This window comes from Polaromonas eurypsychrophila (assembly GCF_014641715.1).
GTDB classification, from domain to species: domain Bacteria; phylum Pseudomonadota; class Gammaproteobacteria; order Burkholderiales; family Burkholderiaceae_C; genus Polaromonas; species Polaromonas eurypsychrophila.
On the sequence record NZ_BMIG01000012.1, the window covers coordinates 1 to 112,225 of the forward strand.

108 protein-coding genes, 1 other RNA gene and 3 pseudogenes are annotated in these 112,225 nt (G+C 60.1%); 61 read left to right on the forward strand and 51 right to left on the reverse strand.

Annotation, left to right across the window (positions count from 1 at the left end; translation table 11 throughout):
* Window positions 1-193 (forward strand): hypothetical protein (locus tag IEX16_RS20065; RefSeq protein WP_229676370.1); only part of this gene is annotated, 193 nt, incomplete at its 5' end.
* Between the two features lie 682 nt (window positions 194-875).
* Complete coding sequence (locus tag IEX16_RS14900) at window positions 876-1,274, forward strand: hypothetical protein (RefSeq protein ID WP_188709276.1); 399 nt, start codon at window positions 876-878, stop codon at window positions 1,272-1,274.
* 152 nt (window positions 1,275-1,426) lie between these two features.
* On the opposite strand, the gene crcB is transcribed toward IEX16_RS14900, so the two are convergent.
* The 10 genes from crcB to IEX16_RS14950 form a co-directional block, all read right to left on the reverse strand.
* Window positions 1,427-1,813 carry a fluoride efflux transporter CrcB gene (gene crcB / locus IEX16_RS14905; protein WP_188709277.1) on the reverse strand — a complete coding sequence of 129 codons (387 nt, stop codon included), beginning with the start codon at window positions 1,811-1,813 and terminating at the stop codon, window positions 1,427-1,429.
* Window positions 1,814-1,829: 16 nt separating this feature from the next.
* Window positions 1,830-2,222 (reverse strand): monovalent cation/H(+) antiporter subunit G, encoded by a 393-nt coding sequence (gene mnhG / locus IEX16_RS14910; RefSeq protein WP_188709278.1) that lies wholly within the window; start codon window positions 2,220-2,222, stop codon window positions 1,830-1,832.
* On the reverse strand, window positions 2,219-2,497 hold the full coding sequence (locus IEX16_RS14915) for a K+/H+ antiporter subunit F (protein ID WP_188709279.1): 279 nt from the start codon (window positions 2,495-2,497) through the stop codon (window positions 2,219-2,221). The genes mnhG and IEX16_RS14915 overlap by 4 nt, the downstream gene beginning before the upstream one ends.
* A complete protein-coding gene (locus tag IEX16_RS14920) occupies window positions 2,494-2,985 on the reverse strand; it encodes a Na+/H+ antiporter subunit E (RefSeq protein WP_188709385.1) in 492 nt (163 codons plus the stop codon). The genes IEX16_RS14915 and IEX16_RS14920 overlap by 4 nt, the downstream gene beginning before the upstream one ends.
* Window positions 2,985-4,682 (reverse strand): monovalent cation/H+ antiporter subunit D, encoded by a 1,698-nt coding sequence (locus IEX16_RS14925; protein ID WP_188709280.1) that lies wholly within the window; start codon window positions 4,680-4,682, stop codon window positions 2,985-2,987. The genes IEX16_RS14920 and IEX16_RS14925 overlap by 1 nt, the downstream gene beginning before the upstream one ends.
* Window positions 4,679-5,059 carry a Na+/H+ antiporter subunit C gene (locus IEX16_RS14930; RefSeq protein WP_188709281.1) on the reverse strand — a complete coding sequence of 127 codons (381 nt, stop codon included), beginning with the start codon at window positions 5,057-5,059 and terminating at the stop codon, window positions 4,679-4,681. Before IEX16_RS14930 ends, IEX16_RS14925 begins: the two co-directional genes overlap by 4 nt.
* Window positions 5,059-8,088, reverse strand: a complete 3,030-nt coding sequence (locus tag IEX16_RS14935) for a monovalent cation/H+ antiporter subunit A (RefSeq protein ID WP_188709282.1) — start codon at window positions 8,086-8,088, stop codon at window positions 5,059-5,061. Before IEX16_RS14935 ends, IEX16_RS14930 begins: the two co-directional genes overlap by 1 nt.
* A gap of 94 nt (window positions 8,089-8,182) precedes the next feature.
* Window positions 8,183-9,493, reverse strand: coding sequence for a TRAP transporter large permease (locus IEX16_RS14940; RefSeq protein ID WP_188709283.1), 1,311 nt, complete (start codon window positions 9,491-9,493; stop codon window positions 8,183-8,185).
* A 147-nt stretch (window positions 9,494-9,640) separates the two neighbouring features.
* A complete protein-coding gene (locus IEX16_RS14945) occupies window positions 9,641-10,174 on the reverse strand; it encodes a TRAP transporter small permease (protein WP_188709284.1) in 534 nt (177 codons plus the stop codon).
* Between the two features lie 3 nt (window positions 10,175-10,177).
* Entirely contained in the window at window positions 10,178-11,161 is a 984-nt protein-coding gene (locus IEX16_RS14950) for a TRAP transporter substrate-binding protein (protein WP_188709285.1), read from the reverse strand.
* Window positions 11,162-11,368: 207 nt separating this feature from the next.
* Between IEX16_RS14950 and IEX16_RS14955 the strand changes: the two genes are divergently transcribed.
* The 3 genes from IEX16_RS14955 (at window position 11,369) to IEX16_RS14965 (ending at window position 16,190) form a co-directional block, all read left to right on the forward strand.
* A complete protein-coding gene (locus tag IEX16_RS14955) occupies window positions 11,369-11,926 on the forward strand; it encodes a winged helix DNA-binding protein (RefSeq protein WP_188709286.1) in 558 nt (185 codons plus the stop codon).
* A gap of 24 nt (window positions 11,927-11,950) precedes the next feature.
* Complete coding sequence (locus IEX16_RS14960) at window positions 11,951-15,541, forward strand: hydantoinase B/oxoprolinase family protein (protein ID WP_188709287.1); 3,591 nt, start codon at window positions 11,951-11,953, stop codon at window positions 15,539-15,541.
* A 112-nt stretch (window positions 15,542-15,653) separates the two neighbouring features.
* Entirely contained in the window at window positions 15,654-16,190 is a 537-nt protein-coding gene (locus IEX16_RS14965) for a DinB family protein (RefSeq protein WP_188709288.1), read from the forward strand.
* A 121-nt stretch (window positions 16,191-16,311) separates the two neighbouring features.
* Here the strand turns inward: IEX16_RS14965 and IEX16_RS14970 are convergent, their stop codons facing one another.
* From IEX16_RS14970 to gyrA, 12 genes are all read right to left on the reverse strand, one after another.
* The gene (locus tag IEX16_RS14970) at window positions 16,312-16,815 is read right to left on the reverse strand and encodes a ComEA family DNA-binding protein (RefSeq protein ID WP_188709289.1); all 504 of its coding nucleotides are present in this window, start codon (window positions 16,813-16,815) and stop codon (window positions 16,312-16,314) included.
* 121 nt (window positions 16,816-16,936) lie between these two features.
* The gene (gene rfaD / locus IEX16_RS14975; protein WP_188709290.1) at window positions 16,937-17,944 is read right to left on the reverse strand and encodes an ADP-glyceromanno-heptose 6-epimerase; all 1,008 of its coding nucleotides are present in this window, start codon (window positions 17,942-17,944) and stop codon (window positions 16,937-16,939) included.
* Between the two features lie 76 nt (window positions 17,945-18,020).
* Window positions 18,021-18,959 (reverse strand): D-glycero-beta-D-manno-heptose-7-phosphate kinase, encoded by a 939-nt coding sequence (rfaE1, locus tag IEX16_RS14980; RefSeq protein WP_188709291.1) that lies wholly within the window; start codon window positions 18,957-18,959, stop codon window positions 18,021-18,023.
* Window positions 18,960-19,069: 110 nt separating this feature from the next.
* The gene (lapB, locus tag IEX16_RS14985) at window positions 19,070-20,215 is read right to left on the reverse strand and encodes a lipopolysaccharide assembly protein LapB (protein ID WP_188709292.1); all 1,146 of its coding nucleotides are present in this window, start codon (window positions 20,213-20,215) and stop codon (window positions 19,070-19,072) included.
* Window positions 20,205-20,477, reverse strand: coding sequence for a LapA family protein (locus tag IEX16_RS14990; RefSeq protein ID WP_188709293.1), 273 nt, complete (start codon window positions 20,475-20,477; stop codon window positions 20,205-20,207). The genes lapB and IEX16_RS14990 overlap by 11 nt, the downstream gene beginning before the upstream one ends.
* Before the next feature lie 52 nt (window positions 20,478-20,529).
* Window positions 20,530-20,841 (reverse strand): integration host factor subunit beta, encoded by a 312-nt coding sequence (locus IEX16_RS14995; RefSeq protein ID WP_188709294.1) that lies wholly within the window; start codon window positions 20,839-20,841, stop codon window positions 20,530-20,532.
* A gap of 67 nt (window positions 20,842-20,908) precedes the next feature.
* The gene (gene rpsA / locus IEX16_RS15000) at window positions 20,909-22,594 is read right to left on the reverse strand and encodes a 30S ribosomal protein S1 (protein ID WP_188709295.1); all 1,686 of its coding nucleotides are present in this window, start codon (window positions 22,592-22,594) and stop codon (window positions 20,909-20,911) included.
* A gap of 148 nt (window positions 22,595-22,742) precedes the next feature.
* On the reverse strand, window positions 22,743-24,731 hold the full coding sequence (locus IEX16_RS15005; RefSeq protein WP_188709296.1) for a bifunctional 3-phosphoshikimate 1-carboxyvinyltransferase/cytidylate kinase: 1,989 nt from the start codon (window positions 24,729-24,731) through the stop codon (window positions 22,743-22,745).
* Between the two features lie 9 nt (window positions 24,732-24,740).
* On the reverse strand, window positions 24,741-25,619 hold the full coding sequence (locus IEX16_RS15010) for a prephenate dehydrogenase (RefSeq protein WP_188709297.1): 879 nt from the start codon (window positions 25,617-25,619) through the stop codon (window positions 24,741-24,743).
* Window positions 25,620-25,658: 39 nt separating this feature from the next.
* On the reverse strand, window positions 25,659-26,741 hold the full coding sequence (gene pheA / locus IEX16_RS15015; protein ID WP_188709298.1) for a prephenate dehydratase: 1,083 nt from the start codon (window positions 26,739-26,741) through the stop codon (window positions 25,659-25,661).
* A 78-nt stretch (window positions 26,742-26,819) separates the two neighbouring features.
* Window positions 26,820-27,392, reverse strand: coding sequence for a DUF2059 domain-containing protein (locus IEX16_RS15020; RefSeq protein ID WP_188709299.1), 573 nt, complete (start codon window positions 27,390-27,392; stop codon window positions 26,820-26,822).
* On the reverse strand, window positions 27,389-30,037 hold the full coding sequence (gene gyrA / locus IEX16_RS15025; RefSeq protein ID WP_188709300.1) for a DNA gyrase subunit A: 2,649 nt from the start codon (window positions 30,035-30,037) through the stop codon (window positions 27,389-27,391). The genes IEX16_RS15020 and gyrA overlap by 4 nt, the downstream gene beginning before the upstream one ends.
* Window positions 30,038-30,293: 256 nt before the next feature.
* Between gyrA and ompA the strand changes: the two genes are divergently transcribed.
* From ompA to IEX16_RS15120, 20 genes are all read left to right on the forward strand, one after another.
* On the forward strand, window positions 30,294-30,944 hold the full coding sequence (gene ompA / locus IEX16_RS15030; RefSeq protein ID WP_188709301.1) for an outer membrane protein OmpA: 651 nt from the start codon (window positions 30,294-30,296) through the stop codon (window positions 30,942-30,944).
* Window positions 30,945-31,011: 67 nt separating this feature from the next.
* Entirely contained in the window at window positions 31,012-31,719 is a 708-nt protein-coding gene (gene ubiG / locus IEX16_RS15035) for a bifunctional 2-polyprenyl-6-hydroxyphenol methylase/3-demethylubiquinol 3-O-methyltransferase UbiG (RefSeq protein ID WP_188709302.1), read from the forward strand.
* Window position 31,720: 1 nt separating this feature from the next.
* Window positions 31,721-32,386, forward strand: coding sequence for an HAD-IA family hydrolase (locus IEX16_RS15040; RefSeq protein WP_188709303.1), 666 nt, complete (start codon window positions 31,721-31,723; stop codon window positions 32,384-32,386).
* 12 nt (window positions 32,387-32,398) lie between these two features.
* Window positions 32,399-32,785, forward strand: a transfer-messenger RNA (tmRNA) gene (gene ssrA / locus IEX16_RS15045).
* A 212-nt stretch (window positions 32,786-32,997) separates the two neighbouring features.
* Window positions 32,998-34,236 (forward strand): tyrosine-type recombinase/integrase, encoded by a 1,239-nt coding sequence (locus tag IEX16_RS15050; RefSeq protein WP_188709304.1) that lies wholly within the window; start codon window positions 32,998-33,000, stop codon window positions 34,234-34,236.
* A gap of 107 nt (window positions 34,237-34,343) precedes the next feature.
* Window positions 34,344-35,018: a hypothetical protein gene (locus IEX16_RS15055; protein WP_188709305.1), complete on the forward strand. Its 675-nt coding sequence runs from the start codon at window positions 34,344-34,346 to the stop codon at window positions 35,016-35,018.
* Window positions 35,019-35,208: 190 nt separating this feature from the next.
* Window positions 35,209-35,931, forward strand: coding sequence for a hypothetical protein (locus tag IEX16_RS15060; RefSeq protein WP_188709306.1), 723 nt, complete (start codon window positions 35,209-35,211; stop codon window positions 35,929-35,931).
* A 173-nt stretch (window positions 35,932-36,104) separates the two neighbouring features.
* On the forward strand, window positions 36,105-36,350 hold the full coding sequence (locus IEX16_RS15065; RefSeq protein WP_188709307.1) for a helix-turn-helix transcriptional regulator: 246 nt from the start codon (window positions 36,105-36,107) through the stop codon (window positions 36,348-36,350).
* Between the two features lie 10 nt (window positions 36,351-36,360).
* The gene (locus IEX16_RS15070) at window positions 36,361-36,636 is read left to right on the forward strand and encodes a hypothetical protein (protein ID WP_188709308.1); all 276 of its coding nucleotides are present in this window, start codon (window positions 36,361-36,363) and stop codon (window positions 36,634-36,636) included.
* Entirely contained in the window at window positions 36,633-39,053 is a 2,421-nt protein-coding gene (locus IEX16_RS15075) for a DUF3987 domain-containing protein (protein ID WP_188709309.1), read from the forward strand. The genes IEX16_RS15070 and IEX16_RS15075 overlap by 4 nt, the downstream gene beginning before the upstream one ends.
* Window positions 39,050-39,544, forward strand: a complete 495-nt coding sequence (locus IEX16_RS15080; RefSeq protein WP_188709310.1) for a hypothetical protein — start codon at window positions 39,050-39,052, stop codon at window positions 39,542-39,544. The genes IEX16_RS15075 and IEX16_RS15080 overlap by 4 nt, the downstream gene beginning before the upstream one ends.
* 1 nt (window position 39,545) lies before the next feature.
* Window positions 39,546-40,223: a hypothetical protein gene (locus IEX16_RS15085; RefSeq protein ID WP_188709311.1), complete on the forward strand. Its 678-nt coding sequence runs from the start codon at window positions 39,546-39,548 to the stop codon at window positions 40,221-40,223.
* Window positions 40,224-40,901: 678 nt separating this feature from the next.
* Window positions 40,902-41,540 (forward strand): hypothetical protein, encoded by a 639-nt coding sequence (locus IEX16_RS15090; RefSeq protein WP_188709312.1) that lies wholly within the window; start codon window positions 40,902-40,904, stop codon window positions 41,538-41,540.
* Window positions 41,541-41,568: 28 nt separating this feature from the next.
* Complete coding sequence (locus IEX16_RS15095; RefSeq protein ID WP_188709313.1) at window positions 41,569-42,060, forward strand: thermonuclease family protein; 492 nt, start codon at window positions 41,569-41,571, stop codon at window positions 42,058-42,060.
* A gap of 275 nt (window positions 42,061-42,335) precedes the next feature.
* Window positions 42,336-42,461: a hypothetical protein gene (locus IEX16_RS20255; protein ID WP_268236616.1), complete on the forward strand. Its 126-nt coding sequence runs from the start codon at window positions 42,336-42,338 to the stop codon at window positions 42,459-42,461.
* Window positions 42,462-43,124: 663 nt separating this feature from the next.
* Window positions 43,125-43,769, forward strand: coding sequence for a hypothetical protein (locus IEX16_RS15100; protein WP_188709314.1), 645 nt, complete (start codon window positions 43,125-43,127; stop codon window positions 43,767-43,769).
* A 356-nt stretch (window positions 43,770-44,125) separates the two neighbouring features.
* Complete coding sequence (locus IEX16_RS15105) at window positions 44,126-45,913, forward strand: site-specific integrase (protein ID WP_188709315.1); 1,788 nt, start codon at window positions 44,126-44,128, stop codon at window positions 45,911-45,913.
* Window positions 45,914-46,262: 349 nt separating this feature from the next.
* Window positions 46,263-46,826 (forward strand): hypothetical protein, encoded by a 564-nt coding sequence (locus IEX16_RS15110; RefSeq protein ID WP_188709316.1) that lies wholly within the window; start codon window positions 46,263-46,265, stop codon window positions 46,824-46,826.
* A 195-nt stretch (window positions 46,827-47,021) separates the two neighbouring features.
* Window positions 47,022-47,660: a Cap15 family cyclic dinucleotide receptor domain-containing protein gene (locus tag IEX16_RS15115; RefSeq protein WP_188709317.1), complete on the forward strand. Its 639-nt coding sequence runs from the start codon at window positions 47,022-47,024 to the stop codon at window positions 47,658-47,660.
* Entirely contained in the window at window positions 47,650-48,756 is a 1,107-nt protein-coding gene (locus IEX16_RS15120) for a nucleotidyltransferase-like protein (RefSeq protein WP_188709318.1), read from the forward strand. Before IEX16_RS15115 ends, IEX16_RS15120 begins: the two co-directional genes overlap by 11 nt.
* Window positions 48,757-49,080: 324 nt before the next feature.
* On the opposite strand, the gene IEX16_RS15125 is transcribed toward IEX16_RS15120, so the two are convergent.
* On the reverse strand, window positions 49,081-50,118 hold the full coding sequence (locus tag IEX16_RS15125) for a PIN domain-containing protein (RefSeq protein WP_188709319.1): 1,038 nt from the start codon (window positions 50,116-50,118) through the stop codon (window positions 49,081-49,083).
* 415 nt (window positions 50,119-50,533) lie between these two features.
* On the opposite strand from IEX16_RS15125, the gene repC reads away from it, so the two are divergent.
* The 3 genes from repC (at window position 50,534) to IEX16_RS15140 (ending at window position 54,174) form a co-directional block, all read left to right on the forward strand.
* Window positions 50,534-51,568 (forward strand): replication protein C, IncQ-type, encoded by a 1,035-nt coding sequence (repC, locus tag IEX16_RS15130; RefSeq protein ID WP_188709320.1) that lies wholly within the window; start codon window positions 50,534-50,536, stop codon window positions 51,566-51,568.
* A 530-nt stretch (window positions 51,569-52,098) separates the two neighbouring features.
* Entirely contained in the window at window positions 52,099-53,409 is a 1,311-nt protein-coding gene (locus tag IEX16_RS15135) for a Spo0J and IME4 domain-containing protein (RefSeq protein ID WP_188709321.1), read from the forward strand.
* Window positions 53,410-53,565: 156 nt separating this feature from the next.
* Window positions 53,566-54,174, forward strand: coding sequence for a hypothetical protein (locus tag IEX16_RS15140; protein ID WP_188709322.1), 609 nt, complete (start codon window positions 53,566-53,568; stop codon window positions 54,172-54,174).
* Here IEX16_RS15140 and IEX16_RS15145 read toward each other — a convergent pair.
* The gene (locus tag IEX16_RS15145; RefSeq protein WP_188709323.1) at window positions 54,164-54,652 is read right to left on the reverse strand and encodes a conjugal transfer protein TraD; all 489 of its coding nucleotides are present in this window, start codon (window positions 54,650-54,652) and stop codon (window positions 54,164-54,166) included. The two genes, IEX16_RS15140 and IEX16_RS15145, sit on opposite strands and share 11 nt — an antisense overlap.
* Before the next feature lie 239 nt (window positions 54,653-54,891).
* Here IEX16_RS15145 and mobQ point away from each other — a divergent pair, with 239 nt between their 5' ends.
* The 10 genes and pseudogenes from mobQ to IEX16_RS15195 all read left to right on the forward strand — a co-directional run bounded on the left by mobQ (window position 54,892) and on the right by IEX16_RS15195 (window position 67,080).
* On the forward strand, window positions 54,892-55,926 hold the full coding sequence (mobQ, locus tag IEX16_RS15150) for a MobQ family relaxase (RefSeq protein ID WP_188709324.1): 1,035 nt from the start codon (window positions 54,892-54,894) through the stop codon (window positions 55,924-55,926).
* A gap of 232 nt (window positions 55,927-56,158) precedes the next feature.
* Entirely contained in the window at window positions 56,159-56,917 is a 759-nt protein-coding gene (locus IEX16_RS15155) for a hypothetical protein (RefSeq protein ID WP_188709325.1), read from the forward strand.
* Window positions 56,914-57,111: a hypothetical protein gene (locus tag IEX16_RS15160; RefSeq protein ID WP_188709326.1), complete on the forward strand. Its 198-nt coding sequence runs from the start codon at window positions 56,914-56,916 to the stop codon at window positions 57,109-57,111. The genes IEX16_RS15155 and IEX16_RS15160 overlap by 4 nt, the downstream gene beginning before the upstream one ends.
* Window positions 57,104-58,246 carry an ArdC family protein gene (locus tag IEX16_RS15165; protein WP_188709327.1) on the forward strand — a complete coding sequence of 381 codons (1,143 nt, stop codon included), beginning with the start codon at window positions 57,104-57,106 and terminating at the stop codon, window positions 58,244-58,246. The genes IEX16_RS15160 and IEX16_RS15165 overlap by 8 nt, the downstream gene beginning before the upstream one ends.
* 167 nt (window positions 58,247-58,413) lie before the next feature.
* Window positions 58,414-58,632, forward strand: coding sequence for a hypothetical protein (locus tag IEX16_RS15170; protein ID WP_188709328.1), 219 nt, complete (start codon window positions 58,414-58,416; stop codon window positions 58,630-58,632).
* Window positions 58,633-60,678 (forward strand): type I restriction-modification system subunit M, encoded by a 2,046-nt coding sequence (locus IEX16_RS15175; RefSeq protein ID WP_188709329.1) that lies wholly within the window; start codon window positions 58,633-58,635, stop codon window positions 60,676-60,678.
* Complete coding sequence (locus IEX16_RS15180) at window positions 60,675-61,886, forward strand: restriction endonuclease subunit S (protein WP_188709330.1); 1,212 nt, start codon at window positions 60,675-60,677, stop codon at window positions 61,884-61,886. The genes IEX16_RS15175 and IEX16_RS15180 overlap by 4 nt, the downstream gene beginning before the upstream one ends.
* A gap of 23 nt (window positions 61,887-61,909) precedes the next feature.
* Window positions 61,910-64,999, forward strand: coding sequence for a type I restriction endonuclease subunit R (locus IEX16_RS15185; protein WP_188709331.1), 3,090 nt, complete (start codon window positions 61,910-61,912; stop codon window positions 64,997-64,999).
* A gap of 299 nt (window positions 65,000-65,298) precedes the next feature.
* Window positions 65,299-65,484: a hypothetical protein gene (locus tag IEX16_RS15190; RefSeq protein ID WP_188709332.1), complete on the forward strand. Its 186-nt coding sequence runs from the start codon at window positions 65,299-65,301 to the stop codon at window positions 65,482-65,484.
* A 540-nt stretch (window positions 65,485-66,024) separates the two neighbouring features.
* Window positions 66,025-67,080: pseudogene (locus IEX16_RS15195) on the forward strand (IS3 family transposase).
* 51 nt (window positions 67,081-67,131) lie between these two features.
* Here IEX16_RS15195 and istA read toward each other — a convergent pair.
* Window positions 67,132-67,804 (reverse strand): annotated as a pseudogene (gene istA / locus IEX16_RS20070) (IS21 family transposase); the annotation flags it as partial.
* A 353-nt stretch (window positions 67,805-68,157) separates the two neighbouring features.
* Between istA and IEX16_RS20380 the strand changes: the two are divergent.
* Both IEX16_RS20380 and IEX16_RS15210 read left to right on the forward strand, forming a co-directional pair.
* Window positions 68,158-68,280 (forward strand): HNH endonuclease, encoded by a 123-nt coding sequence (locus IEX16_RS20380; protein WP_373288363.1) that lies wholly within the window; start codon window positions 68,158-68,160, stop codon window positions 68,278-68,280.
* Window positions 68,281-68,421: 141 nt separating this feature from the next.
* Complete coding sequence (locus IEX16_RS15210) at window positions 68,422-68,583, forward strand: hypothetical protein (RefSeq protein WP_188709335.1); 162 nt, start codon at window positions 68,422-68,424, stop codon at window positions 68,581-68,583.
* 19 nt (window positions 68,584-68,602) lie between these two features.
* Here the strand turns inward: IEX16_RS15210 and IEX16_RS15215 are convergent, their stop codons facing one another.
* The 7 genes from IEX16_RS15215 to IEX16_RS15245 are packed head-to-tail and all read right to left on the reverse strand — an operon-like array spanning window position 68,603 to window position 75,250.
* Window positions 68,603-69,628, reverse strand: coding sequence for a cyclase family protein (locus IEX16_RS15215; RefSeq protein WP_188709336.1), 1,026 nt, complete (start codon window positions 69,626-69,628; stop codon window positions 68,603-68,605).
* A gap of 34 nt (window positions 69,629-69,662) precedes the next feature.
* Window positions 69,663-70,646, reverse strand: coding sequence for a Bug family tripartite tricarboxylate transporter substrate binding protein (locus tag IEX16_RS15220; protein ID WP_188709337.1), 984 nt, complete (start codon window positions 70,644-70,646; stop codon window positions 69,663-69,665).
* Between the two features lie 31 nt (window positions 70,647-70,677).
* Window positions 70,678-72,078, reverse strand: a complete 1,401-nt coding sequence (locus tag IEX16_RS15225) for an acyclic terpene utilization AtuA family protein (protein WP_188709338.1) — start codon at window positions 72,076-72,078, stop codon at window positions 70,678-70,680.
* The gene (locus tag IEX16_RS15230; RefSeq protein ID WP_188709339.1) at window positions 72,075-72,377 is read right to left on the reverse strand and encodes a DUF4387 domain-containing protein; all 303 of its coding nucleotides are present in this window, start codon (window positions 72,375-72,377) and stop codon (window positions 72,075-72,077) included. The genes IEX16_RS15225 and IEX16_RS15230 overlap by 4 nt, the downstream gene beginning before the upstream one ends.
* Before the next feature lie 52 nt (window positions 72,378-72,429).
* The gene (locus tag IEX16_RS15235; protein ID WP_188709340.1) at window positions 72,430-73,413 is read right to left on the reverse strand and encodes a Bug family tripartite tricarboxylate transporter substrate binding protein; all 984 of its coding nucleotides are present in this window, start codon (window positions 73,411-73,413) and stop codon (window positions 72,430-72,432) included.
* Window positions 73,414-73,463: 50 nt separating this feature from the next.
* Window positions 73,464-74,348 carry an amidohydrolase family protein gene (locus IEX16_RS15240; protein ID WP_188709341.1) on the reverse strand — a complete coding sequence of 295 codons (885 nt, stop codon included), beginning with the start codon at window positions 74,346-74,348 and terminating at the stop codon, window positions 73,464-73,466.
* A 2-nt stretch (window positions 74,349-74,350) separates the two neighbouring features.
* Window positions 74,351-75,250 carry an isocitrate lyase/PEP mutase family protein gene (locus IEX16_RS15245; protein WP_188709342.1) on the reverse strand — a complete coding sequence of 300 codons (900 nt, stop codon included), beginning with the start codon at window positions 75,248-75,250 and terminating at the stop codon, window positions 74,351-74,353.
* Between the two features lie 105 nt (window positions 75,251-75,355).
* On the opposite strand from IEX16_RS15245, the gene IEX16_RS15250 reads away from it, so the two are divergent.
* Together IEX16_RS15250 and IEX16_RS20080 are read left to right on the forward strand one after the other, a co-directional pair.
* A complete protein-coding gene (locus IEX16_RS15250) occupies window positions 75,356-76,333 on the forward strand; it encodes a LysR family transcriptional regulator (protein ID WP_188709343.1) in 978 nt (325 codons plus the stop codon).
* A gap of 371 nt (window positions 76,334-76,704) precedes the next feature.
* A pseudogene (locus tag IEX16_RS20080) lies at window positions 76,705-76,991 on the forward strand (Fis family transcriptional regulator).
* Window positions 76,992-77,099: 108 nt separating this feature from the next.
* On the opposite strand, the gene IEX16_RS15255 reads toward IEX16_RS20080, so the two are convergent.
* Window positions 77,100-78,359, reverse strand: coding sequence for a phospholipase D-like domain-containing protein (locus IEX16_RS15255; RefSeq protein ID WP_229676372.1), 1,260 nt, complete (start codon window positions 78,357-78,359; stop codon window positions 77,100-77,102).
* 189 nt (window positions 78,360-78,548) lie between these two features.
* Here IEX16_RS15255 and IEX16_RS15260 point away from each other — a divergent pair, with 189 nt between their 5' ends.
* Window positions 78,549-79,277, forward strand: a complete 729-nt coding sequence (locus IEX16_RS15260; RefSeq protein ID WP_188709386.1) for a 16S rRNA pseudouridine(516) synthase — start codon at window positions 78,549-78,551, stop codon at window positions 79,275-79,277.
* A gap of 83 nt (window positions 79,278-79,360) precedes the next feature.
* On the opposite strand, the gene IEX16_RS15265 is transcribed toward IEX16_RS15260, so the two are convergent.
* The gene (locus IEX16_RS15265; RefSeq protein WP_188709345.1) at window positions 79,361-80,140 is read right to left on the reverse strand and encodes an alpha/beta fold hydrolase; all 780 of its coding nucleotides are present in this window, start codon (window positions 80,138-80,140) and stop codon (window positions 79,361-79,363) included.
* Window positions 80,141-80,234: 94 nt separating this feature from the next.
* Between IEX16_RS15265 and IEX16_RS15270 the strand changes: the two genes are divergently transcribed.
* The 11 genes from IEX16_RS15270 to IEX16_RS15325 all read left to right on the forward strand — a co-directional run bounded on the left by IEX16_RS15270 (window position 80,235) and on the right by IEX16_RS15325 (window position 90,841).
* Complete coding sequence (locus tag IEX16_RS15270; protein WP_373288361.1) at window positions 80,235-81,221, forward strand: YVTN family beta-propeller repeat protein; 987 nt, start codon at window positions 80,235-80,237, stop codon at window positions 81,219-81,221.
* A 121-nt stretch (window positions 81,222-81,342) separates the two neighbouring features.
* Entirely contained in the window at window positions 81,343-82,146 is an 804-nt protein-coding gene (locus IEX16_RS15275; RefSeq protein ID WP_188709346.1) for a polysaccharide deacetylase family protein, read from the forward strand.
* Between the two features lie 4 nt (window positions 82,147-82,150).
* Entirely contained in the window at window positions 82,151-83,347 is a 1,197-nt protein-coding gene (locus IEX16_RS20085) for a sterol desaturase family protein (RefSeq protein ID WP_229676373.1), read from the forward strand.
* A 26-nt stretch (window positions 83,348-83,373) separates the two neighbouring features.
* Window positions 83,374-84,291, forward strand: coding sequence for an EI24 domain-containing protein (locus IEX16_RS15290; RefSeq protein ID WP_188709347.1), 918 nt, complete (start codon window positions 83,374-83,376; stop codon window positions 84,289-84,291).
* Window positions 84,292-84,318: 27 nt separating this feature from the next.
* Window positions 84,319-85,143: a competence/damage-inducible protein A gene (locus tag IEX16_RS15295; protein WP_188709348.1), complete on the forward strand. Its 825-nt coding sequence runs from the start codon at window positions 84,319-84,321 to the stop codon at window positions 85,141-85,143.
* Window positions 85,144-85,155: 12 nt separating this feature from the next.
* A complete protein-coding gene (locus IEX16_RS15300; RefSeq protein ID WP_188709349.1) occupies window positions 85,156-85,425 on the forward strand; it encodes a hypothetical protein in 270 nt (89 codons plus the stop codon).
* Window positions 85,364-86,779 (forward strand): type I glutamate--ammonia ligase, encoded by a 1,416-nt coding sequence (gene glnA, locus IEX16_RS15305; protein ID WP_188709350.1) that lies wholly within the window; start codon window positions 85,364-85,366, stop codon window positions 86,777-86,779. The genes IEX16_RS15300 and glnA overlap by 62 nt, the downstream gene beginning before the upstream one ends.
* A gap of 196 nt (window positions 86,780-86,975) precedes the next feature.
* Complete coding sequence (locus IEX16_RS15310) at window positions 86,976-87,446, forward strand: hypothetical protein (RefSeq protein ID WP_373288362.1); 471 nt, start codon at window positions 86,976-86,978, stop codon at window positions 87,444-87,446.
* 282 nt (window positions 87,447-87,728) lie between these two features.
* On the forward strand, window positions 87,729-88,829 hold the full coding sequence (gene glnL / locus IEX16_RS15315) for a nitrogen regulation protein NR(II) (protein ID WP_373288364.1): 1,101 nt from the start codon (window positions 87,729-87,731) through the stop codon (window positions 88,827-88,829).
* Between the two features lie 54 nt (window positions 88,830-88,883).
* A complete protein-coding gene (ntrC, locus tag IEX16_RS15320; protein WP_188709353.1) occupies window positions 88,884-90,428 on the forward strand; it encodes a nitrogen regulation protein NR(I) in 1,545 nt (514 codons plus the stop codon).
* A gap of 149 nt (window positions 90,429-90,577) precedes the next feature.
* Window positions 90,578-90,841, forward strand: a complete 264-nt coding sequence (locus tag IEX16_RS15325) for an HNH endonuclease (RefSeq protein WP_188709354.1) — start codon at window positions 90,578-90,580, stop codon at window positions 90,839-90,841.
* Between the two features lie 50 nt (window positions 90,842-90,891).
* Here the strand turns inward: IEX16_RS15325 and xth are convergent, their stop codons facing one another.
* The 6 genes from xth to IEX16_RS15355 form a co-directional block, all read right to left on the reverse strand.
* Window positions 90,892-91,674 carry an exodeoxyribonuclease III gene (gene xth, locus IEX16_RS15330; protein WP_188709355.1) on the reverse strand — a complete coding sequence of 261 codons (783 nt, stop codon included), beginning with the start codon at window positions 91,672-91,674 and terminating at the stop codon, window positions 90,892-90,894.
* Window positions 91,671-92,177, reverse strand: coding sequence for a dihydrofolate reductase (locus IEX16_RS15335; RefSeq protein WP_188709356.1), 507 nt, complete (start codon window positions 92,175-92,177; stop codon window positions 91,671-91,673). Before IEX16_RS15335 ends, xth begins: the two co-directional genes overlap by 4 nt.
* Window positions 92,178-92,283: 106 nt before the next feature.
* Window positions 92,284-93,114 carry a thymidylate synthase gene (locus tag IEX16_RS15340; RefSeq protein WP_188709357.1) on the reverse strand — a complete coding sequence of 277 codons (831 nt, stop codon included), beginning with the start codon at window positions 93,112-93,114 and terminating at the stop codon, window positions 92,284-92,286.
* Complete coding sequence (locus tag IEX16_RS15345; RefSeq protein WP_188709358.1) at window positions 93,111-93,287, reverse strand: type II toxin-antitoxin system CcdA family antitoxin; 177 nt, start codon at window positions 93,285-93,287, stop codon at window positions 93,111-93,113. Before IEX16_RS15345 ends, IEX16_RS15340 begins: the two co-directional genes overlap by 4 nt.
* A 486-nt stretch (window positions 93,288-93,773) precedes the next feature.
* Window positions 93,774-95,195 carry an FAD-binding oxidoreductase gene (locus tag IEX16_RS15350; RefSeq protein ID WP_188709359.1) on the reverse strand — a complete coding sequence of 474 codons (1,422 nt, stop codon included), beginning with the start codon at window positions 95,193-95,195 and terminating at the stop codon, window positions 93,774-93,776.
* Complete coding sequence (locus IEX16_RS15355; RefSeq protein ID WP_229676374.1) at window positions 95,192-95,602, reverse strand: DUF2069 domain-containing protein; 411 nt, start codon at window positions 95,600-95,602, stop codon at window positions 95,192-95,194. The genes IEX16_RS15350 and IEX16_RS15355 overlap by 4 nt, the downstream gene beginning before the upstream one ends.
* Window positions 95,603-95,634: 32 nt before the next feature.
* On the opposite strand from IEX16_RS15355, the gene IEX16_RS15360 reads away from it, so the two are divergent.
* On the forward strand, window positions 95,635-96,849 hold the full coding sequence (locus IEX16_RS15360; RefSeq protein WP_229676375.1) for a YihY family inner membrane protein: 1,215 nt from the start codon (window positions 95,635-95,637) through the stop codon (window positions 96,847-96,849).
* A gap of 121 nt (window positions 96,850-96,970) precedes the next feature.
* Here IEX16_RS15360 and IEX16_RS15365 read toward each other — a convergent pair whose 3' ends face one another.
* From IEX16_RS15365 to IEX16_RS15385, 5 genes are all read right to left on the reverse strand, one after another.
* On the reverse strand, window positions 96,971-97,696 hold the full coding sequence (locus IEX16_RS15365; RefSeq protein WP_229676376.1) for a ribonuclease activity regulator RraA: 726 nt from the start codon (window positions 97,694-97,696) through the stop codon (window positions 96,971-96,973).
* 33 nt (window positions 97,697-97,729) lie between these two features.
* On the reverse strand, window positions 97,730-98,686 hold the full coding sequence (locus tag IEX16_RS15370; RefSeq protein WP_188709361.1) for a dihydrodipicolinate synthase family protein: 957 nt from the start codon (window positions 98,684-98,686) through the stop codon (window positions 97,730-97,732).
* Between the two features lie 43 nt (window positions 98,687-98,729).
* A complete protein-coding gene (locus IEX16_RS15375; RefSeq protein ID WP_188709362.1) occupies window positions 98,730-100,778 on the reverse strand; it encodes a TRAP transporter permease in 2,049 nt (682 codons plus the stop codon).
* A gap of 2 nt (window positions 100,779-100,780) precedes the next feature.
* Window positions 100,781-101,740 carry a TAXI family TRAP transporter solute-binding subunit gene (locus tag IEX16_RS15380; protein WP_188709363.1) on the reverse strand — a complete coding sequence of 320 codons (960 nt, stop codon included), beginning with the start codon at window positions 101,738-101,740 and terminating at the stop codon, window positions 100,781-100,783.
* A 145-nt stretch (window positions 101,741-101,885) separates the two neighbouring features.
* Window positions 101,886-102,233, reverse strand: a complete 348-nt coding sequence (locus IEX16_RS15385) for an Mpo1-like protein (protein WP_188709364.1) — start codon at window positions 102,231-102,233, stop codon at window positions 101,886-101,888.
* A gap of 65 nt (window positions 102,234-102,298) precedes the next feature.
* Here IEX16_RS15385 and IEX16_RS15390 point away from each other — a divergent pair, with 65 nt between their 5' ends.
* Window positions 102,299-102,451 carry a hypothetical protein gene (locus tag IEX16_RS15390; protein ID WP_188709365.1) on the forward strand — a complete coding sequence of 51 codons (153 nt, stop codon included), beginning with the start codon at window positions 102,299-102,301 and terminating at the stop codon, window positions 102,449-102,451.
* 16 nt (window positions 102,452-102,467) lie between these two features.
* Here the strand turns inward: IEX16_RS15390 and IEX16_RS15395 are convergent, their stop codons facing one another.
* Window positions 102,468-103,370: a LysR family transcriptional regulator gene (locus tag IEX16_RS15395; protein WP_188709366.1), complete on the reverse strand. Its 903-nt coding sequence runs from the start codon at window positions 103,368-103,370 to the stop codon at window positions 102,468-102,470.
* Between the two features lie 87 nt (window positions 103,371-103,457).
* Here IEX16_RS15395 and IEX16_RS15400 point away from each other — a divergent pair, with 87 nt between their 5' ends.
* From IEX16_RS15400 to IEX16_RS15415, 4 genes are read left to right on the forward strand one after another with little or no spacing between them, the layout of a single operon-like run.
* Window positions 103,458-104,417, forward strand: coding sequence for a Bug family tripartite tricarboxylate transporter substrate binding protein (locus IEX16_RS15400; RefSeq protein ID WP_188709367.1), 960 nt, complete (start codon window positions 103,458-103,460; stop codon window positions 104,415-104,417).
* Window positions 104,414-105,316: an NAD(P)-dependent oxidoreductase gene (locus IEX16_RS15405; RefSeq protein WP_188709368.1), complete on the forward strand. Its 903-nt coding sequence runs from the start codon at window positions 104,414-104,416 to the stop codon at window positions 105,314-105,316. The genes IEX16_RS15400 and IEX16_RS15405 overlap by 4 nt, the downstream gene beginning before the upstream one ends.
* Window positions 105,317-105,322: 6 nt before the next feature.
* Window positions 105,323-106,480 (forward strand): alpha-hydroxy acid oxidase, encoded by a 1,158-nt coding sequence (locus IEX16_RS15410; RefSeq protein WP_188709369.1) that lies wholly within the window; start codon window positions 105,323-105,325, stop codon window positions 106,478-106,480.
* Window positions 106,477-107,154 (forward strand): RraA family protein, encoded by a 678-nt coding sequence (locus IEX16_RS15415; protein WP_188709370.1) that lies wholly within the window; start codon window positions 106,477-106,479, stop codon window positions 107,152-107,154. Before IEX16_RS15410 ends, IEX16_RS15415 begins: the two co-directional genes overlap by 4 nt.
* A 14-nt stretch (window positions 107,155-107,168) precedes the next feature.
* Here IEX16_RS15415 and IEX16_RS15420 read toward each other — a convergent pair whose 3' ends face one another.
* The 5 genes from IEX16_RS15420 to IEX16_RS15440 form a co-directional block, all read right to left on the reverse strand.
* The gene (locus IEX16_RS15420; RefSeq protein WP_188709371.1) at window positions 107,169-108,491 is read right to left on the reverse strand and encodes a cytochrome P450; all 1,323 of its coding nucleotides are present in this window, start codon (window positions 108,489-108,491) and stop codon (window positions 107,169-107,171) included.
* A gap of 42 nt (window positions 108,492-108,533) precedes the next feature.
* A complete protein-coding gene (locus IEX16_RS20090) occupies window positions 108,534-108,806 on the reverse strand; it encodes a TIGR03643 family protein (protein ID WP_268236617.1) in 273 nt (90 codons plus the stop codon).
* Window positions 108,803-109,126 (reverse strand): high-potential iron-sulfur protein, encoded by a 324-nt coding sequence (locus IEX16_RS15430; RefSeq protein ID WP_188709372.1) that lies wholly within the window; start codon window positions 109,124-109,126, stop codon window positions 108,803-108,805. The genes IEX16_RS20090 and IEX16_RS15430 overlap by 4 nt, the downstream gene beginning before the upstream one ends.
* A 141-nt stretch (window positions 109,127-109,267) precedes the next feature.
* Window positions 109,268-110,089 carry an alpha/beta fold hydrolase gene (locus IEX16_RS15435; RefSeq protein WP_188709373.1) on the reverse strand — a complete coding sequence of 274 codons (822 nt, stop codon included), beginning with the start codon at window positions 110,087-110,089 and terminating at the stop codon, window positions 109,268-109,270.
* A gap of 113 nt (window positions 110,090-110,202) precedes the next feature.
* Window positions 110,203-111,498 carry an O-acetylhomoserine aminocarboxypropyltransferase gene (locus IEX16_RS15440; RefSeq protein ID WP_188709374.1) on the reverse strand — a complete coding sequence of 432 codons (1,296 nt, stop codon included), beginning with the start codon at window positions 111,496-111,498 and terminating at the stop codon, window positions 110,203-110,205.
* Between the two features lie 171 nt (window positions 111,499-111,669).
* On the opposite strand from IEX16_RS15440, the gene IEX16_RS15445 reads away from it, so the two are divergent.
* A complete protein-coding gene (locus tag IEX16_RS15445) occupies window positions 111,670-112,134 on the forward strand; it encodes a CBS domain-containing protein (protein ID WP_188709375.1) in 465 nt (154 codons plus the stop codon).
* Window positions 112,135-112,225 lie beyond the last annotated feature (91 nt).

Sequence of the window (112,225 nt, forward strand, 5' to 3'; positions counted from 1 at the left end):
CCGATCCGCGAACCGTGCACAGCCGAAATGGCGGGGGTGGAAATTGGGTTTTTTTACAGCCTCGTTAGATCGCATGAAAGTCACGTTCACGCTCGTTTTGACCGCTACGGCCCTTTGGTCACTGATTTTGGCGATGGGGTTTGCAGGTATCGACGGAGTTCGCTCGCAGAACGTACCCGGGGTACCCATCTGATGACCAGCTCCGCTACTACATCTACATCCCGGCAGGTGTCCTCGCTCTGGTGGGAATCACGTGGGCGCTTTCTGTCCGCTTCCGTCTCGTGAAAGCGTTGCTGGCCTTGGTAGCGGTTGCGGCCCTACTGTCTCTACCGTCCTACCTGTACTACTACACGGGCGGCGTGTGATGCAATCTAACTGGTCGGCCCACACGGACACACAGCAGCAGGTTGCCGCTGCGCGGCAGTTGCTGCGTTCCGGTGGCCTTCAACGTTAAGTGGCACCTATGACCGCGCGCGAAACGTCAGGATTCGCACTGCTCGGTGCAGCAGCTGTTGCTGCGCCAATGGCTTACTTCCTGGGTCAGCCCTGGGGCTGGCTTGCCTTGTGCCTCGTTATCCTGGGACTGCCTCTTTACCTCACGGCACGTCTTTCAAGAAAGTGGGGGAAAGATACGAACCCAAAGCCAGACGTGGGTGGTGAACTGATGGGTTTCCCTGGGCACCGAGTGTTTCGGAACAGCGGTCGGTCCGGAGGCGATGCAGACGATGAATGACAAGAAGCAGGTGACGGCGCCACTTAGCAGTTGTTCCACACGGGCGCACAAGTGATTCCATGCACGTTGCGAACTCCCCTTATGTGCGTCGGTCGACGCCGACGTTGATGCATAAAAAATTCTCCCAATGCCTCATCCACCCTTGTCGAAACACATTCAGCTTCTTGTCCTGGTTTTCTTTGTAGCCAACCTCACGCACTTTGTGCATAACGCCGAGTACATCGCCTACTACCCGGGCCTGCCGCACTGGCTCACCCGGGAGCAGATTTACCTGGCCTGGGTCGCCGGCGCCAGTGTTGGGCTTTCAGGCTTGCTTGTGTACCGAACGAAGTTGAGAGTCCTGGGCTTGACGCTGGTTACGGCCTATGGCGCACTTGGCATCGACGGATTGGCTCACTACACCTTGGCCCTGTGCTCAGATCACACCCTGGCAACCAATTTGACCATCTGGTTTGAAGTCCTGGCCGGCTTGTCTCTGTTGCTTGCGTCAGCAGCCTTGATTGGCCGACATATCTCAATGCGGGTCACAGCGAAAAGCTGACCCGCAATCCATCCATCGAGAGGGGCATCCAGAGGCCGTCGCCCTTGAACGCTGTGATGTCAAACATCAGGCCTCACGAGAATGACTGCTTGTCGATAAGGTGGAATTCGATTGAGAGCCATTCTTAAGAAAAATCGGCCTCCGGCCCATATCTAATGTGCGCGAGCAGCTATCAAAAACAGAGCGCTCTTGATGCCGGCCACAGTCAGCAGCAGCGAGCCGAGCAGGTGCAGCGCGGCGGTGCCGAAGGCAGCGGCGTAGCGCTCATGCTGCAGCATGGCGACAACCTCGGCTGAAAAGGTCGAGAAGGTTGTTAGCGCGCCCAGAAAGCCGGTGACCAGCAGCAAACGCCAGACCGGGTCCAGCTGCGGCAGGTGCTGAAAGGTGGCCACACACATGCCAACGAGGTAGCCGCCCAGCAGGTTGGCGGCGACGGTTCCCCAGGGAATCAGCCCGCCGGGATTGAGCCACAGACCCAACCCCCAACGCGCGAGGGCGCCCACGCAGGCTCCGACGCAGATGGCAAGAACAGCAAGCATGTTGCGGGCCTTTCGGTTAGCGGTCGCGTGGCCCGGTCGGCTGGCCGACAGCAAGCGGTTGGGATTCGGCCGAAGGCGCGGCCGGCGGTACATCGCCGCCTTTTTGTCGCTCGCGAAACAGCGCTGCACGCATCAGAAAAATCGTCGTGATGGGCGCGGTCAGGGCGACAAACAGCGTGATCAGCGCGGCGTGCAGGAACAGCTTGTGGCCTTGTACCGAAAAATAGATGATGGTGGCGATGGTGATACACCACACGCCGGCCGTCGCGCCCAGGGTAGGCGCATGGATGCGGTGGAAAAAGGTTGGAAGGCGCACCAGCCCGAACGAGCCGATGGCCGCAAAGGCTGCGCCCAGCACCGCAAATACCGCGGTGACGATCTCGGCCCAGAGCGGCAGCGTGGTACTCATTCGATCACCTCGCCGCGCAGCAGAAACTTGGCCATCACGGTAGAGCCGATAAAACCGAACAGTGCGATCAGCATGGCCGCTTCAAAGTACACATTGCCGGCGTAAACAATGCCCAGCACCAGCATCATCAGCATGCCGTTGATGTAAAGGCAGTCGAGCGCAGTCACGCGATCCTGCGCGGTCGGGCCGATCAGCAGCCTGGCCACGGCGCAAAGCATGGCCACGGCCAGCAGGAACAAGGCCAGCTTGAGACCCCAGAAAAGAAAGTCGCTCATGATTCGAAAATCTCCATCAATGGGGCTTCGTAACGCATCTGGATCATGGTGATGAAAGCCGCCTCGTCTTGCATGTCGAACACGTGCAGCAGCAGCCGCGACCGGTCGAACGACAACTCACCCCAGGCGGTGCCGGGCGTCAGGCAGCAGATCATGGCCAGCATCGCAAGAGCATTCGGATCGCGCACCTTCAGGGGAATTTCAACAAAACTGCTCTTGATATGTGCGGTGCGCCGGCTCAGCAGCAATTTTGCGACGGTCAGGGCCGAGCGCAGCATATCGGCCAGTGCTTGCGCGGCAAGGCGCAGCGCGATGCCGGGCTTGCGCATGCGCACGGTGGCGGGCCGCAGGCTTCGGGTCAACAGCGGGACCACCACCGCAAGAATGGCCGCCATCAGCAAAGTGGCGGCATCCAGCGTCTGGTTCAGCAGCAGCCAGACGACGAAAAGCGCCAGCGACAGCGTCGGCGACGGCAACCAGCGCCGCATCATGGCGACACCTTGCGCACGGGCGGGTTGGGCACCTGTTGCGCACCCATCACCGCATTGCGGTAGGCATGAGGCTGGTACAGACCCCGTGCGGTGTCGCTGGCGTGGTGCATGACCGGGCCAGCTTCAATGCTCAGGGCAACACTGGCCGCCAGCAGTGCCGCGACCGGCAACACCTCCATTGCGCGCAAGGCCGGCATGCTGCTCATGGGCTGCGTCCAGAAGTAACGAATACCGGCCCGGCTCAGCGCCACCAGGGTCAAAAAGCCGGACAGCAGCAGCAGTGCCAGAAAGCTCCAGTTCGCCGGCGAAATCACGGGCGCGTCCAGCAGCGCCGACAGCATCGCGAACTTGCCAATAAAGCCCGGCAGCGGTGGCAAGCCGGCCAGCAGCAGGGTGCAGGCCACAAAGCCCAGTCCGAGGAAGGCAATGCCCGCCGGGATCGCGCGGCCGTACAAGGCCTGTTGCTCGTCGTCCAGGTTCACGTTGTCCATGGCGGTCAGGTCCTCCGACAGGAAGGGAGCGTTGCCCGCGTTCTCGTGTGGGGCGATGCTGGCACCCGCATTGCGCCAGCGCTCGATCATGTCGATCAGGAGGAAGAAGGCGCTCGCCGCCAGCGTCGAGCTGAGCAGGTAATACAGTGCGCCGGCCCAGACCGCCGGCTGGCCCAGACCGATGGCGGTGAGCAGCGTCCCGGCCGAGATCAGCACGGCATACCCGGCCAGGTGGGACATTCGTTGCGTGCCGGTGATGCCCAGCGCGCTGACAAACAACGTGGACAGGCCGATGGCCAGCAGAACCTCCTGGCCAAACTGCGCCGACTCGCCGGTGTCTGGCGCGAACAGCACCGTCCACAAGCGCAGCAAGGTGTAGATACCCAGCTTGGTCAGCAGCGCAAACACCGCGCTGACGGGCGCGACCGCCGCGCTGTACGCGGGCACCAGCCAGAAGTTGAGTGGCCAGGCGCCAGCTTTGGCAAAAAATGCGGTCGCAAGAATCGCTGCGGCCGCATGCACCAGGCCGCGGTCGGCTGGTTCGAGACGGGAAATGCGCAAACCCAGGTCGGCCATGTTGAGTGTGCCGGTCACGCCGTAAAGCAGCGCCGCACCGACCAGGAACAGCGAGGAGGCAGCGAGGTTGATGGCGATGTAGTGCAGGCCGGCGCTGACTCGCAGGCGTCCCGAGCCATGCAGCAGCAAGCCATAGGAGGCGGCCAGCATCACCTCGAAAAAGACAAACAGGTTGAACAGATCGCCGGTCAGGAAGGCGCCGTTGAGACCCATGAGCTGCAACTGGAGCAGCGGGTGGAAATGCACACCCGCGCGGTCCCAGCGCGAGGTCGAATAAATCGAGACGGCGAAGGCGATGACGCCGGTCAAGGCCACCATCATCGTGGACAGCCGGTCGGCCACCAGCACAATGCCGAAGGGCGCACGCCAGTTGCCAGGCAGGTAAACCCCGATGGAGCCGGGACCGGTGCCTGTATCCACCGCATTGACCCAGTGCAGCAGTGCCAGCGCAGCCAGCAGGCCGATCAGGCCGGACACCACGGTCAGTGCTGCCTTGGTGCGGCGCCGGTGCTCGCCCAGCATGAGCATCAGTGCGGCGGTCAACATGGGGACAAGAATGGGCACCGCCACCAGGTGCGGCATGGTGGCTTCAAGCAAGGTGTCCAGCCAGCGCAGGAGTTCGTTCATTCCGGCACTCCCTTCACATGCACGCTGGTGTCATCTACCGCGTCGTCTGTGCCGTCCACATGGTCGGTGCCGGCCAGGCCGCGCGAGGCCAGCATCACCACCAGGAACAGGGCCGTCATCGCAAAACCGATGACGATGGCTGTCAGTGCCAGCGCCTGCGGCATGGGATCGGCTGTATTGGCCAGCGTGGCCGTGATGCCGGTCACCAGCACCGGCTCGCTGTCCACCTTGAGGCGGCCCATGCTGAAAATAAAGAGATTGACCGCATAGGAGAGCAGCGTCAGACCCATGATGACCTGGAAGGTGCGCGGGCGCAGCAGCAGGTACACCCCGGAACTGGTGAGTACGCCGATGCCGAGGGCGAGGACAATTTCCATCAGGTCTTCTCCGCCGGATCGGCATTGTCTTCTCCGGTGACAGCGCGGATCCGGCTTTGCCGGTCCGCAGGTGTCGCCCCCTGCAGGGGGGAGGCGGCTACACGCAGTGAGTCCGCAAAGGGGGGGAGCCTTTTTTCTTCTTGTTCTTCGGCCCAGCGATGGCTGCGCACCGACTGGTGTGACAGTGCCGTCAGGATCAGCATGGTGGCGCCCAGCACGATGGAAAACACGCCCATGTCGAAAAACAGCGCGCTGGGAATATGGATGCTGCCGAGCAGAGGCAGATACAGGTGGGCCGTGTGGGTGGTCATGAAGGGATAACCCAGCAGCACCGCGCCACCGCCGGTGGCCAGAGCCAGCAGCAGGCCAATGGCGATCCATCGGCGCGGGTAGATGCGCAGGTGCTCTTCCACCCACTCGGTGCCCGAGACAATGAATTGCAGCAGCAGCGCCACCGACATCACCAGGCCGGCGACAAAGCCGCCGCCCGGCGCATTGTGGCCGCGCAGAAAGAAGTAGACCGACACCAGCACAGCAACCGGAAGCAGCAGGCGCACCAGCACGGCCGGCACCATCAGGTAGCCAACTGCGGTGTCTACTGCGCGACGCGGGTTGAGCAGGTCGCTGCTGCCGTCGTCGGCCTGCGCACGTTGCTGCGCCGGCAGGGCCATGGACTCCAGCGCAGGCCGGAAGCGGCGCAGCAGCGCATACACCGTGAGCGCGACCACGCCGAGCACGGTGATTTCGCCGAAGGTGTCAAAACCGCGGAAGTCCACCAGCATCACGTTGACCACATTGGTACCACCGCCTTCGGTGAGCGCGCGATCAAGAAAGAACGGGGAAATGCTTTCCGGAAAACGCCGCGTCATCACTGTCCAGGACAGAGCTGCCATGCCGACGCCAGCGAAAACGGCGACGGCCAGGTCGCGCCCGCGCCGGCCCCACAAATTCAGGCGTGCCTGCATGGGCTGGATGGTGACCTTGCGCATCGGCAGCCAGCGCAGGCCCAGCAGCAGCAGCACGGTGGTGACGGCTTCGACCACCAACTGGGTCAGTGCCAGGTCGGGTGCGGAAAACCAGATGTAGGTGATGCAGCACACCAGGCCGGCGCCCGATGCCAGCATCAGGGAGGCGAGGCGGTGAAACTTGGCCTGCCATGCCGCAGCGACGGCGCAGACCGCCCCAATGATCCAGGTCATGGCAAACATCGGGGAAAAGGCCAACAACTCGCGCTGGCCGCGTTCCGCAGGCGTGAGCCACAGCGACGCGGCGGCGCCGGCCAGGGCGATCGCCAGCAATAGCAGCAATTGGGTTTGCAGGCGTCGGGTGCCCAGCAGGTAGCGGCTGCGCCGGCCGATTTCGCTCAGCCGCGCCAGCAGGTTTTCGAAAATGCGCTGGCCGTCAAATCGGTGCAGCAGCGGCGTGTGCGCCAGGTGGCCGTGCGCGCGGCCGCGGCGCTGCAGCAGATACAGCACGGCACCACCGGCCATCGCGACAAAACTCATGACCAGCGGCAGGTTGAAGCCATGCCAGACGGCCAGGCTGTAAACCGGGAGCGTGCCGCCCACCACTGGCCGGGCTGCCTCGGCCAGCAGCGGGCCCACCGACCAGTGCGGTGCAACACCGACCACCAGGCAGACCAGCACCAGCAACTCGACCGGCACGCGCATCCAGTGCGGTGGTTCGTGCGGTGTGCGCGGCACCTGGCCGCCGCAGGGGGGACCGAAAAAAACATCAAACACAAAACGCGCCGAATAGGCCACGCTGAACATTCCGGCCAGCGTGGCGATGACGGGCAGCCCCCAGTTGATCCACAGGGTGGACTGGATGTAGACGGTTTCCGCAAAAAACATTTCCTTGGACAAAAAGCCATTGAGCAGCGGCACGCCCGCCATCGAGGCGCTGGCGATGATGGCCAGCGTGCCGGTGATGGGCATGAGGCGCATCAAGCCGCTGAGCTTGCGGATGTCGCGCGTGCCGGTTTCATGGTCGATGATGCCAGCCGCCATGAACAGCGAGGCCTTGAAGGTCGCGTGGTTCATGATGTGGAAGACGGCGGCCACGGCGGCCAGCGGGCTGTTCAGCCCGAGCAGCAAGGTGATGAGCCCGAGGTGTGAAATCGTCGAATACGCCAGCAGCGCCTTCAGGTCGCGTTGGAACATGGCGATGAAGCCACCCAGCAGCATGGTGATGGCGCCGGCGCCGCCAACCAGCCAGAACCATTGCTCGGTGCCCGAGAGCACTGGCCACAGACGTGCCATCAAAAACACACCGAGCTTGACCATGGTGGCCGAATGCAGGTAGGCCGACACCGGTGTTGGCGCGGCCATCGCGCGCGGCAGCCAGAAATGGAAAGGAAACTGCGCGCTTTTGGTGAAGGCACCGAGCAGCACCAGCACCAGCACTGTCAGGTACAGCGGATGCGCGCGAATGGCGTCCCCCGAGGCCAGCACCAGGTCGAGGTCATAGGTGCCGGTGATGCGCCCCAGCACCAGCACGCCCGCCAGCAGGCACAGGCCACCGGCGCCTGTGACCGTCAGCGCCATGCGGGCGCCGCGCCGCGCGTCGCGCCGGTGGTGCCAATAGCCGATCAACAGGAAGGAAAACAGGCTGGTCAGCTCCCAGAACATGACCAACTGCACCAGGTTGCCCGACAACACGACGCCTATCATGGCGCCCATGAAGGCCAGGAAGAAGGCGAAGAAGCGCGGCACCGGGTCCGACGCAGACATGTAGTAGCGCGCGTACAGCACCACCAGAGCGCCTATGCCCAGCACCAGCATGCAGAACAGCCAAGCAAAACCGTCCATGCGCAGTACGAGGTTCAGGCCCAGCTCCGGCACCCATTCGATCTCTTCCCGTATCACATTGCCGCCAGCCAGTTGCGGGAACAGCCAGGCGGTCTGCAAGGCGCATCCGAGTGCGACCAGTCCCGCGAGTGTCGATTCCCGGTTGCGCGCATTGGCGGGCAGCAGCGCTGCCAGCACGCTGGCTGCAAAGGGAAGGGCAAGAAGGAGAAAAAGGGACATCGCCTCTGATTCTATAGAGCGCTCCCCGATGTCAGGCGTCCTGAGCCGCAGCGCACCCCAAAGGACTTGCCGCTGCGGCCGGTCCGTTCCGAGCCTACTTTTCCCGGCCCATGACCAGGTCGGGCAGCGCGGTGACGATCTGCGGGAACAGGGTGATCAGTGCAATGCAGATCACCATGCAGATGAAAAACGGAATGGCCGCGCGTGCGATCACATTGCTGTCCTTGCCGGTCATGTTTTGCAGCACGAAGAGGTTGAAACCGACCGGCGGCGTGACCTCGGCAATCTCGACCAGCAGCACAATGAAAATGCCGAACCAGATCAGGTCGAACCCGGCCTTCTGGATCATGGGCAGCACCACAGCGCTGGTCAGCACGATCATGCTGATGCCGTCGAGGGCCGTCCCCAGCACCAGGTAGATCAGCACCAGCGAACCGATTAACGCATAAGGCGAGAGGTTCATGGCATCGACCCATTCGGCGAGTTCGCGCGGAATGCCTGTGAACGCCATGGTCTTGGTCAGGAAAGCAGCACCGGCCAGGATGAACATGATCATGCAACTGGTGCGCGTCGCGCCCATCAGGCCTTCCGTGAAGTTGGTCCAGGTCAGGCAACGCCCCCAGGCGGCGATGGCCAGCGATCCCAGCACACCGAAAGCAGCGCATTCGGTGGCCGTCGCCCAGCCGGCCACCAGCACCCAGATGATGAAGATGATCAGCAGTCCGCAGGGGATCAGGTTGCCTGACAGGCGGATTTTCTCACGGAATGTCGTGGGTGGGTCGGCCGGCGGGACCTGGTCCGGGTGCCGCAGGCTCCACCATCCGATATAGCCGGAAAACAGCAGCATCAGCAGAAAACCAGGCAGGAAACCGGCCAGGAAGATGCGGATGATGGATGCGTCGGCCGCCACCGCGTAGACCACCATCGTGATCGACGGTGGAATCAGGATGCCCAGCGTGCCGGCCGACGCGAGCGAGCCGATTGCCAGGTTTTCGTTGTAGCCGCGGCGCTTGAGTTCGGGCAGGGCCACCTTGGCAATCGTGGCGCAGGTCGCAGCCGACGATCCCGACACCGAGCCGAAGACGCCGCAGCCGATGATGGTGGTGTGCATCAGCCGGCCGGGAATGCGGTTCAGCCAGGGCCGCAGGCCTTCGAACATTTCCTCGCTGAGTTTGGTGCGAAAAAGAATCTCGCCCATCCAGATGAAAAGTGGCAAGGCGGCGAGCTCCCAGGAAGCATTTGATTCCCAGAAAGCCGAGAACAGGTTTTTGCCGGGCAGGGTGTTGGTGAAAAAAGCCTGGCCAACCCAGCCGACGATGGCCAGTGTCATCGCGATCCAGACGCCGCCGGCCAGCAGCACCAGCATGATGATGAGCAGCATGCCGCCCATTAGAAGGATATCCATAAATCTTCTGTCTTTCCTGAGTCGACGGGGCTCGTTGCCAAAGTCTTCACAAGTAACGGCGCGGAACCGGCTCCGTCGTTCCGCAGCGGTTGCCCCCGGAGTGGGGGGGGGAGGAGGCTACACGCTGTGAGCCTCAACGGGGGAGAGCTAGATATCTGAAGAGAAGTCGCCTTTGGCGTGACGTTCTTCGATGGCACGCTGGTAGCTCGGCTTGCCGCCCTGTACCACGGTCACCAGTTCATCGATCATCGCGGCCAGCAGCAGCCAGCAGCCGATGACAAAGGTGGACTGAGGAATCCAGATCGGAATCACGACGAGGCCGGTGGCCATTTCCTTGAACTCCCAGCTTTCGTAGGTAAAGGCTGTAGCGGAATATGTGAGGTAGCCCACCGACACCGCGGCGATCAGCAGGCACACGACGTCGAGCACGCGGCGAACGCGCGGCGAGACCGAATCGAGCAGCAGCGTGACGCGCACGAAATCGCCATGGCGAAAGGCATGCGCCATGGCGAAGAAGGCCGCCGCGGCGCACAGCCAGGAGACGACGTCGTTGACGCCGCTCACGGACAGGTTCAGCTGCCGGCCGACGCCGGCAATGATCATCAACACGAAGATCAGGAAAACGCAAAAGGCACCCAGGGCACCGGCCGCGTCAAGAACACGTTCCAGAACGCGGCGCATCGCTTATTTCTTGGCCGTGTAGGCGTTCATGATTGCCGAGCCTTCGGTGCCGGCAGCCTTGAGCCAGTCAGCCTGCATGATGGCGCCGACCTGGCGCATGTCGGTGTTGAGCTTGGCCGAAGGCGCATGAATTTTCATGCCGCGCTCGGTGAGCAGGCGCTTGTACTCGACGTTCTTTTCTGCAGCCACTTTCCAGCCGCGGGTTTCGGCATCGGCCGAGACCTTCAAAACGGCCGCCTGGGTCGCTGCATCGAGTGCGGTAAAGCTCTTCAGGTTGACCAGCACGGCATTTTTGGGAATCCAGGCCTGGGTGTCGTAGAAGTTCTTGATGTGTTCGTAGGTCTTGGTGTCGTAGCCGGTCGAGCCCGAGCTCATGTAGCTTTCAATCACGCCGGTCGCCATGGCGGCGCTGAGTTCCGCCTGCTGGATTTGCACAGGCTGCGCGCCGATCAACTCTGCAATCTTGGCGGTGGCGGGGCTGTAGGCGCGCCACTTGATGCCGCGAAGGTCGCCGACGGAATTGATTTCGCGCTTGCTGTAAATGCCCTGGGGCGCCCACGGCACCGAGAACAGCAGCTTGATGCCTTGCGCGGCCAGCAGTTTCTCGATGGCCGGTTTGGACACGGCGTACAGACGCTCTGCATCGGCATAACTGGTGGCCAGGAAGGGCACGCCGTCGAGGGCGTAGAGAGGGTTTTCGTTGGCGAAGTTGGCCAGCAGGATTTCGCCGGCCTGGGCCTGGCCGCTTTGCACTGCGCGCTTGATCTCGGGCGCCTTGAACAGCGAGGCATTGGCGTGCACGGTGATCTTGAGCTTGCCGCTGGTAGCCGCGTCCACGTCTTTCGCGAACTGCGTGATGTTTTCGGTGTGGAAGTTGGTGGCCGGGTAAGCCGTGGGCAGGTCCCACTTGGTCTGGGCCAGCGAGACGCCGGCGGCCAGCAGGGACGATGCGGCCAGTGCGCCGAGAGCGAGAAAACGAGGCTTCATGGGGACTCCGGGTTGGTGATGGGGCTTGAAACGTGCTTGACTGTAAGCTTTCAAACGGGCAATGATGATGAGTGTTTTCCCTAAATGTCAACGAATTGTTGATAAATTGTTATTCATCTGCCTACAATCTGATGCATGCAACAACAGTGCCAACGGAGTCGATAGCCGTGGCATCCACCGTATCAAGCTTATTGACGGGAGCCCACCATGTCCAGAAAAACGCCTGAACGAGCAGGGTCCGCCCCGCGCCAGCCCGCAGCGGAACGCGCTCCCATCGTGTCTTCCGCGCACCTGGTGTCGCCGCGCAGCTCCGAGATGAGCGAGTTCGAGTTCGGCCTGATCGTGGCCGGCAACGCCTTCAATCGGTGGATCGCGCACTGCATGAGTGCGGCCGGCCTGAAAGACCTGACGCCGCTGGACGTGCTGGTGCTGCACCATGTGACGCACCGCGCCCGTGACAAACGCCTGGCCGACATCTGTTTCATCATGAACGTGGAAGACACCCACCTGATCAACTATTCGCTGAAAAAGCTGCAGAACCTCGGTGTTGTTGGCTCCAGCAAAAACGGCAAGGAGGTGACCTATGCATCCACCGAATCGGGTCGCTCTTACGTGCAGCGTTACCGGGAGATCCGCGAGTCCTGCCTGATTGACGCGATGAACGCGGACGACGGGCTAAACCGCGACATTGGCGAGCTGGCGCGGCTGCTGCGCGTGCTTTCCGGCATGTACGACCAGGCCGCGCGCGCTGCGGCTTCGCTTTAAACCGTTTCAAGAAATGGCAACGCAATGACAAAAAAACTCTGGCAATTCTGGATAGACCGTGGCGGCACATTCACCGACGTGGTGGGCAAGAGGCCTGATGGCTCGCTGGTGACGCACAAGCTGTTGTCCGAAAACCCCGAGCAATACCGCGATGCGGCAGTCGCCGGAATACGGCATCTGCTGGGCCTGAAGGACGGCGAGCCGGTCCGTGCCGACCTGGTGGACTGCGTGAAGATGGGCACCACGGTCGCCACCAACGCGTTGCTGGAACGCAAGGGCGAGCCGACGCTGCTGGTGACGACGCGCGGCTTTCGCGACGCGCTGCGCATCGCCTACCAGAACCGGCCACGCCTGTTCGACCGCCACATCGTGCTGCCCGAGCTGCTTTACAGCGCTGTGGTGGAAGCCCAGGAGCGTATTGGCGCGCAAGGCGACGTGCTCAAGGCCCTGGATGAGGCGCTATTAAAACAGGAGCTGCTTGCGCAATACCAGAAAGGGCTGCGCAGTGTTTCCATTGTGTTTATGCACGCTTACCGTTACACCGCGCATGAGAAAGCAGCCAAGCGGATTGCGCAGGAGGCTGGTTTCACGCAAATCAGCACCTCGCACGAAACCAGTCCGATGATGAAGTTCGTCAGCCGCGGCGATACCACGGTGGTTGATGCCTATTTGTCGCCCATCCTGCGGCGTTATGTCGAGCAGGTGGCCAGCGAGATGCCGGGCGTCAAGCTGTTTTTCATGCAGTCTTCCGGCGGTCTGACCGATGCCCATGTGTTTCAGGGCAAGGATGCGATTTTGAGTGGCCCGGCCGGCGGCATTGTCGGCATGGCGCGCACGGCCGCGATCGCCGGCATTGAAAAGGTGATTGGTTTCGACATGGGCGGCACGTCTACCGATGTGTCGCACTACGCCGGCGAGTTCGAGCGGGAGTTTGAAACCCAGGTGGCGGGCGTGCGCATGCGCGCGCCCATGATGAGCATCCACACGGTGGCCGCTGGTGGCGGCTCCATCCTGAAATTCGACGGGGAGCGTTTTCGCGTCGGGCCGCAGAGCGCGGGCGCCAACCCCGGCCCGGCCAGTTACCGCCGCGGCGGGCCGCTGGCGGTGACCGATGCCAACCTGATGGTCGGCAAGGTGCAGCCGCGCTACTTCCCCAAGGTGTTCGGCCCCAACGCCGACGAGGCCTTGAGCCACGAGGTGGTGTTGCAGAAATTCAGCGAACTCGCCGGCCGGACCGGGCGCAGCGCTGAGGTGGTGGCCGAAGGTTTCATCAACATCGCGGTGCAGCAGATGGCCAACGCCATCAAGAAAATATCGGTGGCCCGCGGTTACGACGTGACGCGTTACACCCTGCAGTGTTTCGGCGGCGCCGGCGGCCAGCATGCCTGCCTGGTGGCCGATGCGCTGGGCATGACAAAAGTGTTTGTGCATCCGTTGGCGGGGGTGTTGTCGGCCTACGGCATGGGCCTGGCTGACCAAAACGTGATCCGCGAGCAGGCGGTGGAGCTCAAGCTGTCGGAAACGGCCCTGCCGCAGATCGCCGCCAGGCTCGATGGCCTGGCGGCCGGAGCTGAGGCTGAACTGCACCGCCAGGAGGTCAATACCGGCGCGATCACCACACACCGCCGCGTGCATGTGCGATACGAGGGCAGCGACGCCGCGCTGATTGTTCCTTTCGGGAGCCTCGAAAAGATCGAGGCGGGTTTCGAGGCGGCTTACCGCCAGCGTTTTTCCTTCCTGATGCAGGGCAAGGGCCTGGTTGTCGAAGCCGTGTCGGTTGAGGCCGTGGTGGCGGGCGACGCACCGGCCGAGCCGCGTCACGCGACGCACGAGCTGCGCGAAGTGCCGCGCCGCGAAACCGTCCGCATGTATTCGGGCGGGAAGTGGCACGACGCGGCCTTGCTGGTGCGTGAAGACCTGCGGCCCGGCGACATCATCCCCGGCCCGGCCATCATTGCCGAGAAAAACGCCACCACGGTGGTCGAGCCCGGTTGGGAGGCCGCGCTGACCGCGCTGGACCACCTGGTGCTGGACCGTCGCGCCGCACGCGCCGCGACGTTTGCGGCCGGCACCACGGTGGACCCGGTGCTGCTGGAAGTCTTCAACAACCTGTTCATGAACATCGCCGAGCAGATGGGCCTGCAACTGCAGAACACCGCCTACTCGGTCAACATCAAGGAGCGGCTGGATTTCAGCTGCGCGCTGTTCGACACTGCCGGCAACCTGATTGCGAATGCGCCGCACATGCCGGTGCACCTGGGCTCCATGGGTGAAAGCATCAAGACGGTGATACGCGAAAACGCCGGCAAGATTCAGCCGGGCGATGTGTTCGCGCTGAACGATCCCTACCACGGCGGTACCCACCTGCCCGACATCACCGTCATCACGCCGGTCTACCTCGACCCGGCGCAGACCGGTGGTGAGCCGACTTTCTTTGTCGGCTCGCGCGGACATCACGCCGACGTTGGCGGCATCACACCCGGCTCGATGCCGCCGTTTTCAACACGCATTGAGGAAGAGGGCGTGCAGATTGACAACTTCCTGCTGGTCGCGCGCGGCACCTTGCGTGAAAGCGAGATGGTGGCGCTGCTGCAAAGCGGGCAATACCCGAGCCGCAACCCCGCGCAGAACATGGCCGACCTGAAGGCCCAGATCGCCGCCAATGAAAAAGGTGTGCAGGAACTGCGCAAGATGGTCGGGCAGTTCGGCCTTGAGGTGGTGCTGGCCTACATGGGCCATGTGCAGGACAACGCCGAGGAATCGGTGCGCCGCGTGATCACGCGCCTGAAAAACGGGCAGTTCACGCTGCCGCTGGACAACGGCGCGCAGATCAGCGTGGCCATCCGTGTCGACGTGGAAAACCGCAGTGCGGAAATTGATTTCACCGGCACCTCGCCGCAGCAGCTCAACAACTTCAACGCGCCGACGGCTGTCTGCATGGCGGCGGTGCTGTATGTCTTCCGCACGCTGGTGGACGACGACATCCCGCTGAACGCGGGCTGCCTCAAGCCGATCAAGGTCATCATTCCGGATGGCTCCATGCTGAACCCGCTCCCACCGGCGTCGGTGGTGGCTGGCAACGTCGAGACCTCGACCTGCCTGACCAACTGCCTGTACGGCGCGCTGAGCCTCATGGCCAGCAGCCAGCCTACGGTGAACAACTTCACCTTCGGTAACGAGAGTCACCAGTACTACGAAACGATCTCGGGCGGTAGCGGTGCAGGCGAAGGTTTCGACGGAACCAGCGTTGTCCAGACTCACATGACCAACTCGCGCCTGACCGACCCCGAGGTGCTGGAGTTCCGCTTCCCGGTGCGGCTGGAGAGTTACGAGATTCGACAGGGTTCGGGCGGCGCCGGGCGCTGGCAGGGCGGCAATGGCGGTGTGCGCCGGGTGAAATTCCTGGAGCCGATGACGGCCAGTATTTTGTCCAACGGCCGTAAATACGGTGCTTTCGGCATGGCCGGTGGCGAGCCGGGGCAGGTGGGACGCAATGTGGTGGTGCGCGCCGATGGCCGGATTGAAAATCTGGACCATATCGGCCAGGCTGAAATGCAGGCCGGCGACGTGTTCGAGATTCACACGCCGGGCGGCGGGGGCTTCGGCAAGTTGTGAGGCCTGTGCGTGCGGTACGCCGCTTTTGCTGTATTCTTTGAATGAAATCGGCCTCTAGCCCATGTCGGACATGGGCTGGCAGCTATCAATTCGGGAGTAAAGGAGTCAAAAAATGGACACCGCGTTTCTCGACAACTACCGCTGGCTCGCCCGTTACAACCGCTGGATGAACCAGCGCTTGTACGCGGCCTGCGGGCCGCTGGGCGATGAAGAGCGCAAGCGCGAGCGCGGCGCGTTTTTCGGCTCCATTCACCACACCCTGGCCCACCTGTTGCTCGCCGACCGCTTATGGCTGTACCGTTTTGCCTCGCAGCAGGACCGGTTTGCCGCACTGGATGCCGCTGCGCTGGCCTTTCCACCCGGCGTGGATTACGTCAGCGTCGGTGCCTATCCGGACTGGGCCGAACTGCGGCAAACGCGCGATTCACTCGACGAGCGCATTGAGCAGTGGGTCGGCGAAATGACACCGGACTTCCTGATCAGCACCATGTCTTATGCCAACACCAAAGGTGTGCAGCGCGCCCATCCGGCCTGGCAGGCCATGACGCACTTCTTCAACCACCAGACGCATCACCGCGGGCAGGCCACGACCTTGCTGATGCAGGCCGGTGTGGACGTCGGCGTGACCGACCTGGTGGCGTTGTTGTGATGTGGTCGTGTTTTGGGTGCTACTAATTTGATAGCTACTGACGCATGTCCGCTATGGGCTGAAGGCCGAAAAAGCATGAAAAAACCCGCACAAGGCGGGTTTTGGTGCAAGCGGCTGGCGCTTACTTCTTGGCGGGTTCGGTCTTTGCGCCGGCTTTTACATCGGCCTTGACTTCAGCCTTGGTGTCGGGCTTGGGTGTCACGGCGGCCTTGACGTCCTTGGCGGTTTCCTTGACCGCGTCCTTGGTCGCGACGGCGGCGCCCTTGACGGCATCCTTGGTGGCCACGGCCGCATCTTTGGCTTTCTCAGTCACCGGTTTGGCGGCTTTGCTGTCGGCCTTCACATCGGCTTTGCCGCCAGCCTTGTAGCTGGCGCCGTTGACCGTCATACCTTCGGCAGAGAACTTGGCCGCGCTGTCGGTGCCAACGCCTTTGACGCGGGTCACAAAATCATTCCAGTCCTTGAAGGGCGCCTTCTTGCGCTCGGACATGATCAGTGCGGATTTGACCGGGCCAATGCCCTTGATGCCGTCGAGTTCGGCCGAGGTGGCGGTGTTGACATCGACCGCGGCAAAGGCCATGGCGACATACATGGTGGCGACGAAGGCCAGCAGTTTCTTGAACATCGGGAAGCTCCTCATGGTTGTTGAAAGCGGATGATCCTTCCTGCGAATCAGGAGTCCTGCTTTTAACGGCTACGCAGCCTCAAGCGTTGACCGGACGAAGCGGGAACCGTGAGCATACGTCCTAGGCGAGCTGGGCCAGCTTGTTCATGTAAGCAGATACACCTGTATGCACATCTGCAAACGAATGCTTACAGCCTACTGCCCGCAGGGCCGTCAAATCGGCCTGGGTATAACTCTGGTATTTGCCCACGAGTGCCGAGGGGAAGTCGATGTAATCGATCAAGCCGCCATGCGCGGCTTCTTCCAGGCTCAGGGGCTTTTCGCCTTGCTGGTGGCGCAGCGTGTTGACCACGGCCAGCGCCACGTCGTTGAAGGGTTGGGCCTGGCCGGTGCCGAGGTTGAAGATGCCGCTGGCTTCGGGGTGGTCGAGGAACCACAGGTTGACGGCGACCACGTCGTCGATGAAAACGAAGTCGCGCATCTGGCCGCCGGGGCAGTAGCCGCCGTAGTCGCCAAACAGCTTGACCTTGCCTTCGGCGCGGAACTGGCTGAACTGGTGAAACGCCACGCTGGCCATGCGGCCCTTGTGCTGCTCGCGCGGGCCGTAGACGTTGAAATAACGAAAACCTGCCACCTGGGTCTGCGCGTTTTCAAAACGCGGCCCCAGTTCGCGCCGCAGCTTCTGGTCGAACAGCAGCTTGGAGTAGCCGTAGACGTTGAGCGGCTTTTCGAATTCGGGCGACTCGCGGAAGGTGTCCGAACCGCCATAGGTGGCGGCCGACGAGGCATAGATCAGCCGCGTGCCCTGGGCCTGGCAGGCGTCGAACAGGTCGCAGGACAAGGTGTAGTTATTGTCCATCATGTACTTGCCGTTGGTTTCCATGGTGTCGCTGCACGCGCCCTCATGGAACACGGCCTCGACATCGCCGAAAGCCGCTTCGGCAAACAGGTCGTAGAAGTCGTCGGCGTCGATGTACTCGGCAATCTGCAGGTCTGCAAGGTTGCGGAACTTGTCGCCGTGCGTCAGGTCGTCCACCGCGATGATGTCGTCGATGCCACGCGCATTGAGGCCCTGGATGATGTTGGCGCCGATAAATCCGGCGGCGCCGGTAACCACTATTTTGGTCATAGAGCCCCCACGCCCGGCGGTACCGGGCTGCCCCTCAAGGGGTCGTTCACTTGCTTGAAGCGGTTCTGCGCTGCGTTCATACAAACACTTCCTCGTAACTGACGGTTGCGGTGCCAAACTTGCCGACCACGATGCCGCCGGCGCGGTTGGCCACCGGCACCGCTTCGCGCAGGCTCAACCCGGCAGCCAGCATGGCGGCCAGCGTACCGATCACGGTGTCGCCGGCGCCGGTCACGTCAAACACCTCGCGCGCTAGCGCCGGCACATGGAGCTGGCCCTGGGCGTCGAACAGCGTCATGCCTTCCTCGCTGCGGGTCAGCAGTACCGCTTGCAGCTGCAAATCCTCACGCAGCTTCTGCGCACGCGATTGCAGATCCGCCTCGTTCTGCCAGGGGCCGATCACCTGTTCGAGTTCGGCGCGATTCGGCGTGATGGCCGTGGCATTCTGATAACGCGAATAGTCCGATCCCTTGGGGTCGACCAGCACCACCTTGCCGGCAGCGCGCGCCTGGTCAATCATCAGTGCAATGTGCGCCAGACCCCCCTTGCCGTAGTCGGAGAACAGCACCGTGTCATGTTGCGGCAGCAGTTTGTCGAAGGCAGCCGACTGTGAGGCCAGCACTTCGTTTTCAGGGGTGTTTTCAAAATCCAGCCGCAGCAACTGCTGCTGGCGACCGATCACGCGCAGCTTGACCGTGGTCTTGAGTTGCGGGTCGCGCCCGAAGCAGGGCGTGATGCCGGAGGCGGCCACCAGCGCTTCGAGTTGATGGCTGGCTTCATCGTCACCGACCACGCTCAGCAGCGAGGCGCATGCGCCGATCGTGACGATGTTGTAGGCCACATTGGCCGCCCCGCCCATGCGTTCTTCCTGGCGCGTGACCCGCACCACCGGGACCGGCGCCTCTGGCGAGATGCGGTCTACCGCGCCATACCAGTAACGGTCCAGCATGGCGTCACCGACCACCAGCACACGGGCCTTGGCAAGTTGTTCACGGAATAGTTTTGAAGCGGTCATGCGTAGCTATCTTCCAACGAGGAACAGCGTGGAACCGGCTTTGCCGGGCCACAGCTGTTGCCCCTGCAAGGGGGAGGAGGCGAAGCCTCCACGGGGTGTGCCTAGCTTGTTCATAACTCTTCGATCCGGCGGGCCGGATAGCTGTCCCAGGCCTGGCAACCGGGGCAGTGCCAGAAATGCTGGGTGGCTTCGAAACCGCAGGCCGCGCAGCGGTAACGCAGCAAGGGTTTGGTGGCCTTGTCGAGTGCGCGCTGCACCAGGCTGTGTTGATGCGCGTCGCCAAGCCTTTCGCCGGCAATCCATTTGGCCGCCACCACCAGCGAGGCTTCACGTTCCAGATGCCGGACATACCGGTCGCGCGGCTCCGCCGAGCCTGTATCGAGCTTGATGATGGCTTCGATGAGGTCAATCGACGGCGCGGCGGCGTAACTGGCCTGCAGCAAGTCCAGCGCCTGCTGCTGCTGGCCGCATTGTTGTGCGATGTTGCCAAGCAACCCGGCTGCCAGTGGCAGCGACTGAGGCGCGTTTTTCTCAAGCTTGAGAAGGGTGGTGAATGCGTCGGCGTGCCGGCCAAGCTGGCTTTGTAATTTAGCCAGGTCGAGCAGCGGCCGCGGCGAAGCCGGGGCCAGGCTAACCGCTTGTTGCAAGGTCTCCAACGACTGCGCCGTGTCACCAGACGCGGACGCCGCATGGGCCTGCTCACAAAGGTAGTGCGCCTGGCGGCCGCTGAAGCTGCCGTGGTTCGCACTGTCGAGCTTGCCGGCGATTTCCGTGGCATGGGCCCAGTCGCGTGAACGCTCGTAAATCGACAACAGCGCCAGCCGCGCTTCTTCCTCGTAACTGGTGCCCTCTAGCTTTCGCAGCGCGACCTCGGCGCGGTCCAGCAGGCCGGCCTTGAGGAAGTCGAGCGCCAGCGCGTGTTGCGCGCGGTCGCGCTCGGGCTGGGTCAGGTCGCCGCGCGACATCAGGTGTTCATGCACGCGCACCGCGCGTTCGTATTCACCGCGGCGGCGAAACAGGTTACCGAGCGCGAAGTGCAGCTCCGAGGTGTCGGGGTCGTTTTGCACCGCCTCGATGAAGGCGTCGATGGCCTGGTCTTGCTGCTCGTTGAGCAGGAAATTCAGGCCCCGGAAATAGGCCTTGGGCGCCTGCCGGTTTTCAATGCGCATTTGCCTCAGGTCAAGGCGGGAGGCCAGCCAGCCCAGGGTGAAGGCGATGGGAAAGCCGAGCAGGACCCAGGTGAAGTCAAAGTCCATGGTGCATGGTGGAAGGGTTCTCGCTGTGCTGGCTTTGCTGGCTGAGACGGGTGTTCCGGCGTTTTTTCCACCACCGCGGCATCATCATCAGGATGCCGGCGGCCAGGCCGAACGCAAAAGTCACCAGTACCACCAGCACCAGCGGCGCCTGCCACTGCGTTCCGAAAAAGAAATTCACGGAAACGACTTGCTGGTTGTTCAGCGCGAACGCAAAAAGCGTAAAAAAAATGGCTGCCTTGAGCAGCCACATCAGGTATTTCACTTGGCGTCCCCTTGTGGTCTGGCGATTGTAGCCAGCCGCGACGGGACCAAGTCTATTTGGGCTGGGAAACCAGCATTTCTTCGGTGCGGGTGTCCACCGCTTCACGCAAGGCCTTGCCTGGCTTGAAATGGGGCACGCGTTTTTCCGGAATCGCCACACTTTCGCCGGATCGCGGATTGCGCCCCATGCGCGGCGGACGCCGGTTGATGGAAAAGCTGCCAAAGCCCCGGATCTCGATCCGGTGCCCACGCACCAGCGCGTCGCTCATGGCGTCAAGAATCGTCTTGACGGCATATTCGGCGTCGCGGTGTGTCAGCTGGCTGAATCGGGCCGCCAGTTCTTCGACAAGATCGCTTCGGGTCATGGGAATGTGGGGACAGCGAAATGGCGTGCCGTTCCGGAGAGCGGGCACGCCATTCGCAGAGATCCGTTTACTTCTCGGTGTTGTCCAGCTTGGCGCGCAGCAGGGCGCCCAGGCTGGTCAGGCCAGCGCTCTCGCGCGATGACTGCTGGCTCAGGGTCGCCATGGCTTCCTGCTGGTCGGCGTTGTCCTTGGCCTTGACCGACAGCTGGATGTTGCGGGTCTTGCGATCCACGTTCACCACGACTGCGGACACTTCGTCGCCTTCTTTCAGCACGTTGCGCGCGTCTTCGACGCGGTCACGGCTGATTTCGCTGGCGCGCAGGTAACCGATGATGTCTTCGCCCAGATCGATCTCGGCGCCTTTGGCATCCACGGTCTTGACCTTGCCGGTCACGATCGCACCTTTGTCGTTGATCGACACGAAGGTGGTAAACGGATCGGAGTCGAGCTGCTTGATGCCCAGGGAGATACGCTCGCGGTCCACGTCCACAGCCAGCACGATGGCTTCGACTTCCTGGCCCTTTTTGTAGTTGCGCACGGCAGCTTCGCCAGGCTCATTCCACGAGAGGTCAGACAGGTGCACCAGGCCGTCGATGCCGGCAGCCAAGCCCACAAAGACGCCGAAGTCGGTGATCGACTTGATCGGGCCCTTGACGCGGTCGCCGCGCTTGGTGTCCTGTGCAAATTCCTGCCACGGGTTGGCCTTGCACTGCTTCATGCCCAGGCTGATGCGGCGTTTGTCTTCGTCGATCTCGAGGACCATGACTTCGACTTCGTCGCCCAGGGTCACGAGCTTGCTCGGAGCCACGTTCTTGTTGGTCCAGTCCATTTCGGACACGTGGACCAAACCTTCGATACCTGGCTCGAGTTCGACAAATGCGCCGTAGTCGGCGATGTTGGTGATCTTGCCGAACAGGCGAGTGCTTTGCGGGTAGCGGCGGTTCACGCCCATCCACGGATCGTCGCCCATCTGTTTCAGACCCAGCGAGACGCGGTTTTTCTCGGTATCGAACTTCAGGATCTTGGCGACGATTTCCTGGCCAGCCGTCACCACTTCGCTCGGGTGACGCACGCGGCGCCATGCCATGTCGGTGATGTGCAGCAGGCCGTCAATGCCGCCCAGGTCCACAAAGGCACCGTATTCGGTGATGTTCTTGACCACGCCCTTGACGGAAGAACCTTCCTTGAGGGTTTCCATCAGCTTGGCGCGTTCTTCACCCATGGACGCCTCGACAACCGCACGGCGTGACAGCACGACGTTGTTGCGCTTGCGGTCCAGCTTGATGACCTTGAATTCCATGGTCTTGTTCTCGTACGGAGACAAGTCCTTGATGGGGCGGGTGTCGATCAGCGAGCCGGGCAGGAAGGCGCGGATGCCGTTGACCAGGACGGTCAGGCCGCCCTTGACCTTGCCGCTGGTCTGGCCGGTCACAAACTCGCCGGATTCCAGGGCTTTTTCCAGGCTCATCCACGAAGCCAGGCGCTTGGCCTTGTCGCGGGACAGCAAGGTGTCGCCATAACCGTTTTCGACGGAATCGATGGCCACGGAGACAAAGTCGCCGACCTGGACTTCGAGTTCGCCCTGGTCGTTCTTGAATTCTTCGAGCGGGACATAAGCCTCGGATTTGAGTCCGGCGTTGACGACAACGTGGTTGTGGTCGATACGGACAACTTCAGCGGTGATGACTTCACCGGTACGCATTTCAGAGCGTTTCAGCGATTCTTCAAAGAGGGCGGCAAAAGATTCTGACATTGAGTTTCCTAGTCCACAGCACAGGATTCCGACAGCACAATTGCTATCGTTTTTAGAGCTGACTGCGGCGGTTTGGTGCGGGTGACCGCGGTTAAGTTAATGATCCTGCTGACCGAAGCACTGGCGTGCCTACAAAAATGTACGGGGGTCAGAAGGGCCGGGTGCCTTGCCACAATTTCAATACCTGGGCCACCGATTCTTCAATCGACAGCTCGGAGTTGTCCAGTAGCGCAGCGTCATCAGCGGGTTTCAAAGGAGCTGCTTGCCGAGACATGTCGCGGGCGTCGCGTGCCTCCAAATCCTGCTGAATCCCGCCGAGTGTAGCCGAAATTCCCTTTGAAATCAACTGCTTATAGCGTCGTTCGGCGCGCTGCCGGGCGCTTGCCGTCAGGAAGATTTTCAGCGCGGCATCCGGGAAGATCACCGTGCCCATGTCGCGGCCGTCGGCGACCAGCCCCGGCAACTGCCGGAAGCCGTGTTGCAGGTCGACAAGCGCCAGCCGTACGCTGGGCAGGGCCGACACGCGCGAGGCATTCATGCCGGCTTCTTCGGTGCGTATGGTTTCCGTCACGTCCTGATTGCCCAGGAAAACCTTGCCATCCGCGAAACGCACCGGAAGCTGGCGCGCCAGCGCAGCAATCGCTGGTTCCTGCGCCGGGCCGATGGCCAGTCCGGCCTGCGTGGCAGCGAGCGCCGTAATGCGGTACATCGCACCGGAATCGAGGAAGTGGTAACCCAGTTTTTGGGCCACCACGGCAGCGACTGTGCCTTTGCCGGAAGCCGTCGGGCCGTCAATGCAGATCACGGGAACCAGCTCGGGCTCGGTGCGTGTCACCGAAAACAGGGTTTCGAAGTAATCGGGAAAGGTTTTACCAACACAGCGGGGATCAAGAATGCGCACGGGCAGGCGCGCCGGGTTGAAGGCCGCCAGTGAAAAACACATGGCCACGCGGTGATCGTCGTAAGTGTGAATGGGCGCGGTCTGCCACAGGACCGGTGGCGTGACCTTCAGAAAATCTTGACCTTCTTCAACACTGGCGCCAAGCTTGCGCAGCTCGCAGGCCATGGCGGCGATGCGGTCGGTTTCCTTGACCCGCCAGCTTGCGATGTTGCGCAGCGTGCTGGTGCCGTCGGCGTACAGGGCCATCACGGCCAAGGTCATGGCCGCATCGGGGATGTGGTTGCAGTCCAGGGCTATGGCCTTGAGCGGCCAGGCGCCGCGTCGGATGCGCAGGCTGTTGGCGCTGGCATCAATCCGGGCACCCATCTGTCGGGCCGCTTCGATGAAATGGATGTCGCCCTGGATGGACGCTTCGCCCAGACCTTCAATTTCAATGCCTTTTTGGCCTTCAGCCCATGCCCCTATTGCGCCAAGCGCTATGAAATAGCTGGCAGATGAAGCGTCGCCCTCGACGTGGATGTCACCCGGCGAGCGGTAGCGGCTGCCGGCCGGTATGGTGAAACGCTGCCAGCCCTCGCGCTGGACAGCGATGCCGAAGCGATCCAGCAGGTTGAGCGTGATCTCGACATAGGGCCGTGAGATCAGCTCGCCGACGACTTCGATGCTGATTTCACGGCTTGCCACCAGGGGCAGCGCAAGCAGCAGGGACGTCAGGAACTGGCTGGAGACATCGCCGCGCACGCGGATCGGGGCATCCAGCACCAGCTGGCCGGTGCGGATGTGCAGCGGCGGAAAGCCGTCTTCACCCAGGTAGTCAATGGCGCAGCCGAGTCCGCGCAGGGCGTCGACCAGGTCGCCGATGGGCCGCTCATGCATGCGCGGCACGCCCGAGAGTTCAAAATCGCCGCCCAACAGCGCCAGCGCCGCAGTCAGGGGGCGCATCGCCGTGCCGGCGTTGCCCAGGTAGAGTTTTGCCTGCTGCTGCACCGCCCGGCCACCCAGGCCGGTGATCACGGCGGTACTGCCGCTTGCATCGACGCCGCAGCCCAGTTGCCTGAGCGCGGCCAGCATTACGGCGGTGTCGTCGGAAGCCAGTAGGTCGTGCACCGTTGTGCGGCCTTCGCTGAGCGCCGCGAGCAGCAACACCCGGTTGGAAATGCTTTTGGAGCCGGGAAGGTGGACGGTGCCCCCGGCACCCGTCAATGCTGGAATGTCCAGGAAGGCGGTGTCGAACATGGGGGAGGCCTATTTGAGCGATTTCGGCGAACTGATGCGCCAGTTGGCGCGTGTTTGGCTGGCTTTTTCGATCCGGTCTTCCAGCGTATCCCCGTCGGCGGTTGCAATCAGTTTTTCCAGATCTTGCAGGGTGTTCTGGAAAATTTTGGATTGCTCCAGCAACTCTTCCTTGTTGGCGATCAGGATGTCGCGCCACATCTTGGGATCGCTGGCGGCGATACGCGTGAAATCGCGGAAACCCGGCCCGGCCAGCGACAGGTAGTCCTTGCCCTGGGCCTGGCCCGAAATGCTGTTGATCAGCGCAAAGGCAATCAGGTGCGGCAGGTGGCTGACGGCGGCATAGGCCGCATCGTGCGACTGGGGCGACATCTTCAGCACGTTGCAGCCCAGGGCTGTCCAGACATTGACCGCTTTTTCGAGCTGGACGGTGAAGGTGCGCTCGATCGGTGTCAGGATGACCTGTTTGCCGAAGTAAAGGTCAGCATCGGCATGCTCCACGCCAGAGACTTCCTTGCCGGTGATCGGGTGCGCCGGCACAAAGCAGCCCAGGTGGTCGCGCAGAACGCGGCGCGCGGCGTCCACCACGTCGCGCTTGGTGGAGCCGACGTCCATGATCAGCGTATTGGGGCCGACCAGATGCCGAATGGCCTTGAACGAGGCTTCGGTGGCTGAGACCGGCACCGCCAGCAGCACGATGTCGGCGCCGGACACCGCCAACAAGGCAGAGGGAGCTTCCACGTCAATCACACCCATCTGGCGTGCGCGCTCGGTGGTGGACGGCGACTTGCTGTAGCCGACGACACGCTTGACCAGGCCGGCGCGTTTGAGCGCCAACGCGAACGAGCCGCCCATCAGGCCGCAGCCTATAAGTCCGAGTTGTTCAAACATGCGACGACGCCGGGTTTGCTTGCAGTTGCTTCATGGGGCTCAGTCGCTTGCAGGATAAGTGCCAAGCACCTTGTAAAAGGCGCAAAGCTGCTGCAGGTCTTTCAGGGCTGCGGCCACGTGCGGCTGCGAGGGGTGGCCCTGAAGGTCAATATAGAAAAAATACTCCCACTGGCCCGAGCGGGCAGGGCGGGACTCGAAACGCGTCATTGACACGCCGTGGGTTTTCAGTGGTACCAGGATATCGTGCACGGCGCCGGGCCGGTTCGGCACCGAGACGATCAGGCTGATGCAGTCCTTGCCAGAGGCTTCGGGCGCGCCGAGCACCTGCGGCAGGCAGATCACGGCAAAGCGGGTGCGGTTGAAAGCGTCGTCCTGTATGGCGTGAGCGCCAAGGTGCAGGCCGAACTCAGCGCCGGCGCGTTCGCTCGCAATGGCCGCCCACGCCGGGTTGCCAGCGGCCAGACGCGCGCCCTCCGCATTGCTGGACACCGCGCGCCGCTCGGCGTTTGGCAAATGCGTGGCCAGCCAGCCCTGGCACTGCGCCAATGCCTGGGCATGGGCCAACACCACGTCAACGCCCTCAAGCGTGGGCGACAGGCGCAGCAGGTTGTGGCGCACCAGCAGACTGATTTCGCCGATGACATGCACGGGGGAGTTGAGAAACAGGTCCAGTGTGCGCGTGACCACGCCTTCGGTGTTGTTTTCAACCGGCACCACGCCGAATTGGGCCGTGCCTGAGGTCGCGGCGCGAAAGACCTCATCAAAACTGGCGCAAGGCACATGCTCGATGCTGGAGCCAAAAAATTGCACCGCGGCCTGCTCGCTGAAGGTTCCGGCCGGTCCCAGGTAGGCCACCCGCTGCGGTGCTTCGAGGGCGCGGCAGGCCGACATGACCTCGCGCCAGATATGCGCAATGCTGTCACCCTTGAGTGGTCCGGGGCTGGCTGCCTGCAAGCTATGAATCACCTGGGCTTCGCGCTCCGGACGAAAAACCGGCGAGCCCTCATGCCGTTTGATATCGCCGACCTCATTGGCCAATGTCGCACGTTGGTTCAGTAGCATCAGCAATTGCTGGTCCACGGAATCGATTTGCTGGCGGAGTTGCAGGAGGGTCTGGGTCATGGCGGATCGGTATCGGACGAGGCGTTTGCGCGGAGCCCTGGCGCCGGGAGGGACGGTGCCAAGGCTGGCGCGCGAGGATCACTTTTTCTGTGGCTGTGGTTTTGCGGCCGGTGCCGCAGGTGCCGAGCCCACAATCTTGCTTGCTGCCACATCAAACTGTTTGACGCGGGCGAGCACGTCGGGTTGGGTGCTTGCCACGAGTTTTTTCAAGAATACATCCACCAGTTCCGGGGTGGCAGCCTTGTATTTCTTGATGACGGGCGACTCGAAAAAGGCGGCGAGCTGTTTGAGTTCGTCCAGGCTGAAACGCTCCATGTAGGCGGGTACCAACGCTTCGCTGTTCACCTGCCCGACCTTGCTGGTGATGATTTTGTTGGCGTCAGCGGAAAATTTGGCAAGTTCTGTATTGAACTCTTCGGTCGCTTTGGCTTGACGCGCTTTCGGCACCGCGCTGTCAAAGCGGGGTGCCCACCCAGCCACGATGTCCTGGGCGGCGGTGCCGACGAGTTGCCCCACGATGCCGTCCAGATCGGCCTGCTGCAGTGCCACCACTTTGACGGCCCACTCCAGTTTGGGGTCGGCGGTTTGGGCCTGGCTAGCGGCGGAAAATGTGCAGCCTGCCACCAGCAGGGCTGTCAGTAGTTTTTTCATTCAGAGGTATCCGGATTGGGGATGTTGGCAGGATCGCCTTCGCCTTCGCTATCGTCCAGTGTCGCGTCGTTTTCGACGATGCGCTGCAGGCCGCTGAGCTGGGAGCCTTCGTCTAGGCCGATCAGGGTGACGCCCTGGGTGGCGCGTCCCATCTCACGTATTTCGCTGACGCGGGTGCGAACCAGCACACCCTTGTCGGTAATCAGCATGATTTCATCGTCCACATGCACGAGTGTGGCCGCAACCACCTTGCCATTGCGCTCGCTTTGCTGGATCGCGATCATGCCCTTGGTGCCGCGGCCGTGGCGCGTGTATTCCTGGATGGAGGTGCGCTTGCCAAAGCCGTTCTGGGTGGCAGTCAGTACGCTTTGCTGTTCGTCTTCGGCTACCAGCATGGCGATCACGGTTTGCCCTGGATCCACCGCCATGCCGCGCACACCACGGGCGGCTCGGCCCAGCGGGCGTACATCGTCCTCGTCGAAACGGACGGCCTTGCCGCCATCACTGAAAAGCATGACATCGTGCTTGCCATCGGTGAGCGCCGCGCCTATCAGGTAGTCGCCGTCGTCCAGGTTTACCGCGATGATGCCGCCCTTGCGCGGGTTGTTGAACTCATCCAGTGCCGTTTTCTTGACCGTGCCCATGGACGTCGCCATGAACACATACTGGTCGCCCGGGAAGGTGCGCTTTTCACCTGTCAGGGGCAGCACCACCGTGATTTTTTCGCCTTCCTGCAGGGGGAACATATTGACGATGGGCCGGCCACGTGAGCCGCGCGAACCGGCCGGCACTTCCCAGACCTTTAGCCAGTAGAGCCGGCCGCGATTGGAAAAACATAAGATGTAGTCGTGCGTGTTGGCGATGAAGAGCTGGTCCACCCAGTCGTCTTCCTTGGTGGCCGTTGCCAGCTTGCCCCGGCCGCCACGTTTTTGCGCGCGGTATTCGGACAAGGGCTGGCTTTTGATATAGCCGGTGTGCGACAGGGTCACGACCATGTCGGTCGGGGTGATCAGGTCTTCGGTGCTCAGGTCGAAGGAGCTGTGCTCGATCTGGCTGCGGCGTGCGCCCAGCTTGGTCTGGCCAAATTCCTGGCGGATGACCGAAAGCTCTTCGCCGATGATGGTCGACACCCGCTCCGGCCGCGACAGGATGTCGAGCAGGTCGTCGATCTCAGCCATCACTTCCTTGTACTCGGCAACAATTTTGTCCTGCTCCAGGCCGGTCAGGCGCTGCAGACGCATTTGCAGGATTTCCTGGGCCTGGGTGTCGGACAAGCGGTACAAGCCGTCGCCGCCCATGCCATATTCTTTTTCCAGCCCATCCGGACGGTAGTCGTCCGCATTGACCACGCCGCCGTCCGCGCGCGTGCGGGTCAGCATCTCGCGAACCAGGCTGCTGTCCCAGGAACGCAGCATCAGTTCGGCCTTGGCGACGGGTGGCGTTGGCGCGTTGCGGATGATGGCAATGAAGTCATCAATATTGGCCAGCGCGACAGCCAGGCCTTCAAGCACATGGCCGCGTTCGCGTGCTTTACGCAGGGTGAACACCGTGCGGCGTGTGACCACCTCTCGGCGGTGCGACAGAAAGACCTGGATCAAATCCTTCAGGTTGCACAGCTTGGGCTGGCCGTTGACCAGCGCCACCATGTTGATGCCGAAGGTGTCCTGCAACTGGGTTTGTTTATACAGATTGTTGAGGACCACTTCAGGGACTTCGCCGCGCTTGAGCTCGATCACCAGGCGCATACCGGACTTGTCGGACTCGTCCTGGATATGACTGATGCCCTCGATTTTCTTTTCATGGACCAGCTCGGCCATGCGCTCCTGCAGCGTCTTCTTGTTGACCTGGTAGGGCAGTTCGTCAACGATGATGGATTGGCGCTGACCCTTGTCGATGTCCTCGAAATGGCAACGCGCGCGCATGACCACCTTGCCACGGCCCGTGCGGTAGCCGTCCTTGACGCCATTGATGCCGTAAATGATTGCGCCTGTGGGGAAGTCCGGCGCCGGAATAATTTCCATCAGTTCGTCGATGCTGGCTTGGGGGTTTTTCAGCAGGTGCAGGCAGGCATCGATCACTTCGTTGATGTTGTGCGGCGGGATGTTGGTGGCCATGCCCACGGCAATGCCACCCGAGCCGTTGATCAGCAGGTTGGGAATGCGCGAGGGCAGGACCAGGGGCTCTTTTTCACTGCCGTCATAGTTGGGCCCAAAGTCGACCGTTTCCTTGTCGATGTCGGCCAGCATTTCCTGGGCAATTTTGGACAGACGCACCTCGGTGTAGCGCATGGCAGCGGCGCTGTCACCGTCCACCGATCCGAAGTTGCCCTGACCATCGACCAGCATGTGGCGCAGCGAGAAATCCTGGGCCATGCGCACGATCGCGTCATAGACCGACTGGTCGCCGTGTGGGTGGTATTTGCCGATCACGTCGCCGACGATACGGGCGGATTTTTTGTAAGGCCGGTTCCAGTCGTTATTCAGTTCGTGCATCGCAAACAGCACGCGCCTGTGAACCGGTTTCAGACCATCACGGGCATCCGGCAAAGCGCGACCGACGATCACGCTCATCGCGTAGTCAAGGTAGCTGCGCCGCATTTCCTCTTCAAGGCTGATGGGCAAGGTTTCTTTGGCAAACTGGGTCATGGAGAGGCCTGAATTGGATTTGGCAGTGCGCTCGTGGAGCGAAGCCTGCTGATTTTAAGGCCTGAGTTTAGGTCAGCCGGGGTGTGGCACGCCCGCAACAGAAAACAAAGAATCTTCATTCTGTGTCGGACGAAGGCGATACCGCGCTTGAACGGCGAATGAGCTATGGCACAATAACTGTAACGCTTTGAGTGATGGTCACTCACGGCGTGTATTCAATCGCAGCAAGTCTGCGGCTTTTCTCTAGAGGAGAACCATGAAGAAACTCAACAAAGTGGCAATGTTGTTTGCTTCCGCAGCGCTTGCAACCGCCGCTGGTGCACAAACAATTGACAACTGGAAAAACGGCACGAACGAGCTGGTCTGGAAAAACGGCACCAACGAACTGTGCTGGCGCAATGGCTTCTGGACACCGGCTACCGCCGCTCCAGGCTGCGACGGCGCTATTGTTCCTGCAGCACCTGTGGCCGCGCCAGCTCCTGTAGCTGCCGCTCCAGCACCTGCTCCCGCTCCCGCTCCCGCTCCTGCACCTGTTGCTCCTCCTGCAGCTACCAAAGTCACTTACGCCGCTGACGCGTTCTTTGACTTCGACAAGTCTGTGCTGAAGCCTGAAGGCAAAGCCAAGCTTGACGACCTGGTCGGCAAAATCAAAGACATCAACCTTGAAGTCATCATCGCTGTCGGTCACACCGACGCCGTGGGTAGCGACTCCTACAACCAGAAGTTGTCGGTTCGCCGCTCCGAAGCCGTCAAGGCTTACCTGGTGTCCAAAGGCGTTGAGAAAAACCGCGTTTACACCGAAGGCAAAGGCGAGAAACAGCCAGTTGCTGACAACAAGACCGGCGAAGGCCGCGCGAAAAACCGTCGCGTTGAAATCGAAGTCGTTGGTACCCGCGCCAACCGTTAATCCTTCACGGATTGCAAAAAAACCGCGCTACGGCGCGGTTTTTTTATGCCCGCGCGATAATCAAGCCATGCACACCAATGAAAACGCTGACCCCGCCGAGCTGGCCAAATTCTCCGACCTGGCACATCGCTGGTGGGACCTGGACAGCGAATTCCGCCCGCTGCACCAGATCAATCCCTTGCGGCTGGGCTGGATCGAAAGCCTGGCGCCGCTTCAGGGCAAACGTGTTCTGGACATTGGTTGCGGCGGTGGGATTCTCGCCGATGCCATGGCCAGGCAGGGTGCGCAGGTGCTGGGCATCGACTTGGCGAGCAAGGCCCTGAAAGTCGCGCAGTTGCATGCGCTGGAAGCAGGAACGCAGGGTGTCGCGTACCGCGAAGTCAGCGCGGAAGCCCTGGCGGCCGAGCAACCGGCCAGCTTTGATGTCGTGACTTGTATGGAAATGCTGGAGCATGTGCCCGATCCCTCGTCGGTTGTGCGCGCCTGCGCCACGCTGGTCAAACCGGGCGGCCATGTGTTTTTCTCCACCATCAACCGCAATGCCAAGGCTTTTTTGTTTGCGATTGTCGGGGCCGAGTACGTGTTAAGCCTGCTGCCGCGCGGCACCCATGAATACGCCAAGTTCATCAAACCCAGCGAACTGGCGGGCTATTGCCGCAGCGCCGGGCTGAACCTGCAGCACACCCGCGGCATGGAATACAACCCCTTGAGCCAGCATTACTGGCTCAGTGCCGACACCAGCGTGAACTACCTGCTGGCCACACAAAAGACCTGATATGTTTCACCAGATTGAGGCCGTGCTGTTTGACCTGGACGGCACGCTGATCGACAGCGCTCCTGACCTCGGCGCCGCTGCCGACAAAATGCGCACCGACCGGGGCATGTCGTCCCTGCCGCTGTCTGATTACCGGCACATGGCCGGCGCCGGCGCCCGCGGCATGCTCGGCGTAGCTTTTGGCTTGAGCCCCGAGCATGCAGATTTCGGCGTTCTGAAAGAAGAATTTTTCCTCAATTACGAAGCCTGCATGACAGAGCGCACCTATGCGTTCGACGGCGTGGCCGAGCTGATCGCGCAAATCAATGGCGCGGGCCTCAAGTGGGGCGTGGTCACCAACAAGTCGGCGCGGTTCACCCTGCCGCTGACACGCCAGATGCCGCTTTTTTCAAGCGCACAGACCATTATCAGCGGCGACACCACACCACATGCCAAGCCGCATCCGGCGCCCCTGCTGGAAGCCGCCCGCCAGCTCCATGTCGAACCGGGCCGCTGTGTTTATGTCGGCGACGACGAGCGCGACATTGTTGCCGGCCGCGCCGCCGGCATGCCGACGGTGGCTGCAGCCTACGGTTATCTGGGAGCCACGGCTGATACCCTGGGCTGGAAGGCCGATGCCACCATTGTTTCACCTGCCGCGCTCTTGAATTTGCTGCGTTTGGCGTAAACTAGTCTGCTTGGGGCTGCATTGGTTTCGACGTGGGTTCGGACGCGGTGTGGTGCATGTCGAGCTGAGTGTGCTCGTAAAACTGATTCAAACAAACTAACTGCAAACGACGAACGTTTCGCACTCGCTGCTTAATTGCCAGTGAGCTTTACAACAGCAGGTCGATGGGCTGGGCAAGGGGTGTTTAGCGCAAGTTAAATGCTCCCGGCTGTAAAGATAATTTCATCGGCTGGCTCCGGGCTGGGTACCTTAACCCGGGGCAAGAAAATAGGGTGCTGGCGTCCTGTGTAGCGTGCGACTGCGCGACACAGGTGGCGAGACTTAAATCAGACCGCTAAACATGTAGATCTGCCCGAACAAGGCTTGCGGACGGGGGTTCAAATCCCCCCAGCTCCACCAGACCGCAATACAAAGGCCGCTAACGACATACAGTTGGCGGCCTTTTTCTTTGAAAAATCAACAAGTTACTGTGCAATTGCCTACAGGGGCTGCTATTGACAGCCAAGCTAAGGCGGGGGTACAAACGGGGGGAGAACTAGCCAAAACGGGGGGATTTTCCACTTGTACCCCCATTTTGTGTACCCCCACCCCTGACCGGAGCCTGTCCCCCCATGCTGACCGATGCCCAATGCCGAAACGCAGTTTGCCCACCGGACAAGAAGCAGGCGAGGTTTGCCGATTCCGGTGGGATGTACCTGCAAGTCAGCCCGGCAGGGTCCAAACGCTGGTTTCTGAAATACCGGATAGCCGGGGCTGAAAAGCAATTGGCCCTGGGCAGCTATCCAGCGGTGAGCCTGACGGCGGCGAGAAAAGCCCGTGACGCGGCAAAGCTGCAAAAGTCCGAAGGCCGCGACCCGGTGCAGGTGCGCAAGGTGGAAAAGCTCAAAGCCACGCGCAGCGACGGCGACACCTTCAAGGCCGTGGCCCTGGAGTGGTACGGCAAACAAGCCCCCCAATGGAGCGCCAGCCACGCAGAACGCTCCTTGCGGCAATTGGAGCGCGACCTGTTCCCGTGGATCGGTGCGCGGGCGATGACCGACATTCACCCGATGGAACTGCTGGCAGCACTGCAAAAGGTGGAGGAGCGGGGCGCGGTGGAAACGGCAGACCGGGTGCTGATGCTGGCGCGGCAGGTATGGGACTACTGGCTACCCACCACCAACAACGAACAACGCAACATCACGGAGGGCCTGAAAGGCCGTCTGACCCCCTATCGCGGCAAGAGCTTTGCGGCTATCGTTGACCCGGCTCGGCTGGGTGAACTGCTCAGGGCAATCAAGCAGTACAAAGGCGGGCCGATTGTGCGCACGGCCTTGCAGCTTGCCCCCGTGCTGTACCAACGACCCGGCAACCTGCGCGAGATGGAGTGGACAGAGCTTGATTTAGACGGGGCATTGTGGACCATTCCCAGCATGAAAATGAAGCGCACCAAACTGGAAAAAGAGCAGGGCGAAGCGCACACCGTGCCGCTGCCCACGCAGGCCGTGGCCTTGCTTCGCAGCCTGCACCCGCTGACCGGACACGGGCGCTATGTGTTCCCCGGTGAGCGCAGCCACGACCGACCCATATCGGATAACTCCGTGCGCAGCGGTCTGTATGCGCTGGGTTTCGGCAAGGAACAGACATGGCACGGATTCAGGGCGACGGCACGCACGATGCTGGTGGATCAATTGAACCTGGACCCCTTGGCCATTGAAGCCAATCTGGCCCATGCGGTGAAGGATGCCAACGGACGCAGTTACAACCGCACGCAATACCTGAAACAACGCTTTGAACAGATACAGCATTGGGCCGATTACCTGGACAAGCTGGCGCGGGGTGCGGATGTGATCCCGTTCAAAGCGGCATAGAACAGTTTTAAGCCACGCCTAGCTATCGGCTGATCCCCGATGGCGAATACCGGGACACCCTGACCCGGCGGCGCTGGTTTTCGTTTCAGGTACGTGGCAGGGAACGTATGGCGGACTTAACGCATTGGGATTTTGCTGAGCATTTCTCAGCGTATGACGCGGCGGCGCTGATCTTGGGTTTGGAGCCACGAGATTCGGATACTGAGGAATGGCGCGTGCGCGTAGTTACCGACCGGATGAAGCTGCACTACAAACATGCACTCACCCGAATTTTTAGTGACACTCTTGGTGACCCGATAGAAGTTTCTGAAAGTGAAGCAATCAATGCACAGATTGCGCTTCCAAGCATAAAGGCGGATGAACTACATCACCGTTGCTGGCTTTACGGTGAGGAGACAACTTTATCGGATTGGCTTAACAATCGTCTCAGCAATTTTGAAAATCAAGAGTTCGCGCGAAACACCATCGCACGTTGGTTGGACACGATCGGTATGAATTCGGTATATCCGTTTGATCGCCAGCAAGGTAGTCGGGAAAGAAAATCGGATTGCCGGTGGCCTTGGGGTAATCATCACACCGAAACATTGGGACATCTTGAGGCAGCAGCGCGGCGTTATTGGGCAGAGAACTATGACCCCTCAGACGCAACTACTGCCCCTACCAATGCCACCGTGTCGGAGTGGCTTCAAACGGATCGTAAGGTCTCAAAAACGATGGCCGATTCGATAGCATCGATGCTCAGGCCAGACGGGTTGCCCACCGGGCCTCGAAAATTGTTATAAGAATCTACAGCTAGGAGGCGCGTGACTTCACTTGATTGTCAATTGTTCCTCTTTTGAACATTTTTCTCTCGAATACATACCTGCCCGCTGTGGCACTTCACCTAGCCACCGGCTGATCCCCGACGGCGAATACCGGGACACCCTGACCCGGCGGAGCTGGTTTTCTATCAGGTGCGACACAGGGGACGCTATGACTGAGCCACACATTAGACGCCTTACGTTATTTGATTACGCCTCGCTGGCTGTTTCAAAAGTTATCTATTTTGGTGGCTCTGATGCAGATCATGTTTCCATGCCAGCGTTAGTTCAAGCCGCTGACTTACCAAAGCTATTAATTTTTGCCATTCGGGGCATCAAAAATCAAGAAGAAGTGCCACGAAAGTTGGAGGATGAAGGTACTGCAATAGCAATCGAAACTATGGGGAAAAAGGTGTATGCGCTAATTGGAAAAGGCGTCCTGCCCGCATACGATCCGCACATATTTCTTCGCATTGAATTAGGGGCAATTGGGGCAAACAGGGACGATTATTTAGTGCGACTAGACGATGTTTCCAATTGGCTCAAGACGGAGGGAGTAGAGATCGGGTACTCCGTGAACGCCCCACAAAATAACGGCAGCGATGAAGCCGAACATGGGAACGCCAGTCTCGGCATTTCTGACGCTGGCAACCGCTGGCCATGGGGCAAGCACCACACCGAGTTACTGGGACACCTTGAGGCGGCCGCATCCGAATTCTGGCGCAGCTACGACCCCCATAACGCAAAAGCCACTGCCCCCAAAAATGACACGGTCATCTCTTGGTTGATGACGCGCAATGCCCTGGGGCAAAAGCGAAAAGTGTCTGATCAAATGGCTAGCGCTATTGCAACTATTCTCAGACCTGACGATTTGCCGACTGGGCCTCGAAAATAGTTATCAGACCCCAGCGAAGCCAATAGGGGCGCGGCTTTGTGGGGTTGTCCGGGGTTATGCAACCCCTAGTTATCTGAGTCAATTGACCCTATTCATCAGACTTGAACCCTCCTAAATTCGCCGTCAATCGCTAGCAACCGCCAGCGATAGCTAACGACGAATAAGGGGTTTCAATGACCATATTGCGCATGCCAGCCGTTAAGGCTGAAACCGGGCACCGTTCCCACGCAAGCATTTACAACGCCATCAAGGCGGGGCTTTTCACCACCGGTGTGGCTATCGGGCAACGCTCGAAAGGCTGGCCGTCTGATGAAGTACAGGCCATCAACGCGGCGCGCATCGCGGGCAAGTCAGACGCGGAAATACGCGAACTGGTGAACCGCCTTCACGCCAAGCGCACCGAACTGGCCACGGCGTAGGGGGCGGCTGATGCACACAGACACCACGCCCAAAGAAAAGCCCACCGGGGACGGCAATCCCACGGCAGGCCACACAGACACCCAGACTGTACCGAACCCGGCGAACACCGACAAGGTGTTTCACTCACTCCGTGCGGCGTATGCCTTGCATGGCCACACGCTGCACCGTACCGACCCGAACGACGGCGCTGTGACCTATTGGGCCGAACGCTGGGGGCTGGTGCGCTACCTGCCCACGATTGACACGGCGCGGCGGTTCCTGGAGCAGATAGGGGGACGGCTATGAGCGACCCTATCGAGCACTTCCGGCTGGCCATCGCAGCGGCTGGCCTGGAAGCCCCGGACAACATCAATCCGGACGGCGCAATCCACCGATTCAGCACCAACGGGCGGCGTGGTGATGATTCCGGCTGGTACATGCTGCACACCGACGGCATAGCGGCTGGGGCTTTTGGCTGCTGGCGTGAAGGGCTTACACAGACCTGGTGCGCGAAGTCAGGCAACGCCATGACCGACGCAGAGCGCGAAGCACACCGGCAGCGCATCAAGGCCATGAAGGCACAGCGCGAAGCCGACCTATTGGCGACCCAGCAACAGGCCAGCCAGACGGCGGCGGCAATGTGGCAAGGCGCGACAGCGGCACCGGCAGCGCATGAGTACCTAACCCGCAAGGGTATACAGCCCCACGGCGTGAAGTGTGACGGGCAGAGGCTGATGATCCCCATGCGTGACACAGCGGGCACCTTGCACAGCCTGCAAACCATAGCCCCGGACGGTGACAAACGATTCATGCCCGGCGGGCGTAAGAAGGGCTGCTATCACTCGATAGGCAAACCGGCGGGCGTGCTGATCGTCTGTGAAGGCTTTGCGACCGGCGCAAGCATCCATGAATGCACCGGTGACGCGGTGGCGGTGGCCTTCGATACGGGCAACCTGGAGGCGGTGGCGGTGGCCTTACGTGCCAAATACCCCAGCTTGAAAATCATCATCGCGGCTGATGATGACCACCTGACCGACGGTAATCCCGGCCTGACCAAAGCTACGGCAGCGGCGCTGGCTGTGGGCGGGCTGCTGGCTGTGCCATCGTTCCCGGCGGGCAGACCGGACAAGGCCACCGACTTTAACGACCTGCACCAATTGGCCGGGGCCGTTGCGGTGAAGGTGTGCATGGATGCGGCGCAACTGTGCGCGGTGGCTGGTGCTGATGACTGGCCAGACCCCACGCCATTGCCAGACGCATTGCCCCCGGTTGATCCCTTTGATGCCGAGTTATTGCCCGTGGCCTTGCGGGCTTGGGTGATGGACATTGCCCACCGGATGCAATGCCCGGCAGACTTCCCTGCGGTGGCGGCGCTGGTGGCCTTGAGTAGCCTGATCGGAGCGCGGGCTGTGGTGCAACCCAAAGCGCGGGACGACTGGCAGGTCGTGCCGAATCTGTGGGGCGCGGTAGTGGGCAGGCCGGGCGTGAAGAAAAGCCCGGCGCTGGGTGAAGCCTTGAAGCCCCTGCACCGGCTACAGGCCAACGAGTTTGAGCTGTGGCAGGCCGCGCATGATGCCTGGGCACTGGACTGCAAGGTGATGGCCATGCAGGACGATGCCAACGAGAAAAAAGCCAAGGGGCTGGCAGGCAAAGACCCGGCGGCGGCGCGGGCGCTGCTGGAGCCGGTGGACACCCCCGCAGAGCCAACGGCGCGGCGCTTTGTCGTCAACGATGCCACGGTGGAAAAGCTGGGCGAACTGATGCAGCAAAACCCGTGGGGCACCTTGTCCTATCGGGACGAACTGTACGGGCTGCTTACCGGACTGGACAAGCAGGGGCAGGAAGGGGCACGGGCTTTCATGCTGCAAAGTTATGACGGCAATCAGGGCTACACCTTTGACCGCATCGGGCGCGGGACGGTGCATATCCCCCGTGTCTGCCTGGCGATGATTGGCGGCATACAGCCCGGCCGGATTCAGGAATACGTGCGCGGTGCGGTGGCCGGTGGCAGTGCGGATGATGGTCTGTTGCAGCGGTTTGGTTTGACCGTGTGGCCAGACACCACGGGCGAATTTATCCACGTTGACCAATGGCCAGACACCCCGGCCAAACAGACCGCTTGGGCCGTGTTTGATCGGCTGGCAGGCTTGCCACCGGCCAACGACACAGAGCCGACCGTCTGGCGCTTTGACGATGCGGCGCAAGCCTTGTTTGTGGAGTGGCTGGTTCCCTTTGAAATTGAGATACGCGGCGATGACCTGCACCCGGCGATGATTTCGCACCTGTCCAAGTATCGAAAGTTGATCCCGGCGCTGGCGCTGGTGTTTGCTTTGATTGATACCCCGGACAGTGGCGGCGTGATCCATGAGGGTGAACTGTTGCGGGCGCTGGCCTGGGGGGACTACCTGCGCAGCCATGCAAACCGCCTGTATGCAGCGGCGGTGATGCCTGAAACCACCGACGCGGTGACGCTGTTATCGAGAATCAGGGCAGGCAAGCTGGTGGACAGGGACGGCGTGATTCTGGACAGCTTCACACCCCGGCAAATTGCCATCAAGGGCTGGGCCGGGTTGGCCACACCTGACGCCGTGCGCAGGGCAGCGGATGCGCTTGCAGATTACGACTGGCTACGGCGGGACGTGGTGCAGTCAGGTGACGCATTGGGCCGGGGCAGACCGAGCGATCGCTACGCCGTCAACCCGATGGCAAGGGGCGCGGCATGAACTGGCTGGCGCGACTCAAAAAAATCGACACAGCCCCCACGGCAGACCCTACGGAAACTACAAAAAGGGTTTCTGTAGTTTTTGTAGGCCGCGATATAGCCCCCTTGCAAAAAACAGGGGGTTATGCACGGGCAGCCAACGACCCGACACCTGACCCCGGCCGCTGGGCATGGCCACACAGCGCAGCAATGACCGGCGCGGAGATTGACACCTTCACGGCGCGGCTGGCGAGCTTCACCGACAAGGGCTTACGCCTGGAGGATGCAGAGGCGCTGGCAGACAAGCTGGTGACGCGAGATCGTGAAGCAGACGACCGGCGGCTGTGCCTGGAATGCTTTCACCTGTCTGGCCAGCATGGAAAGACCTGGGACTGTAGAAACTGGCAGCGGGCCGGGGTGGCCTTGCGGGCGAAGGATGCGCAGCTATCGGCGGCGCTGGTGTTTCAGCTACAGCGGTGCGACGGATTCGCTCCAATTCAATCAAAGGGATGACATGACGACTGCCAAGAAACAAGCCCCAAACCTTATAAAACCTAAGACTGCGAAGCCGTATGTGCTGACCGTGGCAGACAAGGCGACTATGGCTGTGAAGCCATCCATGAATGGCGCGGCAGTGATTCAAGCCTATCAGGGCAACGTCATGGGCAAGGACGCCGATATAAATGTATTGATTGACCGGCTACGTGACACCTTCACCGAGGTTAAGGGCGGCGACCTGCACACCCTGGAGGCCATGCTCATTAGCCAAGCGACGGCGCTGCAAACCATATTCACCAGTCTGGCACGCAGGGCGCAGGATCAGCAATACCAAAAGAACCTGGAGGCGTTTCTGGGGCTGGCCTTGAAAGCGCAGGCACAGAGCCGGGCGACCATATCGGCGCTGGTGGACTTGAAGTATCCCCGGCAAGCCACGTTTGTGAAGCAGGCCAACATTGCCAACGGGCCGCAACAGGTGAACAACGGCGGGGCTGTCGGAGGCAATCCTGACCATTACGCGCAGGCGCGCACGCACGCGGAAAATTCCGCACCCGAGCAAAACAAACTATTGGAAGTACGACATGGGCAACCCGGCAAAAGGATGGACACCAGAGCGGCGCAAGCGGCAGAGCGAAGCTATCAAGCGGTGGAAACCGTGGCAGCAGTCTACCGGGCCAAAAAGCCCAGAGGGTAAGGCGGCGGTATCGGGGAATGCCTGGGCCGGTGGCCACTGGCTGAAACTACGGCAGGCCATCAAAGCATTAAATCAGGCTATGCGGGAGCAGCGGGGCTGGCTAAAGTGACTCTTATTTTCAGGATTTAGCAAGAGATGAGTTTGTGAAAATTACCGATGTTTGAGGGGGCGGCTGTGACATAGTGTTACTTTGAAAGAATTTTCATGAAAACCAAGATAGCTCTCTTCTCACTCTTAGTACTCGCTAGTCTTGCGGGCTGTACCGCATTCGTCCCTGTACAAACATTGGACAAAACAGGCATCGATGCACTCTTGACGGCTACAAAGCTGCCGATCCTGTCTGATGCTGAAGCTACGGGTCGAACTGTTATCTCAGAGGTAGTCGGTTACTCATGCATGAACCAAGCCACCGAGCCCAGTGCAACCAGAGTCGGCGCTACCGATCAAGTGAAAATCCTAGCTGTGCAAAAGGGTGCGACCGCTGTATCTGGGCTAGTCTGCAGTGAGGGCGGCGTTTCCTTGGTCCGCAATTGCTGGCAATCGTGGGAATGCAAGGGTAAGGCGCTTAAGTGATAGGACATTTTTGGGTTGAGCGAGGCACCCCGATGCTTCGATTAGGCGTGAGTAACTATTTCACAAATAAGGATGAGTATGAAATGTAGAGGCGCTTTTCTGGCTATGTTTTTTATCGCTACCGGCGTCTATGCCCAGCCGGTAATAAAGGATGGATTCCCGTGCGTGTCCGAGCTTTGCGTGGGCGATGGGTTGCAGGAGTTGAGAGGGATTAAATGGAAGTCCGTAAAGGATCAGGGTAGAAATTTTTCGGCATCAGAATTGGATGACGTAAGGAAGTCGCTCAGGGGAAGCATTTCCGCGGCAGCCGCTACCGCTATAGCGAAAGGAGTGTTCGATGGTTCCACGCTCGACGCACTCAGCGGAATCACTGGTAGCTGCAAATCTGAAAGGGCTTATGTTCAAGGCTCGTTTACCTCTAACGCAGGGTCTCTCACAGATGTCACCTTGGTACTTCTTTCTGCTAATGGGACGCAACGGTGGACAGTGGCGCACATTCGTAGATTTATAGACGTGCCTAACGGCGAGGCAGCAAAAGAATTAAGTCGGCAACTTGAAGAGCGGTACGCGGGGTTTGACAGGCCTTCACAGCGCACGCCTAAAACTCGTGGATCCTTTCAAGTGAAATATGGAGGAGGTACTTATATCTCCTACGACCTGGATTACACGTCTGCAGAATTCAATAGTTTTGAAAAGAAAAATATTTCCCCAGCGTCTTGTCTGTCAGGTCTAAAGGCTGATTGATCGATTTCAGAGCACAGCAACTGCGGGCATGCAAAACACCAAGGTTCTACTAAGGTTTGCAGTCCTGCTGCTATTGGCACTCCAGGCCCAAGCCGATACCCTGCTGGGCAAGGTCATCAATGTGGCCGATGGCGACACCATCACAGTCCTGGACGACACCAACACCCAGCACAAGATTCGGCTGGCTGGCATTGATGCGCCTGAAAAGCGGCAAGCATTCGGCAATGTCTCCAAGCAGAGCCTGGCCGAGCAGGTAGCAGGGCAGTCTGTGGCGGTCGAGTGGGACAAGGTTGATCGGTACGGGCGCAAGGTCGGCAAGGTGCTGCTGGCCGGTCTGGATTGCAACCTGGTGCAGGTCAAGCGCGGTCTGGCATGGCACTACAAGGACTATCAGCGGGAGCAGTCCCCCACTGACCAACAGAGCTATGCAGCGGCTGAGGTCGAGGCCAGAGCGGCGAGGCTAGGACTCTGGCGTGATGTGGAACAGGTTCCGCCTTGGGAGTTTAGGAACAAGCGGTAGACAGTAAAAATTTAAAGGCCAACTTTGGCCTCATCCATGCACTTTTGCTTTTCCACAACCATATATGCGTCCATCTTCTCGGCTTGCTTATCAGGTAAGGAGCAATTTGGCCCAGAATTGCGGGGAGCAAATGGCAAAGCACCTTACGCCGCAAAGCATCGCGTATACGGAGGCGCGGGGGAGGGTCTGACCGAGGCTGAGTTAGCCGAGCCGAGCGCAAGCGCTGAGGCCAAGTTCCTGGCTACTGAAGTTCAGAAACTATTGAGGAAGACACCATGAAAGAAACTACTACTTTGACCAAGCCCAAACTGGTCAGTAAAACGTCGGAGGCGGAACTGGCGTTCGCTGAGGCTGGCGCGGTTCCTGTAACAACAGGCGCAAAGGCGGCGGCTGAGAAATGAGCATTCTTTGCGCCAGAGGGTTATCGGCGGCTGCCCATCAACCTACGGAAAGACCTGCACAAAAAGCTGCGGCTGGCAGCGGTCGAGCAGGATTGCACCGCCACCGACATCATCGAGCGGCTACTGGTCAAAGAGTTGGATAAATGAATCTTCCAATTGCAAAGGGGTGTACTTGCGGGGGAAGAAATCCTGCCTGCTTTAAATGCGGTGGATGGGGTTTTGTAAGCGATCGAGCCATCAAGCCAAGCAGTCCAAGCAGTCCAAGCAGTCCAAGCAGTCCAAGCAGTCCAAGCAGTCCAAGTTTTGGCGTAAAGGTGAAAAAAAAGTTGGAAATAACGAATGCGACATGCCCTATTTGCAACGTGAGTCTTTTTGCTAGAAATCTGAGCAGTCATTTGGCTAGAGTTCATAACGAAAGTGATTTCGACTGAACACCAGTCCTGAATCAAACGGATTTAGACCCTGAGATTGCTGGAATGGAACCACACATACCAGGCAGGCAGAACCAACCCATTTCTTGCGCGGAACGCCTGGAGGGGAGGCCACTGGCTGAAACTGCGGCAGGCCATCAAGGCACTGAATCAAGCTATGCGGGAGCAGCGGGGCTGGCTGGGGTAGGGATACACAGGGAAGGCGGTTAGTATCCGATTTGGAGGCTGTGCAATGACAAAGATAATCGGTGCTGCGGTTCTTGCCCTGATGGGTTCTGCGTGTTTCGCTCAAACGCCTGACGCGGTGGCTGCGTTAGCCCGGAAGCTAGAGGGCACCATTTATGTCATTCCGCACCGTGAGTCCGTAGACGGACAGATGACCGCTTGCGGGCTTGAGTTTTCCGCAATGAAGATGGACTTTAGTACCAAAGGTGGCGCACCAGTGAAGATCGTCGGGTCTTTCTACTTACGCAACTCCTCAAACGGCGGACTTTTTTACGCCTTGAAGATGGGGATTGCCGATCGCTTGGGTGCGAATCCCTTGGTGTCTGCCCCCGCCAATGCTTTCATTCGCGCGCCCCGTGGGCAGGCCCCAACTAAGGCAAGGCGGGCAGATGGAGAAAACCCGGGATATGCATTATTTGTGGGCGCAGTCGATGGTGACGTGGTTGCGGCGTATCAGGCGATCGCAGAGCACAACCAATTGGTTGTCGGTTTTAATCGCGTTCCAGGGCAGATGGATGTGACCGCCACATTGGATTTGACCGTAATTGATACAAAAATGGTGGACGGCAAGGTGGTCCGTGAAAAGAGCCAACAACCGGTGGAAGAGTTTCTGGATTGCAGTGGCTCGCTGCTTAAAACCGTCAAGAAATAGATCGGAGTCCGCTAAGACTGGCCGGGGGGTAGCGAAAGTCTGGCGCATCGACAGATCGGAAACCACTCCGTATCTCACGCAGAGAAAAAATTCCCCATTTGAAAACAATCAAATAATCAGCGAATGATTCGGGGGGTATCAAAGGCAAAGTGGGGGTACAGACGGGGGTGCGGATTGATAATGAAAATCGCGAGACCTAACATTCATGCGGGTTTCAAGCCATCATTCAATTGACCCCAGCTCCACCATCAATTTTGGTAAGTCCTTGATTTTGAAGGACTTTTCCAAAGAAGCGAGGCCAAAACAAGGGGTCGTCCTTTCAGGGGTGACACCCGGTACTACACCGGGAGCTTGTTATGGCCGCTTCGTATCTTGTTCAGACCCGCAACGGCGTGTACTGCGCACGCTTTGTTGTTCCTCTCGCGCACAGGGGATCCAGCAAATCCGCTGGCAGGGAAATCCGCGTTTCGACACTCACCAAAGACCCGCGCGATGCTGCTGCACGTGCGCGGCTTCTGCGCGTGCTCTATGACAGTTTGTTGCACAAAGGTGGGGTATTCTGCCGGGAGAGCATTTCAACCTACTTTCAATCCATCATGGCACAGTTCAAAGCACCGCCCCTAGGCACACCCAAGTTCGGCATCGAGTACGACTTTGCAACCGGCAAGGTGAAATTCGAGGATGTCAAGCCTGGGGAGGAGGCAACTGTGATGAGCATGCTGGAAGACATGCAACACCGCCTGCCTGTGCCCATCACTCAGATTGCGCTAGCGCCCCCGGCACCTCCCGTTGCGGCACCCGTAGCATCCGCCAGAACAGACGGATTGTCCGACGATGCCCGACTCCCCATTGCAACCATGGTTGAGGAGTATCTGGAAAGCCAGGAAGGGCGAGCACTCAGGGATGAAATTGGCCCAAAGAATGTGTCGCAGCGTGCCACCCGCCTGCGGTTGTTTTCCAACTACTTTGAAGGCAAGGTCATCGGCGACATCACTCCAAACGACATCAAAAACTACATGGATGACATCGCGTACTACCCGACCAGTCGGGATGTAATCGGCATAGCGCCGGGACGCAGCATCCGTGATGTCATCAAGTTGAGCAAGGCGAACAAGTTGCGCCGGGACGACGGCAAACCGTACGACACGCTGGCCGAGGCAACCGTTAAGGGATACATGCTGGCGTTGGCCAATTTCATCGGCTTTTGCGATCTCAAACTGGCGGTGTTGGACCGCACAGCCAGCCGTATGAAAACTATCGTGGACTCGGCGCCAAAGGGAGAACCCAACCCCAAAGAGCCGTTTACAGACGACGAGCTGACGAGCATCTTTTCGTGCCGATACCTTTGGCAGCCTGCCTACAACCTGCCGCATCAGTATTGGACGCCGGTTATCGGCCTTTTCACCGGGGCGAGGTTGAGCGAAATCTGCCAGCTCACCACGGGGGACATCAAAGAGTATGCGCCAGGGGCATGGCAAATCTCCTTCAACGATGATGAAGACGGTGAAGATGATGACGATGGCAGCAGCCGCCGCCGCAAGTCCAACAAGCGCTTGAAGAACAAGTCATCGCGCCGCGTCATGCCAGTGCATCCTCAACTGATTGAGTTGGGGCTTATCGACTACTGGAAGAAGCGCAAGAAGGATGGAAATGTCAACCTTATGGGCGTGAAGGCAGCAGAAAAAGACGGCTACGGGAAGGTGCCCGGAGATTTTTTCCGCAACAAGCTTCTGCGTGAGTACGTGGGCATCAACAGTGAGACCAAGGTCTTCCATAGTTTTCGCTACACATTTATCACCCGCTTGCGTCAGGCCATCATCGACCATGCGGGCAAGAGGGTGGATGAGAATATCGAGAATTATCCCGAGGGGCTGACGCTTCGCCAGATCGTGGGCCACTCCATCGCGTCTGGGTTCACTCGAAGCACTGGGAAGTCGGATGTGCATATCAATACTTACATGGGAGAGGTTTCGATGGAAGCCCGTGTGCGACTTTTGGCGAGATTGGACTTGTCGCATATCTCTATTCCGAAGTACCAAAACGTCAAGCCGGGGCAGCGTGTCAGGTACGAGCCCGACGTGAAGTCGGAGGCGGCAATTCAGGATTTCAGTATTAGTGGGGATGTCCTAGGCGCACTTTTGTAGCTTCCCAAACTTTCTTGTGTCCTACCGGGAGATCACCTGAGGTAGGTGGACGGTTAGCCTTCGCAACTTGGAAAAGCTGGACGCCTGTGCCAGGAATTGGATGCAGATGCCAAGCATAGGACTGGCGTCCTTGTGCGACCGCGTGGATCTATTGGCCAACGCGATCATCGCCGATGACAACGTCGGCTTTGCAGCGTTATCAGACATTGGGAGAGGTCGTCTAATTTGAGTCTCATTTCTTGAGACATGATTAAGGATCCACCTGTCTCGCCGGGTCTGCCAGAATATCAAGCATCTGCCCGTTTATAAAGCACTGCCCTTCATCGTTAGGCTTTCTGAAAAAATGAATATGGATGCACTCACCTTCACCGCAGAAGCCATAAAGGCATTGTCCTGGCCAACGGCGGTGGTACTCGTTGCGCTAATGGTTCGTAAACCAGTGATTGAGTTGCTTCCGTTTTTACGTCGGCTCAAGTACAAGGAAATCGAGTTAGAGTTCTCAAAGGAACTTGCGCAGCTCAAATCTGATGTCAAAGCAAGCGAACCGACGACAAATCAGGTGTCCGTGGCTCCTGCACCGAGCGCATCCAACAATCGGCTTCTCAATATTGCATCGATCTCAACAAGTGCGGCCATACTCGAGGCTTGGTCAGAACTCGAATCTGCCTCTGTGGCTGTAGCTAGTTCCTTCTGGACGCAAACACCAGGCGATGCAATAAAAAATTACTCGAGGCTTGGTGAATATTTGCTGCAATGCAAAGTGATAGATGAAAAACAGTTGGTTATCTTCAACAAATTGCGCGCACTTCGTAACAAGGCAGCACACGCAGCAGATCTAAACCTTAGCGAAGAAGCGGCACGTACTTACATTGAGCTTGCCACGTCGCTCATAGCTCACATACGCTCCGCATAACCTATGAAGAGCCCGAGTTGTCTCTGGGAGGGTTTGGATTGGAACAGTGGCCGTTTTCACTGAAATACGCAGTTGAAAGTCCCTTGACCTTGCAACATTGTGTCCACATCCCTTGAAAGGCATTGAACACGCTAACATCTAGCAACATTTTGGCAATGCACCACTATCATCGTGTGTCTATTTCAAGGGGTGAGATTGGCTTCAAATCACGAATATGCAGTTATCGGACATAGCCGCGCAATGGTTGGTCGCTTTCTGGGCATTGTTGCGGGACTGGCTAGCTCAGGTTTGGCTGTTCTCATAGCCACCGCAATAACTTATGCCGAGAGTTGGGGATTTCTCCAAGAACGCGCGTTTTGGACATTGCCACTTACGGCTGCGATTTTCTACACCCTAGGACATTTGGCGTTTGATAAGTGGGCTTGGCGCACATGGTTAGTCCACGTGTTTCTTGATATTCCTGACTTGCGCGGTAAATGGGAATGCATCGGTGAAACTCTTGATCCCAACACCGGTGCAGTTACGCACAACTGGACTTCGGAAGTCACGATTTCGCAAGGCTGGGAAAAGCTCAGGATCTACTCTCAGACGAGTACGTCGCGTTCAAACAGTGTTGCTGCTTCCATCGTCGTGGAGGAAGACGTCGGCTACATCCTCATGTACAGCTACCGCAACGAGCCGCGTCCCGGTGAGCCTGAGCTAAAGGCCCACCACGGCTATGCTGAATGGCAAATTGCTGCCGATGGCTCGTCCGCTGAAGCCACTTATTTCAACGGTGGCGGCCGCCCTACCGGCGGTCGCATGAAGCTAACGAGGAAGACGCGTGGCAACTGACTATTCAAATCGCATCAATAGAGTTAATGCTCGACGAAACAACACATCGACTACGCGGCTTAGCGAAGCCGCCTCGCTTGCACAAGACAGCTCGATCTTTGATTCTTTGACGAAGAGTTTCGGAAGCAAGACGAAGTCCAAAAGTTTTCAGTACGCATTGGTATCTATGCAGGAAGTCGATGCGCAATACACAGCCATCAGCTACCGCGAGGCCGAAAGAGTTGCAAAGCAAATTGATTCAGGGCTATCAAAGCTTGGGAAGATCGTGACAGTCGAACTCCAGGGATCACTACCATTGAATGTGCATCTCCGGCGGGTAAGCGATGTTGATATGCTGGTATGGCCATGGGGGTTTTACGTTTTTGACACCTATGGGGTGGCCGCTTCGGGTTATTCACTGAGTACGAGCAACGCTGCCACCGAAATAACGTCATTGCGCACTCAGTGCTGCTCAGTGATCCGAACCTCTTTTCACGCGGCTAAGGTTGATGATTCAGGAGCGAAGTGCATCACGGTTTCAGAAGGCTCACTTCTTCGGGAGATTGATGTCGTGCCCTCAGTTGTGTACAAAACGGCCACGTACCAAAGAACACAAAGTGACGTAGATAGAGGCGTTCAAATTTATGACAAAAAAACTCAATCGCTTCTCATCAATTACCCCTTCAAAGTAAGAGCCCTTATCAATGCAAAGGACGGTCGCACCGACGGCGGCGGCAAGAAAGCCATACGCTTGCTGAAGAACATGAAAGAGGACTCCGATATTTCTATTGCGCTGTCAAGCTTCAACATCATGTCACTTGTCTACGCGATGCCGGATTCCAGCCTTGCACATTTGATGTACTTCCAGGGAAAAATCGTATCCTCACTACAAGATTGGTTTTTTACTCTTGCAAATGACGAAGCGAAGTTAATGAATCTGGATGCGGTGGATGGAAGCCGGAAGATTGTGCAGTCGGCAGCGGATGTCCTGGCGGTAAAACAAATGGCAGATGAGCTGAATACTCTGGTGCTACGAATAGCACAGGAGCTACAGCCTGACATACAGACTAGCTTCTCTCTATGGCGATCCAAGGTTGAAAATGAACTGGTGATCTAAAAGGTTGGGCGAGTATTCGCACGAAGCTCAACAGGCAAGATCCGTAGAGGAAGGTAAAGGGGCGTGGATCAATCTTGGGTATAGCTGGACAGAGGCCATAAATCGCGTCGCGTGTCGATCAATACTTAACGTCTGCTTCCATGTAGTGGAGCTGGGCTCGCAAACTTCCGCTTTGGGTCGGAATAAGTCAGTCAGCGGCTAAACGCGAAGGGCCGTAACCAGTCTGAATCAGACATTTAGTTAACGCATGGGAATGTCGGCTTCTGGCCCGCTACCAGGTGCACGGATGTCATCCCGAGGAGTGGGCTTCACCGGATATAAGGTTCAGGTGTCTAACATGTCCCAGTCGTCGCCGAGTATCCACCGGATGGTCGATAGCTTCCCGTTAATCATGCCCCACTCAAAATCGTCGTGCGGTCCACACTTGGCCTTGCCGAGACGTTTGAAAGTGTCGACCGCAGCACGTCTGGCACCGTCCCACACCGAGTCAACGATGTGCGTACTATTGTTGCTGCCTGCATTGACCCACTCGTCCTGGGTAACGACTTTGACTTTCTTTTGTTTGACTGCCCAAGCGAGATTCTTGTGCCGGTTGTACCAAACCTGCTCAGTGAGCACGTCCATCGCATCAACAATCTCGCTTAGGCTGCGGGGTTCGAATTCGTATCCCAATGCCTTCATAAACTCTGGGTCTAAATAGATGTCATCGACCTTCCGGATGCAATCGGCCAACGTAATGAAGTACATAGATTTGATTTTGCTGAATCCTCCAGCCAAATCGAGGTGGGGTAGCTTCTGATTTCCACCTGCAAGGCTAAAGTCGTTCTTGTTGTGCGTGACGAACGCGAATCGCTCACGGGCCTTGCCTGACCTTACAGTCTCGAAGTATGTCTCGATGATCATGGCGTCGGCCATGCCGTTCTTGCCTTCGTGCTGGAACGGGGCTTTCCGATACAGGGCTCGGTCAGCGGCCTTGAGCTTTGCGGCGTCACTCGTTTTGAGCACGACGCCCTTGTTCAGCATGACTTCGATCTGATCCAACGCACCGTTGGCGGCTGCACCCACGATTGGGATTCGGTGGTCAAGGTCCGAAAGGTACGTCAGCACTTGCTCCTTCTGCACGCCGGCGGGCGCATTTCGGACAGCTTCTTTGACGAGGTTGAAGTGCGTGCTCAGGCTCTTGATACTTCGAGCGGCCACGCGGTTGCGGTTCGCTTTGAACTCCGTCAGCACGATCTGCGGGATGAGCAGCGTAATCTGCTTTTCCTTGACCAGTTCCGCAACTACATCGATGAGTGGTGTCTGCCGTTGGTTCTCGGCAAGGTCGAGCCACACACTTGTGTCAATCATCACATGGAACATGGTTACCTCTCCACATTCAGTGTAATCGGTCGCATTCCAGCGGTTTTGGCAGTCGCCTGCCTTGCAGCGGTTGCGGATTGTCGAACTTGGAGAACGAAGCTACCTGAGCACCAACGATTTGCTGCCGGTCTGTTTATGAGACTCGTCCACGCGCGCACGGTGATTCGAGGCTCATCGCGCTTGTGCGACGCCGACGACAACTGAATAATTAGTGCCGAAAGGCGCTGGCTGCTGCCGGAATTCAGGCAGCTGGCTATCACTTGCTGGAACGCCCACCCGTTTGCTAAGTTGGTTGCTCACATCAAGGAGCAACATGAAACCGTCGAAACCCGCCAAACCCTCACGCGCTGGGAGGTTCCTACAAGCCGCCCGCCTACACCAGCCAGATACGCCTTCCCGTTACGTGGTGGACTACATGGACCATGCCCCTGTCTGGCAAGGCCCAATCTTCGCGCAAGGCCTATTCCGCCCCACGCAGAACGGTGCGCCAGCCGTACCAATCGAAGTCCTCTTCGCCTCCAAGGTAGACGGTTCGTCTATGCGCTATCTGCTGGACAGCCCAGAAGCGCTGAACATCACGGACCAGGCGGTCTACTTTTACCTCTGCCAGCGCGTCGGGGCGGGAAAATGTGTCCCACTTTCTCATGAGCATGATAGTTTTGAGGCCTATCGCGAAACGCTAGGTGTCAAGGGCCCATGGGAAAAAAAAACGATGTCCGTAATCATCGCCACGCCTTCGGACATTGCTGCCGGCATCGGCCTGACTCGCACAGGCACCAACGCGAAAGCGATGTTGGCGTCTCTGAATCGTTTGTCTCAGGTCTCCATGCAGGTTCGAATGTGGGACAACAAGGGAACGACTGTGGTGCAAGGAGCTAGCCGGTTCCTAGGCTTTTTGTGCTACGACAATCAGGTGGGTATCGTGCTGCACTACGAGTCCACCCTTTTGGCCGGTCACCGAAAGAGTGTGGCATGGATCAACATGCGAGAGCATCGCGTCCTCAGGACGAAGCCCGCTAAGCGCCTGCATGCTTGGCTGAGTGGGTGGGCATCCGCAGGAAGCCGCAAGCTGGTCGGACTCGATAGCTTGCTGGTCAATGTTTGGGGAGAGAAGCCAGCGACCCCTGCCATCCGCAAGGACAGGAAGCGCACCCTTCGCCAAGCCATTGCGGAAGTGAGCCACCTAGAAGGCTGGACCTGCGTCTACACAGACAAAGGCGATCAGCTAATCGTGGCGAGACCCGCGTTTGAAGGCACCAAGGCCCAGCGAGGCAAGCAGCCCCCGAAGCACAGGAAAGAAACGGCACCAACCGCTGCAACCCCCACCAATCGCGCTGAAACGCCCACGCAGGTCGCTACAACGCCCACCAAAGTCGTTGCAACGCCCACCGCTGATCTGCTGGAACCCGCGTGCAGCGCGGATTCCAACGAACTTTTTTTTGCGCTCTAAGACTACCCAGGAAATACCAAAAATTTCCATGGTAGTGGGGCGAAGCCCCGTCGCCTGGGAAGGCGCCGAGCCATCGCCCCATTGCTGAGACGACTAATGCTGGATGCTGAAACGTTACGAGCCAAAAGAAGAACGTGATATCAAATCTGCATCAAAAAGATGCCAAATTACGTTCTGCCTTGCAGTTGTCAGCGATTAAGAAAGGACGGCTTTGGCAAATTCATGCAGCATGAAGTCCGGTAGATGGTCGACCGAATGAAAACCCCTGCGATTGTTCACGAACCTACCCATCGAGCGTGCTCGGAAGCATTTCACCTCTTGACATTCTGCACCCGGCCGCTTACACTTGCACTATGAGTTCTTCACTCTTCTCTGCCTTTAATCTTGCTGTCTCGCGGCCCACGTCCGCAGTCATACGTTCGCTTTAAGCGGGCGTATCACTTTCTCCTTCCCCACCCGGTATCGCTCGCTTCGTAGGTCTTGGCCATAGGTTTGGCCCAGGCCGGGGTTCACCCTTTCCGGAGCGAATCATGAAGCAGATTTCAAAGGCCGTATTTGGCCAAAAGCGTGCCATTTCGGCACAAAAAAACACCGTTGTCAAAGCTAAGTCCACCAGGGCGGCCAAGGGCATCCAGCCCGCACCAAAGCTCGCGCTGGACCCATGCTGCAAAGAGTTTCCTCCCATGGAGCACGATGACTTCAACTCTCTGAAAGAGAGCATTCTGCGCAATGGGCAACTGCAACCACTGCTGGTGTGGCAGGGACGTGTGCTCGATGGACGCCATCGCCTCAAAGCATGCGCCGATCTGGGCATCCAGCCCCATTTTGAGGAAGTGAAGTGCAGCTACGAGGAGGCCAGGTCGATGGCATTCGCAGCGAATATCAATCGGCGTAACTTGAGTGTGGGCCAAAGGGCTTTGCTCGCAGCTCGACTGGCCTCTCGAAAGCCCGGCCAAACCAAAGCTTCCAGGCAAATTCAACCCGTGCTGACCCAAGACGATGCCGCAAAGCTTTTTGCTGTCAGCCGTGACGCAGTGCAGCGTGGGTGCCGCCTGCTCGCTGGGGGAAGCAAAGCCACAGTGAACGCTGTGCACACCGGCTCGATGAGCTTGAACGAGGCCGTCGTGGCAATGGACACCCACAAAACTGGGTTGCGCGCCAAGACCACCGATGACGAGCGCAAGGCTCTGCGAGTAGCGGCTGCGGTGAAGGAGCGACTGGGTAAAGAAGCGCGGCATCTGAGACTCGTGAAACAAGCCGCTACTAGCGCGAAAAACGTGGCCCTTCCAACTGGCAGCCGCTACTCCATCATTTTGGCTGACCCACCCTGGAGCTATGGGATGGCGCAGGACCGCGCCGCGAGTCGCATGATCCCCCATGCCCACTACCCGGTGATGAGTGTTGACGCGATGCTCGCGGAGCTTGATGTCGAAGGCATCGCGGCAAAGGACGCGATGTTGTTCATGTGGTGCCCTGCACCTCTGCTGCCCAGTGGGCTCGAACTAATGGCTGGCTGGGGCTTCGAGTTTTTGACGAACTGGGTCTGGCACAAGCAGGGAGGAACGCTCAATTGTGGGGGCGGTACCGCCACCGTTAATCATGAACTACTTCTAGTCGGCTCCCGTGGCTCGGGTGTGCTCATCGCGGACAAGAAGGCCCGTGCTCCGTCCGTTTTCACGGCGCCCGTAACTGCGCACAGTGCCAAGCCTGTGGTCGTGCATGAGCGTTTGGAGACTTTGTACCCAGGCGTCAGTCGAATTGAGTTGTTCAGTCGGTCGGATCGGACGGGCTGGACAATGTTTGGCAACGAGGCTTCTGCTGCGAGTAAAAAAATTGCTTAGTTGCCAGCGCGACGGACGCCTTGTGCTGATGCAAGCATCAGCGCATGGAATCGTTTGATCGCCTGAAAGTGGAGCGCAAAGGGTCAATCCTTGCCGGCGGTAGCGCTTTCACTCTTTCATTCCTACTCGGCGAGGAACAACGTTATATGGAAAAAAATGTCTTCTTTCAACAACCCCAAATCGCGCAAGCAACGCGCGACAGACTCCACCAAGGAGGGCGAATTTAAGTTGGTAGCGGCGGAACAACTGCCTTTTACCAAAATTGGTTTCCCCCGATGGCGGCTAACTGTCATCGATCCTCAAACCGACGCAGCCCTCGTTTTTACGACAGCACCAGGAGCGGAATCCGCGTCCTCTCAGCGCATCGGGCGCGGATGCATTGGCGACTACTTCCACATCTCGTACCGCCCGACGCCAAGCGGGAAGCTGGTAGCAACATCATGGCGGCCTTGCCCCGCCACCTTCAAAGACTGGATGGCCGACAACTTGAGTCTTGAAGACCTGAATGTGCTGCGCGAATCCGGCGCCAGCGCCGGGATTCAAGGGCTTATTCACCACGCCGAAACCCTTCCACTCTACGAGCGCTATCGCTACTCCGACCTCGGCGATGTTGTGCTGTCGGAGCGGTTGCTACGTTCGCAATCCGCGTCAGATGCCGCCGACATTGCGCAACTGGAAAACGCGTTGGTGTGGATGGTGGCCGAGCGTTATGCGTACGACCCCACCTTGGCACAAGACATCGTCGGGCGTGGCGTCAACGCTTGACGCGTTGCGCATCCGCGTTATCCAGCGCTCGCTGACCATCCTCGCGCAATCGGTGCCGTGCCGGCACCCTAGCGACACCGTCATCTGGTCCATGCAACGCCGAGGCGAGCCACATCAATGAACCCAGGATGAGCGCCCGGTCATATGCCGTCGATTCAGCGGCAATGCCCCGGTGCGGTGGCATCAAACAGGCGTTGTCTTGGCGCTCTTCTTTCTGGGCATTGGGGTGAGGTATTGTCAGCGCCATCGCTAAGCCGGCTTTCTTCACCAGCGCGCCAAGCACGATCTTCTCGTGCGCGTCGATGCGCCGCCCCAGTTGTTGCGCTTGACGGCTGGCAACTCTTTCCAAGTGCTCGGCTCGCGCCTGGTACTGCGCGGCCTGCTGCCGCAGCGCACTCTCTCGCATGCGCAGCCGTATGAGGCCTACCGGCTTTGTGCCGTCGGCATTGGCGGTACTTTGTTCGGTGTGAACGGTCATCTGCTGTCTCCCTTTTTGTTACTACCCCGCTATTGATTGCAAAGGCTCCATCAATCTGTCACCTTGGGTAGCAGGCAGTCAAGCAATACCAGGAAGGGAAGTCCCCCAAGCGCACCTATACAAACTTTCAGTTTGTGTGCGCCTAGCGGGGGTCTCAAACAGCCAGGGCACCTCCCTCACGGGATTGCCATCGCATCACCTCTCCCTCATTGCCTCGTGCCGGCAAAGAGAGGACGTTGATGGCGATTTTTCATTTTTCAGCACAGCTGATATCGAGGAGCGATGGCGCTAATGCTGTGCAAGCGGCTGCATATAGAGCGGGCGAGCGCATGGTCTGCGACCGTACTGGCTTGGTCTTCAACTTCACATACAAAAAGGAGGTCTCGTACAGCGCCATCCTTGCGCCGGAGGGTGCTGCCCCCTGGGTGTTTTCTCGCGCCGAGCTGTGGGGGCGTGTCGAACATCAAAAGCGAAAGAATGCACAGCTGGCGCGTGAGATCCAGGTTGCTTTGCCCATCGAACTCACGCACGCTCAACAGGTTGCGCTGATTCACGGCTATGTGCAAGCGCAGTTCGTCAGCCTGGCCATGGTGGCCGATATCAATATCCATTTGAAGCCCGGGAACCCACACGCCCATGTGCTCCTCACGCTCTGCGATGTCGAAGCCGATGGTTTCGGGGCCAAACGCCGCGACTGGAACCATCCGTCCTTGGTAGCCCGCTGGCGCGAAGCCTGGGCCAGCGCTTGCAACTCATCGTTGGAGGAAGCTGGCCACGACGCGCGCATTGATCACCGCAGCAACAAGGCACGAGGCATTGACCTCCCGGCCACGGTGCATGAAGGCCGCAGAACGCCCGCGAACGCAGAGGCGTGGGAGGCTCGTGCTGAATTCAACGCTTGGGTTCGCACCCAGGTGGCACTTGCCAAGGTGCAAGCCGATGTGAAGGCCGTGCAGTCGCAGATTGTGGACTTGACCAGCTCCATCGAGCAGGCGCTTGCGGAGCGGAGCGCGCAGCGCCCACCGAGCGATGTACCGATATCTTCATCACCGCCTACCACCGTGCTTACCCAAGCAATGCCCCCAACCAATACCCGCATCTGGACGCCAGCCAGCGCGACGCGGGCGCGGGATTTCTCTATTGCCGGGCTACTCGCCCGACGCGCGCATGCCGTTGGCCCGTCCAGCCCCATTCGCCCAGCGCACCCATCAAACCCGCAGCCCGAGGTCACGCATGTCTCGGTAAGCATTTTCCAAGGAGACAAACCATGCTGATCCCTATGTTGTTGCGACTCATCGCAACCATCTTTGCCACGCGGCCACCAGGCATTGAGCCCGGCCAGTGGAGCCCGTACGCACGTGGTGCCGTGCAGCTGCTGGAATTCAGGCAGCTTCGCCCCGCAGCCGTACCACTGCCCGGACGCCGACTCGCGCGGCCCACGCAGCCAAGACTTGCAAGAGCACCGATTCCCGAATCGTTTACCGCTGGCGCCGAAGGGGAGTGGACATGCAAACCATGAACGCCTTCCCCCATCCCGATGCAGCCGCACCCGTCGTGGTGCCCGCTTCGGCGCCCGCATGGGCATCGGCCCATCACTTCCACCGCATCGCTGACCCCAGCAGCTTCGCATGGCTATCCGGCCGATCCCCTCAAACGACCACCCCACCACAGGTATCACTGTGCTTTGGCATGGATGTCGTGTACCTACCGCTCGACGTGCTGCGCTGGTTCCCCAATGAGCTGGTGTTGGCGATCCCGTTTCTCACCGTCCCACCCGTGGAGTTCTTCTTCGCATGCAATGAAGGTGGCAAGCGTTGGTGGTGCTTCGTCGTCCTGAGCAAGGCCCAGATTCCCATGGCCCTTGTTTTTGATGTTTCACCCTCCGTGCTGCTGATTACCGGCCTCGGTTTGCGGGAGACCCATGTCGATGTGCAAAGCGGCGTGGTTTCTCGCGGCAGAGACTTTGACTATCGGGCCAACGCAGCAGTGCTCTGCCCCATGGAGGTCACATCCATCCGAACGGAATGGATGAGCCCGGAGACGCGGGAATACTTTTGCATCCGTGAAGGCAGTAGCCAGGGCAGTACGCCAAGCGTACCTACCCTGGCCGATGTGTTGGGACCAAGGAAGATGCCGCCCACGATATCGCCGGTCGAGGTATCGATTGGTACTCCCGCGCTGGGCCTGCGCATGAGGGTCAATGACGATGAACCGCTGGCGCGCTATCTCGATTCGCTGGCCGGTGGCGCGGGAGGTGCGGCATGAGCAGCAGTCCTTCGCACTCCATTTCCTTGACACCCGAGCTGGCATGCGCGCTTATCGCCGAGATGCAGGCCGTGCTCGATGGAGAAGCAAGCTACTTCCATGCGGAATTGTGGACCGACAGCGGGCAGCGCGTAGCGCTCCACCTGTCCGGCCAGGCTGACCCGCCAGATTTGGGAGTACCGCTCCATGTCTGACGCCAAGAAACCCGCAAAGAGGGACCTTTACCAAGAGGTTACTGACAAGCTCATCGCCGCCATTGAAGCCGGCACCGCACCGTGGCAGCGGCCTTGGCAGCACGTCGCCTCCGCCGGCCTGCCCATGAACGGTGCCACGGCGCGCGAGTACAACGGGGTCAATGCGCTGTTGCTGATGATGATGGCGCAGGCCGAGGGGTTTAGCGACAACCGGTGGTTCACTTTCAAACAGGCCAGCGACTTGGGTGCCAAGGTCAAGAAGGGCAGTAAGTCCACACCGGTGTACTTCTTCAAGATGCTCAACGCGCGAGGAGTGGAGGTCGAAGGCGCCTCGGCTGGCGGCGCAGACCAGAACGGGAAGGAGCGTCGTCAAATCCCGTTTCTCACGGAGTACCGGGTTTTTCATGCGACGCAGATCGAGGGCATCGAGCCGTTCGTGCAACCCGAGCGGCAATGGACCCCGCTGCAAGCCGTGCAGGAGATGGTGGAACGCTTGCAGCCGGACATCCGGTATGGAGGCGACAGGGCCTTCTACGCGCCAGGACCTGGGCGGGGTTACATCCAGATGCCGCCCGACCGAGCGTTTCAAACGGCAGAGGCCGCAGCAGGGGTTCTGTGCCACGAACTGGGTCACTGGTCCGGATCGGAGCAGAAGCTCAATAGGACCTTCGGGGCCTGGGGGACAGATGCCTATGCCGCAGAGGAACTTAGGGCGGAGATCTGCTCCGCCATGCTGTGTGCCCAGCTAGGGATCGCCACGCCCATCGACAACCACGCAGCCTATGTCGGCGCGTGGGTCAAGAAGCTGCGTGGCGACAAGTTCGAGATTTTCCGTGCAGCCAAGGATGCAAGGCGAATGGTGGACTACCTCACCGGTCGTCTTGTGTTGGACCCGAAGCCCGATGAGGGCATGGTCCCGGAAAGCCCGCCAGCCCTGTCGCCATCGTTGGCACACACGCGAGAGATGGAGCCCGTGTCCGATGCGGCGGCTATATCTGCTGTGCTTGCCAAGGCGCGCAAATCCATTGCGCAAGTCCAGCGAGCGCGGCGAAGCGGGTTGGTGCATGTGGCGCAGGTGCTGGAAGGGCAGGGGGCGGAGATGTCGGCCCAAGTGGGCAACGCGTCTGTGATTTAGGGAATCCCCACGAAGACCTCGGCTATCCGTAGCCGTGTGTTCGCGCGTTTTATACCGGAGCCTCCGACTCCATAATTTGCGCTTTATGGACTCATGAGGCCGCGCGACCGAGTTGCCACCAATCGCTTGACCAACTGGCAGGGCACGTGATACCGTTTGTAATACAAATGAACGACAACGGTACAGCGCCCATGACCCAGCCCAAATCCGCACTCATGTCATTGCGCATGACGCCCGAAGGCAAGGCACTGCTTGCCCTGTGCGCGGAGCGTGAGCACCGCAGCATGGCATCCATGGTGGAACATATGGTGCACACCTATGCCGCAAACCAGGGCATTGGGCTACCAGCGCCCAAACCCGCCAAGAACACAACAAAGAAACCCTGAATGTCCAAATTAGCCGATCTCATCTGGAAAAACGCCGAACTGCTTCGCGGTGCCTTTAAAGAAAACGAATACCGCAAAGTCATTCTGCCCTTCACCATCCTGCGCCGCCTAGATTGCGTATTGCAGCCCACCCGAGAAGCCGTCCTGGCGCGACATGCGGCTGTGCGTGATAAGGGCTATGACTTGGACAAAATGCTGACGCCCGTCAGTCGTTACCCGTTCTTCAACACGTCCAAATTTACGCTGCCCAATATCGCGGAGACCCCCGACGACGTGCGCGACAACTTGGAAGCCATGATCAACGGCTTCTCCCAAAATGTGCGCGACATCTTTGACAAATTCGGCTTTGCCGCAACCTTGGACAAGCTGGCCGAAAAGAACCGCCTGTATCTCGTGGCGCAGCGCTTTGCCGAAACCGACCTTGACCCTCAAAAGGTTACTAACCACGATATGGGGCAGGCGTTTGAAGAGCTGTTGCGTAAGTTCAACGACGTGTCCCCAGCGGGTGAGCAATACACCCCGCGCGACGTGATTGAACTCATGGTGACTCTGCTGTTTAACGGGGACGACGACATTCTGTCTGTGCCCGGCGTGGTACGCACCATGTACGACCCCACGGCGGGCACCGGGGGCATCCTGAGCGTGGCGGAAGAGCACCTGCGCAAGTTCAACGACCGCGCCACCTTGAAGCTGTTCGGGCAGGAGCTGGAAGACGAAACTTACGCCATTTGCAAGGCGGACATGCTGATTCGTGGGCAAGACCCAGCCAACATTGCCAACGGCGACACGCTGGAAATTGACAAGCACCACGGAAAAACATTCGAGTACCAAGCCGCCAATCCACCCTATGGTGTGGAATGGAAGCCCGCCGAAGACGCCGTGAAGAAAGAGCACGCCAAAGGCGCGGCGGGGCGTTTTGGGTCTGGGCTGCCTGCTATCCGCGATGGGCAGATGCTGTTTTCTCTGCACCTGCTGTCCAAGATGCAGCCTGTGGTGGCGGGCAAGGGTGGCGGACGCATCGGCGTGGTTCACAACGGCTCCCCGCTCTTCACCGGCGACGCGGGGGGTGGCGAAAGCGAAATCCGCCGCCACATCTTGGAGCACGACTACCTAGATTGCATCGTGGCGCTGCCCACGGACATGTTCTACAACACCAACATTACCACCTACCTGTGGTTTATGACGAACCGCAAGCCCACCGAGCGCAAGGGCAAGGTGCTGCTGATTGACGCCAGCGCCATGAGCAGGCTGATGAAGAAAAACCTGGGCAAGAAGCGTCGCGAGTTCACGCCCGACTGCGTGGAGCGCATCGCCAAGGCGTATGCCGAGTTCCAATCCATGGAGTGGCGTGAGAACCCCGAAGGCAAGACCGGGCGTGTGCTGAAAGCCAAGGTGTTTGACCGCGACCATTTTTTCTATCGCCGCCTCACCATCGAACGCCCCTTGCGCATGCGCTTCCAGGCCACCGAGCAGGGTTTGAAAATTCTTGGCTACGACACCGCCTTTGGCAAGCTGCCGCAGGAGCAAAAAGACCTTTTGACCCAGACCATCCAAGGTATGGATTTCAATACCACTTACATGGACGCCGACTTGTTCCGGGCAGCATTACAAGTATCTGCCGCCGTGGTGGCTGACGCGCATGGACTGACCGGCAAGGCCGCCAAACTGGCGGCCAAATTAGTGGAGCTGGCACGTAAGTACCTGGGCACCAAGGACAAAACCGCCGAGCCCACCACCAACGAAAAAGGCGACGTGCTGACCGATTCAGAATTGCGCGATGCCGAGTACGTGCCATTTAACGACGACATCGAGGTGTACTTTGAGAGCGAGGTTCGCCCCCACTGGCCAGATGCGTGGATCAACTACGACGTGAAGGATGCCAAGGATGAAAAAACCGGCGTGGTGGGGATGGAAATCAACTTCAACCGGGAGTTCTATGTGTACACGGCCCCGCGTAGCCGCGAGGCCATTGCAGCGGACATCGAAGCCAAGGAACACAAATTTATGGAGCTATTGCGCGGCATCAGGGGTGAGGTGAGCCCATGAAGCCGTATGCGAGCTACAAACCATCGGGCGTGTCGTGGCTAGGCGGCGATATTCCATCACAGTGGCTATCAAAACGGATCAAGCATGTTACCGCTATGCGGAGCGGGGAGGGAATCACGGCAGAAGCCATTGATGAAAGCGGTACATACCCAGTCTATGGAGGGAACGGAATTCGAGGCTTTACGGTCGAGAAGACCCATAGCGGAGAGTTCGTCCTGGTAGGACGCCAAGGTGCTCTGTGCGGTAATGTGCATTACGTTGTAGGCGATTTCTGGGCATCCGAACATGCTGTCGTGAGTACCCTGTACGCGGGCGACAACCCTCGATGGGCGACCTATATGTTGGAGTTCATGAATCTCGGTCAGTACTCATTGGCAGCGGCACAGCCCGGCTTAGCAGTCGACACGATTCAACAACTTAAATTACCCGTTCCTCCTCCCGACGAACAGCAAGTCATTACCGATTACCTCGATGTTGAAACCGTCCGCATCGACACCCTGATTCATGAAAAGGATGAACTGATTGGGTTGTTGAAGGAGGCTCGGGCATCTGTCATAGATAGAGCCGTGCAGCCCCGCCAAACCAAAGCTGCACCGTTGAAACGTTATGTGAAAGGCATCGCAACTGGGCCGTTTGGCAGTGCGTTGCATTCCGAAGACTACGTTTCAGGAGGCGCATTCTTAATCAACCCTACGCATATCGTCCTCGGGAAGCTTGCCCCTGATGCAGATGTTTCGTTGTCTAACGAAACAGCGAGGGCGCTTAGTGTTTACCGCTTTAAGGCTGGGGACATTGTTGTAGGGCGGAGAGGTGAGATGGGGCGATGCGCAGTAGTCCCCGATGATGGTGAAGCCTACTATTGCGGTACTGGCTGCCTGATGTTGTTCCCCGACACTAGCAAAGTAGTGCCGAGTTATTTGGCGATGGTTATTTCCTCGACTCCTTCCAAGGACTGGCTGTCGTTGGAATCAGTAGGCAGCACCATGGAAAACTTGAACTCAGAGATTCTTGCTCGTTTGCCGTGCTTCATTCCATGCATTGATGAGCAAATTTTTCTTCTTGAACAAATTCAAACTGAGATTGCCGCTTTCGACAATCTGCTGACTTATGTCCACGACGAAATCACACTACTGAAAGAACTCCGCGCCGCGACCATCGCAGACGCGGTGCTGGGGCGCGTTGACGTTCGCACCGCACCAAAGCAATAACGAGAAATACGAGAGGGACAACCATGGCAGCCATCCACACCGAAGAGCAGTTTGAAGACGAAATTTGCGAAGTTCTGAAAGCCCAAGGGTGGCTGGTGGATGGACCATTGCCGTTTCAGAAGGGCTTTGCTTATGACAAGGGCTACGACCGCCGCACGGCGCTATACCCCGAGGATGCGATTGCCTGGGTGAAGGATACCCAGCCCGAAGCCTGGGAGAAGTTCGCCAAAAACCACGCCAAGAATCCCGAAGCCGTGTTCATACAACGGCTCGCGGAAGAGCTGGACAAAGACCGCCCGACAATCAAGAAAGAAACGCCGCAGCTTTGGGGCTCCCTCTATGTGCTGCGCAAGGGCTTCAAGGACATCAACGCCACGTTCAAGATGGCGCAGTTTGCTCCCAGCAACCAGCAAAATTCCACCACCTGGGAGCACTACCAGAAAAACCGCCTGCGTGTGGTGCGACAGTTGCATTACTCGCTGCACAACCAGTTGTGTATTGATTTCGTGTTGTTCCTAAACGGCTTGCCCCTGGCAACTATCGAGCTGAAAACTGACACCACGCAAAACATCGAAGACGCGGTGCGCCAATACAAGTACGACCGCAATCCAACCGACGTGGCGACCAAGCAGCCCGAGCCTTTACTGTCTTTTGGCAAGCGGGCGTTGGTTCACTTCGCCGTTAGCACGGACGAAGTGCGCATGGCTACCAAGCTGGCGGGAGCTGCCACCCGCTTTTTGCCGTTCAATCGTGGCAACCCCGACGGGATGGGGGGAGCTGGCGAAGGCAACCCGCCCGATGACACGTTGGGCTACTCCACTGGCTACCTTTGGCATGAGGTTTTCCACCCCGACGCATGGCTGGCCGTCATGGGCAAGTTTCTGTCCGTGGAGGTGTCCGAGCACAAGGATGCCAAGGGCAAGAAGGTGTTCAACACCTCGCTTTTGTTCCCGCGCTACCACCAGTGGGACGCGGTGAACAAGCTGCTGAATGCCACCCTGGCCGAAGGTGTGGGACAAACCTACCTGGTGCAGCACTCGGCGGGTTCAGGCAAGTCCAACACCATTGGATGGCTGGCTCACCGCCTCGCGTCTCTGCACGACGCCAAGGACCAGAAGGTGTACAGCAGCGTGATTGTGATTACGGACCGTAGGGTGCTGGATTCGCAGCTGCAAGACACCATTTACCAGTTCGACCACCAGCAAGGCGTGGTCGAAAAAATTGACGAGAACAGCACTCAACTGGCGAGTGCCCTGGACAAGGGCAAGCTCATCATCATCACAACGTTGCAGAAGTTTCCTTGGGTGCTGGACAAGGTGGGCGGCCTGGGGGACAAGCGCTTTGCGCTCATCTTGGACGAAGCCCATTCCAGCCAGGCAGGCAAGAGCGCGGTGAAGCTGCGCGAGGTGCTGACCAAGGGCAAAGCGGAGAGCACGGCGGCTGTGGTGGAGGGCGATGACGACATCACTGATGAAGACGTACTGAACACCATCATGGCTTCGCGTCAGCGTCCGCCCAATGTGTCGTACTACGCATTCACGGCAACGCCCAAGCCTAAAACTATGGAACTGTTTGGCCGCACCGGCGCGGACGGCACGCCCGAGCCCTTCCATGTGTATTCGATGCGCCAAGCCATCGAGGAGAAATTCATTCTGGACGTGCTGCGGGGCTACACCACGTATGGCTTCGCTTTCAAATTGGAGCAGGCTGGGGACGACAAGGCCGTGAAGTCGGGCAAAGCTAAGGCGAAACTGTTTCGCTATGCGCAGTTGCACCCCACCAGCATCGCGCAAAAGATTACGGTCATCGTGGAGCATTTCCGCGAACACGTGATGCACCAGTTGCGCGGGCAAGCCAAGGCCATGGTGGTATCGGACAGCCGCGTGGCGGCGGTGCGCTACAAGAAGGCGTTCGACGACTACATCAAGAAGATGAAGTACACCGACTGCAAGGCGTTGGTGGCGTACTCGGGCGATGTTACGGACGAAGAATCCAAGGTACTCAAAGCCAAGGAAGGCGACCTCAACGACCACAAAGAACACGACGACGGCATCAAAGAGGCGTTCAAAACGGACACCTATCAGGTGCTGATCGTTGCATCGAAGTTTCAGACCGGCTTCGACCAGCCTAAGCTGTGCGCCATGTATGTGGACAAGCGGCTGGACAATGTGCTGGCGGTGCAAACCCTGTCGCGTCTGAACCGGATGTATCCGGGCAAGGAAACCACTTTTGTGCTGGATTTTCGTAACGATGCGGAAGACATCCTCAAAGCTTTTCTGCCGTTCTATCGCACGGCGAAGCTGTCTGGGGTAACGGACCCCAATCTGGTCCACACGCTGCGCCAGAAGCTGGACGACGCGGGAATTTACCTTTGGGAAGAGGTGTTGGACTTTGCCAAGGGCTACTTCGACCCCAAGGGAAAACAAGCGACGATTCAATCGCCCTTGAAGAAGGCGCACGACAGATTCAAGGCGCAAAAGAAGGAGGTTCAAGACCTGTTCCGGGGGGACGTTTCCTCGTACGTAAGCGCTTACGATTTCCTATCGCAAATGCGCTCCTACGGCGATGCCGACCTCGAACGCCTGCACGCGTTTTGCCGCATGCTGCTGCCACGTTTGCAGGGCAAGGCGGGCGGTGATGAAGCGTTGGACCAGTCCGTTCGACTGGCAGGCTACAAGGTGGTCAACGAGCAAAAACATAAGCTCGACATGGAGGCGGGCAAGGCCGAACCCATGAAGCCCATGGGACCGGGAGGTGGGCAAGCCTGGGACGACCCAGAAGACCGGCTGTCCGCCATCATCAAGAAGATGAACGAGGTGTTTTCTGGCAATCTGTCTGACGCCGATTTCAAGGGCTACGCCACCACCTTGATTGGCAAGATGGTGAACGACCCCACCTTGCAGGAGCAGGCGCAGGCCAACGACACGGTAGATGCGTTCGCCAACGGTGCTTACGAGACTAAGCTCAACAACGCCGTGGTGGATGCCTTGGACAACCACAGCGCCATGGCCGACCAAGCCCTACGGCATGAGAAGGTGTTCAAGGGGCTGGCTAACCTACTGGTGGAAGAGGTGTACCGGCAGTTGCGGGAGACGCAAGAGGACGCGCTGTAAGAGAGACGTACCTCTCTCAGGTTCACCTTAGAGTTCGTGCTGGAAGAGGATGTCAAGGCTTCCTTGGGCGCAGATCTGATGGGCGGCGAGATGAGGGTCGGCGAGAGGGGCAGGGTTGACGTGGCTTTCACATGCTCAGCCGAACAGCGTCAGATGGTTGAGCGGCGACTACGGGATTGGGGCTATGCAGAAATCGCCATTCGCAGGCGACCTTGGGAAATGCGGAATTGAACCGGCGTCCGCAAACGCGAGGCTGCCCACCACTTGCCAAATGGCGTTGCGTCAGGCACTTTGGAGAGATGAACAACGACACCACCCAATACCTCAACCACGTTGATGAGTACATCCAGAAAGCTTTGCGAGAGTTGTCTAAGGCTCGGCTGCAAGACACTGGCACCCGGGAAGAAGCCATGCACCTCAAAGGAGCCCAGCTTGCTTTGAACAATGCAAGCACCGTCCTCGGGCGGACTCTTCCCTCAAACTGAGAGGCGCCGCGAGATGAGCCGTAAAGAGATTGCGACGACGCAGCAAAGCGGATTTCCAGACGAGCTTAAAAATGCGGAATTGAACCGTCGTCCGCAAATGCGAGCCAACCAAGGATCCGCCCGACAGGATACACTCAGGACTTCATTTTGGGGTGCCATCCGAGCACGGGTGTACTCCTTGTAAGACCTTGTATTCAGTTAAGTCGTTGATTTTTAACTGGAAAATAGATGGTGGATTTGGGAAGAGTGTTGCCCTTTGGTTCCCCCCAGCTCCACCATACCCTAAAGCCCAACTGTTTTCAGTTGGGCTTTTTCTTGACCGAATCGCCAGCACTGGCGCGGTGTCCGGCCATTTGCCTCTTGAGTGCCACCCGTTTGCCTGTCAACTTTATGGGTCATATATCCCGAAGTCCTTCTCATTTTCTCTCTGCTCTCTGTTTGCCTCTTGACCCTTCAAGAGGGTGAGCCTCGTGCTCATGCGGGTTTCCGGGCGGGCGGTTTGTCCTGGTCTAATGAATTCGTACACATAGATAGGTGTAAATCACCTGGATAATAAAAGTGACGAAAACGAAACGAAGAGTATTTGACGCGAGCTTCAAGTTGCAAGTGGTGCAGATGATCCGTGCCCAAGGACTGAGTATTGGCGAGGTTTGTGGGGACATGAAGCTGGGCGAGACGGCGGTGAGACGCTGGCTGGCACAGGTCGATGCTGAACAGCTAGGGCAGCCTGGTATCGGCAAACCATTGACCGCTGAGCAGCAGCGTATACGCCAGCTCGAAGCCGAGAACCGGCAACTGCGAGGCGACGTCGATATCCTAAAAAAAGCATCGGCCTTCTTTGCCCGGCAACTGCGATGAGCTTTGAGCTTTGAGCTTGTGCGCCAGTTGCAACAGAAGGCCGTGGCGGTGGAGCAGATGTGTCGCGTGCTGGAGGTCAGCCGGTCTGGCTATTACGCGGCCCGAAAACGCAGCCAATCTCAAGCTGCGGTGTGCAAAGCCAGCGTTCATTTGAAGGCGGCGTTTGCCGCCAGTGAAGGCGCTTACGGCAGTCGGCGCTTGCGCACGGCAGTGGCGTCCAGAGGCGTTGTGATGGGCATCTACCGCTTGCGCCGTTTGATGCGCCAGCACGGTCTACGCTCGACGTGGAGGCGCAAATTTGTGCACACGACCGATAGCAAACACTGGGCGATGGCCCCGGGCATGCAGGCGGCTCTGGTGTGCCGGGCACTGCAACAGGCCATCGTGCAGCGCCAGCCGGCGGCGGGCTTGATCGTGCATTCAGACCGAGGTAGCCAGTACGCAAGCGCCGCAAACCAAGCGCTGCTGGCCAAGCATGGCCTGGTCGGTAGCATGAGCCGCAAGGGCAACTGCTGGGACAACGCGGTGATGGAGCGCTTCTTCCTGAACCTGAAGATGGAGCGCGTCTGGCAGCGCGACTATGCCAATCATGCTGAGGCCACGAGTGACATCGCCAACTACATCGTCAGCTTTTACAACAGCGTACGTCTGCACTCAAAACTGGGCAACTTGCCACCCAATACTTTCGAGCAACAATCGGCATTCAAACTACCTATCGGCTCGTGCGAAATAACTTGACCAGCACAGTTTGAAGTTGTAATTAGTCAGTTGGCACAACAGAGAGCAGAGAAAGCGGCTCTTGAACAGGTAGTGCGCGCACAAGACAGCAAAGCGCGCATCGACAATCCTGCCTTTGCCCTTCTTAACCTTGTCCACCGCCGTTTTCATATTGTCATAAATGCCCCGGCGGGTCACGTCGCCCAAGGCCGTAAAGACGCGCATGTGTGCGTCAAACAACATTTCATGCCCCTGGCTGGGGTAGACCATCAGCCAGAAGATGCGGCTCGCGCACAGCTTCATGTGCGAGACCTGCAGGCGGTGATATATGCCGCCCACCACCAAGCATTCTTCGCTCCAGTCAAATTAAAATGCCTCACCCAGGTCGAACTTGAGCGGAACGAAGGCGCGAATCTCCTTGCCCGCGCTGGCGCGCCGGGCACGGATGAAGTCAGTGACGCGGGTATAGCCGCTGGCCTTGATTAGGATTAACAGTGCCTTGCCTGTGCGCGGGTCTTGTTTGTTGCGCTTGGCATCATCTTTGAGCGGTTGCTCCAGCTTGTCAGCAAAGGAGACCAGTTTTGCTAAAGCCCTTGGCCTGAACGTACTTGAGCACTGCAACTTCCTCTACGGTCGCGAGCCACTTCTGCAGCGTGTTGCGTGATAGCTCCGTGCGTTTTGATATTGCTCGCACCGACATCTTGTCGCACACGTGCATTCGCCGAATCCTGCCTAACATTTTCATGGTGATCAGCTTGTTTGCGCCTGCCCAAAATATAGGCAGAACTAGTAAAACACCTGGCTCAGTTTTAAGTCGGCACAACTTCTACAAGTGGTTCAGTTTGCGGTCGGCGGCAACAAGCGCCTACCCCTTGCAGACACCCCGGTTGTGCTGTGTTGGCCAAGCCCGGCTAATGCGACACCCATCGCTCAACGGTGCACCGCGACTACGGCCGTGCCCGGCGCGGTTTCGATGCTGAGCTTGGATTTTTGGGGTTTTATTAATCAGCGCAGTGGCGCGCGGTGCACGCCGCTTTCCTGCGTCAGCACCCGGTGTGCTGCGCGTGTGGGCAGCGTGGTCGCGTGGTGCCAGCCGTCGTGGCTGACCACGTCACGCCGCTTAAGGACGGCGGTGCGCGCTTTGACACGGGCAATCTGCAGGCGCTGTGCATCTCTTGTCACAACCTCGAGACGGAGCGTGAGACCGCAGGTCGGCGCTGACCCAGCTGACCCTGCCTTAGTAGGGGGTAATGGGGTAATGGGGTGAATCTCTGTTAACGGCGGTCAGCGATGCGAGCGCCTGCACAGATTTTTGCGCGTGCAAATTGGAACCGGGGGTGCAGTATGTAAATTGGGGTCCCTATGAAAGTGAGTGTTGCCAATCAGTTGCGCGGCCGCTGCGGCCACCGACAGCTCGAAAATACCCGCCTCGGACTCATCTATGAGATCGGCGCGGGCGGCAACGCATGCGTACCGGTGCCGATGCTGGTGCTGGTGCTGGTGCTGGTGCTGGTGCGCTTCTGAAGGGCCGGAGATCGTTGACCTAGACAGTTGCTACCGGCGTGACAGGCGAGCCTACCGCGCCGGGTAGACGAAGGGGCGGCGCGGTCAGAAGAAACCGGCTGCGCTCATGCGTTCTGAGCCACTGGGCCAATTCGGTCAGGTACCACAACTCCCCCAGATGCACCCCGATCTTGAACAGGCAATGTTCATGCAGGGGCAGCACGGGGCCGTGCGGTCCGATGTTCTTGCGCACACCCAACGTGGAGGATGACTCCACCGCCAGATTATCGGCGGCGATGGCGACCAGGCCAGTTTCGGTGATCCAGTTGAGCAATGCCGAATCGGTTCCGTCGAGCACGGCACAGGCCAGCCTGATAGACGGATCGGGGCCAGTGGCCGGGCTGTTCATAATCAGCTGGCCCAGTCCCGAATGAATGCACAGAATGTCGCCCTCGCTGACGGTGACTCGGTCCGCCTCCATGATCCGCAGGAGCATGTTCAGATCAACCTGGGTTCTTTCGTTGCCTAAGTGGTGATGCAGGTCGACCAGCACGCCGCGACCCTGCACACCGGTTTCGGCCATGCTGGCGATCGACACCGCGCGCGCGCCCAGTTCACCCTGAGTTCCCCGGCTGTTCGCATCGACAATTTCCCAGCCGTTGTAGTGGACCCGCCTGCGCACGCCGCTGCCATCCACGTCAAACATGGAACCCTTGTGTGCGAATCCATCCCATTGGGTCGAGTACTGGCTGTATAGCAGCACTGCCTCATCCGAGCTCACATCACTGAATCGTGGATCGACCTGCTCCATCGGGAAGTTGAAAACCTGATTGCCGCTGCGCATCACCGGCTTGAACACCGGCGCGCATCGATGGTCATTGAGCACCTGGCCCCCAGGACGATCAAGCGGCAGGCTCAGACAGAAGATGTCGCCGGTGATGACCTCCTGCATGGCCTGCCTGCGACGCTCTGGCGTCAACAGGTTCATGCGACCACGCTGGTCGTCCGGGCCAAAATCACCCCAATTGGACCCATCGGGTCTTCTGGTCCATCGCTGATTCATCATCCTGGGCTCCCGTCAAGCCTACGCACTGTCGATTTCATTCGGGAGTGATATTGGCGTCTTTGATCAATTTCCCATAGGAGGCTAGTTCAGCTTTGATCAGGCTGGCAAATTCGCTGGGTGAACTCATGACCAGGTCGTTGCCGCCATCGGTCGCCAGACGCTTGATGACCTCAGGGGATTTTGCAATTTTCTGCAGTTCCCGATAAAGCTTCTCAATGATCGCCGGATCGGTCTTTGCTGGTGCCAGCATGCCCTGAAACTGACTGATGTTGTAGCCCTTGAAACCCAGTTCCGCCAGCGTAGGAATCTGGGGCAGCGTCACAGACCGTTGCGCGCCGGTGACGGCAAAACCACGCAGCTTGCCGGACTTCATCATCGGAGCTGCTGTCACCAGCGCCTCGAAGGTGAATGACAGATTGCCACCCAACAGATCATTCCACACGGCAGCGCCGCCTTTGTAAGGAACGTGAATGAGGCTGACACCGCCGAGCTTCTCCAGCATGACGCCGGCCAGGTGACCGCCCCCGCCGATGCCGGTGGAGCCATAGCTGAGCTTGCCGGGATTCTCCTTGGCCCGCGCCATCAGATCCTGCATGCTCTGAATGGGCGACGCATCGCGCACTACCACCGCATACTGGAAACTGGTGATCTGGCTTACGGGTGCGAAATCGTTGATCGGATCGTAGGGCATCTTGCGCTGGAGCACCGGGCTGACAACGATAGGGCCGCTGGCGGCTATCAGCAGGGTGTAACCGTCAGGTGTGGCCTTGGCCACCAGATCGGCGCCCAGGGCACCATTGGCGCCTGCCCGGTTCTCCACCACAAAGCTCTGCCCCAGGGCCTCGGACAGTTTCTGGCTGATCACGCGGGCGGTGATATCTGCGGCCCCGCCCGCGACATAAGGCAGGATGACCTTGACCGGCCGGTTGGGGTAGTCCTGCTGCGCACTGGCGCCAACGAAACCGTTGGCCAGGGCAAACAGAAAGATGAAGGAAAGTTTTATGGAAATGGCAAGCATGTCAGGTCCCTTGTATCTATGGTGCATTGGCTTATTGAAATTCAATCACTTCGGGAGTGAACAGCCGCTCGCCGTCCAAAGTCTCCATGATGTGATACACGTTGAACTTGTACGCCTCACCCAGTGATACTTCCGGTGGAGTGAACGGGAAAGCCACATTACCACCGGTGGAGAGCCGTCCGGCATAGCCGAAGTGAAGCAGGTATTGCTTCATGGTTTTCACCACTTCGGAGGCACGCTCGCGCGTGGGCGCGATGCATTCGATCAGCAGACAAATCTCGGCCGGAGGCGGTTGGTCCGCTTGCAGGTCCGTCACACCATCGACGCCGTAAACATGCCAGAACAGCGTGTAGTCCTCAGGGGTGTCCTCGCACACCAGATCCCTGACGACCACCGATACATCGGCCAGGATCTGCTTGTGCTGGGCGATGAACCTCGGGTCCGCTGCGCCGCACAGCAGCATGGCGCGCTCACCAAGTTTTCTGGCGCCCTCCATTTTGATGGTGTGCTTGGCTGCCGCAATCCATTGGGCGCCACTGATTTTTGTCGAGCGCTCACTCACCTGGGTATAGCTTGCATGCTGCAGGTCCACACGTCCCTCGGGTTCGATGATCGTGTAAGGATCATTCTGTTCGTACAAGCTGTGCGCGGCCACAGAAAGAGGCAGGGCCTTTCGCTGCGGCGCCATGCTCTCCAGAATGAAATGGTCCGCATGCAAGGTGGCAAGAATGGTGTCTCGCCCGCCGGGTGTGCAGCAAAGCGATGCGCACTCGATGATCTTTGCCATGTGAACGGAAAGCCCGATCGGGAATCCGAGCATGATGGGCAATGCCGCAAAAATGGCGGTGTCGCATGCTCTGCCGGAGATAAGAACGTCCACATCCAGCGCAAGCGCTTCCTGGAAGGATGACATGCCCATCTGACCGACCAGATGGGTCGTATGCGAGAGTTCCTCGCAGGTCAGGTCGGGCATGCCATCGACTCCCACCACTCTGTTTTGCTCAATGGCTTTGTTGACAACATCTTTGGGTATGTCCCCTGCAATGGTGGCCAGCCGGAATCGCAGCTTGTTCTCGGTCGCAATTTCCCTGAGCAGCTCCAGTGTGGTGTCCAGGTGAGGCCTAGCGCCGGCAGAACCTGCCGTGCCGATGACCAGCGGAATGTTGAGCCTTCGCGCGCCCAGCAGAACTTTCTTGAGGTCCCGTTTGGTGGACTGCCGAGCCGTGGCCAGTTGACCGCTTCCCAGATAGTAAGGCCCGATGTCAATCGAACCCATATCGCATCCGATGAGGTCGGGCTCCCTGGCCAAGCCGGCTTCGAAAGCCGGAGTAGGAATGCCGTAGCCCAACTGGCCGGACGCCCCGAGAATTCTCAAAGCACGATAAGCCTTCTTGCCCGCGAATTCCTTGATCAGCAAACCTGTGGCACTCATATTTCAATCCTAAACAGTCGCGCATGTTGTTGTGCGCCATAAACATCCCTGTCGCCGGGATCGCCTGCCGTGATTTTTCGGGGCAGCACAATCTTGAGCGCCATGGCCACCGGGTAATTGATGATCTTGACCTGCTCGACTGGCAGGTCATAGAGTTGCGCGATCCGTGATTCAGTGACCTGCTTCGCATTGACCACGGTTTCATAGTCTTGCATGGAAGCGAACATGATGTCCAGCGTAGTGCATCTGGGTCCGGCATTCTTGCTTCGGATCACCTTGGCGATATCCATCAACAGCATGGGGTAGATTCCTTTCCGTTTGGGGCGGCAAGCCCATTGCAGCGGGTTGCACTCACTCCATTCGCACATTGGTCCGCTTGGCGATGTCCCGGTATTTCGAGTACTCGGTCAGGTTGAACTGACCGAACTTTTCCGGAGACATTTCTTCGCGTCGCACGCCGAGCACGTCGAGCTTGCCCCCCACATCGGGCAGCTTGATGATGCGCTGGATTTCGCTGTTCAATTTGTCCACGATGGCCCGGGGCGTGCCCGCTGGCGCCACCACACCGTACCAGTTTGTGATGTTAAAGCCGCCAAAGCCTAGTTCGAGCATGGTGGGCACATCGGGTAGCGAAGGGTCGCGTTGTGGGGCCGTGACTGCCAGAGCCCGCATGCGGCCCGATTTCAGGTACTGCACGATGGAAGACAGCGCATCGAAATTCATATCGACCTGACCCCCGAGTAAGTCCACGATGGCGGGGCCGCTGCCTTTATAGGGCACATGCACCAGCTGTGCCCCCGCATTGGTTTCAGCCCTCAGAATTTCACCGGCCAGGTGATTGGTGCTGCCAACCCCTGGCGATGCAAAGGACAGTCCCTTTTGCCGGCTCTTTGCCAGAGCAACGAGCTCAGCAACCGACTTGACCGGGAGCTCCGAATTGACGACCAGCACGTTGGGCACGAAGCCGATGTAGGTGACCGGAGCAAAATCCTTGATCGGGTCGTACTGGGGACGATCGAGCAACGCGGGCGCGATGGCCTGCGAATTGACGTGACCCATGAGAAGGGTGTAGCCGTCGGGCGCTGCGGTGGCCACCATCTTGGCGCCAATCATGCCCGTGGCGCCGGCCTTGTTCTCCACCACAAACGGCTGGCCCAATGATTCGGTCAGCTTTTGGGCCAGCAGGCGCGCCACGATGTCAGTGCCCCCGCCTGGGGCGAACCCGACGACGACACGCACGGGCTTGGATGGATAGCTCTGGGCCTGGGCAGCCAGGGTGGCCGCCAGACCGAGCACCAGGAAGAGCGATTTGATCTTTTGAAAAGGCTTGATCACGTTGTTCTTTCGTCTTAAAGTTAACTGCTTATTACCCGCTTATTACCCGCTCAGTCCGCAGTGGCCGAGAACCCGTAGAGCCGCTGCGGGTTCTCCACCAGTATGCGATGGCGTGTTTTTTCATCGGGCGCCCAGCACGCCAGCATCTCTGCCAAGTCGGCGTCATCGGGCATCTTTTCCCGGCCGCTGGCATGCGGCCAGTCAGAACCCCACAGCACCCGATGCGGCGCGGTTTCGATCATGGCTTGCGCGAAAGGGGTGATGTCCGGATAGTTCGGAAATTGCTCGGAGATGAAATAGGGCCCCATCAATTTCGCATGGCAGTTGTCCCGCCGCAATAAACGCAGCAGGCTCTGGAATGCAGGTGCGGCAATACCGTCAGACGTGCGAATGTGACCGAAATGGTCAACGACGATGGGCACCGGCAACGAAGCGAGAATTTCCTCGGCCTCGGGCTGGGTCACTAGGTTGGTATAGAACTGCAGGTGCCATCCAAGGTGCCCGATGCGGTCTGCCATCGCGCGCGCATCCGTCAGCTTCAGGCCCTGGGTGGCAGAAGTGGTGTTGAAGCGGATGCCACGAAAACCCAAGCCGTGGAGCCGCTCCAGTTCCCGATCAGTGATGTCAGGGCTGACAACAGCAACGGCCCGAAGTTCGACCTCCCGGCTCTGTGCCAGTGCATCCTCAATGGCCGAATTGTCCGTGCCGTACACACTGGGTTGCACCAGCACCGCCCGCTCACAACCTAGGGCGCGCAACATGGTGGAATATCGCTGCAGCGGGCATAAGTGCGGCACAAAATGTGTCTTCTCCAGCAGCGGGAAGCGGTTCTGGGGACCGAACACATGGGCATGACAATCGGTGGCGCCGGAGGGGAAGCGCACCGCCGGCGCGCGGGTGGGTTCGATTGGCGAAGGAATGTCAGGGGCTCTCACGCTCAGTCTTTCGGCTGCCGCGCTTCGACGGTCTGTTTTTCAATCTCGTAATAGGCTGTGAGGTCGATCAGGTCTTCAAGTTCCTGGCGCGAAGCCACCCACTCCGCATTGGTCATGCCAGTGTATTCGCCGGTCTGGCGCAGCTCGGTCAAGATCTTTTTGTGATGGTGAAGTGCGCTGCAGATCACCACTTGGGCCTCGATGCAGGCGACGTAGCCCATCTCCTGCAGTTCATTGCGACTGATGATGGGGCGGCCGTCCCGATTGCCCCGGCTTTGGACATAGATCAGCGGCAAACGGGAGCGGCGCGGCGCCTCCTCCGCATCCTTGAGGTCGCGCGGAAACAGCAGGCCCAAATCTGCGCCGACATCGGCTGCCCGGTTGAGCCGGGATACAGCTTCGTCCAGCCCGAGCGCACGGCAGGTGTCGGTGCGGGCGATGATCACGAAATCGGGATCGACTTCGTCGCGTGCCTTGACCGAATACTCGATTTTCTCAACGAACTCCTCAACCGGAATTCCGTGCACCACGTACTGGTGGTAGTGGGCGCGCTTGGGGTAGAGCTGATCTTCGATATGCACACCCGCCACCCCGCTGCGAATAAATTCGCGCACGGTGCGCATGCAGTGAAGGGGCTCGCCAAAACCTGCGCCACCGTCCACCACCACGGGAATGTCGATCTTGCTGGCGATATCCCCACCCAGCGCAACTTGCTCGGTCATGGTTAGCAGGGGCTCGGACACCGCCATGGAGCCCCCCGTTACGTAGCCGCCGACGTAGGCCGCCTCAAAGCCAAGCGACTGCACCAGCAGTCCTGTCAGCGCGTCATAGACGGCAGGCATGTGAAGAAATGTCTTGCTGCTGATCAGTTCGCGCAGCTGTGTGGAGGCTCGTTTTTGCATGGAGGCTGTACCTGCGGGGTGGTGTGAATAAAAACAAAGTTTGCCCAAATCAAAGTATTCTGTATAGTGATTAATAATCATACAACCATCACTTTAGGATATACCTTGGGATATACCTCGCCTACACCACAGGATCATCTTCTGGCGCGGCTGCGCTTTCGACACCTGCAGCTAATTGCCGAGATCGAGCGAACGGGCAGCCTGAGCGCGGCCACTTCCGCCCTCAATGTCACACAGCCCGCCCTGAGCAAGGCTCTTAAGGAGATCGAAGGCATCTTGGGATTTGCCGTGTTCAGCCGTGGCGCACGGGGACTACATATGACGGTGCAGGGCAGCGTGGTGACGCGGGGCGCGAAGTTGCTGCTCGAGGAACTGCGCCATGTGCATGCCGAAGCCCTAGCCGCAGGGCCTGAGGGCCGGGTATCGGCCATTTTGCGTCTGGGCGCGCCCGCCTACCTGACCAGTACCGTGGTCCCGAAAATTATCAGCCGCCTGGTCGCGGGGAAATCATTGATGGCGGTTGATCTGCACGAAGCCAATGTTCCTCGACTTTTTGCCGCGTTTCTGGAGGGCACGCTGGACGCGCTTATCACTGTTTACAACCCAGATGTCATGTCGGAAACCGTAGGCCATGGCGTTCAGTTCGAAAAAATCGGAGAGGAGGAATACGTGGTGATCGCCCCGGCCAAACACCCTCTAGTGCGCATGCGCGCCATCACTTGGGAAACCCTTGCCAGCCAATCGTGGGTGCTCACGCGCAAACCTTCGCTCTCTCGCCTGTTCATCGAAGACAGCTTTCTTCGGCATGGCCTGATGTGCCCCCCCCCGGTGTGCGAAACCGACTCCCCGCGCACCAGCGCCCAAATCGTCGCGCAGGGCGTGGGCTTGAGCAGCGTGCCGGGCATCACTGCGAAGGAAGCGGTGAACAGCGGCGCAGCCAGATTGGTGCGGGTGCAGACGCCACAGCCACGCGCAACGCTCGGGCTGGTTTACAGAACTGCTGCAGCTAGACATCCGCGCATCAAACTGCTGCGCGAGGCGGTCAGTCAAGTCTCAGGGCTGGGGCTTCCTATTGCCTGGTAGGCCGCTGGAGGGGAAGAGGCGCACCGGCAAGCCTGGGGCCTGACCGCCTGCACCCGGCTTGCAGCCCGGACATCTGCGCGTTACCGCAACTGAAGACAAATTTGTTCGCGCCGACGTCAGATGGATCAAGATGCCGACGATTGACTGACCCACTATCGCGGACCGCTATCCCGCGCTAAGTAACGAATGCGACAGTACCGCGGTCGGTCACTAGAAATTGGCACGTAAAGGTGCGGACGCATGGTTTCATCAAGAAGGAGCAAAAGACGCCCAAACCGGACTGTATCTGGCGAAAGAACAGTTCAAGTTGTTGAAGAAAAAAATGAAAAAATATCGGTAGCGATTTTGATGACTTCCTTGCGGACGAGGGCATGCTTAAACAGGTGGGTGCGGCGGCGGTTAAGTGGGTGATTGCTTGACAGATTGAACAAGAGATGTCGGCTCAAAAGACCATCAAGACTGCGACGACAAAGAAGATACGAACCAGCCGCGCCTCGCTTAACCGTTTGCTTGACGAAAACGATACCTGCCTCACTTTGACGACCTTGGCGGGGCGGCAACGGCTTTTGGCCAACGCTCCAAATTTGAGTTGACGCTCGTCAGGTGGTCGCCACGATGTGGAACGGACAATCTCCAAAAGCGCGGACAAGTGACATGAACTTGCCTTAAGGCTTTGGAGATCGGCTTTGAATCCGCGTCCGCACTAAACCACCATTTACCCAAAGCCTGGCCTTTTTGGCTGGGTTTTTTTCTGCGCGGCGTCTGTTCACAGCTGTGAGCCCAGCAACAGCGCCATCCGTTCCATAACTTTTTCCTTCAGCGGGCGCGCCGCCCATTCTTCGTAACTCACCCGCCGCGAGCGCTTGAGATCGTCCTCGAATACCTGCGTCTGCTGCTCGGCGAAGCTGGTGTCAAACACATTGAGGTTGGCTTCGTCGTTCAGACGGAAGGAGCGGTTGTCGAAGTTGGTCGAACCGACCGACACCAGCAGTTTGTCCACAACCATGGCCTTGACGTGGTACATGCTGGGCTGGTACTCGTAGATTTCAGCGCCCGCCTCAAGCAGCGGCCCCCAGGTCCCGCGCGACGCCGCGCGCACGGTGTCGGTGTCGATGATCTCGCCGGGGGTAATGAGACGAATTTTCACGCCGCGCCTGAGGGCTTCGATAAGGGCCTTGCGGGTGAGTTCGTCCGGCACGAAGTAGGCGCTAGACAGGTCTATGCTTTTGTCTGCCGCCGTGATGGACAGCTGGTACATCAGCTGCATGCTTTCGCTGCCCCCCGATGGCGAGCTTGAAAACACCTGTGCCAGACTGTTGCCCGCTGGCTGCAGGGCCGGGAAGTAGGTCTCGCCGTGCATCACCTGGCCGGTGACCTTGAGCCAGTTGTCCATGAACACGGCCTGCATCTGGGACACCGCCGGGCCTTCCAGCTTGAAGTGCGAGTCGCGCCAGTGCTCGGCGTCCTGGCCGGCACCGGTCCACTGCGGTGCAATGCCCACGCCGCCGGTGAAGCCGGCTTTCCCGTCCACCACCAGCAGCTTGCGGTGGGTCCGGTTGTTCATGCGGCCCCAGTCGTACCAGTGCGGCTTGTGAAACTTGCGGATTTCGACCCCTGCGGACTCCATTTTCTGCAGGAAGGCATCGTCAATTTTGGCGCTGCCTACCCAGTCCAGTAGCACGTGCACCTTGACGCCCGCGCTGGCGCGCTCAGTCAGGGCATCTGCAAACTCGCGGCCGATGTCGCCGGACCAGTAGATATAGGTTTCAAACGTGATGCTGTGTTTGGCGCCACGTATGGCAGACAGCATGGCCGGGAAAATCTGGTCACCGTTGAGCAGCTCCTGCACCCGGTTGCCGCCGACAGCGCCCGGGCCGAGCAGCGAACCCATGGCCCGCAGAAACTGGGGCGAACTGGCCGGGTACAGGCGCGGCATTTCGCGGTTCACATTTTTTTCGCCCGTGCTCAAGTTGGCCACCAGCAGCACCGCCACCAGTGTCAGCAATACCGTGAAAACAATGGTCATAACAAAGTGTTTTTTTTTGATCATCGATGGGTTATCCGCGCGGGGAGGGCGCAAAGTCTGGCTACCGGGTGGCGGCCCGCACAAGGTGCAAGATTAGCGAGGCACTGCAAGCGGCGCTGCGGGAAGCCGCCTTTTGCCCAAGTAGGCGGCATGCCCGACCTGCCGGGCGACAATACGCCCATGGTCACTATGCAACTTCAGGACATTCTTTTTTCCCAGGGCTTCGGCACGCGGCGCGTCTGCGCCGGGCTGGTTCAACAGGGTTTTGTGGCTGTAGCCCATGTCCCCTTTGAGGATCCTGCTATGAAATTCGTAGTGGACGGGCTGCAGTTCACGGTTCAGGGTGTGGACTGGGCCTACCACGCCAAGGCCTATTTGATGCTGCACAAGCCCGCGGGGTATGAGTGTTCGCAAAAACCCAGCACCTATCCCAGCATCTACACCTTGCTGCCGGCTCCTATCCGTCAACGTGGCGGCGGCGCGGCGGCCGGGGTGCAGGCGGTCGGGCGGCTGGACCAGGACACCACCGGCCTGCTGCTGCTGTCGGACGACGGCAAGTTCATCCACCGCATGAGCTCGCCCAAACACCATGTGCCCAAGGTCTATGAGGTGCGGGCGAAACACCCGGTCGACGACAAACAGGTCGCGAAATTGCTGGGTGGCGTGGTGCTGGATGACGATCCGAAGCCCGTGCGCGCCGCCGCCTGCGAGAAAACCGGCGAGCAGACGCTGAGCCTGACCCTGACCGAAGGCAAGTACCACCAGGTCAAACGCATGATTGCCGCTGTCGGCAACCGGGTCGAAGAGGTCGGCGGCCTGCACCGCGCACGCATCGGTTTGCTGGACTTGCCGGCCGACCTGTTGCCGGGTCAGTGGCGCTGGCTGACGGCGCAGGACCTGGCCGCGATCTCAGCTTGAGATTGTCGGTTGACCATAAAAATGGCCTCCAGCCCATAGCTGGCCTGCGTGAGCAGCTATTTATTCGATAGCGAAAATAAAACTCAAGACAGTGGCTGCAGGAAGGTCGAAACCGCCTCCAGCGTGCGCTCCGGCTGGTCGCGTTGCGGCGAATGCCCGCAGCCGGTCAGCCGCAGTTGCACGGTCTGCGGCGCGGCCAGCGCCAGTTCGTCGAGTTGGGCCATCGTGCCGTATTCGTCGTCCAGGCCCTGAATGCCCAGCAGCGGGGCGCTGATGCGCTGGCAATCGGCGCGGATGTCGAAGCGGCGAAAGCCTGGTGAGAGCCAGACATCGTTCCATTGCCAGAAGGCGCCGTCCACATCGGCATGGTGGCGGGCCAGTTTGTCACGCAGCCCGCCGGTCTCAAAAGCAGCTGTGGCCGCGGCAATGGCGCGCACAGCGATGTCCTCGACCACCAGGTGTGGCGCCATTGCGATGGTCGCTGTCACCGGATGCCGGGAGGCGTGGAGCAGGGCGATGCTGGCACCGTCCGAATGGCCCAGCAGCACCGGCCGGACGATGCCCAGCGCCTCCAGCAGCGCCGGCAGCACCTCCCAGGCTTCGCGGTGCATGTAGTCGGGGAGCAGGCGGCCGCTGCCGCGCACATCGGGCACAGCGTCGGACTGACCGTAACCGCGCCGCGAATACACGATCCCGGCCCGGCCGGTGGCCTCGCACACGGATTGCGGCCAACTGCGGCCGCGCTGGGTCCAGAGGCTGACCGATCCCAGGCCCTCGTGCAGGAAAACCAGCGGCGCTTTGCCATCCGGCCCGGCGATCTGTTGCAGCTCGAGGCGCACCCCCTGAATGTCTACAAAGTTCATCGCCTCATCGTAAAGGATGTAAGCGGCTTGCCGCCCTGGCGCGTTAGGTCAGGCCAGCCCGCTACACTTGCCAGTCGCCAGAAGAAAGTCTTTTGTGAACCTGTCCCTCCGTTTGTTTGCTGCGGCCCTGTGCTGCCTGTCGGGTGTCGCCGCCATGCCTGTCCTGGCTCAGCCTGCGCCGCTGTTTGTGCTCAATTCGCTGGACGCGAATGTCAGCGTCATCAACCCGCTGACCTGGACCGAAACCAAACGCATTGCCACCGGCAAGGAGCCGCACCACATTTACCTCACGCCCGATGAAAAGTCGGTGATTGTGGCCAATGCGCTGTCCGACACCCTGACCTTCATTGATCCGAAAACCGCCGAGGTCCAACGCGTGATCCCCGGCATCCTGGACCCCTACCAGCTGCGCTTCTCGCCGGACATGAAATGGTTTGTCACGGCAGCCAATCGCCTGAACCACATCGATATCTACCGCTGGGACGGCAGCAATATCACCCTGGTCAAACGCGTGGCCACCGGCAAGACGCCCAGCCATTTGTGGATAGACAGCAAAAGCACCACGGTGTATTCGACCATGCAGGACAGCGACGAGCTGATTGCGCTGGACCTCGCGACCCAGACCATCAAGTGGCGCACGGCCACCGGCTCCATCCCGGCCGACCTGTATGGCAGCGCCGACGACAAGCTGATCCTGGTCGGTCTGACCGGCGGCGACACGGTCGAGGTGTTTGACGTGAGCGGCAAGCAGCCGCAGCGCACGCGGGTGATCAAGACTGGCGCCGGCGCACACGCCTTTCGCGCGCTCGGCGACGGCCGCCACGTGCTGATCAGCAACCGCGTGGCCAATAGCATCAGCAAGATTGACCTGCAGACCCTGACCGTGGTGGACAACTACCCGGCGCCTGGCGGGCCAGACTGTATGGAGGTTTCGCGCGACGGCAAGCTGATTTACGTCACTTCACGCTGGGCGCGCAAACTCACGGTGATCGACATGGCCAGCCGCAAGGTGGTGCGCCAGGTCAATGTTGGAAAGAGCCCTCATGGGGTCTGGACGCTGGATCACGCGCCTAGGCAATAGGCCCCCACGCTCCGCCGCTGCGCGGGTCGCTGCCCCCCGAGGGGGCGCTGCGCCTGCGGACCGGCGGAGCCGGACCCGCGGCCCCGGCTTGACTTTCCGTCCCTGGCGGGCGTGGCTCGCTATGGTTTTGGTAGCTGTTGGGCTAGGACCGGCGTGGGCTGATGGCTGTTTTGATACCCAGGGCAAGGCGGGCAAGCCGGTGTACCTGACCCTGGACACCGGCCACATGGGAGTGGCGCCGTTGATGGCGGACATCCTCAACAAGCACCAGGTCAAGGTCACGTTTTTCGGCGCCAACGAACGTACGCAGACCGGCGACGGCAGCCTGGGCAAGGACTGGGCGCCGTGGTGGAAGGCGCGCGCCGCCGAAGGCCATGCGTTTGCCTCACACACTTTCGACCACACTTACTGGCGCGCAGACGTCGGCTCCGACCAGTTCAGGGTGCGTCCCTCCGCTGGGCCTTCGGAAGGCAAGGAGTCGGTCTGGACCGCCGCCCAGTACTGCGCCGAAATTGCCAAAGCCGGCAGCCGGCTCGAAGAGCTCACCGGCAAAAAGCCGCTGCCGCTGTTCCGTGCGCCTGGCGGCAAGATCTCACCCAGGCTGCTGGCCGCCGCCAAAACCTGCGGCTACGAGCATGTGGGCTGGTCGCCGGCGGGTTTTCTCGGGGACGAGCTGTCCAGCGAGGCGTATCCCAACGACCAGCTGCTTAAAAAAGCGCTGCGTGATATCCGCTCTGGCGACATCCTGCTGGCGCATCTGGGTATCTGGTCGCGCAAAGACCCTTGGGCGCCGGCAGTGCTGGAGCCACTGATCACCGACCTGAAAGCGCGCGGTTTCTGTTTTGCGACCTTGCGCGAACACCCCCGTTACCAGACCTGGATTGCGCAACAGTCTGGCCAGGCGCCGGCCCCGGCGGCAAAATAAGCGCATGGACAGCCTGGAGAGCCTTTTTTCGACCGCGCAGCAATGGCTGTTTGAGAGCGCCGTGCAGCCGGCGATGTTTGCGCTGGGTCTGGGCAATCTGCTTGAAACCGGCTATGAAGCCACCGCCTGGTTCATGGTTGGCCTGATCCAGATCCTGATTTTGCTGGCCGTGGTTGGCCCGCTGCAGCGCTGGCGCCCGGTCGAGCCGGTGACGGACCGCGCGACGATTCGCACCGACATCCTCTACACCCTGATTCACCGTCTCGGTCTGTTCCGCATCGCGCTGTTCTTCACGCTGGAGCCATGGTTCGACGAGTTGTTCGGCATGGCGCGCACGTCCGGTTACGGCACCTTCCACCTCGACCAGCTCTGGCCGGGCGTGACGGACAACGCGGTCGTCAGCCTGCTCATCTACCTCGTGGTATTCGACTTTATTGCCTACTGGACGCACCGCGGCCAGCACCAGATCGAATGGTGGTGGCGCCTGCATTCGCTGCACCATGCGCAGCGGCAGATGACGATGTGGAGCGACAACCGCAACCATTTCCTCGACGACATCATCGTGGACGTGATCGTGGTGCTGGTCGCGCAACTGATCGGTGTGGCGCCGGGCCAGTTCATCGCCATTGTGGCGCTGACCCAGCTCAGTGAAAGCTTCCAGCACGCCAACCTCAAGCTCTGGTTCGGCCGTGTCGGCGAGCGCCTGTGGGTCAGCCCGCGTTTTCACCGGCTGCACCACAGCATAGGCCTGGGCCATGAAACCCCGGTGCGCCTGAGGCGCGAGGGACCCGACGTCGCCGGGCCGCCCCAAGACGGGAGCGCCCCCCTGGGGGGCAGAGAGGCGGAGCCGAACGTGGGGGCCGTCAAACTCGCCGGGCCGCCCCAAGACGGGAGCGCCCCCCTGGGGGGCAGAGAGGCGGAGCCGAACGTGGGGGCCGTCAAACTCGCCGGGCCGCCCCAAGACGGGAGCGCCCCCCTGGGGGGCAGAGAGGCGGCGCCGAACGTGGGGGCCTTCAAACTCGGCGGCTACAACTTCGGCGTGCTGCTGCCCTGGTGGGACGTGCTGTTTGGCACCGCCAACTTTGAGCAGCGCTACGACCCCACCGGCATCCGCGACCAGGTCGAGCAGTTGCGCGACTACGGCAGCGGCTTCTGGTCGCAGCAGTGGCTGGGGTTGAAACGGCTGGTTGGTCGCGCCTGACTACGGCGGCGGGTTATCCTCAGACTATGGGCAAGCTTCTCGATTCTTTCTGGCGCGCGGTGGCGTACTGCCTGCACCCGCGGGTGATTGCGCTGTCGGTGCTGCCGCTGGTCATCATGGTGGTGCTGTCGTTGGGCCTGGGCTACTTCTTCTGGGACGATGCGCTGTCCGCCGTGCGGGCTGGCCTGGAAAGCTGGGAGCTGCTGGGCACCATGGCACGCTGGCTGGAAGGCCTGGGCCTGGGCAACTTGCGTGTGGTGCTGGCACCAACGATTTTGCTGTTCCTGAGCATCCCGGTGATCGTCATCGTGGCGCTGCTGTTCGTCGCGATCCTGATGACACCGGCCATGGTGGCGCTGGTGGCCGAACGGCGCTTTCCGGAGTTGGAGCGCAAACGGGGCGGCTCGCTGCTTGCGAGCCTGTTCTGGTCGCTGGGCTCGACCGTGCTGGCCGCCGTCGCACTCGTCATTTCCATCCCTCTGTGGCTGATCCCGCCGCTGATACTGATCCTGCCGCCGCTGATCTGGGGCTGGCTGACCTACCGCGTGATGTCTTATGACGCGCTGGTTGACCATGCCAGCGCCGAAGAGCGGCGCGAAATCTTCCGGCGCCACCGCGGCAGCCTGCTGGGCATCGGCGTGCTCAGCGGCTACCTGGGCGCCGCGCCCAGCCTGCTGTGGGCCTCGGGCGCGATGTTCATTGCCATGGCGCCGCTGCTGGTACCGGTAGCGATCTGGCTGTACACGCTGGTGTTTGCCTTTTCCTCGCTCTGGTTTGCCCATTACTGCCTGGCTGCGCTGGAGCAACTTCGCAAGCAAAACAATGCCCTGGCCCCCGAACCGCTTGCGCAAGCAGCTATTGAATCCATAGCAAACGAGGTGTTGCCGGCAGCCGCAGCCGGCGCGCCTGCACCCGGCTTTGGCGCCCCTGGACAGCAGTCCTGATCCCTTTCTTTTTTTCCTGAATTCACCATGAGCATCTCTTTCGGTCTGGTCATCGTTGGTGACGAAATCCTCTCGGGCAAACGCGCCGACAAACACATGCCCAAAGTGATTGAACTGCTGGGCGCGCGGGGCTTGCAGCTCGCGTATGCCGACTATGTGGGCGACGACCCGGCACGCATCACCGCCGTGCTGGCGCGTGCCTTTGCCGCCGCACGTAATTCGGGCGACGTGGTGTTTTCCTGTGGCGGCATAGGCGCGACGCCGGACGACCACACGCGCCAGTGCGCCGCCGCGGCGCTGGATGTGGAGCTGGCCCTGCACCCCGAGGCCGAACGCCTGATTCGCGAACGTATGCAGGACATCGCGAAAGAGCAGGGCGTGCCCTACGAGCCGGACCGCCACGACAATATCCACCGCCTGAACATGGGCATGTTCCCGGTAGGGGCTGCCATCATCCCGAACCCGTACAACAAGATTCCCGGTTTCAGGGTCCAGGCCGGCGCCGGCGCCGTCCACTTTGTTCCAGGATTCCCGGTCATGGCCTGGCCCATGGTAGAGGCAGTGCTGGACACGCATTACGCCCATCTGCACCAAAAATCAGCCTGGACGGAGAAATCGGTGATCGTCATGGGCTCCATGGAAGCGGCGCTGACGCCATTGATGCTCGCGATTGAAGCAGGGCACAGCGGCGTCAAGGTGTTCAGCCTGCCCAGCGTTGATCACCCCGACTACGGTCGCCATATTGAGCTGGGTGTCAAAGGGGCCCCCGAGGCCGTGAACGCGGCTTTTCCGGCCCTGCTGGCAGGTCTGCACGCATTTAACGCCAAGCTCGGCCCCGAATTGGTGCGTTGAATAATTGCACCAATGATGTGCATTTTGGTTTGCACGCGATTGGTGCCTGAAAAATTCGGCAATTTTTCGAGCCGGTGGCCGGATGGCATGCTTATCGGCGCCAAGATAGCGGCACAATCGCAGGCTTGGCAGAAAAAAAGCGCCATTGGTGGTGGCACAAAACGTGCATCCACCGAAGCCGAAAGTATTTTTAACAACCATCCAGCAACAGGAGATTCTGATGGCAAAGACCGTCGCAGACGTCATGAAAATGGTCAAGGAAAACGAAGTCAAGTTTGTTGACTTCCGTTTTACCGACACTCGGGGCAAAGAGCAGCACGTGACCGTGCCGGTGTCCCATTTTGACGAAGACAAATTCACCTCGGGCCATGCCTTCGACGGCTCCTCCGTGGCAGGCTGGAAGGGCATTGAAGCTTCCGACATGCAATTGATGCCCGACCCGAAAACGGCCAACATCGACCCTTTCTTCGAAGAAACCACGCTGTTCATGAGCTGCGACGTGCTCGAGCCCGCCGACGGCAAGGCCTACGACCGCGACCCGCGCTCCATCGCTCAGCGCGCCGAGGCTTACCTCAAGGCCTCCGGTCTGGGCGACACCGCCTACTTCGGCCCCGAGCCAGAGTTTTTCATCTTCGACGACGTGCGCTGGAACACCGACATGTCGGGCACCTTCTTCAAGATCGAAGAATACGAAGCCCCCTGGAATTCGGGCGCCAAGCTCGAAGGCGGCAACCGCGGCCACCGTCCGACCGTCAAGGGCGGCTACTTCCCCGTGCCTCCGGTCGACAGCACGCAGGACATGCGCGCCGAAATGTCCCTGATCCTCGAATCGCTGGGCATCCCGGTTGAAGTGTTCCACCACGAAGTGGCCGGCGCCGGCCAGAACGAGATCGGCACCAAGTTCAGCACGCTGGTCCAGCGCGCCGACTGGACGCAGATCCTCAAGTACGTTGTGCAAAACGTGGCCAATGCCTACGGCAAGACCGCCACCTTTATGCCCAAGCCCATCGTTGGCGACAACGGTTCCGGCATGCACGTGCACCAGTCGATCTGGAAAGACGGCAAAAACCTGTTCGCCGGCGACGGTTATGCGGGCCTGTCTGACTTTGCGCTGTACTACATCGGCGGCATCATCAAACACGCCCGTGCCTTGAACGCCATCACCAACCCCGGCACCAACAGCTACAAGCGCCTGGTTCCCGGTTACGAGGCACCGGTCAAGCTGGCTTACTCGGCCAAAAACCGCTCGGCATCGATCCGCATTCCTTACGTCGCCAACCCCAAAGGCCGCCGTATCGAGGCGCGTTTCCCCGACCCACTGATGAACCCTTACCTGGGCTTCTCGGCCCTGATGATGGCTGGTCTCGATGGCGTGGAAAACAAGATCCATCCCGGCGAAGCCGCCACCAAGGACCTGTATCATCTGCCGCCCGAGGAAGATGCGCTGGTGCCAACCGTCTGCCACAGCCTGGACCAGGCGCTGGACTGCCTCGACGTGGGCCGCAGCTTCCTGACCAAGGGCGGTGTGTTCACCGACAGCATGATCGACGCCTATATCGAACTGAAAATGGGTGAAGTGACGCGCCTGCGCCAGGCCACGCACCCGATCGAGTTTGAGATGTATTACTCACTGTAATTTTTTACAGTCTGTGGTCAAAAAAGGACGGCGCAAGCCGTCCTTTTTTATTTCCCAGCAGGGTTATCAATGGCAGGATTTTGCTTTTCTTACCCTTTGCAGGATACTGACAGACTGTCCAAGCCTTAACAGGCACTTGGGGTTACGTATGAAACCTACAGTACTTCTTTCAACTTTTCTTGTTCTCGCTGGCAGCATGGTCGTCGCTTCCGCGCAGGAGCGCATCTACCGCTGCGCCGGAAAAGACGGCGCCACGCCCGAATACATAAACAACGCCAAGGACGCCCAGGCGCGGGGCTGCAAACAGATCGACGGTGGCAATGTCACCGTTGTGCAGAGTGCGCCGATAAGCCGTCCGGCGGCGTTTCGTGTGGCGGGGGCCGTGCAGGCCGCGCCGGTGTCGGGCAACAGCGAACAACGTGCACGCGACAGCGATACCCGGGCCATTCTGGAGTCCGAACTCAAAAAAGCCGAGATCAAGCTGGCCGAGCAGCAAAAAGAGTTCAACAAGGGTGAGCCGGAAAAGCAGGGCATTGAAGGCCGCAACTACCAGCGTTACCTCGATCGCGTGGCTGAAATGAAGGAAAGCATGGTGCGCCACGAAAGCGACATTGCCGGCCTGAAACGCGAAATCGGCCGTCTGCCGGCACCCACTGCCCGCCAGTAGGGCCTGTTCACACTATTTATACGGGTGCGAACGCGGTGAAAACAGCGTTAATCAAGGCGCGCGACGCCCGCCAGACCGGGCGCTGGCGTAGGAGTGCAACGCAGAGTGGCGTTGTTTTCACCCCGTTCCCTTCGGGTTGCGGCCAAAAAGGCCATGCGCAGTGTTGCAAAGCCTTGCCGGGCTCCAGCCCGGCTGCATTTTGCGCCTCGTGCATGACCTTTTTGACTCGCAACGCATCTCGCACAAATAGTGTGAACAGGCCCTAGCTGCTTCTGCGTCAAAATAGGACGCTTGAAAAAGCCCAACTTCTCCTCTGCCGCAACCGCCGCGGCGTCTTCACGCTTTCAGTCCTTTGACCTGCTGGCCACGCTGGTGGCCGTCGTGCGGACCAACGGTGTGGTGGTGTTTGCCAACGCGGCGCTCGAAGACGCGCTCGGAACCTCGCGCCGGACCATCGAAGGCTCGCAACTGCCCGACTGTTTCACCGAGCCGACGATCCTGCACAACGCGCTGGAAGGCGCGGGCAGCAACGAATTTGCGGCGCTGCGTTATGACGCCTGGCTCAAACCGCTGAATCGCGAACCCATGCCGGTTCATGTGGTGGTAGCGCAGACCGACACGCCCGGCGAAGCGATTGTTGAGCTGCTGCCGCTGGAGCAGCAGGCCAAGCAGGACAGGGAAGAGCGGCTGATCGATCAGGCCCAGGCCAACAAGGAGTTGATTCGCAACCTGGCGCACGAGATCAAGAACCCGTTGGGCGGTATTCGCGGCGCGGCCCAATTGCTGCAGATGGAAATCGACTCCAAGGAACTGACCGAATACACCCAGGTCATCATCCATGAGGCTGATCGACTGCAGTCCCTGGTGGACCGGCTGCTGGCGCCGCACCGCAGGCCGCACCTGGTCGGCGATGTGAATATCCACGAGGTCTGCGAACGCGTGCGCTCTCTGATCCTGGCCGAATTTCCCAAAGGTCTGCGCGTGCTGCGCGATTACGACATCTCGATTCCCGACTTCCGTGGTGACCGCGAGCAGCTGATCCAGGCGGTGCTCAACATCGCCCACAACGCCGCGCAGGCCTTGGCCGAGCGCATTGCCGCCGGTGACGCGCAGATCAGTTTCAGGAGTCGAATTGCACGCCAGGTAACTTTCGGCAAGCAGCGTTATCGATTGGCACTGGAATTGCATGTTATCGACAATGGACCGGGTGTTCCGGACTCCATCAAGGACCGTATCTTCTATCCCCTGATCTCAGGGCGGGAGGGTGGTTCCGGGTTGGGGCTGACCTTGGCGCAAACCTTTGTTCAGCAACACCACGGCTTGATCGAGTGCGAAAGCGTCCCTGGCCGCACGGATTTCAAGCTGCTGATACCGCTGCCTTGAAACCGTCACCTTTATTGATGGATAACCGGTAGAAGTACCAAAGGGATAAAAAACATGAAACCGATCTGGATTGTTGACGATGACCAGTCCATCCGGTTTGTGCTGGAAAAGGCCTTGCTGCGCGAAGGCCTGCCGACCCGCAGCTTCATCAACCCCCGCGAAGTGCTGGCGGCACTGGACGTTGCCACTGATGACGACGGCCCGCAAGTGCTGGTCAGCGACATCCGCATGCCTGGCGGCTCGGGCCTGGACCTGCTGTCCACCGTCAAGGAAAAACACCCCGGCCTGCCGGTCATCATCATGACGGCGTTTTCCGACCTCGATAGCGCCGTTTCGGCTTTCCAGGGCGGTGCTTTCGAATACCTGCCCAAACCCTTCGACCTGACCAAGGCGGTGGAGCTGATCCGCCGCGCGGTCGAGGAAAGCCAGCGCGAGGAGGTGGCCGAGGAACGCATGGCCGCCACGCCCGAGATGCTGGGCCAGGCGCCCGCCATGCAGGACGTGTTTCGGGCCATCGGCCGGCTCAGCCAGAGCAATGTCACGGTAATGATCACTGGCGAGTCCGGCTCCGGCAAGGAGCTGGTGGCGCGCGCACTGCACAAACATTCGCCGCGCGCCAACGGTCCGTTTGTAGCGATCAACACCGCCGCCATTCCCAAAGACCTGCTCGAGTCCGAACTGTTCGGCCATGAACGTGGCGCTTTCACCGGCGCCCAGACCATGCGCCGAGGCCGCTTCGAGCAGGCCGACGGCGGCACCTTATTCCTCGACGAGATTGGCGACATGCCTTTTGATTTGCAGACGCGCTTGCTGCGAGTGCTCTCCGACGGAAATTTCTACCGTGTTGGTGGCCACAACGCGGTCAAGACCAATGTGCGCGTGATTGCCGCCACCCACCAGGACCTGGAGCAGCGCGTCAAGGAAGGCGGTTTCCGCGAGGACTTGTTCCACCGCCTCAATGTGATCCGCCTGCGCCTGCCGGCGCTGCGCGAGCGCCGTGAAGACGTGTTCATGCTGACGCGCCACTTCCTGCAGCAAAGCGCCAAGCAGCTCGGTGTGGTCGAGCCCAAACGCATTTCGGATGCGGCCTTGCAGAAACTCAGCACCTTCGGATTTCCTGGCAATGTGCGCCAGCTCGAAAACATCTGCCACTGGCTGACTGTGATGGCGCCGGCTCAGGTGATCGAAGCCAAGGACTTGCCGCCCGAGGTGCTGGACGCACCGCCCGAGCCGCTGCGCGCGCCTGCGCCGGTTCTGGTCGAAAGTGGCGCGGTGGTGCGCCATGCGGCCTTGCCGGACACGGGCATGGTTGACGCTGTTGCGGACAGTGCGCCTGCCGAGAAAATCTCGTTTGCATCTGCGGAGATGGGCTTGCCGCCGCAAGGCAGCACCTGGGAAACCGGGCTCGAGGCCGAGGCCATGGCCCTGCTGGCCACCGGCCGCAGCGATGTCTGGGACGTGCTGACCCGGCGTTTCGAGTCCAAGCTGATCCAGACCGCGCTGCTCAACACGCGCGGGCGCCGCATCGAAGCGGCGCAAAAGCTCGGCATAGGCCGCAACACCATTACACGCAAGATTCAGGAACTCAATCTCGAGTGATGGAGCCCCCACGCTCCTCACTGCGTGTAGTCGCTGCCCCCCGAGGGGGCGCTGCGCCTGCGGGCCGGCGAAGCCGGACCCGCGGCCCCTGCTTGATAAGAGATGCCAGCGCGCGCGATAACTGCGTACCGCTGATTTAAAGTCCAGCCATGAGCCGCTTATCCCTGACCCGCGACAAGATCTACAAAACCGTGGCGCGCCAGTTGCATGGCAAAGTGCCGTGCTGGGTTTGCGGTGAACATGTGTTGCCGGCGGCTGCGACGCTGGAACACATCCGGCCGCTTAGCGAGGGCGGCAACAGCCATGCAGAGAACCTGGCCATCAGCCACGAGCTCTGCAACAGCCAGCGCCACGCCAAAGGCCTTGTCCCCGGCTCTGTCGAGTCACCGGGGCGGGTAGCCCGCAGTTTGTGAGTCAAATTGGCATCCAGCCCATATCGGACGGGCGGGAGTAGCTACACTATTTATAGCAGATCAAGGTGCGCGATGACCGGCACATGGTCGCTGGGCCGCTCGTTCTTGCGCGGCAGCTTGTCGATCACGCAGCTTTGCACCGCCGGCTTGAGCGCGTCGCTGACCAGGATGTAGTCGATGCGCAGGCCCCGGTTGCGGCGGAACGCGAACTCGCGGTAGTCCCACCAGGAGTAACTCTTCTCGGGCTGCTCGAACAGCCGGAAGGCATCGTGCAAGCCCAGGCCCAGCAGCGCCTTCAGGTGTTCGCGCTCCTCGGTCGTGTGGTGAATGGTTTCGCGCAGGCCTTCGGCGTCGTAAGTGTCGCGGTCATCAAAAGTGATGTTGAAGTCGCCGACCAGCACCAGCTTCGGTTGCGCCGCCAGTTCCTGGCCCAGCCAGCTGCGCAGGCCTTCCAGCCACTTCATCTTGTACGCAAACTTGTCGGTGCCGGGCGCCTGGCCATTGACGAAATAACTGTTGACCAGGCGCAACTCGCCCTGCGGTGTGTCGAGCGTGGCGGCGATCACGCGCGACTGCTCGTCGCTGAAACCGACGATGTTTTTCACGATGTTGCGTGCCGGATTCCGGCTCAGGATGGCGACGCCGTTGTAGGTCTTCTGGCCGAAGACTGCGCTCTGGTAACCGGCGGCGGCCAGCGCCTCCAGCGGAAACTTGTCATCGCTGAGCTTGAGCTCCTGCAGGCACAGCGCATCGACCGGGTTGGCGGCCAGCCAGTCCAGCACCTGCGGCAGGCGCACGGCCAGGGAGTTGACATTCCAGGTGGCGATTTTCATGGGCGCTCCAGCGTGACGAAACTGAAAGGCAGGCCCTTGGCCGAGACATGCGCGCTGCGCGCGGTCTCGCGCCAGGCCGGGCCCAGCGTGGGCGCGTAGGTGTCGCCGTCGAAGTCCCGGGCGATCTCGGTGACTTCTACGCAGCTGGCCAGCGGTTCGGCCTGGACGTAGATCTGTCCACCGCCAATGACCCAGATATCCGGAGCATCACCAGCCTGCGCCAGCGCTTCTTCGAGGCCGCCGGCGCGCTGCGCACCGTCGGCCCGCCAGTCCGGCTGGCGCGTGATCACGATGTTGGTCCGTCCCGGCAGCGGGCGGAACTTGGGCGGTAACGAGTCCCAGGTCTTGCGGCCCATGATGACCGGACAGCCGAGGGTCAATTGCTTGAAATGCGCCATGTCTTCCGGCACATGCCAGGGCATGACGCCGTCCTTGCCGATGACGCCGTTGGCGGCGCGGGCGTAGATGAGGTTGATGCGAGGCTTCTGATGAGGAATGCTCATAGCGTCGCCTCCCCAACGTCGTAACTTGCAAAAGACTCAGGTGTCAGCGACCAGCGGCATTCCGTCGTGTCGATCCCCGCTGAGCGGGGCCCCTCGCCAGTCGCCTTCATACCGCTACCGGCGCTTTGATCGCCGCATGGTGTTGGTAATCCAAAAACTCGAAATCCTCGAATTCGTAGTCAAAGATCGAATCAGGTTTGCGCGTGATCTTCAGCGTCGGGTAGGGGTAGGGCGCGCGGCTCAGTTGCAGCGCCACCTGCTCGGCGTGGTTGCTGTAGATGTGGCAATCACCGCCGGTCCAGATGAAGTCCCCGACGTCCAGATCGCACTGCTGGGCCACCATGTGGGTCAGCAGGGCGTAACTCGCGATGTTGAAGGGCACGCCGAGGAAGATGTCGGCGCTTCGCTGGTAGAGCTGGCAACTGAGTTTGCCTTTGCCACCTGGCGCGGTCGCAGGTGCGACATAAAACTGGAAGAAGGCGTGACACGGCATCAGCGCCATTTTGGACAGCTCGGCCACGTTCCAGGCGCTGACGATGATGCGGCGCGAGTCCGGGTTGGTCTTCAGGGTTTTGATCACATCGGCAATCTGATCGATGTGGCCGCCGTCCGGCGTCGGCCAGCTGCGCCACTGCACGCCATAGACCGGACCGAGGTCGCCGTCTTCGCGCGCCCATTCGTCCCAAATGGTCACGCCGCGCTCTTTCAGCCAATTGTTGTCGCTGGAGCCCTGCAGAAACCACAGCAGTTCATGCACGATGGACTTGAGGTGAACCTTTTTGGTGGTGACCAGCGGAAAGCCTTCGTTGAGGTCAAAACGCATCTGGTAGCCAAACACACTTTTGGTGCCGGTGCCGGTGCGGTCGGCCTTGAACACGCCATGGGTGTCCACATGGCGCATGAACTCTTCGTACTGGAAGCGGATGGGGCGGGTCATGTAGCGTCTGTATTTTTATCGTGCCGTTGTTTAAGCTTTTTGTTCACTTCTTCCAATAGCAGTCGATTTGCCATTTCCGAGAGATCGATGCCAAGTTGCTCGGCCATATCGAGAGTTTTGCAATTCAACTCAATAGAGACGTCCGTCATTGCTGGATCGTTGGCGTGCTGCATCGTCATCTCCGAATAGAAAGTCAAATTCTATGACCGTTTCTGTCGAGGACTGCATGGAGGAAAAAGTGACTTGAGTTCCGAAAAGTCACCATCCGATCGAGATGCGATTTCCGACCAAGCTCGCTGAAAGGCAGGACGCTTCATATGCGAGGCCATACCGTCTTTCCAAAATCTCCAAGTTTTTTCGGAAATTCGTTTACTTTTCCAGAGAAAAACTTGCTCATTGCACAGATCAAAATAGTGATAGAACTCATCGAATGACTCATCATGCTCGTGATCTGAGAGAACCTCACCCAATAGTGCTTTAGTTGGAAGCCGAGATGCGAGAACGCGGTACTCTTTGGTAAACGAGTCCTCAAAGCTTGTAACGCTTTGCTTTTGGGCAAGCCAAAGCTGCCAAGCAGCGACTCCTACACCGATAGCGGTTGCCACGTTCGATAGTTGAGACAGAGAGTCGCTCATTTTGCTAGTTCTTTACCAGGTTGCTCAGACCTTCAACACTCGCCCCGGGTTCATCAGGTTGTGCGGGTCCAGGCCCTGCTTGATGGCGCGCATCATGCCGAGTGCCACCGGCGATTTGTGTTTCGGCAAGGAGTCGACTTTCAGGCTGCCGACGCCGTGTTCGGCCGAAATCGAGCCGCGATAGCGGTCCACCACTTCATAGACCAGCGCATTCATCGGCGCTTCCTGCTCGTTGAGGAAAAGCGCCTGATCTTCATTCTCGGGAGCCTGCACGTTGTAGTGCAGGTTGCCGTCACCGAGGTGGCCGTAGACCACGAGGCGCGCGCCGGGAAAGCGCGCGAGCAGCAGGGCGTTGGTCTCTTCCACGAATTCCGGGATGCGCGAGACATTGATGGAGATGTCGTGTTTGATGTTCAGGCCCTCTTCGGCCTGCGCCAGCGGAATGCTCTCGCGAATGTGCCACAGCGCGTGCGCCTGCGCCATGCTTTCGGCGACCACCGCATCACTCACGCAGCCGGCTTCCATGGCGGCTTCGAGCAGGCGCTCGAAGCAGGCCCGTGCATGTTCTTCCGATTCGTTGTCCGAGTTCTCCAGCACCACACACCATGGCGACTCCTGCCAGAAAGGCACACGCTGCTGCGGGAAATGTTTGGCCACCAGGCTCAGCGGGAACTGACCCATGAGCTCGAAACCGGTCAGGCCCGAACCCAGGTATTCATGCGCCAGCCCCAGCAACTGCACGGCAGATTCAAGCGAGGGCACGGCGGCAAAAGCGGTGAGCTGGCTCTTGGGCAGGGGGTACAACTTCATGGTCGCGCCGGTGATCACGCCCAGCGTGCCTTCGCTGCCGATGAACAGGTGGCGCAGGTCGTAGCCGGTGTTGTCCTTGCGCAGGCCGGTGAGGCCGTCCCAGATCTCGCCTTGCGCGTTCACGACTTCCAGCCCGAGGCAGAGTTCACGCGTGTTGCCATAACGCACGACCTGGGTGCCGCCGGCATTGGTGCCGAGGTTGCCGCCTATGGTGCAACTGCCTTCTGAGGCCAGGCTCAGCGGGAACAGGAAGCCGGCTTGTTCGCAGGCTTCCTGCAGGTTTTGCAGCACACAACCGGCATCAACGGTGATGGTCAGGTTGCCGGCGTCCAGCGTGCGCACCTTGTTCATGCGCGTCAGGCTCAGCACGACCTGCGTGCCGCTGGCGTCCGGGGTGGACCCCACCACCATGCCGGTGTTGCCGCCCTGCGGCACCATGCTCACGCGGGCTGCGACGCAGGCCTTGACCACGGCGGCAACTTCAAGCGTCGAGCCGGGGCGCACCACGGCCAGCGCCTTGCCGGTTTCACGCCGGCGCCAGTCCTGCACCCAGGCGGTCAGGTCACCTTCGGTCAGGACATGGGCGGCGCCAACGATCTGGCGCAGCAATTCAATCAGTTCGCTGTTTGTGCTCACGGTGTTTGGGCTTCCGGTTCAGGGCTTGCATGGGTTTTGGCGTTTTTCAGGCGGATGCGCACGTGCAGGGCGCAGGCGGTGAACAGCAGCAGGCACAAGGCGACTTCGATCATCGCCAGATAGTTGCCGGGCGGCTTGTCGCTCCAGGCGCGGACCGCGCCTTCGGTGAAGTAGAGCCAGACCATCAGGCTCAGCCAGCGGTAGGTGTACATGCGGTTTCTCAGCAGGCCGGCCAGCGGGATACACAGCGGCAGCACCTTCAGTGCCAGCAGCGAGCCGCCGGGACGAATTGGTGCCAGCCACATCTCCCAGGCCAGGCCCAGCACGATCAGGCCGCCGAGGCTGCCCAGGGCCAGCCAGCGGGTGGCGTCGATTTGCGTGGTTTTGTTCATGTAGGGCGTGATCATCATTTGCGCGGGTCGATGGCATGATACCGGGGATGACATTCAAGCAGTCCCTGCAGCAGTTATTGACCGATCTCTCGCGCTTTCCCTGGCGCGATACCGCCTTCACCCTGCGCCAGCGTTTTCGCGAAGACCACATGGGCCTGACGGCCAGCAGCCTGACCTTCACCACCAGCATTGCGCTGGTGCCATTTTTCACGGTGGCACTGGCCATTTTCACGGCGTTTCCGATGTTTTCCAAGTTGCAGGGTGCGCTGCAGGTCTGGCTGGTCAACAGCCTGATCCCGGACAACATCTCGCGCCAGGTGCTCGGTTACCTGACCCAGTTTTCGTCGCAGGCCAACAAGCTGGGCGTGGCTGGCCTGGCGGTGCTGCTGGGCACGGCGATTGCGCTGATCCTGACCATAGACCGCACGCTCAATGGCATCTGGCGCGTGAAAAAACCGCGGCCGCTGGCGCAGCGCGTGTTGATCTACTGGGCCGCCATCACGCTGGGCCCGCTGGTGTTGGGCGCCAGCCTGGCGGTGACCTCGTACGTGATTTCAGGCTCAAGCGGCGTGGTTAGCACCATGCCCGACGGGTTGCGCGTGTTGCTGGACATCCTGCAGTTTGTCCTTCTTGCCGGCGGGATGGCCGCGCTGTACCGCTATGTGCCCAACACCTTTGTTCGCTGGTCGCATGCCTGGGTAGGTGGGCTGTTTGTCGCAGCCGGCATCGAGATCGCCAAAAAGGTGCTGAGTCTGTACCTGAGCAGCGTGCCAACCTATTCGCTGGTCTACGGTGCGTTTGCCACGCTGCCGATTTTGCTGGTCTGGATTTATGTGGCCTGGGTCATCGTGCTGCTGGGTGCGGTGATCGCGGCCTACCTGCCCAGCCTGCTGGCCGGCGTGGCGCGCCGAGGCAGTGCGCACGGCTGGCAGTTCCAGCTTGCGGTGGAGCTGTTGCAACAACTTCACCTGGCGCGCAGCACCCCGCGCATCGGGCTGGAAGCGTCGGAGCTGGCGAAGGCGCTGCAGGTTGATGTGTTGCAGTTGGAGCCCGTGCTGGAAACCTTGATGTCTTTGGACTGGATCGGCCAGTTGACCGACCCCGAGGACGAGAAAGAAGCGCGCTACCTGTTGCTGGCCGACCCGGATGCGACCAAGCTGGCCCCGCTGATGGCTCAGTTGCTGCTCAGCCGCGATCCGACCATGGAAAATCTGTGGGAAAACGGTGGTTTCCCCTTGCTGCGTCTGCGTGACCTGTTATGAAATTGATAGCAGACAGGTTGTCATCCCGGACTTGATCCGGGATCCATGCTTCATGGACGGCTGTCGTTGTAAGCGCGACATGGATAGCGGGTCTAGCCCGCAATGACAAACAGCCACGCCGCTACTTGCCGGCTTGTTTAGCCGCCTCATAACGCGCCTTGTTCTCCGCATTCGGCGGGTACAGACCCGGCAGCGAAGCGCCAGAGTCGACCTCGGCCATGATCCAGGCCTCCAGCCTTTCCTGCTCAGGCGCCAGCGTAAGCATTTCGTCCAGCAGCGCGGCCGGGATCAGCACCGCGCCGTCGTCATCGACCACCACCACATCGCCGGGAAACACTGCGACGCCGCCGCAGGCAATCGGCTGCTGCCAGGCCACAAAGGTCAGGCCCGCGACCGACGGTGGCGCGGCCGCACCGTTGCACCAGACCGGTAGCCCGGTCGCCAGCACACCAGCCTGGTCGCGCACCACACCGTCGCTCACCAGCGCGGTCACGCCGCGTTTGGCCATGCGCGCGCACAGGATGTCCCCGAAAATGCCGGCGTCAGCGACACCCATGGCATCAACCACGGCAATGCAGCCCGTGGGCATGTCTTCAATGGCGGCGCGTGTGGAGATCGGCGAGGACCAGGACTCCGGCGTGGCCAGGTCTTCGCGCGCCGGTACAAAACGCAAGGTGAAAGCCCGGCCCACCAGCCTTGGCTGGCCGGGCCGCAAAGGCCGAGCGCCGCGCAGCCAGACATTGCGCAGCCCTTTCTTGAGCAGGATGGTGGTCAGCGTGGCAGTCGTGACCTGGGAAAGAATGTCAACGACCTTGGGGTCGAGTTGCATGTTGATGGGGCTGGTCATTGGAAAAAGTCTCCGTCGATGGGTGGGTTGGTTTCAGGCGATTTCAGCCAGACGCCGGGTCTGCCGGACGGTCAGGCGGGCGATGTCGGCGATGTCGGCGGCCGACAACTTGGGGCCGGGCTTGCGGATGGCCGCGCTGGCGATCACGCCGCGCTCGGCCAGGATGTGCTTGCGCACCGCCAGGCCGATGCCGGTTTGCTGCTCGTAACGGGCCAGCGGCAGGTAGGCGTCAAAAATAGTGTGCGCTTTTTCAATGTCATCGGCAGCAAAGGCCCGGCACACGTCCACCATCATCTCGGGGTAGGCAAAGCCGGTCATGGCCCCGTCGGCGCCGCGGGTGAGTTCTTCGGGCAGGAACAGGCCACCGCCATTGCCCGTGAGGATGGAGACACGCCGCACCTCACCGCGTTCGCTGGCGGCACGAATGCTTGAGAGCTTGGCCAGGCCCGGGCAGTCTTCGTGCTTAAGCATGACGCAGGTCGGCGAGTTCTTCAGGATGCGCAGGATGACCGGGGTGGACATCTGTACCCCGGTGGACACCGGGTGGTCCTGCAGGACCCAGGGCACGTCTTTTCCCAGGGTTTCATTGACCATGTCAAAGTAGGCGACGATCTGGTCGTCGGTGCGAACGCTGGAAGGTGGCGCCACCATCACACCGGCCGCGCCCAGGGTCATCACGCTATCGGTGAGTTCGCGCATGGGAGCAAAGCCCGGAGCCGAGGCGCCCACCACCACCGGCACGCGTCCGGCCACACGCGTGAGCACCTGTTTGACGAACACACGCGACTCTTCGGCCGTCAGCTTGGTGGCTTCGCCCATGATGCCCAGCACGGTCAGGCCGGTCACGCCCTTGTCCAGGCAGAAATCGATCATGCGGTCGGTGCTGGCCAGATCCAGCGCACCGCTGTCGGTGAAGGGGGTGACGGTAATCAGGTACACGCCCGTGGCGGAAGCATCCAGTTTTTTCACAATCAGCTCCAAAATCAGCATCAAATTGGTTCTTGCCGTTCAGCGCACAGGGCTGGCCATCGGCTCAGGCCGTCCGTAGCTGCCGCCGAAAGTATTGCATGGCCAGCGCGGCGATGACCCCTCCAAAGCCGATCACATCGGCCAAAGTACTAGGGTAGACCAGTGCAAAGCCGGCGATGATCAGCATCCAGCGTTCCAGCAAAGTGGTGCGCAGGAGCGCCCAGCCCTGAAAGCCGCCGGCCAGAGCCGCAATGCCCACGGCTGCGGTCAGGGTGACTTCGGCGATGGACCACCAGTTGGCTGCCGCCAGCGCTTTGGTCGAGCCCATCAGCAACAAGCCCTGGCCGCTCGGATCCAGCACGAACATGAAGGGCACCAGGAAGGCCGGCACAGTGTATTTCCAGCATTGCAGCGTCGTCTTGTAGGGGTCGCCGCCGGTGATGGCTGCCGCCGCGAAAGGCGAGAGGGCCGTCGGCGGTGACACTTCCGACAGCACGGCGTAATAGAAGATAAACATATGCGCCGCGAAGTCCGGCACGCCCAGCTTGATCAGTGCCGGCGCTGCGATTACCGCGCAAATAATGTAGGACGCCGTCACCGGAACGGCCAGGCCCACGATCCACACCACCATCGATGTGTAGATGGCCGTGAGCAGCAGCGAGCCGCCTGCGGCGTCGATGACGATGGAGCTGAACTTCAGGCCCAGACCGGTCAGGGTCACCACACCGACAATAATTCCAGCGCCGGCGCAGGTGGCCGCCACATTCAGCACGCCCAGTGAGCCGCCCTCCATGGCCTTGACGAAGGGTGACTTGAAAATGTGCTCCCTGATCGAGCCCTTGCCGGTAAACAGATCGTAAGAGAACAGGGCCGTGTCGCGCCGCAGGAAGCTGGTGGCGAATGACACCACCGTGGCCCAGAAGACGGACAGCACCGGCGAGAAGCCCCACATCATGAAGGCGACGATGGACACCAGCGACAGAAAGTGGAACCAGTAATTGCGCGTCAGGTTCCAGACTGAATCGACCTTGTCGAAAGCCACATTGCCCATGCCGTACTTGCGCGCGTCCAGTTCCACCATGAGGAACAGCGCCAGATAAAACAGGATGGTGGGGATGACGGCCATCAGCAGCACGTCGAGGTAGGAGATCTTCAGGAATTCGGCGATCAGGAAAGCCGCCGCACCCAGAACCGGCGGCGAGATGATCGCGCCCAGCCCCCCGGCTGCCAGCAGGCCGCCAGCGGCGTTCTTTTCGTAACCCACCTTCGCCAGCATGGGATAAGCCACGGCGCCCAGTGTGACGGTGGTCGCCACTCCCGAGCCCGAGGGCCCGCCCAGCAGGAAGGACGCCAGCACCACTGTGCGCCCCGCGCCGGTCGGTTTCCCGCCCATGGCCGAGAAGGAAAAGTCGATGTAAAACTTGCCCGCACCCGAGTACTGCAAGAAGGCGCCGAAAATGGTGAACAGGATGATTAGCGACGAGGATACATCGACCGCCACGCCGTAAATGCCCTCCAGTGTCATGTACATCACCCCCACCAGACGACCCACCTCGTAGCCCTTGTGCGTCCAGGGCGCGGGCAGCCAGGGCCCGAGCAGCGCATAAGCCAGGAAAGAGCAGGTGATGATCGGCATGATCCAGCCGTTGGTACGGCGCATGGCCTCCAGCACCAACACGATCAGCGCGATGCCGAAGGCGATGTCCCAGGGCGCGGGCGAGGTATTGCGGTCGGTGAAGTCGTCGCCGCCCATGATCAGGTAGACCACGATGCCGACCGACAGCGCGGCCGCCAGCCAGTCCCACCACATGATGCGGTGACGAAAACGTTTTGCAATCGGGAACACCAGGAAAGACAGAAACAGCACAAACCCCACGTGCACCGGTCGCAGCGTCTGCGTCGGCACGATGGCGTAAGCGGTGTAAAGGTGGAACACCGACATTACAAAGGCCAGCGCTGTCACCGTGACGGCCAGCCAGCCCTTTAGCTTGTTGGCTGCGCCTTCCTCGGCCTCGATGAACTCCTCAGCCTTGAGGCGCGCCTCTTCGCTGACAACGACGGGCTCCGGGGTGCTGCTGTGGCCCGGCTTGTCAGGCGTCGTGGATGAATTCATCCTTAGTTGAGTTTCACGCCTTTTTCGGCAAAGTACTTCACCGCGCCGGGGTGGAAGGGAATGGGCGAGGCGGATGTCTTCTGATTTTCAAGCTTGAAGTTGGTCGCTTCCTTGTGCACGGCGATCAGGTCGTCACGCTTGTCGAAGATGGTTTTGACGATGTTGTAAGCCGTCTTGTCGTCCATGTTCTCGTGCGCCACCAGGATATTCATCACGGTGGCCTGCTTGTTGTCGGTGTCCATGCCCTTGTACATATCCTTGGGGATGCTGTCTTCGATATACAGGTTGCCGTATTTCTTGTTCATGGCGGCGACCTGCTCGGAATGGTCCACCATCTTGAGTTTGGTACCGGGCGTATTGGCCAGGTCTGTCACGGCCGCCGTGGGCAGACCGCCAACCCAGAAGAAAGCGTCGATCTTGCTGTCTTTCATCGCATTGACCGACTCGGCAGCGCCCAGGCGTTCGCGTTTGAGATCCTTGTCCTTGTCCAGACCGGCGGCCTCGATCAGGCGGAAGGCCATCACTTCGGTGGCGCTGCCGGGCGAGCCGGTAGATACGCGCTTGCCCTTCAAGTCAGACATCTTGGCAATGCCCCGGCCCTCGACGCTGACCACGTGCATGCGGTTGGGGTAGAGGATCATCAAGGTCTTGAGAGGAACCTTGTTGCCCTTGAACTTGTCCTCACCCTTGTAGGCGTCCAGACCGGCGTCGGTCATGGTGAAGCCGACGTAAGGCTTGCCGCTGCCGATCAGTTTGAGGTTGTCGACCGAACCGCCGGTGACCTCGGCCGTGGCCTGCATACCGGGGACATGTTTGGACAGAACGGCCGCGATGCCGCCGCCCATGGGGTAGTACACCCCGCCGGTACCGCCGGTGGCGATGGAAATGTTTTGCGCGCCAGCGCTCAGGGACAGCGCAAGGCCTGCGACCAATGCGTAAACGCGGGGTTTGAAACCGATCATGTTTGTCTCCTTGTAGAGGGGTCGGGCTCACGGATCCCTGTTGCTTTTCATTCTGGCATGGGGCTTCGTTAGCACACTAATAGTTTTCCCGAAGACGGGACGGGGTAGCTCCCGGTTTTTTGCTTTTTTCGCCGGGCGGGCTGTCTCAGAGCTTGACCTTGCCGGTCCAGATGTCCTTGTACATGACCCAGTCACCCATAAAGCTGTACAGCGGGCGCTTGAACGACGCGGGTTTGTTTTTCTCAAAGACGAAATGGCCGATCCAGGCAAATCCATAGCCGCAGAGCAGGCCAACCAGCAGCCACCAGGGATTTCGGGTCAACACAAGGGCTAACAGACACAGCAGCGACAGGCTGGAGCCCGCGAAGTGCAGGCGGCGGCAGGTCAGGTTGCTGTGTTCGGTCAGGTAAAACGGATAGAACTCGGCAAATGTTTTGAAGGCGCGGGCGTCGGTGACTGGCGCAGACGGCGCGCTGAGCGGGGTGGTGTTCATGGTTTGCCTGTTTCCTGAAACTGCTTGTTTCATCATCATAGCCATGCTCACGCACGATGGCACGTATGAGCCCTTCTATCCTGCTACCTGCCGAACGCTGGATTCTGTGCCTGTGCGCTGACTGGTGCGGCGCTGGCGAATATCGAGTTGAATCGCTGAGCGCCATTATTGGCGACGGCACCGTATGTATCCAGACAACGGCCATGCCTATCCGCTAGGCAATCTGGATGTTTCTCACCAAAGTGGGCTTGCTTTTGTGAAATCTGCTGTTTGAATGACAGCCTCCCGCATGCGCCCCAGCATTGGGCGGTTGTCATTGCGACGCCATTGAAAGGTGTATTCCAGCGCGGGTAGCGCGGGGCGGCTTCTAAGCCGCACGACCGCCATGCGGTGCGCCATCTGTTTCAACCAGCCGTTGGGGAACAGGCCGATGCCCACGCCCGCGGCGATCAGACTGGCTATCGCTGCCAGGTTGTTGCAGGTCAGGCGCCGGCCCGCCTCCAGGTTGTTGACGGCAAGCCAGTGCTCCAGCATACGCGTCGGGCCCGCGGCGGGTGGCATGGTGATCAGCGCCGTCTCCTGCAGCAGAGTTGCGGTGACCCAGCGCTGGGCGCCCACCAGACTGGGCGCGGCGGCCCAGGAGAACCCCACCTGCGCCAGCGCTTCACTGGCAATGGCGCTGTGCGAGGAATAACCTGCCACGACGGCGAAATCGAGCTCGCCACTTTTGAGCCGTTGCTCTAGGACGGCGCCCAGATCCACGCAGGGTTCCAGGACCAGCTCGGGATGGTGCTTGCGCGCATGCGCCACCAGGTCGGGCAGCCAGGTCAGCGCGGCAAGCTCGCCTACGCCAAAGCGGCAGTGGCCCCGCGCAGCGTTCCCGTCCTCGGCCATTAGGGTACGCATCTCGTCGGCCAAACCGAGCATGCGCCGCGCCAGCGGCAGCAGCAGCTCACCAGCTTCTGTCAGTGTGGCGCGATGACCGCTGCGGTCGAACAGCGGTTTGCGAATGTGCGCTTCCAGTTCCGAAATTCGCTTGGACAGCGTGGACTGCGAGACATGAAGACGATCGGCTGCCACAAAAAAACTGGGGGCGCTCGCTGCCCAATACAAGGCCTCCAGCTGCTTGAGAGTCATGTTTCTATTTTTCGAAGTATAAACATCGAAATTTATCACTTTTCTTCTACAACTCCCGGCTCCAAAATCCAGCGCAGGAGACACAACATGACCCCCACCACTGCATTCACCCGTCGCATGCTCGGCGTTCTTGCCCTGTCCGCCCTGGCCGCGCCCGCCTTGGCTCAGGATTGGACTCCCACCCAACCTATTACCATCCTGGTGGGTTTCGCGCCCGGCGGCTCAGCCGACCAGATCGCGCGTCAGCTTTCGTTCGCGGCCAAGGGCATCATTCCCGTGCCTGTGCTGGTTGTAAACAAAGTGGGCGCCGCAGGCGCGATCGCTGCGCAGGCCACTGCCGAGGCCAAGCCAGACGGCTACACCCTGTTCGTCGGAGGCGGCAGCGAAACCACGTCGGTCGGCCACTTCAAGACCCTCGCCTATGACCCGCGCAAATCGTTTACCCCGGTCATCAAGGTTTCGCGGGCTCCCAGCATCCTGGCGGTGAAGGCCGACTCAAAGTTCACCGACATGAAGGCCTTGCTCGCCGAGGCGAAGCTGGCACCCGAGAAGGTCTCGTATGGTTCGACTGGCGAGGGCGGCATCTTCCATGCCACCGGCCTCGTCTGGGAGAAGCAGTCCGGCGTAAAGCTGCTCCACGTGCCCTACAAGGGCGCCGCAGATTCCATGAATGCCCTTCTGGGCGGCCAGGTGGACACGGCGTTCGGCGCTTACGAAGAGATGAAGCCGATGATCGATGCTGGCCGCGTGCGCCCGCTGGCGCTGTTCTCGCGCAGCCGACTGCCGGCGTTGGCGAACGTGCCTACGATGATGGAGCTGGGAGTGCCGGTCGCGCTCGACAATATGAAGGGCCTCATGGCCCCCGCCGGTCTGCCGCCGCATATTCAACGTTACTTGCACGACGCTTTCCGCAAGGCCATGCAGACGACCGAGTGGAAAGATTACGTCGCCAAGTCGGGGCTGACGCAGGACTACGCCGAGGGCGTCGCCTTTCAGAAGGAAGTGGTCGAGGCCTATGAGTTGATCGGCAAGGCCATCGCCAAATGACGGTGCGCACGGCTTTCGGGCCGGACAGCGGCATTGGTTTCATCGGCCTGGGTTCCATGGGCGCCGGCATGGCGCACTGCCTGCTGCGCAATGGTTTCCGGTTGCGGGTGTTTGCGCGCGATCCGAAGGCATGTAACCCTTTTGTCGAAGCAGGTGCGCAAGCCACAGCCTCTCCCGCCGAGCTGGCGCGAAGCTGCAAGCTGGTGTTTTTGAGCCTGCCCGACGCCGCCGCGGTGGAAGATGTGCTGTTCGGACCAGAAGGTCTGTCACAAGCGCTTGAGCCCGGCAGTTACGTGGTGGACACCAGCACAATCGCGGCCACATCGGCACGCGACTTTGGCCGGCGGCTGGCGCAGTACGATATTGCGCTGCTGGACGCGCCGGTCAGCGGTGGCCAGCAAGGCGCGCTGGCCGGCACCCTGACCTGCATGGTGGGGGGGGCTACACCGGTGGTGGAGGCCTGCCGCGAGGTGATAAGCACTTTCTGCAAGACCGTCACGCATGTGGGCGAACTCGGCGCGGGCCAGACCGTCAAGCTGTGCAATCAGGTGGCGGTGGCAGGGGCCATGCTGGGCGTGGCGGACGCGATCGCCCTGGCGCAGTCCCAGGCCCAGGGTGTGGACATGGCCGCGATGCGTGAAGTGCTGATGGGTGGTTCCGCCAAAAGTTTTTCGCTGGAAAAACACGCACCACGCATCATCGCAAGGGATTTCAAACCCGGGTTCCGCGCCGCCCTGATGCGCAAGGACCTGCGTCTCGCCCTGGACATGGCCCACGCCACCAGCACCGTGCTGCCCTGCGCCACCGTTGCGCACCAGCTGCTGGACGAATTGTGCGCCGGCGGCGGCTCTGACCTGGACTGGTGCGCCGTAGCCGTGCAGGCCAACAAGCCCGCCTGAGTCTGCATGCAGTTTCTATGCCTTGACGATTTCGAGACAGCAGCGCGGCGCCATCTGCCGCTTCCTGTGTTCAGCTATGTCGCGGGCGCGGCCGAGACCAACTGCTCATTCCAGGCCAACCGCCATTCCTTCGCGCGTTACAGTTTCGTGCCGCGCGTGCTGGTCGATATCAGCCGCCGGGACACTGGCGTCACCTTGTTCGGGCGCCGCTTCGACGCACCGTTCGGCATCGCGCCTATGGGGCTGGCCGCACTGTCGGCCTACCGGGGCGATCTGGTGCTGGCCGGGGCCACCGCCAGAGAGAACATCCCGATGGTGCTCAGTGGCTCGTCCCTGATCGCGCTGGAAGACGTGGCGCGCGCCAACAGCGATGCCTGGTTTCAGGCCTATCTCCCCGGTGATGACGCCGCTATCACGGCCCTGCTACAGCGTGTCCAGGCGGCTGGCTACGGCACGCTGGTCATCACCGTAGACACGCCTGTAGCTGCCAACCGCGAAAACAATGTGCGTGCGGGTTTCTCGATTCCCGTGAGGCCCAGTATGCGGCTTGCCTGGCAGGGCATGACCCATCCACGCTGGCTGCTCGGCACCTTTCTGCGGACGCTCGTCAGGCACGGCATGCCGCACTTCGAGAACAGCTACGCAACGCGCGGGGCGCCCATCCTCTCGCCCAACGTGGAGCGCGACTTGTCCGACCGGGGTCACCTGGACTGGCGGCATTTTCGCCTGGTTCGCCAGCTGTGGCCGGGCAAGCTGGTGATCAAGGGCGTTCTGGACGCGCGCGATGCGTGCATGGCCGTCGATGCGGGCGCGGACGGCGTCATCGTTTCCAACCACGGCGGGCGTCAGCTCGACGGCTCGGTTGCGCCGCTGCGCGTGCTGCCGGACATCGTCGCTGCCTGTCCCGGGGTTCCCGTCATGCTCGATAGCGGTGTGCGCCGCGGCAGTGACGTTCTCAAGGCGCTGGCGCTTGGGGCGAAATTCGTATTCGTTGGCCGCCCCTTCAGCTTTGCGGCTGCCGTGGGGGGCGAGACCGGCGTGCTGCAGGCCATAGCGCTTCTCAAAGCCGAGGTCAGCCGCAACATGGGGCTGCTCGGCGTGACTTCCCTTCAGCAGCTAGATCCCGGCTGCCTCATCGACAACTACCAAGGACCTTCCCCATGATTGGATTGCAAATTCTCAAGCGCACGCAGTGCATCGGCGAGGACTACGTCAAGGCGTTCAACGCGCTGCCCGTGGCCAACATCAGCGACTGCATGGCACGCATGAGTGCCGGCGGCCCGCGCCTGCGACCGCTGCACAGGGGGGGCAGGCTGGCAGGCCCCGCACTGACAGTGAAAACACGGCCCGGTGACAACCTGATGATCCACAAGGCACTGGAAATGGCGGTGCCGGGGGATGTGATCGTGGTCGATGGCGGCGGCGAGCTGACGACCGCGCTGATCGGTGAACTGATGACGACCTATGCCATCAGCCGCGGCGTCGCCGGCTTCGTGATCAACGGCGCCGTGCGCGACCTTGACGTGATTCGTGCAGGTACTTTCCCGGTTTATGCGGCTGGGGTGACTCACCGCGGTCCGTACAAGGACGGGCCCGGCGAGATCAACGTCCCGATTGCCCTGGACGGCATGGTGGTGCACCCGGGTGACCTCATCCTGGGTGACGCCGACGGCGTCTTGTGCGTGCCGATAGCCGATGCTGCGGAGATTCTGGTTGCCGCACGCGCCAAGGATGCAGCCGAAGACAAGACTCTCAAGGACATCGCCGCGGGCAAGCTTGACCAGAGCTGGATAGACCTTGTACTGCAGCGCCTCGGATGCGATCCAGAACCAAAATAGCCGGAAAGCCCGGTTTAACCGGCGGCCTTGTCTGCGCTCTCTGATCCCGCGGCAAACGATGCGCTCAAAAAACCGCGAAAGCGCGCCCGACCGCCGCGCAGCGGAGCCGCAGTCAGGCGGTAGCCGGGGAAGCGCTGCAAAAAACGGCCAACCGCGATGCGGCCTTCCAGCCGTGCCAGGCTCAGACCGGCACATTGGTGGATGCCGAAGCCAAACGCCAGATGCCGGTTGACCTCGCGCTGCAAATCGAGTTGCTCCGGGTGCCCAAACTGGGCTGGGTCGCGATTCGCCGCGCCTATGCACAAGGTCAGCAACGCGCCTTCCGGCAAGTCCATGCCACCGACGGTGCAGGCTTTGAGCGCGCGCCGGTTGCTCAGCTGGTTGGACGACTCAAAACGCAGGAATTCGTCAATCTCAACAGTCAAATCGGCCTCTGGCCCTTTCTGGTCGTGCGCAAGCAGCTTCACTTTTGATAGCAAATTGTCTTTCGCCTGCGGCCATTCCTGCAGCGTTACCAGGGCATTGCCGATCAAATTGGTGGTGGTCTCATGGCCGGCGTTGAGGATGAAGACGCAGTTTTGCAGCAGTTCGGTTTCGCTCAGCCTCTGTCCAGCATCTTCGCCCTGGATCAGCCGTGTCAACACGTCATGCGCCGGGTCGCCCGGATGTTGCCGGCGTTCTGCCACCAGGGCTTGAAGGTAGGTCGTGAACTCGCTGACGCTGTGGTTGCCCAGCGCTTCCTGTTCCGGCGTGAGCCTGGGCTCCAGCGCGCCCAAAATGGCCAGCGACCAGTCGCGCAAGGGCCCGCGATCGGCATGCGGCACACCCAGCAGGTTGCCGATGATCTCGACCGGAATCGCGGAGGCGAAGTCCTCTATCAGATCGCCACCGCCACGCGACTGCATCGCATCAAGCAAGCTGTCCACCAGGGTGATCAAGCCAGGCTCCATGTCGGCAATCGCACGCCGACTCAAGGCGCCCATGATGAGCTTTCGCACGCGCGTGTGCAGCGGCGGATCGTTGAACACCAGGCTGGTCGTGTGGTGCATCAGCAGCGGCGAACCTTCGCCAAACTTGGGGGTGAACTCCACCTTCTTGTCCGAGCTGAAGGCCTGCGCATCGCGGTACACCGCTACCAGGTCGGCATACCGTGTCAGAAAGTACGAGCCGTCCGGCATCCGCCTGACCGGTTCGGTTTCGCGCAGCAGCGCATAAACCGGGTAGGGGTTGGCGTAAAAATCGGCGGGCAGGTCGCGCAGGTCAAAGCTGGCCGCTATTTGCCGGGCACGCTCGATCGACATGGGCGGGGTAATCGCAAAAGTTGAAGCATCAAGCATGGGCCGATTTTGGCACGCAGCGCAACCGCAGCGCTGCGGCCCTCAGGCTTGGCGTGTGTGGCTGGCCCTGTGCCTGAGCGTGCCCGGGCTTAAGGCCGCGTGTTTGGTGGTGCGGGCCCTGACCCGAATGCGCCACATGCGGAAGGAGCTGCGCTTCAACTGGCGGCGCATCAGGGCAATCACAGCAGACTCGTTCAACCCGAATTGCTGTTCTATGGCCTCGAAAGGTGTGCGGTCTTCCCACGCCATTTCAATGACGCGCGAGACGTCGGCTGCATTAAGCGCGCCGTCTGGCCCTTCTTCAACAGCTGTCAAGCGGCTTTTTTCGCCCAGGCGCTGCACCAGGCTTTGGGCGCCACCTGCTTGCCTGCAAACAATGGGCAGGCGCCTGCCGCGTCGCCTGCTTTGGCCTGGTACAGCGCGCAGTTGGCGCAGTTCTGGCTGGCAGCGTATTTGGGGTATTTTTTAACGTCGGTCTTGCTGCCGTCGGTTTTGTAACCCAGTGCGACGGCGTTTGCATCGGTGTCTTTGACCAGCGCGGGTGCCGCTGTTTGTGCCAGTGCCAGGCCGCTGGCGGCCAGTGCACCAGTGGCGCTGAGGGAATGAATAACAAAGCTGCGGCGTGAATAAGTCATGGCAATCGTGGGTAAGTGGGTGCGTGATGGCAGATTCACTGTAGCGCCTGGACGCCGGATGAGCAGCGCGCCTGCCAAATAGATGAGTGCCGCGCCGGGGCAAGCGGCTGGCAGGCTGGCCGTCGGCTCCGGACCCAATGTTTACGGGGTGTTCAGAAAATCCCGCATCGCAAACAGGGTTTCCTCGGGCGCTTCCGTCATCTGGTGGTGGCCGACCGGCACTCTGGCGACCCGCACAGTCTTGCCGCTGGCTTCTGCTTTGTCCATCAGGGATTTGGCCGCTTTGGCCTGTGTCATCTGGTCCTGCGTACCCAGCACGAACAGCACCGGGCAGGTGATTTGCGTGATCGCGGTCTCGCCGTTGGCATAACTGTCGCAGGCCTTGAAGCCGCGGTGAAAAACGTTGACTTCTGGGTTGCTGGCCAGCACGCGGCGGCCCAGCGCCATGCTGGCGCCGTGCACCCAGGTGCCGGGGCCGAGCGCCGAAGGCGGTGGCGCCAGAGTGCTGCGCGAAAAGATGTTGACCATCTCCAGCGCCTTCGTTGGCTGGTTCAGTGCGGCGTCCAGCAGCGCGGCGGACACCTTCATCGGGAAGGCCGTGCCGACCAGCACCAGATGGCTGACCCGCTCTTTCAACTGCGACGCCGCTTCCAGCGCAATCAGCGAGCCCCAGCTGTGGCCGACCAGTGCCGCGCGCTGCACGCCCGCGGCATCAAGCAGGGCGGCGACAAATGCGGCGCCTTCCTCGACGCTGGATGGCGCTTCGCCCTCACTTTTACAGTGGCCGGGAAGGTCCACAGCCAATACATTCCAGCCGTGGTGAGCCAGATAGCGGCTTTGCAGAATCCAGACGCTGTGGTCGTTGATCACGCCATGGATGAAGACCACGGTCGGTTTGGCGGCGTCGAAAGGTTTGCCGCCGGTGTAGGAGTAGCTGTTGTAGCCGTTGACTGTGAGGTACATGGTGTAGGTTTCTTCTGTTTGTCATCCCGGACTTGATCCGGGATCCATGCGGCATGAGCCAACGCCGTGGGCACGCGTGACATGGATTGCGGATCAAGTCCGCAATGACGGGGTTAAGCTTTCTCCGCCGCCTTCAGCGCACGCTTCAAGTCGTCGATCAGATCGTCCGGATCTTCCAGGCCGATGCTCAGGCGAATCGTGCCTTGGGTAATGCCGCCGGCCGCCAGCGCGTCGTCGCTCATGCGGAAGTGGGTGGTGCTGGCCGGGTGGATCACCAGGCTGCGGCAGTCGCCGACATTGGCCAGATGGCTGAAGACTTTCAGGGCTTCGATAAAAGCCTTGCCCTGCTCGCGATGGCCCCGGATGTCAAAGCTGAACACCGAGCCGGCGCCACGCGGCAGCAACTTTTTCGCGAGGGCATGGCTCGTATGCGAGTCCAGCATGGGGTGGCCTACACGCGCGACCAGCGGGTGGCTGGCCAGAAAGGCCACGACCTTTTCGGTGTTGGACATGTGCCGCGCCATGCGCAGCGGCAGGGTTTCAATGCCCTGCAAAATTAACCAGGCGGTGTGCGGGCTCATGCAGGCGCCAAAGTCGCGCAGCCCTTCCCGGCGCGCGCGCAGTAAAAATGCGCCAACCGTGCTTTCCTCGCTGAACACCATGTTGTGAAAGCCCTCGTAGGCTTCGGTCAGTTCGGCAAATTTGCCCGACTTTTCCCAGTCAAAACTGCCGCCATCGACCACGATGCCGCCAATCACCGTGCCGTGGCCGCTCAAAAATTTGGTGGCAGAGTGGTAGATCAGGTCTGCCCCGTGGTCGAAAGGCTTGATGAGCCAGGGCGATGTCAGGGTCGAGTCCACCAGCAGCGGCACGCCGGCCTGATGCGCGATGGCCGACACAGCCGGTATGTCAAGCACGTCCAGGCCGGGGTTGCCGACGGTTTCGCCGAAGAACAGTTTGGTGTTGGGGCGCACCGCAGCGCGCCAGCCGTCCATGTCGCCGGGTTTGACAAACGTCGTGTCAATGCCGAAACGGCGCAGGGTGTAGTGCAACAGGTTCTGGCTGCCGCCGTACAGTGCGGTCGAGGCGACGATGTGGGAGCCCGCGCCCATCAGGGTGGCAATGCTCAGGTGCAGCGCTGCCTGGCCGCTGGCTGTGGCAATTGCGCCAATGCCGCCTTCAAGAGCCGCCACCCTTTGCTCCAGCACCGCATTGGTCGGGTTGCTGATGCGCGAGTAGACGTGACCGGCCCGCTCCAGGTTGAACAAAGAAGCCGCGTGGTCGCTCGATTCAAAGACAAAGGAGGTGGTCAGGTGAATCGGCACGGCGCGGGCGCCCGTGGCCGGGTCGGGCGCGGCGCCGGCATGCAGGGCCAGCGTGTCAAAGCCCGGATCAGAGTAGCCAGACATGGAGCCTCCAGTTATTTTGGGTGGAATGTGCCCGAAAAATTGCAAGCACCCTGAGATAAATCACGATGGCCTGCCGGGGCATTGTGGGCTATATTTGAACTGAATTTCCCTCCGGGCGGCACCGGGGGAACTCCTGCAGATTGCCGAGACAAATTCCAGAAGGAGCGCCCCATGAAAGTCCTTGATATCCTGCGCGTCAAAGGCAACACCCTGTACACCGTCCACTCAGACGAGCCGCTGGCCAAGGCTGCCGAGATCATGGCCGAGAAAGACATCGGCTCGCTGGTGGTGATGGACCACGGCGAGCTGGTTGGCATGCTGACCTTCCGTGAAGTGATCCTGTGCATCGTCAAAAACGGCGGCGAGATCGGCGGCACGCTGGTGCGTACCGCCATGGACGATGCCCCGCTGACCTGCACGCCCGAGACCGAGATCGACGAAGTGCGCCGCATGATGCTGGGCCGCCATGCGCGTTACATGCCGGTGCTCAACAAGAAGGTGCTCGAAGGCGTGATCTCGTTTTACGACGTCGCCAAGGCGGTGGTCGATGGCCAGAATTTCGAGAACAAGATGCTCAAGGCCTATATCCGCGACTGGCCTACCGAGGAAGACGAGACGCAAGACACCAAGCTCTGAGCTTTGCGGGGGTCTCCGCCTCCGCCTGCGCTCCTCGGCCCGGCCCCGGCTGAACCGGGCACCGCCAGTTGCCGGCAAACAAAGCGGAGGG

What these genes read in the sequence shown, in the direction of transcription:
- crcB (WP_188709277.1), bottom strand. Translation starts at nt 1,813, where the DNA reads ATGCTTGCTGTTCTTGCCATCTGCGTCGGAGCCTGCGTGGGCGCCCTC.
- mnhG (WP_188709278.1), bottom strand. Translation starts at nt 2,222, where the DNA reads ATGAGTACCACGCTGCCGCTCTGGGCCGAGATCGTCACCGCGGTATTT.
- IEX16_RS14915 (WP_188709279.1), bottom strand. Translation starts at nt 2,497, where the DNA reads ATGAGCGACTTTCTTTTCTGGGGTCTCAAGCTGGCCTTGTTCCTGCTG.
- IEX16_RS14920 (WP_188709385.1), bottom strand. Translation starts at nt 2,985, where the DNA reads ATGCGGCGCTGGTTGCCGTCGCCGACGCTGTCGCTGGCGCTTTTCGTC.
- IEX16_RS14925 (WP_188709280.1), bottom strand. Translation starts at nt 4,682, where the DNA reads ATGAACGAACTCCTGCGCTGGCTGGACACCTTGCTTGAAGCCACCATG.
- IEX16_RS14930 (WP_188709281.1), bottom strand. Translation starts at nt 5,059, where the DNA reads ATGGAAATTGTCCTCGCCCTCGGCATCGGCGTACTCACCAGTTCCGGG.
- IEX16_RS14935 (WP_188709282.1), bottom strand. Translation starts at nt 8,088, where the DNA reads ATGTCCCTTTTTCTCCTTCTTGCCCTTCCCTTTGCAGCCAGCGTGCTG.
- IEX16_RS14940 (WP_188709283.1), bottom strand. Translation starts at nt 9,493, where the DNA reads ATGGATATCCTTCTAATGGGCGGCATGCTGCTCATCATCATGCTGGTG.
- IEX16_RS14945 (WP_188709284.1), bottom strand. Translation starts at nt 10,174, where the DNA reads ATGCGCCGCGTTCTGGAACGTGTTCTTGACGCGGCCGGTGCCCTGGGT.
- IEX16_RS14950 (WP_188709285.1), bottom strand. Translation starts at nt 11,161, where the DNA reads ATGAAGCCTCGTTTTCTCGCTCTCGGCGCACTGGCCGCATCGTCCCTG.
- IEX16_RS14955 (WP_188709286.1), top strand. Translation starts at nt 11,369, where the DNA reads ATGTCCAGAAAAACGCCTGAACGAGCAGGGTCCGCCCCGCGCCAGCCC.
- IEX16_RS14960 (WP_188709287.1), top strand. Translation starts at nt 11,951, where the DNA reads ATGACAAAAAAACTCTGGCAATTCTGGATAGACCGTGGCGGCACATTC.
- IEX16_RS14965 (WP_188709288.1), top strand. Translation starts at nt 15,654, where the DNA reads ATGGACACCGCGTTTCTCGACAACTACCGCTGGCTCGCCCGTTACAAC.
- IEX16_RS14970 (WP_188709289.1), bottom strand. Translation starts at nt 16,815, where the DNA reads ATGTTCAAGAAACTGCTGGCCTTCGTCGCCACCATGTATGTCGCCATG.
- rfaD (WP_188709290.1), bottom strand. Translation starts at nt 17,944, where the DNA reads ATGACCAAAATAGTGGTTACCGGCGCCGCCGGATTTATCGGCGCCAAC.
- rfaE1 (WP_188709291.1), bottom strand. Translation starts at nt 18,959, where the DNA reads ATGACCGCTTCAAAACTATTCCGTGAACAACTTGCCAAGGCCCGTGTG.
- lapB (WP_188709292.1), bottom strand. Translation starts at nt 20,215, where the DNA reads ATGGACTTTGACTTCACCTGGGTCCTGCTCGGCTTTCCCATCGCCTTC.
- IEX16_RS14995 (WP_188709294.1), bottom strand. Translation starts at nt 20,841, where the DNA reads ATGACCCGAAGCGATCTTGTCGAAGAACTGGCGGCCCGATTCAGCCAG.
- rpsA (WP_188709295.1), bottom strand. Translation starts at nt 22,594, where the DNA reads ATGTCAGAATCTTTTGCCGCCCTCTTTGAAGAATCGCTGAAACGCTCT.
- IEX16_RS15005 (WP_188709296.1), bottom strand. Translation starts at nt 24,731, where the DNA reads ATGTTCGACACCGCCTTCCTGGACATTCCAGCATTGACGGGTGCCGGG.
- IEX16_RS15010 (WP_188709297.1), bottom strand. Translation starts at nt 25,619, where the DNA reads ATGTTTGAACAACTCGGACTTATAGGCTGCGGCCTGATGGGCGGCTCG.
- pheA (WP_188709298.1), bottom strand. Translation starts at nt 26,741, where the DNA reads ATGACCCAGACCCTCCTGCAACTCCGCCAGCAAATCGATTCCGTGGAC.
- IEX16_RS15020 (WP_188709299.1), bottom strand. Translation starts at nt 27,392, where the DNA reads ATGAAAAAACTACTGACAGCCCTGCTGGTGGCAGGCTGCACATTTTCC.
- gyrA (WP_188709300.1), bottom strand. Translation starts at nt 30,037, where the DNA reads ATGACCCAGTTTGCCAAAGAAACCTTGCCCATCAGCCTTGAAGAGGAA.
- ompA (WP_188709301.1), top strand. Translation starts at nt 30,294, where the DNA reads ATGAAGAAACTCAACAAAGTGGCAATGTTGTTTGCTTCCGCAGCGCTT.
- ubiG (WP_188709302.1), top strand. Translation starts at nt 31,012, where the DNA reads ATGCACACCAATGAAAACGCTGACCCCGCCGAGCTGGCCAAATTCTCC.
- IEX16_RS15040 (WP_188709303.1), top strand. Translation starts at nt 31,721, where the DNA reads ATGTTTCACCAGATTGAGGCCGTGCTGTTTGACCTGGACGGCACGCTG.
- IEX16_RS15050 (WP_188709304.1), top strand. Translation starts at nt 32,998, where the DNA reads ATGCTGACCGATGCCCAATGCCGAAACGCAGTTTGCCCACCGGACAAG.
- IEX16_RS15055 (WP_188709305.1), top strand. Translation starts at nt 34,344, where the DNA reads ATGGCGGACTTAACGCATTGGGATTTTGCTGAGCATTTCTCAGCGTAT.
- IEX16_RS15060 (WP_188709306.1), top strand. Translation starts at nt 35,209, where the DNA reads ATGACTGAGCCACACATTAGACGCCTTACGTTATTTGATTACGCCTCG.
- IEX16_RS15065 (WP_188709307.1), top strand. Translation starts at nt 36,105, where the DNA reads ATGACCATATTGCGCATGCCAGCCGTTAAGGCTGAAACCGGGCACCGT.
- IEX16_RS15070 (WP_188709308.1), top strand. Translation starts at nt 36,361, where the DNA reads ATGCACACAGACACCACGCCCAAAGAAAAGCCCACCGGGGACGGCAAT.
- IEX16_RS15075 (WP_188709309.1), top strand. Translation starts at nt 36,633, where the DNA reads ATGAGCGACCCTATCGAGCACTTCCGGCTGGCCATCGCAGCGGCTGGC.
- IEX16_RS15080 (WP_188709310.1), top strand. Translation starts at nt 39,050, where the DNA reads ATGAACTGGCTGGCGCGACTCAAAAAAATCGACACAGCCCCCACGGCA.
- IEX16_RS15085 (WP_188709311.1), top strand. Translation starts at nt 39,546, where the DNA reads ATGACGACTGCCAAGAAACAAGCCCCAAACCTTATAAAACCTAAGACT.
- IEX16_RS15090 (WP_188709312.1), top strand. Translation starts at nt 40,902, where the DNA reads ATGTTTTTTATCGCTACCGGCGTCTATGCCCAGCCGGTAATAAAGGAT.
- IEX16_RS15095 (WP_188709313.1), top strand. Translation starts at nt 41,569, where the DNA reads ATGCAAAACACCAAGGTTCTACTAAGGTTTGCAGTCCTGCTGCTATTG.
- IEX16_RS20255 (WP_268236616.1), top strand. Translation starts at nt 42,336, where the DNA reads ATGAAAGAAACTACTACTTTGACCAAGCCCAAACTGGTCAGTAAAACG.
- IEX16_RS15100 (WP_188709314.1), top strand. Translation starts at nt 43,125, where the DNA reads ATGACAAAGATAATCGGTGCTGCGGTTCTTGCCCTGATGGGTTCTGCG.
- IEX16_RS15105 (WP_188709315.1), top strand. Translation starts at nt 44,126, where the DNA reads ATGGCCGCTTCGTATCTTGTTCAGACCCGCAACGGCGTGTACTGCGCA.
- IEX16_RS15110 (WP_188709316.1), top strand. Translation starts at nt 46,263, where the DNA reads ATGGATGCACTCACCTTCACCGCAGAAGCCATAAAGGCATTGTCCTGG.
- IEX16_RS15125 (WP_188709319.1), bottom strand. Translation starts at nt 50,118, where the DNA reads ATGTTCCATGTGATGATTGACACAAGTGTGTGGCTCGACCTTGCCGAG.
- repC (WP_188709320.1), top strand. Translation starts at nt 50,534, where the DNA reads ATGGACCATGCCCCTGTCTGGCAAGGCCCAATCTTCGCGCAAGGCCTA.
- IEX16_RS15135 (WP_188709321.1), top strand. Translation starts at nt 52,099, where the DNA reads ATGAAGCAGATTTCAAAGGCCGTATTTGGCCAAAAGCGTGCCATTTCG.
- IEX16_RS15140 (WP_188709322.1), top strand. Translation starts at nt 53,566, where the DNA reads ATGTCTTCTTTCAACAACCCCAAATCGCGCAAGCAACGCGCGACAGAC.
- IEX16_RS15145 (WP_188709323.1), bottom strand. Translation starts at nt 54,652, where the DNA reads ATGACCGTTCACACCGAACAAAGTACCGCCAATGCCGACGGCACAAAG.
- mobQ (WP_188709324.1), top strand. Translation starts at nt 54,892, where the DNA reads ATGGCGATTTTTCATTTTTCAGCACAGCTGATATCGAGGAGCGATGGC.
- IEX16_RS15155 (WP_188709325.1), top strand. Translation starts at nt 56,159, where the DNA reads ATGCAAACCATGAACGCCTTCCCCCATCCCGATGCAGCCGCACCCGTC.
- IEX16_RS15160 (WP_188709326.1), top strand. Translation starts at nt 56,914, where the DNA reads ATGAGCAGCAGTCCTTCGCACTCCATTTCCTTGACACCCGAGCTGGCA.
- IEX16_RS15165 (WP_188709327.1), top strand. Translation starts at nt 57,104, where the DNA reads ATGTCTGACGCCAAGAAACCCGCAAAGAGGGACCTTTACCAAGAGGTT.
- IEX16_RS15170 (WP_188709328.1), top strand. Translation starts at nt 58,414, where the DNA reads ATGAACGACAACGGTACAGCGCCCATGACCCAGCCCAAATCCGCACTC.
- IEX16_RS15175 (WP_188709329.1), top strand. Translation starts at nt 58,633, where the DNA reads ATGTCCAAATTAGCCGATCTCATCTGGAAAAACGCCGAACTGCTTCGC.
- IEX16_RS15180 (WP_188709330.1), top strand. Translation starts at nt 60,675, where the DNA reads ATGAAGCCGTATGCGAGCTACAAACCATCGGGCGTGTCGTGGCTAGGC.
- IEX16_RS15185 (WP_188709331.1), top strand. Translation starts at nt 61,910, where the DNA reads ATGGCAGCCATCCACACCGAAGAGCAGTTTGAAGACGAAATTTGCGAA.
- IEX16_RS15190 (WP_188709332.1), top strand. Translation starts at nt 65,299, where the DNA reads ATGAACAACGACACCACCCAATACCTCAACCACGTTGATGAGTACATC.
- IEX16_RS15210 (WP_188709335.1), top strand. Translation starts at nt 68,422, where the DNA reads ATGAAAGTGAGTGTTGCCAATCAGTTGCGCGGCCGCTGCGGCCACCGA.
- IEX16_RS15215 (WP_188709336.1), bottom strand. Translation starts at nt 69,628, where the DNA reads ATGATGAATCAGCGATGGACCAGAAGACCCGATGGGTCCAATTGGGGT.
- IEX16_RS15220 (WP_188709337.1), bottom strand. Translation starts at nt 70,646, where the DNA reads ATGCTTGCCATTTCCATAAAACTTTCCTTCATCTTTCTGTTTGCCCTG.
- IEX16_RS15225 (WP_188709338.1), bottom strand. Translation starts at nt 72,078, where the DNA reads ATGAGTGCCACAGGTTTGCTGATCAAGGAATTCGCGGGCAAGAAGGCT.
- IEX16_RS15230 (WP_188709339.1), bottom strand. Translation starts at nt 72,377, where the DNA reads ATGCTGTTGATGGATATCGCCAAGGTGATCCGAAGCAAGAATGCCGGA.
- IEX16_RS15245 (WP_188709342.1), bottom strand. Translation starts at nt 75,250, where the DNA reads ATGCAAAAACGAGCCTCCACACAGCTGCGCGAACTGATCAGCAGCAAG.
- IEX16_RS15255 (WP_229676372.1), bottom strand. Translation starts at nt 78,359, where the DNA reads ATGACCATTGTTTTCACGGTATTGCTGACACTGGTGGCGGTGCTGCTG.
- IEX16_RS15260 (WP_188709386.1), top strand. Translation starts at nt 78,549, where the DNA reads ATGCAACTTCAGGACATTCTTTTTTCCCAGGGCTTCGGCACGCGGCGC.
- IEX16_RS15265 (WP_188709345.1), bottom strand. Translation starts at nt 80,140, where the DNA reads ATGAACTTTGTAGACATTCAGGGGGTGCGCCTCGAGCTGCAACAGATC.
- IEX16_RS15275 (WP_188709346.1), top strand. Translation starts at nt 81,343, where the DNA reads ATGGTTTTGGTAGCTGTTGGGCTAGGACCGGCGTGGGCTGATGGCTGT.
- IEX16_RS20085 (WP_229676373.1), top strand. Translation starts at nt 82,151, where the DNA reads ATGGACAGCCTGGAGAGCCTTTTTTCGACCGCGCAGCAATGGCTGTTT.
- IEX16_RS15290 (WP_188709347.1), top strand. Translation starts at nt 83,374, where the DNA reads ATGGGCAAGCTTCTCGATTCTTTCTGGCGCGCGGTGGCGTACTGCCTG.
- IEX16_RS15295 (WP_188709348.1), top strand. Translation starts at nt 84,319, where the DNA reads ATGAGCATCTCTTTCGGTCTGGTCATCGTTGGTGACGAAATCCTCTCG.
- IEX16_RS15300 (WP_188709349.1), top strand. Translation starts at nt 85,156, where the DNA reads ATGATGTGCATTTTGGTTTGCACGCGATTGGTGCCTGAAAAATTCGGC.
- glnA (WP_188709350.1), top strand. Translation starts at nt 85,364, where the DNA reads ATGGCAAAGACCGTCGCAGACGTCATGAAAATGGTCAAGGAAAACGAA.
- IEX16_RS15310 (WP_373288362.1), top strand. Translation starts at nt 86,976, where the DNA reads ATGGTCGTCGCTTCCGCGCAGGAGCGCATCTACCGCTGCGCCGGAAAA.
- ntrC (WP_188709353.1), top strand. Translation starts at nt 88,884, where the DNA reads ATGAAACCGATCTGGATTGTTGACGATGACCAGTCCATCCGGTTTGTG.
- IEX16_RS15325 (WP_188709354.1), top strand. Translation starts at nt 90,578, where the DNA reads ATGAGCCGCTTATCCCTGACCCGCGACAAGATCTACAAAACCGTGGCG.
- xth (WP_188709355.1), bottom strand. Translation starts at nt 91,674, where the DNA reads ATGAAAATCGCCACCTGGAATGTCAACTCCCTGGCCGTGCGCCTGCCG.
- IEX16_RS15335 (WP_188709356.1), bottom strand. Translation starts at nt 92,177, where the DNA reads ATGAGCATTCCTCATCAGAAGCCTCGCATCAACCTCATCTACGCCCGC.
- IEX16_RS15340 (WP_188709357.1), bottom strand. Translation starts at nt 93,114, where the DNA reads ATGACCCGCCCCATCCGCTTCCAGTACGAAGAGTTCATGCGCCATGTG.
- IEX16_RS15345 (WP_188709358.1), bottom strand. Translation starts at nt 93,287, where the DNA reads ATGCAGCACGCCAACGATCCAGCAATGACGGACGTCTCTATTGAGTTG.
- IEX16_RS15355 (WP_229676374.1), bottom strand. Translation starts at nt 95,602, where the DNA reads ATGATCACGCCCTACATGAACAAAACCACGCAAATCGACGCCACCCGC.
- IEX16_RS15360 (WP_229676375.1), top strand. Translation starts at nt 95,635, where the DNA reads ATGACATTCAAGCAGTCCCTGCAGCAGTTATTGACCGATCTCTCGCGC.
- IEX16_RS15365 (WP_229676376.1), bottom strand. Translation starts at nt 97,696, where the DNA reads ATGACCAGCCCCATCAACATGCAACTCGACCCCAAGGTCGTTGACATT.
- IEX16_RS15370 (WP_188709361.1), bottom strand. Translation starts at nt 98,686, where the DNA reads ATGCTGATTTTGGAGCTGATTGTGAAAAAACTGGATGCTTCCGCCACG.
- IEX16_RS15375 (WP_188709362.1), bottom strand. Translation starts at nt 100,778, where the DNA reads ATGAATTCATCCACGACGCCTGACAAGCCGGGCCACAGCAGCACCCCG.
- IEX16_RS15380 (WP_188709363.1), bottom strand. Translation starts at nt 101,740, where the DNA reads ATGATCGGTTTCAAACCCCGCGTTTACGCATTGGTCGCAGGCCTTGCG.
- IEX16_RS15385 (WP_188709364.1), bottom strand. Translation starts at nt 102,233, where the DNA reads ATGAACACCACCCCGCTCAGCGCGCCGTCTGCGCCAGTCACCGACGCC.
- IEX16_RS15390 (WP_188709365.1), top strand. Translation starts at nt 102,299, where the DNA reads ATGAGCCCTTCTATCCTGCTACCTGCCGAACGCTGGATTCTGTGCCTG.
- IEX16_RS15395 (WP_188709366.1), bottom strand. Translation starts at nt 103,370, where the DNA reads ATGACTCTCAAGCAGCTGGAGGCCTTGTATTGGGCAGCGAGCGCCCCC.
- IEX16_RS15400 (WP_188709367.1), top strand. Translation starts at nt 103,458, where the DNA reads ATGACCCCCACCACTGCATTCACCCGTCGCATGCTCGGCGTTCTTGCC.
- IEX16_RS15405 (WP_188709368.1), top strand. Translation starts at nt 104,414, where the DNA reads ATGACGGTGCGCACGGCTTTCGGGCCGGACAGCGGCATTGGTTTCATC.
- IEX16_RS15410 (WP_188709369.1), top strand. Translation starts at nt 105,323, where the DNA reads ATGCAGTTTCTATGCCTTGACGATTTCGAGACAGCAGCGCGGCGCCAT.
- IEX16_RS15415 (WP_188709370.1), top strand. Translation starts at nt 106,477, where the DNA reads ATGATTGGATTGCAAATTCTCAAGCGCACGCAGTGCATCGGCGAGGAC.
- IEX16_RS15420 (WP_188709371.1), bottom strand. Translation starts at nt 108,491, where the DNA reads ATGCTTGATGCTTCAACTTTTGCGATTACCCCGCCCATGTCGATCGAG.
- IEX16_RS15430 (WP_188709372.1), bottom strand. Translation starts at nt 109,126, where the DNA reads ATGACTTATTCACGCCGCAGCTTTGTTATTCATTCCCTCAGCGCCACT.
- IEX16_RS15435 (WP_188709373.1), bottom strand. Translation starts at nt 110,089, where the DNA reads ATGTACCTCACAGTCAACGGCTACAACAGCTACTCCTACACCGGCGGC.
- IEX16_RS15440 (WP_188709374.1), bottom strand. Translation starts at nt 111,498, where the DNA reads ATGTCTGGCTACTCTGATCCGGGCTTTGACACGCTGGCCCTGCATGCC.
- IEX16_RS15445 (WP_188709375.1), top strand. Translation starts at nt 111,670, where the DNA reads ATGAAAGTCCTTGATATCCTGCGCGTCAAAGGCAACACCCTGTACACC.